The 115,343-nt window shown below is 69.6% G+C and carries 97 protein-coding genes, 1 tRNA gene and 2 pseudogenes (1 of these 100 running past the window's edge); 52 read left to right on the forward strand and 48 right to left on the reverse strand.

Annotated elements, in window-relative coordinates; all coding sequences use genetic code 11:
* The first annotated feature begins 311 nt into the window (after nucleotides 1–311).
* From GP2_RS08595 to GP2_RS08610, 4 genes are all read left to right on the forward strand, one after another.
* A complete protein-coding gene (locus GP2_RS08595; protein WP_006900103.1) occupies nucleotides 312–1,565 on the forward strand; it encodes a pyridoxal phosphate-dependent aminotransferase in 1,254 nt (417 codons plus the stop codon).
* A 197-nt stretch (nucleotides 1,566–1,762) separates the two neighbouring features.
* The gene (locus GP2_RS08600) at nucleotides 1,763–3,547 is read left to right on the forward strand and encodes an SDR family oxidoreductase (RefSeq protein ID WP_040526675.1); all 1,785 of its coding nucleotides are present in this window, start codon (nucleotides 1,763–1,765) and stop codon (nucleotides 3,545–3,547) included.
* On the forward strand, nucleotides 3,544–4,461 hold the full coding sequence (locus GP2_RS08605; RefSeq protein ID WP_006900105.1) for a metal-dependent hydrolase: 918 nt from the start codon (nucleotides 3,544–3,546) through the stop codon (nucleotides 4,459–4,461). The genes GP2_RS08600 and GP2_RS08605 overlap by 4 nt, the downstream gene beginning before the upstream one ends.
* Before the next feature lie 7 nt (nucleotides 4,462–4,468).
* Nucleotides 4,469–5,596 (forward strand): PDR/VanB family oxidoreductase, encoded by a 1,128-nt coding sequence (locus tag GP2_RS08610; protein ID WP_006900106.1) that lies wholly within the window; start codon nucleotides 4,469–4,471, stop codon nucleotides 5,594–5,596.
* Here the strand turns inward: GP2_RS08610 and GP2_RS08615 are convergent.
* Nucleotides 5,558–7,177 carry a DHA2 family efflux MFS transporter permease subunit gene (locus GP2_RS08615; protein WP_006900107.1) on the reverse strand — a complete coding sequence of 540 codons (1,620 nt, stop codon included), beginning with the start codon at nucleotides 7,175–7,177 and terminating at the stop codon, nucleotides 5,558–5,560. The two genes, GP2_RS08610 and GP2_RS08615, sit on opposite strands and share 39 nt — an antisense overlap.
* A gap of 107 nt (nucleotides 7,178–7,284) precedes the next feature.
* Here GP2_RS08615 and GP2_RS08620 point away from each other — a divergent pair, with 107 nt between their 5' ends.
* Nucleotides 7,285–7,863 carry a TetR/AcrR family transcriptional regulator gene (locus GP2_RS08620; RefSeq protein WP_006900108.1) on the forward strand — a complete coding sequence of 193 codons (579 nt, stop codon included), beginning with the start codon at nucleotides 7,285–7,287 and terminating at the stop codon, nucleotides 7,861–7,863.
* A gap of 35 nt (nucleotides 7,864–7,898) precedes the next feature.
* Here the strand turns inward: GP2_RS08620 and GP2_RS08625 are convergent, their stop codons facing one another.
* From GP2_RS08625 to GP2_RS08640, 4 genes are all read right to left on the reverse strand, one after another.
* Nucleotides 7,899–8,978 carry a hypothetical protein gene (locus GP2_RS08625; RefSeq protein ID WP_255218600.1) on the reverse strand — a complete coding sequence of 360 codons (1,080 nt, stop codon included), beginning with the start codon at nucleotides 8,976–8,978 and terminating at the stop codon, nucleotides 7,899–7,901.
* Nucleotides 8,979–9,156: 178 nt separating this feature from the next.
* Nucleotides 9,157–10,590 (reverse strand): UDP-glucose dehydrogenase family protein, encoded by a 1,434-nt coding sequence (locus tag GP2_RS08630; RefSeq protein WP_006900110.1) that lies wholly within the window; start codon nucleotides 10,588–10,590, stop codon nucleotides 9,157–9,159.
* A gap of 76 nt (nucleotides 10,591–10,666) precedes the next feature.
* Nucleotides 10,667–11,236, reverse strand: coding sequence for a dCTP deaminase (gene dcd / locus GP2_RS08635; RefSeq protein WP_006900111.1), 570 nt, complete (start codon nucleotides 11,234–11,236; stop codon nucleotides 10,667–10,669).
* A gap of 20 nt (nucleotides 11,237–11,256) precedes the next feature.
* Nucleotides 11,257–12,759 (reverse strand): HNH endonuclease signature motif containing protein, encoded by a 1,503-nt coding sequence (locus GP2_RS08640; RefSeq protein ID WP_006900112.1) that lies wholly within the window; start codon nucleotides 12,757–12,759, stop codon nucleotides 11,257–11,259.
* Nucleotides 12,760–12,915: 156 nt separating this feature from the next.
* Between GP2_RS08640 and GP2_RS08645 the strand changes: the two genes are divergently transcribed.
* Nucleotides 12,916–12,989 (forward strand) — tRNA-Gly (locus GP2_RS08645).
* Between the two features lie 80 nt (nucleotides 12,990–13,069).
* Here GP2_RS08645 and GP2_RS08650 read toward each other — a convergent pair.
* A complete protein-coding gene (locus GP2_RS08650; protein WP_006900113.1) occupies nucleotides 13,070–14,011 on the reverse strand; it encodes an alpha/beta fold hydrolase in 942 nt (313 codons plus the stop codon).
* Between the two features lie 150 nt (nucleotides 14,012–14,161).
* Here GP2_RS08650 and GP2_RS22385 point away from each other — a divergent pair, with 150 nt between their 5' ends.
* Nucleotides 14,162–14,623: a helix-turn-helix domain-containing protein gene (locus GP2_RS22385; protein WP_083900217.1), complete on the forward strand. Its 462-nt coding sequence runs from the start codon at nucleotides 14,162–14,164 to the stop codon at nucleotides 14,621–14,623.
* On the opposite strand, the gene GP2_RS08655 is transcribed toward GP2_RS22385, so the two are convergent.
* The gene (locus tag GP2_RS08655) at nucleotides 14,596–15,264 is read right to left on the reverse strand and encodes a hemerythrin domain-containing protein (protein WP_006900114.1); all 669 of its coding nucleotides are present in this window, start codon (nucleotides 15,262–15,264) and stop codon (nucleotides 14,596–14,598) included. The two genes, GP2_RS22385 and GP2_RS08655, sit on opposite strands and share 28 nt — an antisense overlap.
* Nucleotides 15,265–15,714: 450 nt before the next feature.
* Between GP2_RS08655 and GP2_RS08660 the strand changes: the two genes are divergently transcribed.
* Together GP2_RS08660 and GP2_RS08665 are read left to right on the forward strand one after the other, a co-directional pair.
* Entirely contained in the window at nucleotides 15,715–16,782 is a 1,068-nt protein-coding gene (locus GP2_RS08660; protein WP_006900115.1) for a hypothetical protein, read from the forward strand.
* A gap of 37 nt (nucleotides 16,783–16,819) precedes the next feature.
* On the forward strand, nucleotides 16,820–17,545 hold the full coding sequence (locus GP2_RS08665) for an NADPH-dependent F420 reductase (protein ID WP_255218601.1): 726 nt from the start codon (nucleotides 16,820–16,822) through the stop codon (nucleotides 17,543–17,545).
* Nucleotides 17,546–17,618: 73 nt separating this feature from the next.
* Here the strand turns inward: GP2_RS08665 and GP2_RS08670 are convergent, their stop codons facing one another.
* Complete coding sequence (locus GP2_RS08670) at nucleotides 17,619–18,374, reverse strand: LysR family substrate-binding domain-containing protein (protein WP_006900117.1); 756 nt, start codon at nucleotides 18,372–18,374, stop codon at nucleotides 17,619–17,621.
* Nucleotides 18,375–18,415: 41 nt separating this feature from the next.
* On the opposite strand from GP2_RS08670, the gene GP2_RS08675 reads away from it, so the two are divergent.
* Entirely contained in the window at nucleotides 18,416–18,802 is a 387-nt protein-coding gene (locus GP2_RS08675) for a DUF5997 family protein (RefSeq protein WP_006900118.1), read from the forward strand.
* A 36-nt stretch (nucleotides 18,803–18,838) separates the two neighbouring features.
* On the opposite strand, the gene GP2_RS22075 is transcribed toward GP2_RS08675, so the two are convergent.
* Nucleotides 18,839–19,381 carry a hypothetical protein gene (locus GP2_RS22075; protein WP_006900119.1) on the reverse strand — a complete coding sequence of 181 codons (543 nt, stop codon included), beginning with the start codon at nucleotides 19,379–19,381 and terminating at the stop codon, nucleotides 18,839–18,841.
* A gap of 239 nt (nucleotides 19,382–19,620) precedes the next feature.
* On the opposite strand from GP2_RS22075, the gene GP2_RS22080 reads away from it, so the two are divergent.
* The 13 genes from GP2_RS22080 to GP2_RS08745 all read left to right on the forward strand — a co-directional run bounded on the left by GP2_RS22080 (nucleotide 19,621) and on the right by GP2_RS08745 (nucleotide 34,309).
* Nucleotides 19,621–19,902: a hypothetical protein gene (locus GP2_RS22080; RefSeq protein WP_006900120.1), complete on the forward strand. Its 282-nt coding sequence runs from the start codon at nucleotides 19,621–19,623 to the stop codon at nucleotides 19,900–19,902.
* Entirely contained in the window at nucleotides 19,899–21,248 is a 1,350-nt protein-coding gene (locus GP2_RS08690; RefSeq protein WP_006900121.1) for an NHL repeat-containing protein, read from the forward strand. The genes GP2_RS22080 and GP2_RS08690 overlap by 4 nt, the downstream gene beginning before the upstream one ends.
* Before the next feature lie 13 nt (nucleotides 21,249–21,261).
* Nucleotides 21,262–21,531, forward strand: a complete 270-nt coding sequence (locus tag GP2_RS22085; protein ID WP_006900122.1) for a hypothetical protein — start codon at nucleotides 21,262–21,264, stop codon at nucleotides 21,529–21,531.
* A gap of 152 nt (nucleotides 21,532–21,683) precedes the next feature.
* A complete protein-coding gene (locus GP2_RS08700; protein ID WP_040526662.1) occupies nucleotides 21,684–23,918 on the forward strand; it encodes an MMPL family transporter in 2,235 nt (744 codons plus the stop codon).
* Between the two features lie 2 nt (nucleotides 23,919–23,920).
* Complete coding sequence (locus GP2_RS08705; protein WP_006900124.1) at nucleotides 23,921–24,556, forward strand: TetR family transcriptional regulator; 636 nt, start codon at nucleotides 23,921–23,923, stop codon at nucleotides 24,554–24,556.
* A 163-nt stretch (nucleotides 24,557–24,719) separates the two neighbouring features.
* Nucleotides 24,720–26,000, forward strand: a complete 1,281-nt coding sequence (locus GP2_RS08710; RefSeq protein ID WP_051997195.1) for a hypothetical protein — start codon at nucleotides 24,720–24,722, stop codon at nucleotides 25,998–26,000.
* A gap of 128 nt (nucleotides 26,001–26,128) precedes the next feature.
* A complete protein-coding gene (locus GP2_RS08715) occupies nucleotides 26,129–27,292 on the forward strand; it encodes a phosphatase PAP2 family protein (RefSeq protein ID WP_006900126.1) in 1,164 nt (387 codons plus the stop codon).
* A gap of 351 nt (nucleotides 27,293–27,643) precedes the next feature.
* Nucleotides 27,644–28,912 (forward strand): ABC transporter substrate-binding protein, encoded by a 1,269-nt coding sequence (locus GP2_RS08720; protein WP_006900127.1) that lies wholly within the window; start codon nucleotides 27,644–27,646, stop codon nucleotides 28,910–28,912.
* A 183-nt stretch (nucleotides 28,913–29,095) separates the two neighbouring features.
* Nucleotides 29,096–31,099 (forward strand): ABC transporter permease, encoded by a 2,004-nt coding sequence (locus tag GP2_RS08725; protein ID WP_006900128.1) that lies wholly within the window; start codon nucleotides 29,096–29,098, stop codon nucleotides 31,097–31,099.
* The gene (locus GP2_RS08730; RefSeq protein ID WP_006900129.1) at nucleotides 31,092–32,039 is read left to right on the forward strand and encodes an ABC transporter ATP-binding protein; all 948 of its coding nucleotides are present in this window, start codon (nucleotides 31,092–31,094) and stop codon (nucleotides 32,037–32,039) included. The genes GP2_RS08725 and GP2_RS08730 overlap by 8 nt, the downstream gene beginning before the upstream one ends.
* Nucleotides 32,036–32,767: an ABC transporter ATP-binding protein gene (locus GP2_RS08735; protein WP_006900130.1), complete on the forward strand. Its 732-nt coding sequence runs from the start codon at nucleotides 32,036–32,038 to the stop codon at nucleotides 32,765–32,767. Before GP2_RS08730 ends, GP2_RS08735 begins: the two co-directional genes overlap by 4 nt.
* 54 nt (nucleotides 32,768–32,821) lie before the next feature.
* On the forward strand, nucleotides 32,822–33,535 hold the full coding sequence (locus GP2_RS08740) for a TetR/AcrR family transcriptional regulator (RefSeq protein ID WP_006900131.1): 714 nt from the start codon (nucleotides 32,822–32,824) through the stop codon (nucleotides 33,533–33,535).
* A 141-nt stretch (nucleotides 33,536–33,676) separates the two neighbouring features.
* Nucleotides 33,677–34,309: a hypothetical protein gene (locus GP2_RS08745; RefSeq protein WP_006900132.1), complete on the forward strand. Its 633-nt coding sequence runs from the start codon at nucleotides 33,677–33,679 to the stop codon at nucleotides 34,307–34,309.
* 3 nt (nucleotides 34,310–34,312) lie between these two features.
* Here GP2_RS08745 and GP2_RS08750 read toward each other — a convergent pair whose 3' ends face one another.
* Entirely contained in the window at nucleotides 34,313–35,521 is a 1,209-nt protein-coding gene (locus GP2_RS08750; protein WP_006900133.1) for an oxygenase MpaB family protein, read from the reverse strand.
* 120 nt (nucleotides 35,522–35,641) lie between these two features.
* Here GP2_RS08750 and GP2_RS08755 point away from each other — a divergent pair, with 120 nt between their 5' ends.
* Entirely contained in the window at nucleotides 35,642–36,208 is a 567-nt protein-coding gene (locus GP2_RS08755) for a TetR/AcrR family transcriptional regulator (protein ID WP_006900134.1), read from the forward strand.
* 92 nt (nucleotides 36,209–36,300) lie between these two features.
* Here the strand turns inward: GP2_RS08755 and GP2_RS22090 are convergent, their stop codons facing one another.
* The 4 genes from GP2_RS22090 to GP2_RS08775 all read right to left on the reverse strand — a co-directional run bounded on the left by GP2_RS22090 (nucleotide 36,301) and on the right by GP2_RS08775 (nucleotide 40,119).
* On the reverse strand, nucleotides 36,301–36,594 hold the full coding sequence (locus GP2_RS22090) for a DUF4442 domain-containing protein (protein WP_255218602.1): 294 nt from the start codon (nucleotides 36,592–36,594) through the stop codon (nucleotides 36,301–36,303).
* Nucleotides 36,595–36,915: 321 nt separating this feature from the next.
* Nucleotides 36,916–38,493: an MFS transporter gene (locus GP2_RS08765; protein ID WP_040526663.1), complete on the reverse strand. Its 1,578-nt coding sequence runs from the start codon at nucleotides 38,491–38,493 to the stop codon at nucleotides 36,916–36,918.
* Nucleotides 38,494–38,608: 115 nt separating this feature from the next.
* A complete protein-coding gene (locus GP2_RS21155) occupies nucleotides 38,609–38,797 on the reverse strand; it encodes a hypothetical protein (RefSeq protein ID WP_083900218.1) in 189 nt (62 codons plus the stop codon).
* 137 nt (nucleotides 38,798–38,934) lie between these two features.
* Nucleotides 38,935–40,119, reverse strand: a complete 1,185-nt coding sequence (locus tag GP2_RS08775; RefSeq protein ID WP_040526664.1) for an ATP-grasp domain-containing protein — start codon at nucleotides 40,117–40,119, stop codon at nucleotides 38,935–38,937.
* Between the two features lie 245 nt (nucleotides 40,120–40,364).
* Here GP2_RS08775 and GP2_RS08780 point away from each other — a divergent pair, with 245 nt between their 5' ends.
* The 4 genes from GP2_RS08780 (at nucleotide 40,365) to GP2_RS08795 (ending at nucleotide 43,640) form a co-directional block, all read left to right on the forward strand.
* Nucleotides 40,365–41,507 carry a DMT family transporter gene (locus GP2_RS08780; RefSeq protein ID WP_006900139.1) on the forward strand — a complete coding sequence of 381 codons (1,143 nt, stop codon included), beginning with the start codon at nucleotides 40,365–40,367 and terminating at the stop codon, nucleotides 41,505–41,507.
* Nucleotides 41,508–41,608: 101 nt separating this feature from the next.
* Nucleotides 41,609–42,490: an SCO6745 family protein gene (locus GP2_RS08785; protein ID WP_006900140.1), complete on the forward strand. Its 882-nt coding sequence runs from the start codon at nucleotides 41,609–41,611 to the stop codon at nucleotides 42,488–42,490.
* Nucleotides 42,487–42,975: a nuclear transport factor 2 family protein gene (locus GP2_RS08790; RefSeq protein WP_006900141.1), complete on the forward strand. Its 489-nt coding sequence runs from the start codon at nucleotides 42,487–42,489 to the stop codon at nucleotides 42,973–42,975. The genes GP2_RS08785 and GP2_RS08790 overlap by 4 nt, the downstream gene beginning before the upstream one ends.
* An 8-nt stretch (nucleotides 42,976–42,983) precedes the next feature.
* Nucleotides 42,984–43,640: a phosphoribosyltransferase gene (locus tag GP2_RS08795; RefSeq protein WP_006900142.1), complete on the forward strand. Its 657-nt coding sequence runs from the start codon at nucleotides 42,984–42,986 to the stop codon at nucleotides 43,638–43,640.
* Nucleotides 43,641–43,662: 22 nt separating this feature from the next.
* On the opposite strand, the gene GP2_RS08800 is transcribed toward GP2_RS08795, so the two are convergent.
* The 3 genes from GP2_RS08800 to thiO are packed head-to-tail and all read right to left on the reverse strand — an operon-like array spanning nucleotide 43,663 to nucleotide 45,711.
* On the reverse strand, nucleotides 43,663–44,490 hold the full coding sequence (locus GP2_RS08800; RefSeq protein WP_006900143.1) for a thiazole synthase: 828 nt from the start codon (nucleotides 44,488–44,490) through the stop codon (nucleotides 43,663–43,665).
* Nucleotides 44,483–44,683, reverse strand: a complete 201-nt coding sequence (thiS, locus tag GP2_RS08805) for a sulfur carrier protein ThiS (RefSeq protein WP_006900144.1) — start codon at nucleotides 44,681–44,683, stop codon at nucleotides 44,483–44,485. The genes GP2_RS08800 and thiS overlap by 8 nt, the downstream gene beginning before the upstream one ends.
* A complete protein-coding gene (thiO, locus tag GP2_RS08810) occupies nucleotides 44,680–45,711 on the reverse strand; it encodes a glycine oxidase ThiO (RefSeq protein ID WP_040526682.1) in 1,032 nt (343 codons plus the stop codon). Before thiO ends, thiS begins: the two co-directional genes overlap by 4 nt.
* A 345-nt stretch (nucleotides 45,712–46,056) precedes the next feature.
* Here thiO and thiE point away from each other — a divergent pair, with 345 nt between their 5' ends.
* Both thiE and GP2_RS08820 read left to right on the forward strand, forming a co-directional pair.
* Complete coding sequence (thiE, locus tag GP2_RS08815; protein ID WP_168705538.1) at nucleotides 46,057–46,677, forward strand: thiamine phosphate synthase; 621 nt, start codon at nucleotides 46,057–46,059, stop codon at nucleotides 46,675–46,677.
* Nucleotides 46,678–47,015: 338 nt separating this feature from the next.
* A complete protein-coding gene (locus GP2_RS08820; RefSeq protein WP_040526683.1) occupies nucleotides 47,016–47,381 on the forward strand; it encodes a hypothetical protein in 366 nt (121 codons plus the stop codon).
* 31 nt (nucleotides 47,382–47,412) lie between these two features.
* Here GP2_RS08820 and GP2_RS08825 read toward each other — a convergent pair whose 3' ends face one another.
* Nucleotides 47,413–47,895, reverse strand: coding sequence for an NUDIX hydrolase (locus GP2_RS08825; protein WP_006900148.1), 483 nt, complete (start codon nucleotides 47,893–47,895; stop codon nucleotides 47,413–47,415).
* A gap of 352 nt (nucleotides 47,896–48,247) precedes the next feature.
* On the opposite strand from GP2_RS08825, the gene GP2_RS08830 reads away from it, so the two are divergent.
* From GP2_RS08830 to GP2_RS08840, 3 genes are read left to right on the forward strand one after another with little or no spacing between them, the layout of a single operon-like run.
* Nucleotides 48,248–49,699 carry a GlnX family signal transduction membrane protein gene (locus GP2_RS08830; RefSeq protein ID WP_006900149.1) on the forward strand — a complete coding sequence of 484 codons (1,452 nt, stop codon included), beginning with the start codon at nucleotides 48,248–48,250 and terminating at the stop codon, nucleotides 49,697–49,699.
* 11 nt (nucleotides 49,700–49,710) lie between these two features.
* Nucleotides 49,711–50,763 carry a glutamate ABC transporter substrate-binding protein gene (locus GP2_RS08835; protein ID WP_006900150.1) on the forward strand — a complete coding sequence of 351 codons (1,053 nt, stop codon included), beginning with the start codon at nucleotides 49,711–49,713 and terminating at the stop codon, nucleotides 50,761–50,763.
* A gap of 6 nt (nucleotides 50,764–50,769) precedes the next feature.
* Entirely contained in the window at nucleotides 50,770–53,466 is a 2,697-nt protein-coding gene (locus tag GP2_RS08840) for a serine/threonine-protein kinase (RefSeq protein ID WP_006900151.1), read from the forward strand.
* A gap of 26 nt (nucleotides 53,467–53,492) precedes the next feature.
* Here the strand turns inward: GP2_RS08840 and GP2_RS08845 are convergent, their stop codons facing one another.
* The 5 genes and pseudogenes from GP2_RS08845 to GP2_RS08865 form a co-directional block, all read right to left on the reverse strand.
* A complete protein-coding gene (locus tag GP2_RS08845; RefSeq protein ID WP_006900152.1) occupies nucleotides 53,493–54,701 on the reverse strand; it encodes an acetate kinase in 1,209 nt (402 codons plus the stop codon).
* Nucleotides 54,698–56,875 (reverse strand): phosphate acetyltransferase, encoded by a 2,178-nt coding sequence (gene pta, locus GP2_RS08850; RefSeq protein WP_040526666.1) that lies wholly within the window; start codon nucleotides 56,873–56,875, stop codon nucleotides 54,698–54,700. Before pta ends, GP2_RS08845 begins: the two co-directional genes overlap by 4 nt.
* A 30-nt stretch (nucleotides 56,876–56,905) precedes the next feature.
* Nucleotides 56,906–58,522, reverse strand: coding sequence for an FAD-binding oxidoreductase (locus tag GP2_RS08855; protein WP_006900154.1), 1,617 nt, complete (start codon nucleotides 58,520–58,522; stop codon nucleotides 56,906–56,908).
* A 7-nt stretch (nucleotides 58,523–58,529) separates the two neighbouring features.
* Nucleotides 58,530–59,093 (reverse strand): TetR/AcrR family transcriptional regulator, encoded by a 564-nt coding sequence (locus GP2_RS08860; RefSeq protein WP_006900155.1) that lies wholly within the window; start codon nucleotides 59,091–59,093, stop codon nucleotides 58,530–58,532.
* Between the two features lie 96 nt (nucleotides 59,094–59,189).
* A pseudogene (locus GP2_RS08865) lies at nucleotides 59,190–60,576 on the reverse strand (aspartate aminotransferase family protein).
* A 125-nt stretch (nucleotides 60,577–60,701) separates the two neighbouring features.
* Here GP2_RS08865 and GP2_RS08870 point away from each other — a divergent pair.
* Nucleotides 60,702–62,318, forward strand: coding sequence for a PucR family transcriptional regulator (locus tag GP2_RS08870; protein ID WP_040526667.1), 1,617 nt, complete (start codon nucleotides 60,702–60,704; stop codon nucleotides 62,316–62,318).
* 32 nt (nucleotides 62,319–62,350) lie between these two features.
* On the opposite strand, the gene GP2_RS08875 is transcribed toward GP2_RS08870, so the two are convergent.
* Both GP2_RS08875 and GP2_RS08880 read right to left on the reverse strand, forming a co-directional pair.
* On the reverse strand, nucleotides 62,351–62,944 hold the full coding sequence (locus GP2_RS08875; RefSeq protein WP_006900159.1) for a TetR/AcrR family transcriptional regulator: 594 nt from the start codon (nucleotides 62,942–62,944) through the stop codon (nucleotides 62,351–62,353).
* A 70-nt stretch (nucleotides 62,945–63,014) separates the two neighbouring features.
* Entirely contained in the window at nucleotides 63,015–64,064 is a 1,050-nt protein-coding gene (locus GP2_RS08880; protein ID WP_051997191.1) for a DMT family transporter, read from the reverse strand.
* A gap of 81 nt (nucleotides 64,065–64,145) precedes the next feature.
* On the opposite strand from GP2_RS08880, the gene GP2_RS08885 reads away from it, so the two are divergent.
* The gene (locus GP2_RS08885; protein ID WP_006900161.1) at nucleotides 64,146–65,081 is read left to right on the forward strand and encodes a LysR family transcriptional regulator; all 936 of its coding nucleotides are present in this window, start codon (nucleotides 64,146–64,148) and stop codon (nucleotides 65,079–65,081) included.
* A gap of 13 nt (nucleotides 65,082–65,094) precedes the next feature.
* Here the strand turns inward: GP2_RS08885 and fgd are convergent, their stop codons facing one another.
* Nucleotides 65,095–66,105, reverse strand: coding sequence for a glucose-6-phosphate dehydrogenase (coenzyme-F420) (gene fgd / locus GP2_RS08890; RefSeq protein ID WP_006900162.1), 1,011 nt, complete (start codon nucleotides 66,103–66,105; stop codon nucleotides 65,095–65,097).
* 192 nt (nucleotides 66,106–66,297) lie between these two features.
* Here fgd and GP2_RS08895 point away from each other — a divergent pair, with 192 nt between their 5' ends.
* Entirely contained in the window at nucleotides 66,298–68,271 is a 1,974-nt protein-coding gene (locus tag GP2_RS08895; protein WP_006900163.1) for an ABC transporter ATP-binding protein, read from the forward strand.
* 4 nt (nucleotides 68,272–68,275) lie between these two features.
* Here GP2_RS08895 and GP2_RS08900 read toward each other — a convergent pair whose 3' ends face one another.
* The 3 genes from GP2_RS08900 to GP2_RS08910 are packed head-to-tail and all read right to left on the reverse strand — an operon-like array spanning nucleotide 68,276 to nucleotide 69,943.
* Complete coding sequence (locus tag GP2_RS08900; protein WP_006900164.1) at nucleotides 68,276–68,557, reverse strand: hypothetical protein; 282 nt, start codon at nucleotides 68,555–68,557, stop codon at nucleotides 68,276–68,278.
* A 50-nt stretch (nucleotides 68,558–68,607) separates the two neighbouring features.
* Nucleotides 68,608–69,000, reverse strand: coding sequence for a YidH family protein (locus GP2_RS08905; protein WP_051997192.1), 393 nt, complete (start codon nucleotides 68,998–69,000; stop codon nucleotides 68,608–68,610).
* A complete protein-coding gene (locus tag GP2_RS08910) occupies nucleotides 68,969–69,943 on the reverse strand; it encodes an alpha/beta hydrolase (protein ID WP_006900166.1) in 975 nt (324 codons plus the stop codon). The genes GP2_RS08905 and GP2_RS08910 overlap by 32 nt, the downstream gene beginning before the upstream one ends.
* Nucleotides 69,944–70,100: 157 nt before the next feature.
* On the opposite strand from GP2_RS08910, the gene GP2_RS08915 reads away from it, so the two are divergent.
* Nucleotides 70,101–73,964: a Pls/PosA family non-ribosomal peptide synthetase gene (locus GP2_RS08915; RefSeq protein WP_006900167.1), complete on the forward strand. Its 3,864-nt coding sequence runs from the start codon at nucleotides 70,101–70,103 to the stop codon at nucleotides 73,962–73,964.
* 151 nt (nucleotides 73,965–74,115) lie between these two features.
* Here the strand turns inward: GP2_RS08915 and GP2_RS08920 are convergent, their stop codons facing one another.
* On the reverse strand, nucleotides 74,116–74,697 hold the full coding sequence (locus GP2_RS08920; protein WP_006900168.1) for an HdeD family acid-resistance protein: 582 nt from the start codon (nucleotides 74,695–74,697) through the stop codon (nucleotides 74,116–74,118).
* Between the two features lie 88 nt (nucleotides 74,698–74,785).
* Here GP2_RS08920 and GP2_RS08925 point away from each other — a divergent pair, with 88 nt between their 5' ends.
* Both GP2_RS08925 and GP2_RS08930 read left to right on the forward strand, forming a co-directional pair.
* The gene (locus GP2_RS08925; protein ID WP_006900169.1) at nucleotides 74,786–75,652 is read left to right on the forward strand and encodes a thioesterase family protein; all 867 of its coding nucleotides are present in this window, start codon (nucleotides 74,786–74,788) and stop codon (nucleotides 75,650–75,652) included.
* Nucleotides 75,653–75,722: 70 nt separating this feature from the next.
* Nucleotides 75,723–76,790, forward strand: a complete 1,068-nt coding sequence (locus GP2_RS08930; RefSeq protein ID WP_006900170.1) for a glycoside hydrolase family 183 protein — start codon at nucleotides 75,723–75,725, stop codon at nucleotides 76,788–76,790.
* Between the two features lie 51 nt (nucleotides 76,791–76,841).
* Here the strand turns inward: GP2_RS08930 and GP2_RS21160 are convergent, their stop codons facing one another.
* Nucleotides 76,842–77,540 carry a DUF305 domain-containing protein gene (locus GP2_RS21160; protein WP_006900171.1) on the reverse strand — a complete coding sequence of 233 codons (699 nt, stop codon included), beginning with the start codon at nucleotides 77,538–77,540 and terminating at the stop codon, nucleotides 76,842–76,844.
* 133 nt (nucleotides 77,541–77,673) lie between these two features.
* Entirely contained in the window at nucleotides 77,674–78,834 is a 1,161-nt protein-coding gene (locus GP2_RS08940) for a phosphatase PAP2 family protein (protein WP_373278930.1), read from the reverse strand.
* A 361-nt stretch (nucleotides 78,835–79,195) separates the two neighbouring features.
* Here GP2_RS08940 and GP2_RS08945 point away from each other — a divergent pair, with 361 nt between their 5' ends.
* From GP2_RS08945 to GP2_RS08960, 4 genes are all read left to right on the forward strand, one after another.
* The gene (locus GP2_RS08945; RefSeq protein WP_006900173.1) at nucleotides 79,196–79,411 is read left to right on the forward strand and encodes a hypothetical protein; all 216 of its coding nucleotides are present in this window, start codon (nucleotides 79,196–79,198) and stop codon (nucleotides 79,409–79,411) included.
* Between the two features lie 56 nt (nucleotides 79,412–79,467).
* Entirely contained in the window at nucleotides 79,468–80,238 is a 771-nt protein-coding gene (locus GP2_RS08950; RefSeq protein WP_006900174.1) for a deoxyribonuclease IV, read from the forward strand.
* A gap of 274 nt (nucleotides 80,239–80,512) precedes the next feature.
* Nucleotides 80,513–82,345, forward strand: a complete 1,833-nt coding sequence (locus GP2_RS08955) for an acyl-CoA dehydrogenase (RefSeq protein ID WP_006900175.1) — start codon at nucleotides 80,513–80,515, stop codon at nucleotides 82,343–82,345.
* A gap of 188 nt (nucleotides 82,346–82,533) precedes the next feature.
* Entirely contained in the window at nucleotides 82,534–83,589 is a 1,056-nt protein-coding gene (locus tag GP2_RS08960; protein ID WP_006900176.1) for a zinc-dependent alcohol dehydrogenase family protein, read from the forward strand.
* A 22-nt stretch (nucleotides 83,590–83,611) separates the two neighbouring features.
* Here the strand turns inward: GP2_RS08960 and GP2_RS08965 are convergent, their stop codons facing one another.
* The 4 genes from GP2_RS08965 to GP2_RS08980 form a co-directional block, all read right to left on the reverse strand.
* Complete coding sequence (locus tag GP2_RS08965) at nucleotides 83,612–84,385, reverse strand: LppU/SCO3897 family protein (RefSeq protein ID WP_040526670.1); 774 nt, start codon at nucleotides 84,383–84,385, stop codon at nucleotides 83,612–83,614.
* 156 nt (nucleotides 84,386–84,541) lie between these two features.
* A complete protein-coding gene (locus tag GP2_RS08970) occupies nucleotides 84,542–85,321 on the reverse strand; it encodes an SDR family NAD(P)-dependent oxidoreductase (RefSeq protein WP_040526671.1) in 780 nt (259 codons plus the stop codon).
* An 82-nt stretch (nucleotides 85,322–85,403) separates the two neighbouring features.
* On the reverse strand, nucleotides 85,404–87,101 hold the full coding sequence (locus GP2_RS08975; RefSeq protein ID WP_174320712.1) for a VanW family protein: 1,698 nt from the start codon (nucleotides 87,099–87,101) through the stop codon (nucleotides 85,404–85,406).
* 306 nt (nucleotides 87,102–87,407) lie between these two features.
* Complete coding sequence (locus tag GP2_RS08980; RefSeq protein ID WP_006900180.1) at nucleotides 87,408–88,730, reverse strand: acetyl-CoA C-acetyltransferase; 1,323 nt, start codon at nucleotides 88,728–88,730, stop codon at nucleotides 87,408–87,410.
* Nucleotides 88,731–88,814: 84 nt separating this feature from the next.
* Between GP2_RS08980 and GP2_RS08985 the strand changes: the two genes are divergently transcribed.
* Both GP2_RS08985 and GP2_RS08990 read left to right on the forward strand, forming a co-directional pair.
* On the forward strand, nucleotides 88,815–90,179 hold the full coding sequence (locus tag GP2_RS08985) for a 3-oxoacyl-ACP reductase (RefSeq protein WP_006900181.1): 1,365 nt from the start codon (nucleotides 88,815–88,817) through the stop codon (nucleotides 90,177–90,179).
* Nucleotides 90,179–91,063 carry a MaoC family dehydratase gene (locus GP2_RS08990; protein WP_006900182.1) on the forward strand — a complete coding sequence of 295 codons (885 nt, stop codon included), beginning with the start codon at nucleotides 90,179–90,181 and terminating at the stop codon, nucleotides 91,061–91,063. The genes GP2_RS08985 and GP2_RS08990 overlap by 1 nt, the downstream gene beginning before the upstream one ends.
* Before the next feature lie 88 nt (nucleotides 91,064–91,151).
* Here the strand turns inward: GP2_RS08990 and GP2_RS08995 are convergent, their stop codons facing one another.
* Together GP2_RS08995 and GP2_RS09000 are read right to left on the reverse strand one after the other, a co-directional pair.
* On the reverse strand, nucleotides 91,152–91,754 hold the full coding sequence (locus GP2_RS08995) for a TetR/AcrR family transcriptional regulator (RefSeq protein ID WP_006900183.1): 603 nt from the start codon (nucleotides 91,752–91,754) through the stop codon (nucleotides 91,152–91,154).
* A 100-nt stretch (nucleotides 91,755–91,854) separates the two neighbouring features.
* On the reverse strand, nucleotides 91,855–93,054 hold the full coding sequence (locus GP2_RS09000; protein WP_006900184.1) for a glycoside hydrolase family 3 N-terminal domain-containing protein: 1,200 nt from the start codon (nucleotides 93,052–93,054) through the stop codon (nucleotides 91,855–91,857).
* A 29-nt stretch (nucleotides 93,055–93,083) separates the two neighbouring features.
* Here GP2_RS09000 and GP2_RS09005 point away from each other — a divergent pair, with 29 nt between their 5' ends.
* From GP2_RS09005 to GP2_RS21165, 3 genes are all read left to right on the forward strand, one after another.
* Nucleotides 93,084–93,641 carry a universal stress protein gene (locus GP2_RS09005; protein WP_006900185.1) on the forward strand — a complete coding sequence of 186 codons (558 nt, stop codon included), beginning with the start codon at nucleotides 93,084–93,086 and terminating at the stop codon, nucleotides 93,639–93,641.
* A gap of 91 nt (nucleotides 93,642–93,732) precedes the next feature.
* Entirely contained in the window at nucleotides 93,733–93,939 is a 207-nt protein-coding gene (locus tag GP2_RS09010; RefSeq protein WP_006900186.1) for a DUF2613 domain-containing protein, read from the forward strand.
* Between the two features lie 117 nt (nucleotides 93,940–94,056).
* Nucleotides 94,057–98,382, forward strand: a complete 4,326-nt coding sequence (locus tag GP2_RS21165) for a DUF3367 domain-containing protein (RefSeq protein ID WP_006900187.1) — start codon at nucleotides 94,057–94,059, stop codon at nucleotides 98,380–98,382.
* Between the two features lie 59 nt (nucleotides 98,383–98,441).
* Here GP2_RS21165 and GP2_RS09020 read toward each other — a convergent pair.
* Nucleotides 98,442–99,596: pseudogene (locus GP2_RS09020) on the reverse strand (acyltransferase family protein); the annotation flags it as partial.
* Nucleotides 99,597–99,613: 17 nt separating this feature from the next.
* Here GP2_RS09020 and pgfA point away from each other — a divergent pair.
* A complete protein-coding gene (gene pgfA, locus GP2_RS09025; protein ID WP_040526672.1) occupies nucleotides 99,614–100,789 on the forward strand; it encodes a cell envelope lipid trafficking protein PgfA in 1,176 nt (391 codons plus the stop codon).
* A 15-nt stretch (nucleotides 100,790–100,804) separates the two neighbouring features.
* On the opposite strand, the gene GP2_RS09030 is transcribed toward pgfA, so the two are convergent.
* Together GP2_RS09030 and GP2_RS09035 are read right to left on the reverse strand one after the other, a co-directional pair.
* The gene (locus GP2_RS09030) at nucleotides 100,805–101,275 is read right to left on the reverse strand and encodes an SRPBCC family protein (protein ID WP_040526673.1); all 471 of its coding nucleotides are present in this window, start codon (nucleotides 101,273–101,275) and stop codon (nucleotides 100,805–100,807) included.
* 67 nt (nucleotides 101,276–101,342) lie between these two features.
* On the reverse strand, nucleotides 101,343–102,536 hold the full coding sequence (locus GP2_RS09035) for a lipopolysaccharide biosynthesis protein (protein WP_040526690.1): 1,194 nt from the start codon (nucleotides 102,534–102,536) through the stop codon (nucleotides 101,343–101,345).
* A gap of 137 nt (nucleotides 102,537–102,673) precedes the next feature.
* On the opposite strand from GP2_RS09035, the gene GP2_RS09040 reads away from it, so the two are divergent.
* On the forward strand, nucleotides 102,674–103,609 hold the full coding sequence (locus GP2_RS09040) for an HpcH/HpaI aldolase/citrate lyase family protein (protein WP_006900192.1): 936 nt from the start codon (nucleotides 102,674–102,676) through the stop codon (nucleotides 103,607–103,609).
* A gap of 2 nt (nucleotides 103,610–103,611) precedes the next feature.
* Complete coding sequence (locus tag GP2_RS09045; protein ID WP_006900193.1) at nucleotides 103,612–105,327, forward strand: MmpA family trehalose lipid delivery protein; 1,716 nt, start codon at nucleotides 103,612–103,614, stop codon at nucleotides 105,325–105,327.
* Here the strand turns inward: GP2_RS09045 and GP2_RS09050 are convergent.
* Nucleotides 105,293–106,435, reverse strand: coding sequence for a glycosyltransferase family 4 protein (locus GP2_RS09050; RefSeq protein WP_006900194.1), 1,143 nt, complete (start codon nucleotides 106,433–106,435; stop codon nucleotides 105,293–105,295). The genes GP2_RS09045 and GP2_RS09050 overlap by 35 nt on opposite strands.
* Before the next feature lie 216 nt (nucleotides 106,436–106,651).
* On the opposite strand from GP2_RS09050, the gene GP2_RS09055 reads away from it, so the two are divergent.
* Complete coding sequence (locus tag GP2_RS09055; RefSeq protein ID WP_006900195.1) at nucleotides 106,652–107,410, forward strand: class I SAM-dependent methyltransferase; 759 nt, start codon at nucleotides 106,652–106,654, stop codon at nucleotides 107,408–107,410.
* A 3-nt stretch (nucleotides 107,411–107,413) separates the two neighbouring features.
* Here GP2_RS09055 and GP2_RS09060 read toward each other — a convergent pair whose 3' ends face one another.
* The 6 genes from GP2_RS09060 to GP2_RS09085 all read right to left on the reverse strand — a co-directional run.
* Nucleotides 107,414–108,232 (reverse strand): hypothetical protein, encoded by an 819-nt coding sequence (locus GP2_RS09060; RefSeq protein WP_006900196.1) that lies wholly within the window; start codon nucleotides 108,230–108,232, stop codon nucleotides 107,414–107,416.
* A gap of 175 nt (nucleotides 108,233–108,407) precedes the next feature.
* On the reverse strand, nucleotides 108,408–110,954 hold the full coding sequence (locus tag GP2_RS09065; protein WP_006900197.1) for an ABC transporter permease: 2,547 nt from the start codon (nucleotides 110,952–110,954) through the stop codon (nucleotides 108,408–108,410).
* A 21-nt stretch (nucleotides 110,955–110,975) separates the two neighbouring features.
* Nucleotides 110,976–111,800 carry an ABC transporter ATP-binding protein gene (locus tag GP2_RS09070; protein ID WP_006900198.1) on the reverse strand — a complete coding sequence of 275 codons (825 nt, stop codon included), beginning with the start codon at nucleotides 111,798–111,800 and terminating at the stop codon, nucleotides 110,976–110,978.
* A 126-nt stretch (nucleotides 111,801–111,926) separates the two neighbouring features.
* A complete protein-coding gene (locus tag GP2_RS09075) occupies nucleotides 111,927–112,934 on the reverse strand; it encodes an esterase-like activity of phytase family protein (protein ID WP_040526691.1) in 1,008 nt (335 codons plus the stop codon).
* Nucleotides 112,935–112,996: 62 nt separating this feature from the next.
* Nucleotides 112,997–114,823: a phosphoenolpyruvate carboxykinase (GTP) gene (locus tag GP2_RS09080; protein WP_006900200.1), complete on the reverse strand. Its 1,827-nt coding sequence runs from the start codon at nucleotides 114,821–114,823 to the stop codon at nucleotides 112,997–112,999.
* Between the two features lie 211 nt (nucleotides 114,824–115,034).
* Nucleotides 115,035–115,343 carry the 3' portion of a DUF6802 family protein gene (locus GP2_RS09085; protein ID WP_006900201.1) on the reverse strand. Its footprint extends 102 nt past the window's final position, so the window shows 309 of its 411 coding nt (coding positions 103–411); the start codon falls outside the window, past its right edge; the stop codon is at nucleotides 115,035–115,037.

The following is a 115,343-nucleotide window of genomic DNA, read 5'->3' on the forward strand; positions in this document are numbered from 1 at the left end:
GGAACCCGAGGCACCGCAGGTCGAGGAGGCCGAGACCGTCGCGGCACCGGCCGCCGAGGCACCGGCCGCGTCGTCGGAGAAGACCGCGGACGACTCGCGGACCATCACCGAGACCGGCGCGTCGAAGGCCAAGGGCTTCGGCATAGCCGCCGGCAAGAAGCGGCCCGGCCACAAGTAGTCACCAGCCGTGACCGAAAACGGGTCCCGACCACGCGGTCGGGGCCCGTTTTCGTGTCCGGATCAGGTGTGACCAGCGTCGCTGCACCGGCACCGCCGGAAACGCATTTGCGTCGTGCTGCGACAATTGACCCGTGAGTAGGCCCCATGTTTCGCATATCAACCTCGACCTCAAGCCGCTGGACCAGTCGCTGAAGCTGCAGAACGTCTGCTACGAGATCCGCGGTCCGGTGCACGAGCACGCGCAGCGGCTCGAGGCAGAGGGCCACCGGATCCTCAAGCTGAACATCGGCAACCCCGCTCTGTTCGGCTTCGAGGCACCCGACGTGATCATGCGCGACATGATCCATGCGCTCCCCTACTCACAGGGCTACTCCGAGTCCGCGGGCGTGCTGTCGGCCCGTCGCGCCGTGGTGACGCGATACGAGCTCATCCCCGACTTCCCGTACTTCGACGTCGACGACGTCATCCTGGGCAACGGCGTCTCCGAGCTCATCACGATGACGATGCAGGCGCTGCTGAACGACGGCGACGAGGTCCTGATCCCGGCCCCGGACTACCCGCTCTGGACGGCCATGACGTCGCTGGCGGGCGGGACCCCCGTCCACTACCGCTGCGACGAGGCCAACGACTGGAACCCCGACATCGCCGACATCGAGTCGAAGATCACCGATCGCACCAAGGCGATCGTGGTCATCAACCCGAACAACCCGACGGGCGCGGTCTACTCACGCGAGACCCTCGAGCAGATCGTCGAAGTGGCGCGGCGTCATTCGCTGCTGATCCTGGCCGACGAGATCTACGACAAGATTCTCTACGACGACGCCGAGCACATCAACATCGCGTCGCTGGCACCCGATCTGCTGGTGCTGACGTTCAACGGCCTCTCCAAGGCCTACCGCGTGTGCGGGTATCGCGCCGGCTGGGTCGTGTTCACCGGTCCGAAGGATCACGCCAAGGGATTCCTCGAGGGCATGAGCATCCTCGCCTCGACTCGCCTGTGCGCGAACGTGCCGGGCCAGCACGCGATCCAGGTGGCGCTCGGCGGCTACCAGTCCATCGAGGCGCTCGTGTCCCCCGGAGGCCGGCTGTACGAACAGCGCAACGTCACCTGGGAGAAGCTCAACGAGATCCCCGGCGTGAGTTGCGTGAAGCCGATGGGCGCGCTCTATGCGTTCCCGCGTCTCGACCCCGAGGTCCACGAGATCCACAACGACGAGCTCTTCGTCCAGGACCTCCTGTTGCAGGAGAAGATCCTCGTGGTCCAGGGCAGCGGTTTCAACCTCGACGACACCAACCACTTCCGCATCGTGACGCTGCCGTGGTCGCGTGACCTGAACGAGGCGATCGAGCGGATCGGCAACTTCCTGGCGTCGTACCGCCAGTAGCGCTGCGCCGCACCAGAAGCGGCACCGAGAGGCCCGGGTCCCCAGGTGGACCCGGGCCTCTCGGCGTCTCACGTCTCTTCGTCGCGCGTTTCGTCCGCCCGGCCGTAAGGAGACGGATTGCGTCATCCAAGGGTCTGGACATTTGTGTAACCGTTGGTAACGTGTACCTCCATCGGGTCTACAGCGAGGTGACACTGATGGCCGAACAGGCATTGCAGGCGGGTCCGGACTGGCGACGGGGGTCGGTGACCAACGACGGGGTCCGCCTGGCGACATTCCATCTGGGCGACGAATCGAATCCCACCGTGCTGCTCGTCCACGGCTGGCCGGACACCCACCACCTGTGGACGCACATCGCGCCGCGACTGGCCGAGAAGTACCACGTCGTCGCATACGACTGCCGCGGCTTCGGGGAGAGCGACCGTCCGCGAGGCGTGAAACCCTACCGCCTGAGCGAACTCGCCGACGATCTGTTCGCGGTCGCCGAGGAGGTCAGTCCCGACGCCCCGGTTCACGTGGTGGGCCATGACTGGGGGTCGGTCCAGGCATGGGAGGCGGTGAGCCGGCCGCGTGCCCGCACGCGGATCGCCTCGTTCGTCTCGGTCTCCGGACCGAACCTCGACCATCTGGGACAACTCCTCCACGACGGGGTCTCGCACCCGACGCCGCGTCACCTCCGAACCATTGCCGCGCAGTCGGTTTCGTCGTCGTATACCGGGTTGTTCCAGTTGCCGGTCCTGCCGAACCTGCTGCTGACCGCGATGGGCGCGCCTGCGGCCTGGAAGCGCTTCCTGCACGCGGTGGAGGGCACCCCGCCGGAGAACGTCGTGGTCGCCGACACCCTGCGGCGCGACATGATCTCCGGACTCGCCCTGTACCGGGCCAACATCCGGCAGAAGTTGCGCCGCCCGAATGCGCGCATCACCACGGTTCCCGTGCTGCAGGTGGTCAACGAGCGCGACATCGCACTGCGCCCGGCCATCTACGAGAACACCCCGACGTACGCGTCCAAGCTGTGGCGACGCGACACCCCCACCGGACACTGGCTTCCCTACACCCACCCGGATTACTTGACCGACACGATTCTCGACTTCCTTGCAGCACAGTCGGATACGTCCCCGACACCGGCGTCGGTCGAGCGTGCCCGCGTGTTCACCGAACCGCGCCCACTCGCCGGAAAGCTGGTCGTGATCACCGGCGCGGGAAGCGGGATCGGCCGCGAGACCGCGCTCGCCCTCGCCGAACGCGGGTGCGAGCTGATCCTGGCCGACCTTCGACCCGAGACCGCCGAGCAGACCGCGCAGGCCTGCAAGCTGGCCGGCGCCACCGCCCACCCCTACGAGCTCGACGTCGCCGACACCGAGGCCTTCGTCGCATTCGCCGAGGAGGTGCGCGACCGGCACGGGGTACCCGACATCGTCGTCAACAACGCCGGGATCGCCGTCGCGGGAGGGGCTCTCGACGCCACCGACGAACAGCTGGATCGCCTCTTCGGCGTCAACCTGCGCGGCGTCATCACCGGCAGCCGCGAGTTCGGTCGGCAAATGGTCGAGCGCGGGGTGGGCGGGCACATCGTCAACATCTCGTCGGCCGCGGCGTTCACCCCGTCGCGCAGCCTCGGCCTCTACTCGTCCTCGAAGGCCGGCGTCCTGCTGTTCTCCGAGTCGCTGCGTGCCGAACTCGCCGAGCACCGCATCGGCGTGACGGCCATCTGCCCGGGCATCGTCGACACCGCCATCGTGTCGTCGACGCCGATCGCGGGGCTCGACCCCGAGACCGAGAAGTCCCAGCGGGACAGGCTGAACAGCTTCTACCAGCGGCGCGGTTTCACCCCCGACCGGGTGGCCGCGGAGATCGTCTCCGCCATCGAGCACAACAAGGCCGTGGTCCCGGTGACGCCCGAGGCCAAGATCGGCTATCGCATCTATCGGTTCGCGCCGTGGCTCTCGCGCATCGGCGCACGACGGAAGGTCGCCGGATGAGTATCACCGCATCCCTTGGCATCCCGGTTGTTCCCGAGTCGGCCGACGAGGCCGATCCCGGGCCGGTCGAGCTCCACGCACGCAATGTGACCTTCGACTGGACCGACGTCCCGCTGCACTGGATTCCGGGCCATCCGGTCGCGTCGAACTTCATCAGCGTGCTCAACCTCCTTCTCCCCGAGGGGGAACGCTGGTTCGTGCAGACCTACAACGAGGCGCTGCCGCTCGTCGCCGACGAGGAACTCGCGGCCCGCATGCGCGGCTTCATCGGGCAGGAGGCGATGCACGCCGAGGCCCACGACCACGTGCTGTGGGAATTCCTCGACCATCACGGCATCGACCCGCGGCCCTACCAACTGCAGATGGAGTGGATCTTCCGGAAGGTTCTCGGCCCGGCCACCAAGGGCAGCCCCGCGGCGCGCCGGAAGCACCTCGTCGAGCGGCTCTGGTTCATCGCCGCGCTCGAGCACTACACCGCGGTTCTGGGCGATTTCGCGTTGAACAACAACTGGATCGAGGCCGGGGCGCACCCGATGATGGCCGATCTGTTCATGTGGCACGGCGCCGAGGAGGTCGAGCACCGGGCGGTCGCCCACGATGTCGCCGCCTACTTCGGCGACAGCTACCTGCGGCGCGGGCGGGCGATGCTGATGGTCCTGCCGATCCTCCTGCTACTCGTCCAGCGCGGCTACCGGTTCATCATGAAGCAGGACACGTCGGTGTCCTACAACTACTTGCAGAAGAAGTGGCAGTACCACCGCGGCGTCCGGGCGAACCTGCTGCCGCGGATCAGCACCGTGGTGTTCTCGACCTTCAGCTACTTCCGCCCGGGCTTCCGGCCGGAGCAGATCGGCAGCACGGCACAGGCCGTCGCCTACCTCGCGAAGTCCCCGGCCGCGCGCCGTGCCGCGTGAGGGCGCGATGAACCAACGCGCACATCCTCATTCGACGACTCTCACCGCGGTCCCGCCCCACCTCTACGGCCGGTGGCGTCGCGACCCGGTGCTGACGCTCGGCACCGCACTCATGCGGGCATGGTTTCCGGCGTGGCGGCCGTTGTCGCCGCTGCGTCCCACCCCCGCCGGCGACGGCATCACCCGGGTGCGGATCGTAGGACGCGAGGTCGTCGCGCACGACGAGAACGTCGTCGCGCTGACCCTCGCCGCCGCCGATGGCGAGGAACTGCCGTCCTGGCATGCGGGCGCCCACATCGACGTCCTCCTGCCGTCGGGGCGGATGCGGGAGTACTCGTTGTGCGGCGATCCGGCCGATCGCGGCCGATACCGGATCGCGGTGCGCCGCATCCCCGACGGCGGGGGCGGCTCGGTCGAGGTCCACGACGCCCTGCGCGTGGGCGACATCCTCCCGATCAAGGGTCCGCGCAACGCCTTTCCGTTCGCGGTTCCCGGGCACGGGTCGCCCGCAGGGCGCATCCGGTTCGTCGCCGCGGGCATCGGGATCACCCCGATCCTGCCGATGCTCACGGTGGCCGAGAGATTCGGCCTCGACTGGTCGATGATCTACACCGGACGCACCGCCGACTCCATCCCGTTCCTGGACGAGGTCGAGCGGTTCGGCGACCGGATCACCATCCGCACCGACGACGCGCACGGTTTGCCGACGACAGCCGAGCTCCTCGGACCGGTCCCAGAACGCAACGCCGACCTCGCGGTGTACTGCTGCGGTCCGGTGCCGATGCTGGAGAGCCTGCGCCGGTATCTGGCCGACCGCAGCGACATCGAGTTGCACTACGAGCGCTTCAGCCCGCCCCCGGTGGTGAACGGCTCACCGTTCACCGTCACCTTGGCATCGACCGGCGAACGGGTCGACGTGGCCGCCGACGAGTCCGCGCTGGCGGCGATCCGGCGGGTGCGCCCGTCGGTGCCCTACTCGTGTCAGCAGGGCTTCTGCGGAACGTGCAAGGTCAGGACGTTGTCCGGCGAGGTGGACCACCGGGACAACATCCTGACCGAGCCCGAACGCGAGGCCGGGATCATGCTGACCTGCGTGTCACGGAGTGCGGGCGGGGACCTCACCCTCGACCTCTGAAGCGGTCGCCGTCGCGGGTATGTCCGTGTCGACACCCGCAGGACCTGCTTCCCCCGCTGCCCCTCGGTGCCCGCCGACCGTGCCGCGGAGAAGCAACAGCGCGGCCACGCCGGCTGCCGCCGTGATCGCGACGGCCGCCCACACCGCGTCGTGCAATCCGTCCATGAACACCTCCTGCACCGCGACCTGCACGGCATCGCCGAGCGTTCCGGGCAGCTGCCGGGCCACCTCGACCCCGGCCATCACCGACTGTTCCGCCACGTCGACCGCCTCACGCGGCAACCCCCTGCCGGACAGGCGATCCGCGATCCCGGCGACGTAGGCGGAGGTCAGGATGGAGCCGAGCACCGCGACGCCGAGGGTGCCGCCGATCTCGCGGGTGGTGTCGTTGACCGCGCTGCCCGCACCGGCCTGCTCGGGACGCAGCGCGTCCATGATGAGTTGCGTGCACGGACCCGAGATGAAGGCCAGACCGGACGCCATCAGCGACATCGCCCAGATGATGAGCTCCCAGTAACCCGAGTCCCGCGAGGAGAGCTCGACGAGGGCGAAGCCTCCGGACATCAGGAACGCTCCCAGGACCGCGACGTAGCGCGCCCCGAAGCGATGGGAGAGCATCATCGCGACCGGCGACAGCACCGCCATCACGATCGCGAACGGCAGGGTCCGGACGCCCGCCGCCAGCGGGCCGTATCCCTTGACCGCCTGGAAGAACTGGGTGATCAGGAAGATGAAGCCGAACAACGCGAAGAACGCCAGGCTGATCATCGCGGCGGCGGTCGCGAAGTGGCGGTTCGCGAACAGCCGGACGTCGAGGATCGGGTGGGCGATCCGGAGCTGGATGGCGACGAACAGCGTCAGGAGCGCCAGTGCGCCGACGATTCCGGCGACGGTTCGCACCTCACCCCAGCCGACGTGGGGGGCCTCGATCAGGGTGTAGGTGAGCAACCCGAGTCCGGCCACCGACAGCGCCACACCGGCGATGTCGAAACGCGGCACCTCGAGCGGTCGCGTGCCGGGGACGACGGCGAAGATCGCGGCCAACGCGATCATGCCGAACGGCACGTTCACCCAGAACACCGACGTCCACGAGAAGTGTTCGAGGAGCCACCCGCCCAGCACGGGCCCGATCGCGACCGCGACACCCGAGGTCGCCGCCCAGATCCCGACGGCCGTCGCGCGCTCCTTCGCGTCGACGAAGATCGAGGTGATGATCGCCAGCGTCGCCGGGAACACGAGCGCGGCGAACAGGCCCAATCCGCCCCGGGTGGCGATCAGTTGCCCGAGGCTCTGCGCCGACGCGGCGAGCGCAGACACCGCCATGAACCCGACGATGCCCGTGACGAGCATCCGCCGGTGACCGAAGCGGTCACCCAGGTAGCCACCGGTCAGCAGCAGCCCCGCGAAGACCAGTGTGTATGCGTCGACGATCCACTGCAGCCCGGAGATCCCGGCATCGAGATCGCGGGCCAGCCTCGGAAGCGCGACGTTGACGATCGTGTTGTCGATCATCACGAGCAGTTCGGCGAAGCTGAGGGCACCGAGCGCCCACCAGCGTGCAGCTGTTCTCTCTGTGCGCATCGGCAGTCTCCTGTTCTGTGAGTCGGGAAATTCTGGTAGAACGCCGTACCACTGTTGTAGAACAACGTTCTATACAAGAAGAACACCGTTCTAGTAAGTTGTCAACCATGTCTCCCGCAAAGCCCCGCACCCGAACCTCCGCCGCCGAAGTCCGGTCCGCCCTCCTGCGCGCCGGGCGGACGATCCTGGAACGCGACGGCGAGGCCGGGCTGACGGTGCGCGCGGTGGCCGCGGAGGCGAAGGTCGCCCCGATGGGGGTCTACAACCACTTCGACGGCCGGGACGGCCTGCTCGACGCGCTGGTCACCGACGGCTACGCCGAACTCGCACGCGCGGTGGCCAGTACCGACACCGACGCCGCGACACGGCTGCGGAACTCGGGACGCGGCTATCGCCGCTTCGCGCTCGGCCGGCCGGTCACCTACGGGCTGATGTTCTCGGCACAGTGCACCCCCGACATCGAGGTCGCCGCACATGCCTTCGACGTGCTGGTCGAGGTGATCCGGTACGGGCAGGCGGCCGGGGTCGTCATCGAGGGCGATCCGGTCCAGCAGGCGATGCAGACCTGGGCCGCGGTCCACGGCGCGGTCAGCCTCGAACTCAGCGGCGCACTCCAACCCGACGTCGATCGGGAGCAGAACTACGAGAACGTCCTCGATTTCGTGGCCCGCGCACTACGTCCGTGAAGCGGTCGCAACCGGTGAGGTGATCGTCGTACGGATCAGGGCAGGACGATCGGAGGCAGTCCCGGAATCGGATTCGGGATGGTGATGCCCCGTTGCGGGCGAGGGGACCGTGGCCGGGGACGGGGCGCCGGCTGCTCGGTCGTCTCGGGCGGCGGGGGCGGAGTGTAGCGTTTGGCCGGCTGGCGGGCCTCGGCGTAGATCGCCGGGTCGGCGTAGGCCGGCCCGGTGGACGACGAGGTCGTCGGGGGTGCCGGAGCCGCGGCCGGGTCGGCTGGATCACCGGTCGCGGAGAGGACCACGGCGACGCCGATGACGGCGAGTGCACAGATCAGCGCGAGGCCGATCAGGACCGGCCGGCGTGGGCGTCGCGTGCGTCGAGACGACGGCAGCTGCGGCGAGACATCTTCGGGCACAGCGGAGATCAGAGTCGCGGGCCGTTGCGGTGACACCTCCGGAGCAGGCACAGCACCCGGCGCCTCGATCGGGGCCGCGGCCCAGTTCGAGTGGGAGGTCGTGTTCGATGCGAGAGTTCCGGCGGCCGGGAGGTCCGCCTGGCCGGCCTTCGCCGGGGCCGGCGGCGCCACCACATCCGAAACCATGGCATCCGCGTCCATGGCATCCGAGATGCCCATCGGTTCGAGCTCGATGATCGGCACCCCGACCGCCCCGGCGACGGCGTCGCGGAGCCCCGGCCATGCGGCCACCGAATCCGCCACGGCCAGTGCGGGCGCGTGCACACCGGCCACCGCAGCACAAGCGAGATCTTCTGTGCGGAACCTCAATGCGGAGTCTGCCTCGAAGACGTCATGTCTGGTCATGCGGAAGAGCCGGATGTGACGGTTGCCCATCATGAAGGTGCCCTCGGCATCCCGCAGGCGCTCCCGGCCGCGGGCGACGAGATCGAAAAGCTCTGCGCGCCACTCCGGCGTCTCGGGCTTCCCGACGCGTCCGATCCGGACCAGATGGTCGGCGACGGCCCGGTCCAACGAGTCCAAGGACAGCGCGGGGTCGGAGTGGACATCGTGGACGACGCCCCGGGCGAGATCGAGGCGTCCCACCGTCACATGCGAATGGTCGTCGAGCCAGAGGACCGCGATCTCAGGGTGTTCGGCCACGCCAGACTCTCTGAGTCTGGCCCGCACATTCTCGACGACGCCCGCGCCGGCCGGCATCTCTGCCGGATCAGAGTTCGGTCCCGCCCCCGTATCGGTCATCAGATCGGATTCCTGCACTGTGTCGTGCACCTCGCCCAGCACGCCCCCACGGCGAGAAGGTGCCCCCGTCAATCGGCGTTCAACCTAGCACGGCGGCCGCTGTGGTCGCCTCCGATGCCAGACCGTTCACCTGCGCCGACGGGGTCCGCTGCGACACCCTCGTGTCGGTCACCACGCCGCCCAGCGCCCGGTGATCCCAGCCGGCGGCCCGCCACATGCCGGGGTCCAGACAGCGCCGCAGGTCGACGATCCGCCGTTCGCGGACGACCGGGGTCAGCTCCTCTGGCGTCATGTGGACGAACTCGGCCCATTCGGTGGCGACGACGACCACGTCGGCTCGCTCGCACGCATGTCGGGCGGACCTGGCGTACCCGAGGCTCGGCTGGAGCCGACGCGAGTTCGCCATCGCCTGCGGGTCGAAGACGGTGACCAGCGCGCCGTCGAGAGCCAGACGCCCGGCGACGGCCAGGGCCGGGGAATCCCTGACGTCGTCGCTCTCCGGCTTGAAAGCGGTGCCGAGGACGGCGATGTTCCGTCCCAACACCTCCCCGCCGAGGGCCTCGGTCACCAGCTGCACCGCGGCCGCGCGGCGACGCATGTTGATGGAGTCGACCTCGCGGAGGAATCCCACCGATCTGGGAGCGCCGATGTCCTCCGCCCGGGCGACGAGCGCGCGGATGTCCTTGGGTAGGCAGCCGCCTCCGAAACCCAGGCCGGCGTTGAGGAAACGGCGCCCGATGCGGGGATCGCGACCGATGGCGTCGGCCAGGGCGTCGACGTCTGCGCCGGCGATCTCGCACAACTCGCTCATCGCGTTGATGAACGAGATCTTGGTGGCCAGGAACGCATTGGCCGAGACCTTGACGAGTTCGGCGGTCGCCCAGTCGGTTTCGATGAAGGGGACTCCGGCCTCCAGGATCTCGCGGTAGATCTCCCTGAGCACCGCCCCGGCGAGCGGTTCGTCCGCCCCCTCGGCGGCCGCCGGCCGCGGCCCGGTACCCAGGACCAGGCGGTCCGGTCTGAGGGTGTCCTCGACGGCGAACCCCTCGCGGAGGAACTCCGGACTCCACGACAGTTCGGCGTCGGCACCGGGGGCGCGTAGCACCGCGATTCGTTGTGCCAGTTCGGCACACGTCCCGACCGGGACGGTGGACTTGCCGATCAGCAGGTGCCGTCCCCGCAGGGTGGGCACCAGCGTGTCGATCGCCGCGTACACCGCGGACAGGTCCGCCCGGTGCCCGCGGGCCTCCTGCGGGGTTCCGACGCCGATGAAGTGGATCGAGGCGTGTTCGGCTGCGGCGTGGTGATCGGTGGTGAAACGCAGGCGCCCGGCGTCGAGGTTGCGACGGAGGATGTCGGACAGGCCGGGCTCGAAGAACGGCACCTCACCGGCCTGCAGTCGGGCGACCTTCGCGGCATCGACATCCACTCCGAGGACGTCGTGCCCGAGTTCGGCCATGCAGGCCGCGTGTGTCGCACCGAGATAGCCGCAACCGATGACCGTGAGCTTCATGGTCGCCAGGGTTACCCATGGACCTGTCCACTCAACCCACGGCGACGTGACCGGTGTCGGTCGAGCAGGTGAACTCTCAGTCCCGGATGAAGTTCAGGTAGGCCTTCGACGGGGTCGGTCCGCGCTGCCCCTGGTACTTGGAGCCGACCTTCTCGCTGCCGTAGGGATGTTCGGCGGGGCTGGTCAGGCGGAACAGGCACAGCTGCCCGATCTTCATGCCCGGCCAGAGGGTGATCGGGAGGTTGGCCACGTTCGACAGTTCGAGGGTGATGTGGCCGGAGAAGCCGGGATCGATGAAGCCCGCGGTGGAGTGCGTCAGGAGTCCGAGTCGACCGAGGGAGGACTTGCCCTCGAGGCGTCCGGCGAGGTCGTCGGGCAGGGTGCACACCTCGAGTGTGGAGCCCAGCACGAACTCGCCCGGGTGCAGCACGAACGGCTCGCCTTCGCCGGGTTCGACGAGGCTGGTCAGTTCGTCTTGACGTTGGGCCGGGTCGATATGGGTGTACCGGGTGTTGTTGAACACGCGGAACAGACTGTCGAGCCGGACGTCGACGCTCGAGGGCTGGACGAGGGCCGGATCGAACGGGTCAATCGCGAGGCGCCCGCCAGCGATCTCGGAGCGGATGTCGCGGTCGGAGAGCAGCACGTGTCGAGGTTATCGAATGATCAGGGCGGATCTGCGCCGGTGTCGTCGCGTTCGGTGGTGTCGGGACGACCGAGCCGGTGCCGCAGCCGTCGACGGGCCTCGGCCCGCATCCGGTCGAGGATGGCGTCCGTGCGGTGCGCGTGGTTGATCCGCGGCGCCCGATCGGGATGCGATCGCGGCGGGTGCCACACCGCGCGACCTGCGTCGATGCCCTCAGCCTCGATCGTCGTGGACCACTGGTCGTCGCCGTGTCCGACCGACCGGTTGTGGGGCCCGCACGCCATCGTGAGCAGGTCGATGTCGGTGGGTCCGTTGTCGGCTTTCCACTCGACGACATGATGCATCTCCGACTCGAAGGCCGACCGGGTGCAGGCGGGGCCGGTGCATCCGCCGTCACGACCCACCGCGGCGATCCGCTGGGCACGCGACGCGAGCCGCTTGGCGCGCCCGAGGTAGAGGACCTCGCTCGTGTGGTCGCGGAAGACCTCGAGGTACTCCTGCGCCTCGGCGGCCATCTCGACCGCGTCCTTGATCGGGACGAGGGTGCCCGTCGCGGTTCGGGCCGGCGCCCCGGCCTGTTCACGCAGCGCGGATTCGCTGATGGTGATGATCAGGTGTGGCGGCAGGCCGTGATGCGACCTGCCGAGTGCGCCGCCGTCCAGTGCGTACCGGAGCAGCGCGGTGAAGGCGTCGTGGTTGCGCTTGGCCTGGGAGCGGTCGTCGCGATCGGCAGCGGCCGCGAGCACCTCCGGGTCCGCGGCCGCGGGGTCACCGGCGGGCGATTCCGGGTCGTCGGGATTGTTCATGCCCTTCGCCGCCCACACGGCCAGCACGACGTCGAGCATGGCCCGGGTCTTGGGGTCGAGGGTGGCGGTCAGCCTGGACATCAGCTGGCTGTCCTGGGGTCCGAGCCGCATCCCGCGCATGCGAGCACGGTCGCGGTCATCGGTGAGCGTCCCGTCGGGATCGAGATGCGCGAGGATCTGCGCACCCAATCTGCGCAACGACGACGGATCGTAGTCGCGCGCGTAGTGCGCGAGGGTCGCCTCGGCGGCCTCTTTGTCGACGGCGTCGGCAGAGGACGGGATCTTCTGCATCGTCTCGATGATCACGTCGACGTGTCGGCCCGATATCGCGCCTTCCGCAACACCTTTGGCGGTCTCCGGGTAACGGGGCCCGTTCAGCTCGCCTTGGAGGTCGTGGAACCTGCCGAGCGCCCACACCCGGTTCGCGAGCCGATTCGCCTCGCCGTGCCGGCCGAGCTGATGGATGAGGAACTTGGTGATGTTCTGGCAACCGGCATGCCGATACGCCGAACGTTCCTCGATCTCCACCATGGTGTCGGTGAAGATCGCAAGCATGCGCCGTTCGGCACGCTCGTGCTGGATCGCGGCCTCGAGCAGCTGCGTCTCGGAGCAGCCTCCGGACCGCGTGCGGGTGATCTCGTCCAGGAGCGCATGGAGCCGCTCGTACTGGTCGAGAAGAAGTGGTGTAGGTGTTGCAGACGGCTCGACGAAAGCCATGATCTGTCCCCCATCATCATGGCCAACTCGAATGTATGTTCGATTCTACCGGCGTCTTGCCTGGTGCGCAACCGAAAGAGGCGGAATCGCGACACCCTCTGCGAAGGACGGGGAAGGGTTTGCTAGGCTTTCGCTCGCGAGGTGAAAACCTCGCACGCCGATGTAGTTCAATGGTAGAACATCAGCTTCCCAAGCTGAGAACGCGGGTTCGATTCCCGTCATCGGCTCCACTCGAAACCCGCTCTGAGACAGGGTTTCTGACGCACACCATCGAAGCCCGTCGACGGCCGCCGCCGATGCTGCGCGCACTTCACCCCTTCGCACGATTGCGCACCTTGTCGACCGCGTCGACCACCGCATCAGGGCGCTGGTTCTGGATGTGGTGGGTGGTCCCCGGCACCGTGGTCAGCTCCGCGTCGGGCAGGCTCGCGGCAAAGGCCGCCTGGGCCCGAGGCCAGGCGTCGGCCAGCGCCTGGTAGTCGTCCGCGTTCTCCGGCGGCGGGTCGGGCATCGGCTCCTCCCGGCCGCGGACGAGGACGGCGACCGGCACCGACGGCAGCGGTCCGGCCGCTTCCACCTCGTCGAGAAGCATGTCCATCGAGTAGCTTTCAGCGATGTACTCCTCCGGATAGGTGCCCGGCGCGAGCTTCGGGTGGGCGATGAGTTCCCACTGGTCCGGGGTCACGCTGTCACGGAGCTCCGGCATGGGCGCGTCGACGAGGACGAGTCCGGCCGTCTCGTCCGGATAGGTGGCGGCGAAGAGCGCCTGCAACGGGCCGCCCATCGAATGCCCGACCAGCAGGTACGGTCCCGCCTCACCGGCAGCGTCCAACAACTCGTGCAGTTCGGCGACGACCTCGGCCGGGTCTCGCGGCATCGGAACCTGATCGCTGCGCGCCGGCTCGGTCCGACCGGAATCGCTGACCTTCCCGTCGTCGACGGTGGTGGTGACGAGCGAGCCCGGGCGGTCGTAGGCGCACACGCGAGTCGTCTCGGCGAGCGCGGGTTGCACAGCGGGAGAGTCTGTTTCGCTGAGCTCCCAGATGTCGCCCGCGTTGCCGAAGCCGGACTGCAGGACGACGGTGGGACTCCCCTCGCCGCGACAGTCCAGGTACAGGTGCCGCCCCTCGCCGACCTCTACGCGGCCCGCCACGTCTGACGCGGAATCCGGGTCCGAGGCGTCGGTCCCGCAGGCGCACAGCATCGACCCGACGACGAGACCGGCGATCACCGCCCGGCCCAGACCGCTCATCACGACCTCCAGAGGACATCGACCCCCGAACGCCTGCATCGACCCTAACCCCACGGCGACCCCGATTTCGGGACATCTTGGCCGGACCAGGGACGTCCACCTTCGCGACGACCCGTGTGACGGGCCCGACAGTCCGCTACCGTCCCACCTGTGGCACAGGCGAACGACGACGGCTTCGGCGCTGTTCTGCGACGTCTGCGCAGGTCCCGCAATCTCACCCAGGAGGAGTTGGCCGAGCGGGCCCAGATCTCCGCCAAGGCCGTCAGCGCACTCGAGCGTGGGGAACGTCGTCGCCCCACCCGCACACCGTCCGAGCGCTGGCCGGCGCGCTCGAGCTCGACGCCGCCGAGCGCGCCCGACTCGGCGCATCGGTTCCCGACGCGCCGGCGTCCGCCCCGCCGAGCCCCGGGAGGTGGTCCGTCAGCACGCCGGCGACCGAACTCGTCGGTTGTGACACCGACGTCTAATGCATCGCGGCGCTTCTATCCGACGGGAGGCGACTGGTCACCGTCACCGGACCTGGAGGCGTCGGCATGCCGGCCGCGCCGCGACCAAGGCCGACATCCGTCGCCTGGCAGAGGAACTCACGCGGCGCGCACTCGCCTGATGTAGCGGCGGTACTGCCACGCGCCGACGGTGCGCAGGAAGAGCGCGATCGGGATCGGGAACTGGCCCAGCATGCGTGCGCGCTCGTCGGGGTCGGCGTCCTCGAGGACGGCACCGAACATCAACGGGAGCTGCCTGGGAGTCATCGTGTCCTTCCCATGCTCGAACAGTTTCCGCCACTCGTCGACGGCGATGTGGCAGGTAACCAGCGGGAGGATCTCCCGCTCCTCGAGTTCTAGGTGCTCGAAAAGCGCCGACGCCAGGTCTTCCACGAGGTGCGCGAGCCGCTCGCCGCCGGCCGGCGTCGGGTCCTGCGTCCACGCCGCCTCGTGCTCGCGGATGGCCTCGGTCCGGCTCTCGACGACGCCGTGCTGGTGCTGCATCGTCTCGACCAGGGCGGTCGACGGTGCCGCACGCACCTGCAGAAGTGGCCACAGCACCTCGTCCTCCCCGGTGTGGTGCATGTGCAATCCGTCGAGGACGAGCGTCAGGTGCTCGGCGACCACCGCGCCGCGCGCGGTGTCCCCGGCGGCGACGGCACGGATGAGCGCCGGGAGAGCGGTGAACTCGCGGCGGAAGACGCGATGCACGACGTACATCTCGTTGACGTCGGGAAGCTCTCGGGCGGCAGGGCTGATGGCGGTCATCGAAACCTCCGAAACTGGTTGTGATGGATACACATCCAGCCTCGTTCCCGGCTCCCCTCGCTCCCAGGCACAGCACTCCCACACCACACCACTCCCACAGTCGGCGACCCCGCCTGTCGCAGGTTCGCCGGCGCATGCGGCGTCCCGTGCCGCCGCCCCTCACAAACGGGGAGCCGCCATGCTCACCACAACAACCGCACCGGCCGGCGACGGCACCAGGACGTGGCGCGCATCTGCGCTCGGCGACCCGTCGTATCCTCGGCTCGACGCCTGCGACGTCGAGCCGATACGAAGAACCAGGGGGAACGATGCGACGAGATCGGGAGCGCCGGCGCGGAACCTGCGCCCGGTGAGGCCGGAATGAACGAGTCGCCCCAGCCCACCGGCTCTGCCGCGGGCAGACCGGGGACTCGGACATCTGCGGTCGCCACACGGGACATCACGAACCGGATGGGCCGGACGTATTACCTCGACCAGCCACTGGTGTGGCTGGTGCTCATCCCGGCCATCGCCATCGTCCCGACCGCCTCACTCGTGTTCGACGCGATCGGGGAACCCCTCTCGAAGGTGCTCCTCACGCTCGCCCTCGGCGTCTTGGGCGGTCTCGCGCTTGCGGGCCTGTTCACCTGGGGATTCCTCTACCGGGCCGCCGCGCGCGAGTGGGCCCAGAAGATCCCCGAGGGCACGCCGATGACAGCCGAGTTCCGGCCCGACGAGATCTCCACGGGCTGGGCCGGCAACGTCTCGACGGTCCCCGTCGACGGCATCCGATGGGTCCGGTATCGCGATAGGACTGCGACATTCACCGTCGCCGGCTTCGGGACGCGGCTGATCATCCCCGACGAGTTGATGCCGCCCGAGATCCGTGACGACCTGCTGAAGAGATACGAGGGGCGCCGCCCGTTCTCCCGCCGCCCCCTCGGCGCGACGGTGTCCGCCGAATCCTCCGGGCCCCCGCCCCCGATGACCCGGAGGGTCCATCACGTCGACGACGCCATCCGCGTCGAGTACATCGCCGACGAAGGGCTGGCCGACGAAGGGCTGGCCGACCGGCTGCGACGCTCCATGCTCAGGCCCTTCACGATCGGATTGTTCTACCTCGCGTGTCTCGTTCCCCTCGTCGCACTGCTCACCGTCGAGGCGTATGCGATGGCCGCGCTCCCCGGAGCGGCGATCGTGACGATGTCCCTGTTGTTCTTCACGCCGTTCTTCGGCCGCTGGTGGTTCCGGCGGACCGCGCCGCCCGGCACCCCGGTGAGCGCCGAGTACGGGCCCGGTCGAATCCGGTTGCGACTCGGCACGTACGACCGCACGCTCGATCGTGCCTCGATCCGTCGGGTCAGACGGCTCGGCACCTCGCTTCAGGTGACCTCGCGGACCTCGACCGACGTGCTGCTCATCCCGGACGAGCTGCTGACGCCGGAGATCGCGACCGGACTTCTCGAGGAATTCGGGCGTCCGCCCTGGTGGCGGCGGCTGGTCGACGCCCTGCGCCGACGCCTGAGGGCCTCGGGCTGATCGGGTCTCTCGCGTCACACCCGCCTCTCCACACGGAATGGACCGTCCCACCGCGTCGTTGCGCCGAAGGTCAATCCATCGCCGAACAGAGGGTGCAACAGTGAAGATCGGGATCATCGGAGCAGGATTCATCGGCGGCACACTGACCCGTCGTCTCACCGAGCTGGGACACGAGGTGCGGGTCGCCAATTCCCGCGCCCCCGAGACGCTCGCCGACCTCGCGGCGGAGACCGGGGCGACCCCCGTCTGGGCGGCCGAGGCGGCTGAGGACGCCGACCTCGTCATCGTCTCCATCCCGCAGAAGAACGTGCCCGACCTGGCGGCCGGCATCGTCGACGCGCGCAAGCCCGGCGCACCGGTGATCGAGACCAACAACTACTACCCCCAGCAGCGCGACGGCCTCATCGAGGCGATCGAGAACGGCACACCGGAGAGTGTGTGGGTGTCCGAACACCTCGGTGTGCCGGTCTACAAGGTCTTCAACGGGATCTACTGGAAGCACCTGCTCGAGAAGGGCCTCCCGGCCGGCGCCGAGGGCCGCATCGCCCTGCCGGTCGCCGGTGACGACCCGGAGGGCAAGACGATCGTGTTCGGCATCGTCGACGAACTCGGCTTCGATCCCGTCGACGCCGGACCGCTCGCCGAGTCGTGGCGGCAACAGCCCGGAACACCCGTGTACGGCAAGGATTTCGGCGTCGACGACACGATCGCCGCGCTCGCCGAGGCGTCACCGGAGCGCACTGCGGAGTGGCGAGCCGCCTGAGCCCCGCACCCGCGGGCAGGCGCGGCATGTCGCGCACTGTGACATCCGTTGCACCGCAGAGGAAGCGCCGGCGTCAGCGCCGCTTGGGGCGCCCGCCGGCTTTCTTGCGCGCGCTCTTGCCCGGGATCTTTCCGGCCGCCTCGCGGGCGGCGCGCCTGGCCGCGGCCTTCTCCTTGGCCGAGCGCTTCGGGGCCGGTTCGGCGGCGCGACCCCGCGAGGAGGTCGCCTTGCGGCCGCGCACGATTCCGATGAACTCGTCGGCGAACTCACCGGTCGGCTGCGGCCACAGCAATCCGACGGTGCTCGTCGGGGCGTCCGTCACCGGCCGGTACGCGAGGTCCTTGCGGTGGTGCAGGCGCGCGAGCGACATCGGGACGAGGAGCAGGCCGATCCCCGCCGCGACGAGTTCGATGGCGTCCGCGACGGTTTCGGGCCGGTGCTCGATGGCGGCTCCGGGCTGCTCGTCGATGCGCAGTGGCTCGTCGAGCGGCCAGAGGAAGTGCTCGTCGGTGAGATCGTCGAGCGTCAGCTCGTCTCCGGCGGTGAGCACGTGATCCTTGGGAACCACGACGACGGTGGTCTCCTCGTACAGCTCGATGGTGTGGTGCGGTCCCGGGTCACCATGGCGCAACGCGTCGGGCAGGCGCGTGATCGCCATCTGCACCTCTCCCCGGCCGATCGCGGACGCGCACTCGGCCACGGTGACACCGACGAGGTCGAGCGGCACGTCGGGCAGCCGCTCCTGCCAGATGCGGACCCATTTGCCCGGGGTCACGCCGGGGACGTACGCCAGGCGGAACGTCGGGGCATCGGGTGTGGTCACGAGCAAAGGCTACCGCCCGATACCCTGGGGGAATGAGCTCGCAGTCGATGAAGCCGGCCACCGCCGCCAAGAAGCTGGACGTGTACCTGCCGGCGACCCCTGCCGAGTTCCGGGAGGGCACGATCACCCGCGAGGAGCTCGCCGCGCTGCAGGCCGACCCGCCGGAGTGGCTCCGCACGTTGCGCGCCGAGGGCCCCCACCCCAAGAACCTGGTGGCCGCCAAGCTGGGCGTGTCCAACTCGGCGCTCGTTCGCAACGGGATCACCGAGGCGCTGACCACCGCGCAGATCAACGAACTGCTGGAAGAGATGCCCGAGTGGTTGTCGGTCGAACGCGCCAAGCAGATCGAGGTGCGCCGCGAGGAACGACGCCTGAAGTCGCTGCGCGAGGACAAGCGTCGCGAACGCGAGGAAGCCGAGAACGCCGACGACTGAGCGGGGCACGGCCGGTCGGGGCCGACCCGGGAGCGGTCAGGGGACGGTGAGCGCGTTGAGTCCCGGGATCGCGTCGATCACCTGTGGCGGCCGCTCGAGGTTGTCCCGCATGACCCGCACGGTCGCCACGACGGCGCCGGAACCGGTCTCGGCGACGGCCGACGTCGGCAGCGTCGACGCGTAGCCGTCCGAGGCCTGCGTCTTCTGCCAGTGCCGCAGACGCAGGACCCCCGACCTGCCCGTCGCCACGTTGCGCCAGGCGATCGACAGGAATCGGGACTCGTACTGATACTTGTGCGGGGCCGGATTCGCGACGGCGAACTCGACGCCGCCGGGCGGCGGTGGATACTGCAGCGTCCGCATCGCGGGCTTTCCGACGACCCGCACGGGCGAGAGCGTCCCACCTGCGACATCCGGCGGTATCTCCAACCCGTTGCGAACGGGGAGGTCGAAGGCGATCACCGGCAGCGCCGCCGGTCTCGGGGCGGGCCGGGCCCCGGCAGCCGAGACACCACCCACGGTGAGTGCCAGCGCGGCGAGGACGGTTGCGGACGTGCGGACGAGGAAGTGCATGAGCATCTTTCGGTCGCTGGTCGTGCCTCGTCACCCGACCGTCGCACACCGCGTCCGGCCGCCGCAAGAGCACCGGAGATCGACGGGGCGAGGACGTTCGGTGGACCGGGACGGCACACGACTGGCAAACCGGAGGCCCTGATCACCCGGTGCGAGAGGCGGACAGACGCTAGGCTTCCGACAAATTCCACAGTGCGGACACCCCGGCCACCGGGAGGGACCGCTCGCCCCATCGAGGAGTACCCATGCGGTTCCGGCACATCCCGGCCACCCTCACCGCGATCATCGGCGTCGCCGCCACCATGGGCGTCGTCCCCTCCCCCGAAGCGGCCGCCACACCGGCCGACCCCGGCATCGCCGGGGTCGTGTCGACCGCCGGCCCGGACCGCTCCTGGGACGTGCGTGCCTGGATCACCGGAACCGGCACCGCCTCTGCCACCCGGCCGGAACGGCCCGCACCGACCGGTCCGGACACTTCCGGCTCCGACCCACGCAGCAACCCGGACCCGATGAGGCGTTCTACGTGACGGCCACCCCGGCGGGTCAACCCGGCGCGTTCACCACACTGGCAGCCGTGTCGCCCGCGATTCCCGGGCGCCTCACGATCAACGAGAGGACAACCGTCGCAACGGGTTATGCGATGGCACAGTTCCTCGACGGCACCAGCATCGCCGGCCGGGCACCGGGCGTTCGCGGGGCGGCGATGATGGCCGCCAATCTCGCCGACCCGGTCAGCGGCCGACTCGGGACCACCCTCACCTCGCCGCCCAACGGCTCCGCGACGTCGACGCTCGGGGCGTTCATCTCGCTCACCAACGCGCTGGCGGCCTGCACCTCGGGCGCAGACGGTTGCGAAGCGTTGCGGTCCGCGACCACCACACCCCTGAGCGGTCGGCCCGCGAACCTGATCGAGTCGATGGCCCACATGGCCAAGAGTCCCGAACACGACCCGGCCGGACTCTTCGGTGTCGCGCTGCGTCGACCGGTGAATCCCGGCGGCCTGCCGCTGCCGCCGGTTGCCTGGACGCTCGCCCTCAGGTTCGACGGCGGCGGCGGATTGCTCTCCGGCCCGGGCAATTTCGTCGTCGGCTCCGACGGCGACATCTGGGTGAACTCGAACTACGAGTTCAACGCCGACCCCCGAACCCCGGTGTGCGGCAGCAAGTACCTGTTCCGGTTCGCACCCGACGGCAAGCTCCGCGGCGGCCGACCGATCACCGGCGGCGGACTCAGCGGGGCCGGTTACGGCATCACCCGCGATCACGGCGGGAACATCTGGGTCGCGAACTTCGGCTTCGCGGCGCCCGCACCCGGCTGTCCCGCGAACCTCCAGCCGCCCCACAACTCGATGTCGAAGTTCAGCCCGCAGGGCCAGGCCCTCTCCCCGGCAAGCGGTTTCACCCGGGGCGCGATGGACTGGCCGCAGGGCATGACCACCGATCGCAACGGATCGATCTGGGCGGCCAACTGCGCGTCGAACTCTTTGACGGTCTACCCCGGCGGCGATCCGTCGCGGGCACGCAACATCAAGGTCGGCGTCGAGCAACCGTTCCACGTCGTCGACAACGGCCGGGCCCTGTTCGTCAGCGGCCTCGAGTCCAGTTCGATCGCCATGCTCGATCTCGACGGCCGCCCGCTGCGGGCGCCCATCACGGGACCGCACGTGGACAATCCCCTGGGCCTGGCCACCGACGCACGCGGCAACGTGTGGATCGCCAACTCCGGAGTGATCACCATGCCGTGTCCGGACCGGCCGACCGGTACCGGGTCGTTCGGCTCGGTGTCGGCCCTGGACCCGGCCGGCAAGCGACTCGTCGGACCGCTGCGCGGCGGGGGGATCACCATCCCGTGGGGGCGTCACCACCGACGGTGACGGCAACGTCTGGGTGGGCAACTTCGCCGGCAAGCGCGTCTCCAAGTTCTGCGGTGCGAACGCCTCGACCTGCCCGCCCGGCAAGCGCACCGGGGACGCGATCTCGCCCGACGTCACCGGCTACTTCTTCGACGGCCTCACCCGGAGCACGGGACTCACCGTGGACACCTCGGGCAATGTGTGGGTCACCAACAATTGGAAAGAGATCCCGCTCCAGACCAACCCCGGCGGCCTGCAGATCGTCGCCCTCGTCGGCGCGGCCGCACCCGTCGCACTGAGGTGAGTCCGCGCGCCAGAGGGGACTCGACCTGGGCAGGAGTGGTATCCGGTCACTAGTGTTAGTCGCTAACACATATGGCGACCGATGCCATGTGTCCGAACGGCGGGCCTGCCCCGGCCCGGTATCTCGAGAAACCGAAAGGGTTCCCCCACACCATGGCGTCGCTTCTGTTCTCACTCGGGAGGTTTTCCTTCCGACACAAATGGGTCGTCATCGCGACCTGGCTGGTCGCGATGATCGCCGTCGTCTCGGCGGTCGGCGCCCTGCAGCCGAAGTTCGCCCAGGACTTCAGCCTGCCCGGCACCGACTCCGGCACCGCCACCGATCAGGTGCAGGAGTATTTCCCACAGGTGATGAAGGAACAGGAGCTCGCTTCGACGAGCATCCTGGTCGCCGCGGACGACGGCCTGCGCAACCACACCGAGCAGATCGACAAGCTCGCCGAGGACCTGCGCGGGCTGCCCGACGTCATCGCGCCGCAGACCGTGGTGAACCCGGTCGCAGCCGCCGCCGTCGACCCGGCCATCGCACCCCAGGTGCTCGGTGACGAGGGACGCGTCGGCCTGATCCAGGTCCGCCAGGACATCAAGGTCGCGGACCTCACGAAGGAGAACAAGGACCAGCTGGTCAAGATCCTCGACGAGAACCGGGGCAACGGCCTGCAGGTCGAGGCGACCGGCTCTCTGATGCAGGTCATGGACGCGGGCGGCTCGGCCGAGCTGATCGGCTTCGCGATCGCCTTCGTCGTCATGATCGTGGCCTTCGGCGCGCTGATCGCCGCGTTCATCCCGCTCGTGACCGCCATCGTCGGCGTCGCCATCACGATCATGCTGCTCACGCTCTCCGCGGAGATGCTCTCGATCAACCAGTCGGCAACCGCCATCGTGACGATGCTCGGCATCGCGGTGTCGATCGACTACGCGCTGTTCATCGTGTCCCGCTACCGGACGGAACTGGCCCGGGGCGGTGAGGCGGCCGATGCCGCCGGCCGGGCGGTGGGCACCGCGGGATCCGCGGTCGTGTTCGCCGGCCTCACCGTGATCATCGCGGTGGTCGCGCTCGTGGTCATCGGCATCCCGATCATCACGCAGATGGGCGCCGGCGCCGCCGTCGCCGTGCTCATCGCGGTGCTCGCCGCGCTCACGCTCATCCCGGCCCTCCTCGGCGCCTTCGGGCGCTTCGCATTCCGCCCGAGGATCCCGTGGATCAAGCACGCCGAGCAGTCCGAGGACGGCGAGACCCTGGGCACCCGCCTCGGGCGCACCGTGGTCAAGGCGCCGATCCCGTTCATCGTCGTCGGCCTGGTCGTGCTGGTCGCGGCGGCCATTCCCGCCACCAAGATGGAGCTGGGCCTGTCGCTGGCCACCCAGGACGAGGCGGCCGCGCAACAATTGCTGAGCAAGGGCTTCGGCGAGGGCATCAACGGACCGCTGCTCGTCGTCGTCCACGATGACGACGCGCCGATCGCCCCCATCGCGAACGAGACCGTCAAGCACATCGCGACCCTGCCCGACGTCGTCAACCCCGAGGCGCTGACCTGGATCGGCAACGAGGGCGGGCAGAACGGCGACACCGCGCTGATCACGGTCACCCCGCAGTCGGCGCCGTCCTCGGAGGCGACGCACCAACTGATGGAGAAGATCCGCGACTACTCGCCGACGGTGAAGGAGCAGGGCGCGGAGCTGCACGTCGGCGGACAGACCGCGATCATGTCCGACCTGTCGCAGAAGCTCGACGATGCGCTCATCCCCTACCTGATCGTGGTGGTCGGCCTCGCGTTCCTGATCATGATCGGCGTCTTCCGCTCGCTGTGGGTGCCGCTGATCGCGACCGTCGGCTTCATCTTCTCCGTGCTCGCGACCTTCGGCATCACCGTCGCGATCTTCCAGGAGGGCTGGCTGGGTCTCATCACCCACACCCAGCCGATCATCTCCTTCCTGCCGATCTTCCTGATCGGCGTCGTGTTCGGCCTGGCGATGGACTACCAGGTGTTCCTGGTGACGCGCATGCGCGAGGAGTACATCCACGGCATGACGGCCAAGGAGGCGATCGTGGCCGGCTACCGTCACGGCGCCCGCGTCGTGACCTCGGCGGCGATCATCATGATCAGCGTCTTCGCCGCGTTCATGCTCTCGCCGGAGACCACCGCGAAGATGATGGGCTTCGCGCTGGCCTCGGCGGTCCTGTTCGACGCCTTCGTCATCCGCATGCTCGTCGTCCCGGCCGTCATCGCACTGCTCGGCGACCGCGCCTGGGGTCTGCCGCGCTGGCTGGACAAGCTCGTCATCAACTTCGACATCGAAGGCGAGTCGGTCCGCCATCGCGGGCTCGCCGAGCCGGGCACCGGTGAGCCCGACGCCGACGAGAAGGCGACGGTCCCGGCCCGCTGACCATGCCGGCGCCGCGTCGGGCCACCGACGCCCCGGGAAACCCCCCGGGGCGTCGGCCTGGCCTGCGTGAGCAACACAAGCAACGCACTCGCACCGCGATTCGCGAGGCGGCACTGCGGCTCATCTCCGAGCACGGCTACGCCAAGACCACGGTGGAGCAGATCGCCGAGGCCGCCGGCGTCTCACACACCACGTTCTTCCGGTACTTCCCCACCAAGGAACAAGTGATCGTCGGCGGGGCCCACCTGGAGGCACAGATGCGCGCGATCATGGCGACGATGCCCCCGGGACTCGGTCACTTCGACCTCATCCGGCGGTTCTTCACCGAACTCGATCGCGTCTCCGCCGACGCCCCGTGGATCGGAAACCCGCTGCGCCGTCAGTTGATCCGATCAGAACCACTGCTGCAGAAGACTTTTCAGGCCGAGTCCGACCGCCTCATCTCCGGGATGCGGCAGTTGGTCGCCGACCACCTCGCCCGCGACGCCGATGACTTCGCGCTCGGCGTCTTCCTCGACGCGGTCGCCGGCGTCGCCTTCCGCATCGCCGCCGAGGCCGACGAGAACCGTACGCAACCACAACTCGAGACCACCCTGCGCGCCATCGACCTGCTCGAACGCGGACTCCCATTGGACTGAGCGCGTTGTCGATTCGACGCCTCACCCGCGGATCTCCGCACGTCGACGACGGGCGACCTCCGGAGGACCCTGAGAAAAACCTGAGACCTCCGTGACCGATTCGCCCTACACATGCCTTTTGCGCGCCTACCATGACGTGATCCGTGCGCAGGAGGTTGCCAGCATGCGAATCACCCGACTCGGCGGTCGTCTCACCGCCCGTGCCCTTTCCGCCGTCCTGCTGACCGTCGCACTGACGGCCACCGGACTGCTGGTCGCCTCGCCGCCGAAGGCCAGAGCGTTCGCCGAGGACGTCTGCTACACCCCCGGCGCACCGCCGCACAGTTGCGCACCACTGCCGTTCGCGTGTCCGCCCAGCGACGCCCACGACCCGATCTGCGGGGCCCGCGCGTTCTTTCGCTACGGCTACACGCTGCGGCAACCCCTCGGCGGACGCAGCCTGGTGCACACCGATTCGACGTACATCATGGCCCGCAAGATCGGCTTCTCGCTGCAGGACGCCTACTGGATCGCGGCGTACAGCGAGGCCACCGATCTCGGCACCTTCCGACCCCGCGACATGCGCGGCAACCCGGTCCCGAACGCGGCGGCGTTGACCACCAAGGACATCAGCGGTCTCGTCCGCACTCACTTCAAGACCGGCGGTTTCCTCTTCCACTTCCTGCCGACGATGCGCGGACCCCGCTCGCCCCTGCCGAACGGACTGCGCCCCGACGTCGACGACCCGCGGCACGAGGTGATGCTCACCCACATCCGACGCTGGGCGATGGAAGGCCCCGGCAGCAACGCGCCGCTGTGCACCGGCGGCTTCACCGACCGCACCGCTCGCGGTGACTATGCCACCGGCACAACGTGTTACGGAGGTCCGAACCCGGCTCCGATCAACGGCAAGTACAGCCTCGTCGACCCGATCCCCATCCCCTTCCAGAACGTCACCGGCCGCCAGGTCATCTCCGACGGGGTGACCTCCGAGCGCTTCGACGCCCACGTCGGACCGCAGTCGGCCAACGCGCGGATCGGCATCTACGTCCACGCACTCGGGGACCGGATCTCCCATCACGAGTGCACCGACGAGGGCACGATCGCCCCGCCCGCCCAAGGGCGCCGCAGCTTCGACATCGATCTGCTGCAACCCGATTGCGACCAGGGCCCGCACGCAGTGCGCCACGAATACGAGACCGGCGTCGACTTCCACAGCCTCGATCCGCACGACCGGACCACCGAGGCCGCGTTGTCGATGGTCTACGACGAGCTCGTGAACTTCGCTCGCGTGCGCGGAGTGCTGAACGCGGAGGCGACGACGCCGGCCGCGAAGAAGTCCGTGGTCAGCGACGGCCTGCTGCCCGCGCTGGAACGCCGCAATCCGGAGGCCCGCATCCGTGCGGTCACCGCCGTCGGCTGCCGACTCGGCGTCCCGGCGTTCCCGGGAAGCCCGCGCTGCTGACGGCGTTGCCGCACATCAGGCGATCGACCCATTACGATCGTGAAGTGATCTCGGACAGCGTCGCCCGGCCCCGCACCGCTTTCGACCGTACTTCCAGACGGTCTCGCCTGGTCCGGTTGGCGACACCGGTGATCACCGCCGCGGCCGCCGTCGCCGCGACGATCGCACTCGTCGCGCCCGCCCAGGCCGCACCGGCCAAACCGACGCCCGAGCCCTTCCCCGTCACCGATCTCGCCCGCCTCTATGCGTCGGACATCTCGTCCTACCCCGGCGGCACCTACCTGCAGATCGTGGACCCGTTCGCCGAGGTGCGCCGCGACCACCCCGCGATCATGCGGTCCAACCTCGCGAAGGTCATCGAGATCAACAACGGCGCGGCCGATGATCCCGCGCGGCAGCGACGCGCCCTCGCCGACGCGCACGACGACCCGCTGTGGACGATGTCGGACGCCTTCGGCGCGAAACTGGGCCGCGACTTCCGCGCCGCACTGGCCGCGGGACGTCTGCCGAAGACCAAGGCCCTCTTCAGCGACTACCTCGCGCGCGCCGGCGGCCCGGCGAGCGCCACCCTCGTCGAGAAATACGTCTTCGACAATCCCCGCCCGTTCGTCGTCGCACCCACGAAGATCCGCAGGTACATGCGCGGCGGCGTCGACGAATACGCCTCGCTCCGTACCAACCCCTCCTACCCGTCCGGGCACTCGGCTCTGTTCTTCTGGCGCGGAACGCTGTTCGCGACGATGTTCCCGGAACTCGGACCACAGTTCCTGGCGCGGGCCGCCGAGGGCGGCTACCACCGCATCGTGCTCGGCGTGCACTACCCGCTCGACGTGATCGGCGGCGCCATGGTCGGCCAGGCCGCAGCCGCGGACCGGCGTCACGACCCCCAGTTCCGGCGCCTGCTCGATCAGTCCGCCACCGAGATCCGGCGCGAGCTCGAATGGCGTTGCGGCGCGGCGCTCTCCGTGTGCATCTCGGCGGACACCCCGTACCTCGACGACGCCGACGCCGAACGCATCTACACCTACCACCTGACCTACGGGTTCCCGCAGATCGGCGCGAAGAACCACCGGATGATCGTCCCGCACCGGGCCGTCGACCTGATCAGGCCCGCGTTCCCGTCGTTGACCGATGCCCAGCTCCGCCAGATCCTCGTCGCGACCGCGTTGCCGGCCGGCCATCCGCTCGACGACCAGCGACCGGGTCACTCGTCGTGGCAGCGCATCGATCTCGTGCGCGCGTACAACGCGACCGTGAGCGTCGACGAACAGGGCCGCGTCACCGTTCGCTGACCGAACGGATCTTCTCCATCTCGAAACTCGTTGCGACAGAGTGAATCATCTGTCCCACTCGGGCGGCACCGTCATGCCGTGGCGCCAGTTCCGCTTCTGCGCGTCCAATTTGCCCGAACAGCTTGACACCGTCGTAAGGTTACGGCTAATTTTCGGGTGGTCCACGTCACACCCGAGGTGGGCTCACCTCCGTTACCAGGTCGGACGGTGCCGACTCTCGCACCCAGACAGACGACTGGGTTAACGAACTCAATCACCTCCCACGCCCCGCCGGGGCCATGTCGTCGTGCCCTGACAGCACCGGGACCGCCGGCGGCGCGCCCGGACCTCATCGGGAAAGGCAGTCGAAACATGCGTTGGTCCAATACACGGAGAGCAGGACGCCTGGCGGCGGTCGCCGTCGCCGCGGCCTGCATCTTCTCGGTCGTGTCGTGTAGCAGCGACGACGGCGGATCGGACGGCTCCGCCGCAGACTCCAGCGGCACCAAGGCCTCCGGCGAGCCGATCAAGATCGGTCTGTTCAACCCGTCCAAGGGTCCGGGCATCCAGCCGGGCGTCACGACCGGCAAACAGGCCGCGATCGACTACATCAACAACCAGATCGGCGGCATCAACGGACGCCCGATCGAGATCGTCGACTGTGGCATCGACCAGACCGCGCCCGAGTCGACCGTGTCGTGCGCCAACCAGTTCGTCGAGGCCGGCGTCGTGGCCGCGATCGACGCGTTCAACTCCGAATCGGCTGCCGCGGTCCCGATCCTGACCGCCGCGAAGATCCCGCTGGTCGGCGAGATCCCCTACAGCACCATCACCGGCGCCTCCGCGGACAACCGTGTGTACTTCGGTCCGCCTCCGGCCGCCTTCCTCGTCGGCTTCATGCAGCAGCTCAAGGCCGACGGCAAGGACTCGCTGACCCTTGCCAACGCCGATCTGCCGCAGGCACATCAGGTGTTCGACGGTCTCATGAAGCCGCTCGGCGCCGCACTCGGCATCGACGTCAAGGGCGTCTACTACCCGCCGGCCGGCCCGAACTTCACACAGCTGGCCAGCCAGCTGGCCGAGGGCAATCCGTCCGCCGCGGGCCTGATGACCTCCCCCAACGACAACACCTGCACCAAGCTCGCACAGTCGCTGCGTTCGGTGAACTACGAGGGCACCATCTTCCTGGCCGCCTGCACCGAGTTCATCGACACCCTCGGCTCGCAGGCCGTCGGCGCGCAGACGTACTCGCCGTTCTGGCAGACCCCGGCCCTCGACTCCACCCCGGCCGAGGTGAAGGGCAATCTGGAGACCGCACAGAAGTTCATCGACGAGCAGGACGGCACCAAGGGCTTCTACGCCTACGGCACCTTCTCGATCCTCGCCGATTTCACCCGCATCCTCACCGACGCGCAGCTGACCGAGTACACCGGGCCGAGCATCCTCGGTGCGCTCAAGGCGGTCAAGGACTACCAGTCCTTCATCGGCCCCAAGCTCAACTGCGGCAAGCCGACGACACCGAACTGCACCACCGAGATGCTGCTGTTCAATGTGGTCGACGACAAGAAGACCGAACCCGCCACCGGCGGATTCATCACGCCGAACCCGGCTGCGCTGCAGCGTATCCCGGGCGCATACTGACACGATGAGCCGACGCGGTGGGGTGGACCGGATCGGGTCCGCCCCACCGCGCGGCCTTTTCGCCCGAGCCCCGGCCGCTACCCTGCGGCGCCTCTCGGCCCCCGTCTCCCGCCCTCCCGTCTCCCGCCCTCCCGTCTCCCGCCCTCCCGTCTCCCGTCCGTCCCGAACGAATGAGTGCGCCACATGGCCCAGTTCCTGAATTTCGCCTTCCTCGGGTTGTCCCTGGGTGCCATCTACTCGGTGCTCGCGTCGTCGCTGGTGGGCATCTACGCCGCCACCGGCATCATCAACTTCGCCCAGGGTGCCATCGGCCTCTACTCGGTCTATCTCGTCGCGACGCTGCGCACCGACGGCACCCTCGTCCTCCCCATCGGGTCGTTGAGCCTGGGCAGCGACGACAACCCGACCTCGATGGAACTCGCCATCGTCCTCGGTGTGGTGAGTGCGGTCGTCTGGGCCCTGCTGGCCCACGTACTCGTGTTCCGACCCCTGCGCCACGCGCCGGTGCTCGCCCAGGTCGTGGCGTCGGTGGGCCTGATGCTGTTCCTGCAGGCGCTCGTCCAGTTGCGCTTCGACACCGAGAACCTCTTCGCACAGTCGATCCTGCCCGACGACACCGTCGAGATCGGCGGCGCGGTGGTCAACGTCTCCGACCTGATCCTGGCCGGGGTCGCCATCGCCATCGCCCTGCTGATGTGGGCCTACTTCCGCCTCACCACCTTCGGCGTCGCGACCCGCGCCGGGTCCGAGGACGAGCTCGCGGCACGATTGACCGGCTACTCCCCCGACCGGCTCGCCGCGATCGTGTGGGCCATCACCGGCGCCGCCACCGGCCTCATCGTCGTCCTCGCCTCGTTCACCCTCGGACTGACGGTCACCAGTTACACCTTCTACGTCATCCCCGCGCTCGCGGTGGCCCTCGTCGGACGCCTCACCTCGTTCGGCATCGCCTGCACCGCAGGCCTCGTCCTCGGCGTGTTCCAGTCGGTCATCCAGTGGCTCGCCACCAAGAGCTGGTGGCCCGAGTGGGCTCAGTCCGGGCTCGGCGACGCCCTGCCCTTCGTCATCGTGGTGATCGCGCTCTTCCTCCTCGGCGGACGCATCCCCTCGCGCGGCTCTCTCGGCGAGGTGCGCATGCCCGCGGTCCGCATCCCGCGCATCCGCATCGTCCCGGCCGCCGCGATCATCGCGGTGGTGGTCGTGGCCATCGTGCTCACCGAGGGCACCTGGCGCTACGGCGTGGTCACCTCGGTGATCCTCTCGCTCATCGCCCTGTCGCTCGTGCTCCTCACCGGTTACCTGGGACAGATCTCGCTGGCCTCCATGGCCTTTGCCGGCGCAGCGGGTTTCGCGCTGTCGAAGCTGACGACCAATTGGAACGTGCCGTTCCCGTTCGACATGTTGTTCTCGGCGCTCATCGCGACGGGCCTGGGCATCCTGGTCGGCGTGCCTGCCCTCCGCATCCGCGGCGCACAACTCGCGGTGGTCACCCTGGCCGCGGCGCTGGCCATCCAGAACTTCGTCTTCAACAACCCCGCGATCACCAAGTTCGAGGGCAACCTGATCGAGGACCCGTCGATCTTCGGCATCGACCTCGGGGTGCGCGACGGCACCAACCTGGTCACCCTCCGCTTCGCGCTGATGGTCCTCGTCGTGGTGGCGATCGCGACCCTGGTCGTGCTGCGATTCATGGGCGGATCGACCGGACGCGCATTCCTCGCGGTCCGATCCAACGAACGTGCCGCGGCATCGGTCGGGATCAACGTCGCCGCAACCAAACTTCTCGGGTTCGCGCTGTCGGCGTTCCTGGCCGGCATCGGCGGTTGCCTCATCGGGTACAGCCGCGGCCAGCTGTCGGCCGGGTCGTTCACGGTGATGATCGGGCTGACGCTGCTCGCGATGACCTACGTCGGCGGCATCACGTCGTTCGCCGGTGCGGTCATCGCCGGGATCATCGGGCCACTCGGCATCGGCTACGTCTTCCTCAACCAGACCCTGTCGCTCGGTGAGTACTACGAACTCATCGCCGCGGGAAGCCTGCTGCTGATGGCGATCACCAATCCGGTGGGCGTCGCCGGGGCGATCTCCGAGATCTACGAGAAACTGCGCCCCGCACGGCGTAGGCCGCCGTCCGAACCCGAGGCGCCCGGCGCCGCCCAGACCACACAGGCAGGTGCGCATGTCTGAGACACCCCGTCCCGCGACGCCGGAGACAGCCTCGCGCACATCGGGTTCCGTACTGGACCGGACGCCGCTGCTCGAGACCCGCGGCCTGTCGGTGCGCTACGGCGGCGTGTCCGCGAACTCCGATATCGACATCGCGGTCGCGGCCGGCGAGATCGTCGGGCTGATCGGGCCGAACGGCGCCGGCAAGACCACGTTCGTCGACGCCGTCACCGGTTTCACCAGGGCGACCGGTTCGGTGACCCTGTGCGGGGAGCACCTCGAGAAGGCCCCACCCCACCGCCGGCGCCGGGCCGGGATGGCCCGGACGTGGCAGGCGGGCGAGTTGTTCACCGACCTGACCGTCGCCCAGAACCTCGCCGTCGCAGTCCAACCCGTCGGGCTGCGGGCGATGCTGGCCGACGTGCTCAACGGTTCCCGGCCGCCGGCGGACACCATCGGCGAGGCACTCGATCTGGTCGGGCTCCGGGATGCCGCAGACGCCCTCCCCGGCGAACTCACCCTCGGACAACAGAAGCTGGTCGGTGTGGCCCGGGCTCTCGTCGGCGGCACCCGGCTGGTCCTGCTCGACGAGCCGGCAGCGGGCCTGGACACCCACGAGAGCCGCGGCTTCGGCGCCGAGCTGCGTCGGATCGCGGCCACCGGGATCGGCATCCTGCTCATCGACCACGACATGTCGCTGGTGCTCGACGTCTGCGATCGCCTGTACGTCCTCGACTTCGGCAAGGTCATCGCCAGCGGCACACCCGCCGAGATCTCCGACGATCCGGCCGTGGTCGCCGCCTACCTCGGTTCGCCCGAGGTCGATCCGGATGCGGTGGCCGAACTCGAGGCGACCGGCGCCCTGTCGCCCGACACAGACCTGGTCACCGGATCCGAATCCACCGGCGACGCACCCTCGCCCGGTGGCCCGCCCCACGACGAGCATGAGGAGAACCGATGAGCGACAAGGCAGATCCGGTGCTCGCGCTCGACGACATCACTGTCGGCTACGGCGGGGTGCCCGCGGTACGCGGCCTGTCCGCGGCGGTCCGGCCCGGCGAGATCCTGGCGCTGCTCGGCCCGAACGGCGCGGGGAAGACGACGACCCTGCTCGCGACCGTCGGCGCGTTGCCGCTGATGTCCGGCTCCGTCACGGCGCTCGGCGAGCCGATCGACCGCCGCATCGAGCGCAACGCGCGGCGCGGGGTCATCCTGGTCCCCGACTCGCGCGGACTGTTCCACAAGCTGTCAGTCTCGGACAATCTCCGGCTCGCCAAGCGGCGCAACGGAACCGGCCTCGACACGGTCTACTCGTACTTCCCGAGGCTGAAGACGATGCGATCACGGCAGTGCGGCAATCTGTCCGGGGGCGAACAGCAGATGCTCGCCCTCGCGAAGGCATTGCTGGCGGGCCCCAAGGTGCTGCTCATCGACGAGATGAGCCTCGGTCTGTCCCCGGTCGCGGTGCAGGACCTGCTCCCCCGGCTGCGGTCGATCGCCGACGAACACCAGATGGCCGTCGTCCTGGTGGAGCAGCACATCGATCTCGCGCTCGGGATCGCCGACTCGGCGATCGTGCTGCACCACGGCCGGGTCGCGCTGTCGGCGAGCGCCGCCGAACTCCGCAGCCACCGCGACCGGGTCGAGGCGGCGTACTTCGGCCGCACCGTCGACGATCTGGCCTCCTGAGCCCGGCCTCCTGAGCCGCGAGACGGGCAGGAACCACGACGAAACCGCCGGAGGATGGTCACCGTGGACGACGAGGCCCCCAAGGACCACGGCGGTTCCGTCCGTCCGCACGACCATGGAGGGGACGTCCCACCCGTATCCCCCGGCCGCAGCACACGCAACCGGCCGACCGATGACGAGCTGCTCGACGCCGCCTGCGAGGTGATCGCGGAGGTCGGGGCCGAACGCGCGACCATGACCGCCATCGCCGAGCGCGGCGGGACCACCCGGGTGACGCTGTACGCGCACTTCGGGTCCCGGGACGCCCTCGTGTCCCGGGTCATCACGCGTGAACTCGAAACCTTCACCTCGTTCATGTTCCGCATCTACGACGAAAGCGAGGACATGCCCTACGGCGCCCGGGCCCGCCACGCGGTCCAGGGCCTGTTCGACTACGCACGCCGCCACCCGGCCGGACTGCGGGTGCTGATGGGACACACCCAGGGTGGTGACAGCAACCGGCGGCTGTACGCCGCGCTGGAGCCGAGGATCGCGGCACGCCTGCGCGCCAACTACGCCGAACAGGGTGCCCACATCGGGGCCGGCGCCGACACGCTCGCCTCGCTGCTGCTCGGCATGAGCCTCGACGTCGCCCACCGGGCGCTCATCGTCGACGGCGCGGGCATCGACGAGGCCTGCGACATCGCGATCACCGCGACCCTGGCCGTGCTCCGCGACGTCCGGGTCGAGCAACTCCGAGCGCTCGACGCCTCACTCGACCAGCGCTGACCTGTGGCGCCGCCCCCGGGATGCCGGGCGTGACGGCCGCGCGGTCCAAGGACCGGGCAAGCCGACCCCAAGCGGCCTGCAAGCGCCCGCCGCGATTCTTTCTCTCGTCACCACCCGCCGCTTCTGCCGAGAGGAAAACCGATGTCGCACCCACAGAGTGTCCGTCCGACCGAACTCCCCGAGCCGCCGACCGAGATCGGCCCCGACCCTGCTCCGCGTCGACCGCTGTGGCAGATCGGCCGGCGCGTCACCGTGAGCATGGCGTGCATGAGCTTCGGCGCCCTCGCCGCCTGCAGCTTCTCCCTCGGCGCCCAGACCGTCGAGGAGGCCTCCGACATCGAGGTGGGCGAGTGCCTGCAGATCGGGGCGGAGGCCGGCGAGGGCAAGGTGAAGGCCACCAAGCAGAAATGCGAGGGAACCGACGGACTGACCTTCTACGCCGCGAGCAAGGTCGACGCCTCGGCCGAGTGCACCGCCGACCACACCTCGAGCCTCACCTTCGCCGATGGCGACAAGAAGCTGTGCCTGACACCGAATTTCGCTTCCGGATCGTGCTATCAGATCCCGGTGAACGGCGGAAAGCTCGTCGACTACCGCGAAGTCGGTTGCGACGCGACGCCGGTGGAGAACACCGTCATCGCCAGGGCCGTCGACCGTGGCGACGACTCCATCACCTGCACGGCAGGCCAGATCACGTGGACGTTTGCCCAGCCGATCTCACTCGGCTACTGCCTCTCCGAGGACGTGAGCGCCGCGGATCGGTTCGGGGGCTGATGGTCACCGAACCGCCGCCGGCTGACCCGATCTCGCGGCATCCGGCGCGGCGTCGACCAGGTCGCCGGAGAGGCGGTACTCGGCTCGCATGCGCTCCAACTCCGCCTCGCGCGCCCGGTAGGCCCTCTCCACCCGGGCGCGGGCGCGGCGCTCGCCGCCCAGGCGCTGCGCCCGGCTCGCCAGCGACAGGGCCGGTCCGACACGGGCCAGCACATGCTTGATCTTCACGTCGGGAATGCCCAGCGCATCGGCGTCATGGTCCCCGATGAAGACCCGCTGCAGTCCGTGCATCGTGGTGGTCGCCATGCGGCGACGCCACTTCCACGGCCCCGGAAGGACATTCGCGAGTTCGGGCACCAGGTAGTCGTCGGTGAGCGCCACGACGAAGTCCCGGTCGTCCGGTCCGGGCCCCGGCGAGGTCAGGCGATACAGCTCCTCGATCCGGACGTGGTCGGCCTCGCACGTGGGGTTGAGTTCGGGACTCATGCCGATCACGTGACCCACGTAGCGCCACAGGTGATAGATGTCGTCGAGTTCCCGATCGGTGAACCGCACCCCCAGCGTCTGCATCGCCTCGATCGCGATGTGCCCGAACTCGGCCATCGTGAAAGCCATGTAGGGCTGCGGGATCGGCACCCCCCAGGCCTCCTCGTCCCAGTCGCCCCGCCTCCACAGCATCTGCCGGACGTGGGCGTGGATCATCCGGACCCGCACCGTATAGGCGAATCCCCCACCGCGGCGGCGCATCCCGCCCGGGGTGATCACCCGACTCAGCCATTCGCCGACCTCGACCGAACGAACTGCCGGTTGCGACACGTATCGCCCGGTGACGGCGAGCGGCTTGGCCGCGATCGTGTTACCCGCCCCGCGCACCAGGGACGCCGCGCCCAGCACGATCCCCAGCGGCGCGGTGTTGACGATCAGCGCGTCGGCGGCGCGGGCCATGCGGTCGTGATCGACCCACTCGGGTTCGTCGTCGAGGAAGGCGAACAGGTCCCGCATCGACTCGGTCGGGTCGTCGAGTGCGTCGATGCCGCGCTCGAGAGCCGTCCGCAGCAGCGAGGTGGATGTCCCGCCGGGGTGGGTGTCGCCGGCGACCGCGTCGGCCAGGGGGTCGCCCAGCCACATCTGCTCGAGCCACACCCGGCCCGCCTCTCCGTAGCGCGCGACCGCGAGGTCGGCGTTCACGAGATCGGTGGGGATCGGTTCCATGAAACCATCAGAACACGAGACGAACTCACTTACCATTCACTTTCTGTGAGCCCTTCACCTCCCACGAAACGACCTTCTCAACAGGCCAGAAGGTCCCCGCGACAGCAGCGCGCGCGGGAGATGAGGCAACGACTGCTCACTTCCACGCTGCAGCTGCTCGAGCGTCACCCGGAGCGCAGGCCGACGACGGCCGAACTCGCCCGCACCGCCCACGTCAGCATCGGAACCGTCTACCGCTACTTCGCCGACATGGACGCGATCGTCGAGGAACTGCGCCTGAACGCGGTCCACGACATCACCGCGTCCCTCGCCGGCGGTATCGGTCGTGCGATGGACCGGGAACCGCTCGACGCGATGATCACCGTCGACGACACACTCGTGTCGGCCTTCGAATCCCACGCGGCGGTCCTGCGGGCCGCACTCGAACTGCAGAACATCGGATTCGGCGAGGCCTGGGCCGAGGTCGAGCGGCCGCTGCTGCCGCTGGCCCGCGTCCTTCCGTCACGGCTGCGACCCGACCTCGACGACGCGGCGATCGACGACCTCGTGTTCCTCACGATGGGCGCGACCGCGAGCCTGTGCCTGCGCATAGCGCTGCTGCGGCCGCCGGAGACCGACCGCGGGGAACTGATCGCGACGGCCGCGCGAATGCTGCTCGCGGCCTTCGACACTCCCGAAGCGAGCTGATCCGCCGGTTCGTGTCGGGTTCGGGCAACCGCCGCGGGCGAGCACGTTCCGGCGACGGCCCGCCGCGGTGGCAGCCGTCATCGATCACCCGGTCAGGCCGCGACCGCGGACCTCTCCCGAAGCCGGCGCGCGTACACCTGTCGTCGCACCCGCGCGACGACGACGCCCCGCTCGTCGACGATCTCGGTCTCGAACCACGTGAGACTCTTGGAACCGTCTGCGGTGTCGGCCCGGATCTGTTCGACGACCGCCAGATCGATCGTCATCGTCGCGGTGACGCGGCCCCGGCCCGGGCTGACGTAGTCGATCTCGCCGGCGGCATCCCAGACGACGTACCCTTCGCCCAGTCGATGCATGAGCAGCAGCGCGAAGAACGGATCGGTCATGGCCGAGAGCGTCCCGCCGAACGCGGTGCCGAAGTAGTTCCGGTTGAACCTGGGTGATGCGGTGGGCCACGGTTGCCGACGACCAGTCGTCCGCGATGTGGGTGACCCGGATCCCCGCACCGAGAAACGGCGGCCAGAGGTTCATCCCGATTCGCATCTTCCGCGCGGTCATCCGCATGTCCGACCTCCCGTCGACGCATCCTCGACGCCAGCCGACCCGCCTATGTAGGTCTGCATAGGAGAAAAGGAAACAGGGACCGGCGGTCACGGTCAAGAGGTGTCCGGCGGAAGTGACCGGCGCCACCCTCCGTCGCGCAGGCGTCAGAGATCGGGTTTGGCCGCGAACTCGGCCATCGCCCGCTTCTCGCCCTCGTGGTCGGGATAGAAGACCAGCACGATGAGTGCGCCGAGGAGCACGATCCCGGCCGCAGCTCCGTACGCGACCTTGTCGCCGTGCACGAAGGCATCGCGTGCGGCGGAGATGATCTCGTCGGCGTACTGCGGATAGCGCTCGGCGAGGACCTCGGCGCTCGAGAACGACTTGGTCAACGCGTTCTCGGTCTGCTGCGTCACCTGCCCGGCCTGCGGCGAGTCCTCGATGCTCTGGTGGAGCTGCTTGGCGTAACCGGCGGTGAGGATCGCGCCCAGCGTGGACTGGAGGATCGCACCTCCGAGGTCGCGTTGCAGGTCGGACATGCTCGACGCCATGCCCGCCCGCTGGACCGGCACCGACCCGGTCAGCGACTGTGACGCCGGCGTGCCGGCCAGGCCGACACCGATGCCGACGAACACGTAGACGACGGCGACATGCCAGAAGTGGGCGTTCTCATCCCAGGCGAACATCGCGAACACCATCCCGGCCACGATGAAGGCGTACCCGGACAGCAGCGTGAACCGCGAGCCCATGCTCTGCACGAGTCTCGCCGACCGCGGGGCGACGACGACCATCGCGGCCGTCGCCGGCAGGATCGTCGCGCCGGCCGCCAGCGTGGAGTAGCCGAGCACGTTCTGCATGTACTGCTGGCCGATGAACATCGCGCCCATCAGCGTGCCGAAGACGATGAGTCCACCGACCGCCGCGACCCAGAACGTGCGTCGCGCCGCGATCCGGAGATCGAACAGCGGAACCCGCACGTGCAGCTGCCGCCACACGAACCCCGCACCGGCGACGACCGCGATCGCGCCCAGGATGTAGACCTGCAGGCGCTGATCGCCGTCGGGTGCGAAGTTGATCGCGAGGACCAGGGCGCCGACCATCACGATCGAGACGACGCCGCCGAGGTTGTCGACGACCGCCGCCTCGTCACCGGTGTCGGTGGGCACCAGCCTCCATGCGACGGCCAGCGCGAGGACGGCGAGCGGCAGCGTCACCAAGAACACCGAATGCCAGCTGAACACCTCCAGCAGACCACCCGACATCACCGGCCCCAGCGCGGAGATCGCCCCGCCGAAGGCCGACCACGCCGCGATGGCCCGGGTCCGCTTGGGACCCGACCACAAAGCGGTGATCACCGCGAGCGTCGTAGGGAACGCCAGGCCCGCCGCGATGCCGCCGACCAGGCGAGCACCGAAGAGGACGGTGACATCGGGTGCGAAACCTGCCACCAGCGACGCCGGTATGGACAGCGCCATGCCGAAGACGAGCATGCGCTTGCGGCCGTGGCGGTCGCCGAGCGCGCCGAAATACAGCACGGAGGCCGCGAGCCCCAGGGAGTAGCCGACGGCGATCAGGTTGAGTTGCGTCGAACTGGCGTCGAGATCCTTGCCGATGTCCGGCAGCGCGACGTTCGCGACGGCGAGGTTGATGTTGGCCACGCCGGCCACGAGGATGAGCGCGGCCAGAATTGCACGGGAGCGCGCCGGAGCGGTCCCCTCATCGATCCGGTCGGTCGTCGACATCACCGGGAGATCGTACGCGCGGGCGGATTCACCGCGCTCGGGGTGGGCACCTCATCGACACGGAACAACAACGCGCCCGCCATGTCCGGCGACCGCACGGCCCCCGAGGTCGGACTCAGATGCAGATGCTCACCGACACCGGTCCGATCGGGACGCCGAAGCACAACGACACCGACCCGAATGCCGGTGTCGGCTCCACCGGTGCCGCCGAGGCCATGGGTGCGCCGACCAGTCCCAGCCCGCACACCGCTGCCACGGTCGCCACGCCGACGGTCAGCCGACGCCTGATGTTGGATGCCTTCATCACGACTCTCCTCGAGCTCGCTCCCCCGCACCACGGCCCGCTCGCGAGACCCGTCGCCGCGGGTGGTGCCGAGGATCCAGTTTACGCCCGGACCCTCGAGCGCCGCGTCCGGCAGAAGGGGGACAATGCGGGCGCGCTCAGATGCTGATGCGCAGCCCGTCCCACTCGTGGTCGTGCATGAAGCCCTCGGCCAGGCCGACCCGATACTTCGCACAGCTGCGGAGGATGCTCGCGTAGGCGAGCGGCAGCATGATCGCGGGCTTCTGGTCGCCGGACCGGGTGATCACGTCGGCCGAGCGACGGAAGTCTCGGGCGAACTGCGCCATCGACCGTCCACGCCGGGACGGTGCCCGCCACCCGTACAGCAGCATGCCGATGCCGATCATCTTCTCGACGTCCGGCGACGGGGTGATGACCTCGACATCGGGGTCCGAGGTGCCCAGGAACGCGCGGTCGACGCCGTCGCCGGGCGAGAACATCATGATCCCGCTGGTGGCGCGCGGGTTGCATTCGATGCAGAACAGGTCCTTGTCGGGCCCGTCCTCGATGAAGTCGAAACCGATCTGTCCGGTGAAGCCGACGCGTTCGACGAGGTCGGCGACCCACGCCTGGATCCGCGGGTGCTCGACCGCACGGAAGTTGAGGCACGAACTGCCGTCGATGGCGTAGTCGACCGGATAGGTCGCGTGCGCGTAGACGCGCCCCTCGTGGCAGACCGAGTACGTGCAGTACTTGTCGCCCGACACCCACTCCTGGGCGACCCAGGGGTTGAGTTCGTCGTGCTCCAGCCAGGTCAGCGGGTCCCCGGGCTGCACCTTGTGGACCTTCTGCGACCCGCGCGAATAGCAGCGCTTGAGCGCGAACGGCTTGTCGAAGTCGAGCCCGGCCGCGTCCTCGGGACCGGCCACCCGCGCGAACTTGCGGGTGGGGATGCCCAATTCGACGAGCAGTTTCTGGAACTCGTATTTGTGATGCAGCCGGTTCTCGAGGTCGAAATCGGACAGGAACAGCCGGCATTCCGGCGGGAACAGCTCTGCGAGCATCGCGATGATGTCGGTTTCCTCGTGCACCGGGATCACCATGTCGATGTCGTTGTCGGCGACGATCTTCGCGAGGGCCTGACAGTATTCGAGCGGCTCGAACTTCGGCGGCGGGACGCGATGGAATTCGTCCACCGCATTGGAGTAGCGACTGACCGCGATGGGGATCGAATCGACCACGGTCACCCGGTGACCGCCGGCGGCCATGAGTCGCGCGAGTTCCAGCGAGAGGAACGATCGGGCGAAGGTGATCAGTACATGGGCTCTTCCGGCGCTGTCCACCCGAAGCAGTGTAGTGGCGAGGTATCGCGAGCCGGCATTCCCCGAGAACACCGACCCGATGTTGAACGATTTCCGACGCTGGGGGAATATTCGCTATCGAACCGTGGGTTCGTCCTGTTAGTTTGCGCTTGAACGGGCCTTTGCGCCCGTTCACGGTCGCGAATGCAGGAGGTTGGCAGGTGAACGGGCCGGAACCGTCCTCGGGATGACCCGCGGGCGGCCGACCGACCCGAATTGGAGGAGGCATGCAACTGTTCGTCGTCGGCGTGATCGCCGCATGCCTTGCCGCCGTCGCCTACGGGATGTCGACGGTGCTGCGTGCGCTCGGTGCCCGCCGCGTGGCCGCGGCCGCAGCCGAGCAGGGCAGGGACTTCAAGAACGACACCGGTGCCCCGACGGTCTCCTCCACGATGTCGACGTTCGTCGACCCGGCCTTCATCCTCGGCACGACGATGGTCGTCTTCGGCTTCGCCGGCGGCGCCCTCGCTGCGCGTTTCCTGCCGCTCTTCCTCTCCCAGACCATCGTCTCGGCCAACCTGGTGGTCACCGCGCTGCTCAGCGGGATCATCCTCAACATCGCCCTGCACACCCGCGAATGGGTCGCCATCTGGCTCGTCGTCCTGTCCCTGTGCTTCCTGGGCATGGCCTCGTCTCACGAGACCGGCGCCAACGAGTCGTACGCCTTCCACTGGGGTCTGTTCGTGGCGACCGTCGCCCTCTGCGCGCTCGCCCTCGTCGGCGTCTACAACCTGGGGTCGGCCGCCGGCGCGATCGTCGGCGGCGCGTCGGCCGGACTCCTCTTCGGCATCATCGCGATCGCGGTCCGCATCCTCGACGGCCTCGAGCCGTTCAACGTCGTCGACCTGCTGACCGACCCCGCCGCGTGGACGATCGCGATGGCCGGCGCCGTCGGGTTCTACGTCCAGACGGTCGCTCTCCAGCTCGGTGCGGTGAACGGCGTGACCGCCGTCCTGGTCGTCGGCGAGACCGCCGGCCCGAGTCTCGTCGGCGTGATGTTCCTCGGCGACACCGCCAAGCCCGGGCTCGGGTGGCTGGCCTTGCTCGGCTTCGTCGGTGCCGTGGTGGGCGCGGTCCTCGTCGCCTGGTACGGCTCGGTCGACCCCGACCACCTGGGCGAGGCCCCGCCGATGAAGGGCGGGTGGCGCCGCGGACGGCAAGAGCCGGGCGACGACGCCACCGGCGAGGGCGACGGGTCGGCGCCGCTCGGTGCCGATTTCTCCTCCGGCGAGATCGACGCGAAGTTCGGGCCCGACGGTCTCCGGCCCGAGCCCCCGCACACCGATACGACCGGCATCGCTCCGGATTCCCAGCGCGACACCGAATCCGGCGACCGTTCGGTCGGCAGCCGCGACTGCCGGCACAACTGACGCCGTCCCGGGCCGCCGAGCGGCAGTAGGTCGATCGCTCCACTCCGCCACGACACCGCGAAGTGGTTGACACACGTCACACCGCTGGCGAAGGTGGGGGGATGACGTCCCCCCGGTCGGAGTCACCCGGCACAGAATCCGTCGCCCGTCTCGCCTACGAGACGCTCGAGCCGTTCCACATCCTCGCCTACTTCAACCCGGGACTCGTTCCGGCGCAGAAGGACACGGGTCTCGACGGCCACGCCTTCTACGTGGGCGCCCGGGCCGCGCCGCTGGGCCCGTGCGCCCCCGAGGTCGTCACCTCGACCTTCTACAACTTCAACCCCGAACTCGTCGCCAGGTCCTGGGCCGCGGCGGTCGACGCCGGGCTGGAGAAGGTCCACGAGCGCCGCAACGCGATGCTCGACGACTCGCTGCGGGAGATCCTCGGCGACGCATTCGACGACGCGCTGCTCGACGGACTCGCATCCGAGTACACCGAACTGGCCGCCCGACTGCCCCTGACGGGCCGGACCCTCGCGGCGGCCTGGGCGGCGGTTCCGCCCCCGGACACCCCGCGCCTGCGACTGTGGCAGGCGATCGCGGTGCTCCGGGAATGGCGCGGCGACAACCACATCGCGGCGCTGGTCCTCAACGGTCTCAACGGCTTCGATGCCGCGGTGTTCCACGAGGCGCAGTTGCCCGACCCGACCGTGAGCCGCCGGGTCATGGGCAAGCGGGTCGTGCTGCTGACCCGCGGGTACTCCGAACAGGACTGGGAGGACAGCGTCGACCGACTGGTCGCGGCGGGGCTCGCCGAACGCGACGAGCAGGGCCACCGTCTCACCGCACACGGGGCGGCGGTCTACGACGACATCGAGGCCACCACCGACGCCGCAGGCGAATCGGTCTGGGCGGGTTCGGAGGACCTGATCGAGCGCACCCGCCCCATCGTGAAGGCGGTCATCGACGCGGGAGTGCTCCCGGGAACGAGGAACAAGTGAACCAGCCCATCGACACCACCACGGCCGGCGACCTCGCCGCGGACCTGCGCGAGATCGAGAACCTCAAGTACCGCTACCTGCGGGCCCTCGACACCAAGGACTGGGCGACGTTCGAGTCGACGCTCACCGAGGACGTGACGGGCAACTACGGCGAGAGCCTCACCTTCGCCAACCGCGAGGAACTCGTCGGGTACATGCGCGCCAACGTCGGCCCCGCCGTCATCACCGAGCACCGCGTGGACCACCCCGAGATCGAGATCTCCGGCGACACCGCCCGTGGCCGTTGGTATCTGCAGGACCGGGTCATCGTCGCGGAGTTCTCGTTCATGCTGATCGGTGCCGCGTTCTACGACGACACCTACCGGCGCACCGCCGACGGCTGGCGGATCTGCTCGACCGGGTACGACCGAACCTACGAGGCCACTGTGTCCCTCGCCGACCTGCCGAGCTTCTCCCTCAAGGTCGGGCCCGCGGTCAACCTCTGAGGCCGGCGATGTCCTCGCGGGTGTTCCCCGATCGTCGGGCGGCCGGGCACAGGCTCGGCGGCCGGGTGGCCACCGTCCTGGCCCGGCGTCCCGACCTGGCACCCACGCGGCCGGTGGTGATCGGCCTGGCGCGCGGCGGCGTGCCCGTGGCGCGCGAGGTCGCCGACGCCATCGGCGGAGACCTCGAGACACTGGTCGTCCGCAAGATCGGTGCGCCGGGTCACGAGGAGTTCGCGATGGGCGCCGTCACCGCCGACCACCTGGTGGTCAACGACGACGTGCCCAACCGACTCGGGGTGTCGCGGGAGCAGTTCGACGCGATCGTCGCCCGCGAACGCCGGACGCTGCAGGAACGGGAGTCGCTGTACCGCGGCGGACGTGCGCGCATCGACGTCGCCGGGCGGCCGGTGATCCTGGTCGACGACGGTCTGGCCACGGGCTCCACGATGGCGGTCGCCGTGGACTCGGTGAGCGGGGCCGGCGCGTCGAAGGTCGTCGTCGCGGTGCCCACCGCCCCGTCGGACGCGATCGGCCCACTCCTCGACCGCGGCGTCGACGAGGTCGTCGTGCTCACCACACCGAAACCGTTCGAGGCGGTCGGCCGTTACTACCAGGACTTCGGACAGGTCGACGACGAGGACGTGATCGACTGTCTCGAGCGGTGACACCCCACCGATTTCGTAGAACTCACCGGGTTCTGGCGTCCACGTTTTCTACATCCAGACGCCGGTCGAGGCCCGGCGACGACGCCTTGGCCCAGAAACGCTTGGGTATCCGCCCCGCCCCGGCGGCCAGGCGCCCGGCGATCACGGCGTGGCGCATCGCCGACGCCATCCGCTCGGGGTTGTCGGCCCGCGTCACCGCGGTCGCGAGAAGGACTGCATCACAACCCAGTTCCATCGCACGTGCGGCATCGCTCGCGGTGCCGACGCCTGCGTCGAGGATGACCGGCAGCGGCTCGTCGTACGCCGTCGAGCAGTGGTCGACGATCATCTCGATGTTGTGCGGGTTCAGGATTCCCAGCCCGGTGCCGATCGGGGCACCGAGCGGCATCACCGCGGCGACGCCCAGGTCGGCCAGCCGCGCGGCCAGCACCGGGTCGTCGTTGGTGTAGGCGAGCACCACGAAGCCGTCGGCGACCAGTGCGGCCGCGGCGTCGACGAGTTCGATCGCGTCCGGCATGAGGGTCCGCTCGTCGGCGACGACCTCGAGCTTCACCCAGTTCGTCTCGAACGCCTCGCGCGCCAACTGGGCGGTGAGCACGACCTCGGCGGTGGTGTGGCACCCCGCGGTGTTGGGCAACACCGAGATCCCCAGTCGCTGAAGCAGATCGAAGACACCGGTGCCCGAGGCCGCATCGACCCGCCGCACGGCGACGGTGGTGAGCTCGGTGCCCGAGGCGATCAGGGCCCGTTCCAGGGTCGCGAGGTTCGTCGCGCCGCCGGTGCCGGTGATCAGCCGCGAGGTGAACTCCCGGCCGGCGATACGCAGCGGATCGTGTTCGAGCTCAGCCACCCTGCACCGCCGTCACGATCTCGACGACCGCCCCCGACGTCACGGTGTGGCCGCCCCAGAGCCCACGCGGGACCACCGAACCGTCGACGGCGACCGCGATTCCCCGATCGGGGAGGCCGAGTCGGGTGACGACGTCGGCCACCGACACCTCGCCCTCGATTCCGAGGGGTTCTCCGTTCACGGTGATGGTCATCGGTCTTCTCCTTCCAGGATCGCCACGACCCGGTGGGCGGTCAGCGGGGCGAGCACGATCCCGTTGCGGCCGTGCCCGGTCGCGACCACTGTGTTTGCGTCGACCCGTTCGATGATCGGCAGGCCGTCGGCGGTGCAGGGGCGCAGGCCGGCCGCGGCCTCGGTGAGTTCGTAGGTGCGCAGCCCCGGCATGACCTCGACCGCGTCCGCCAGGAGATCGGCCACCCCACCCGCCTGCGGGGTGCGGTCGGCGAGGTCGCCCGTCTCGTATTGCGTTGCGCCGACCACGATCCCGTCCGCACGCGGGACGAGATAGACCGCCCGGCCGTGGATGCGGGCACGCACGACGTGGGTCGGCGGCGGGACCGAGAGCCGAGTGCGGCGCAGGCGCAGGATCTCGCCTTTCGCCGCATGCATCCGGATGCCGGGGATCAGTGCGGGAGTGCCGAGTCCGGCTGCCACGAGCACCTGTTCGCCCGGCCGGAGGTCGGCACGGACGTCGGCCAGCGACCCGACGCGGGTGTCCACCACCTCCACCCCCGCGGACCCGACGGCCCTCCGCAGCGCGGACAGCAGCAGCCGGTTGTCCACCGACCACTCCCCCGCCGCGCGGTATCCGCCGACCAGCCGGGAGGACAGGGCCGGCTCCAGCGCACGGATCTCGCGGCCGGTCACCGCGTGCAGCGTCGCGTCGGTGCGGGGTTGCTGCGCCCACACGAAATCGGCCAGGTGGCGCAGGTATTCGGCGTCGGCGGCACCGGCCGCGACGAACAGCGAATCGGTGGCGGTGACGATGGCGGGTTCGTCGAGTCGCCGCACCAGGTCCGGCCACCGTCGCACCGATTCCACGGACAGGGCGAGCGCCTCCTGCTCACCGGGTTGGCCCTCGCCCAGCGACCCGAGCATCCCGCCGGCGACCCACGAGGCGCGCTCGGCGTGCCCGGCGTCGAGGACTCGCACCCGCCGGCCGGCGTCGGCTGCGGCGAGCGCGCACGTCAGACCGATGACGCCACCGCCGACGACGGTCAGCGAGCGACCGCCGTGCTCGACGGCACCGCCGTGGGAATGCTCGGGGTTCCGGCTCGCGCCGGGGTTGTCTCGTTGGCTCACGCCGAGTTTCACCTTCCTTCGCCGGAATGACCCGGATCAGGTTCGACGGTCAGCGGAATCGGTCCGCACTCTCAGCCCGGCCGCCCGGACTCCCGTGTGTTCTCGCCGACCACCATACGCCCGCTCCCTGCGTGCGTCGTTAACCTGGTCGCCGTGACCTCGCCCCTCGGACACGACCCGACCCCATCCGGCCCCGCGCCCCGCCCATCCGGCTCCGCGCCGCGCACGGACCGGCTCCGCCGCCTCGACGCGGCCCGGCTCTATCTGTGCACGGATGCGCGGCGGGAGCGCGGCGACCTGCTCGACTTCGTCGACGCGGCGCTCGCCGGCGGGGTCGGCATCGTGCAGCTCCGGGACAAGGGCTCGACGGGGGAAGAGCGCTTCGGCGTCCTCGAGGCGCGTGAGGAACTCGCGATCCTGGCCGACCTCCGCCGGGTCGTCGACGCCCACGGAGCGCTGCTGGCGGTGAACGATCGCGCCGACATCGCCGCGCTGTCCGGCGCCGACGTCCTGCACGTCGGGCAGGGCGACCTGAGCCCGGAGGCGGCGCGCCGCATCGTCGGACCGGACGTGATCATCGGCGCGTCGACGCACGATCCGGAGCAGGCGGCCGCGGCCGCCGCGGACCCGGACGTCGACTACTTCTGCACCGGCCCCTGCTGGACCACGCCCACCAAGCCGGGCCGCGCCGCAGCCGGACCGGACCTCGTCAACAGCACCGCGGCCACCTCGCCGCCGAAGCCGTGGTTCGCCATCGGCGGCATCGACGCCGCACGCGTCCCCGAGGTGGTCGCCCGGGGCGCGCAGCGGATCGTCGTGGTCCGCGCGCTCACCGCCGCCGACGACCCGACGGGTGCGGCCCGCGAGCTCCTCGACCTGCTGTAGCCCGGCGGGGATCTCCCGGAAAACCGTTTGCACGCCGGGCGCGGGCAGGTCTACCCTGGTCGGACCATGTGCATCAATCGAGTGCTCGTAACCCGCCGCAGCGGGGTCTGATCTGACCGACCCCCCGCTGCGGGTCGGTTGCGCTCATCTGTCGGTCATCCGTTCTTCGACCGAAATCGGTTTTCACGATGCATCTGCTTCAACTACCTTCCGCATCCTCTTCTCGTGACGAACTCACGAGGGGCTTCGCGCACGGCGAGCGCGCGGCATCCGAGGACCCGTTCATGACCCGATTCGCCCGACCGCTGCCGACCGGTCTCCGCGACGAGGCCCGCGGCATGAGCTGGCAGCGCTTCACCGACGAGTACGCCGCACCCGGCACCGTCCGCCTGGGTTCGTGGTCGGTCGTCCCGACCCGCGGCGACCTGGTCGAGTGCCGGGCGACGATCGCCGTCGCCGACCGGATCATGTCGTGCGGCGCGACCGCGGCCGGGCCGCTGGGCGCCATGACCTCGATCCTCGGCGACCTCGGGGTCCCGATCCAGATCGATCGTCTGCATCAGCGCGAGCTCGACGGCACCTTCGCGACCTTCCTGCTGTGTGCGAACGACTGGCGCCGGGCATGGTCGTATGGCGAGGGCGCCACCGGCGACGAGGCCGGGATCGCGGCATTGATCGCCGGGGCGAACCGGCTGCTGGGGTGAGCGCGGACAGCTGATGCCGCCGTCGGCTTGGTCAGCCCTGCGGATCGAGCGCGGAGATCCGCTCGCGCAGCATCGGCCAGGCCGAACCGAACGCGGGGTGCAGCGGCAACGTGTGGACGTGCCGCTCGTCGACCCACCGCAGTTCCGTCGACTCGAAGTTGGCGACCGTCGCGACCGGCTCGTCGGTCTCGGCGATGACCGTGGTGTAGGTCCAGCCGCTGGGGGATTCGTGCGTGACGACCGCTGCGACGACGCGCAGGTCGTCGCGGTTGATGCCGGCCTCTTCCTCCGCCTCGCGGATCGCGGTGTCGATCGCGCCCTCGTGGGAGTCGCGCGCCCCGCCGGGCAGCGCCCATGTGCCGCCCTGATGGGACCACGCCGCACGATGCTGGAGCAGCACCCCGGTGCAGCCCTCGGGCAGCGGGGCGCGCAGCAGCAGTCCTGCCGCACCGTGCACACCCCAATACCGTGACCCGTCGGGATCGATCACCCAGCCGTCGCCGTCTCCGCGCACCACGCCTCCTAGCGACCCGACCATCCGCTCGGTCGGGTTCATTCCACCGTAAGTGACGCTCGCCCGGCCTGCCAGGGTGATCGCGAACCCGTCACGGCCGACCACCCGCGACGAGAGCCGACCTGAGGAAAACCTCCGGCGAAATCTCGGGATCATCGGTTGGCCGACGTGCCGCGTGATGCCTCGGGGAACCATGCCGGATGGCATAGGCTGAAACACGCAGGACCCGGTGAGCGATGACACCGACAGCGTCGGAGCTCCGGATGTGGTCGCGGTGGAGGATCCGACACCTCCGGCTGACCCATCGACCCACCGGAGACGATCCACGGCGAGCTCAGAAGGGATCAAGAAGGTGACCGGCGACGCGTCCTCCGTGCGGACGGTGCTGACGCGTGGCGGTCGGACGATCAGACCGGCCCAGGCCTCGCCGCCCATCCGTCAGGTCCTCGCCGACCGGCGGGAACTCATCGCCGCGGCGCGGGAGCGCGCCCAGTCCCCGTTCCAGACCATCCGCACCTACGCGCTCACCACGCCGGGCAAGCTCATCATCATCTGCCTGCTCCTCGCGGCCGGGTCCATCATCACCGGCGTGTACGCGTCGACCGTGCTCGACGACCGCACGCGGACACTGCAGCGGCTCATCGATCACACCGAACCCCTCGCAGAGGCGGCGCAGGTCCTCTACAGCTCGTTGTCCATCGCCGACGCCTCGGCCAACGCCGCGTTCATCTCGGGCGGACTCGAGAGCCCGGAACTGCGCCAGCGCTACGCCGACGCGCTCGCCACGGCGTCGTCGTCGCTGATCCTGGCGACCGGGACGGCGAGCGAGCCCGGGTCGGAGTCCGCAGAGGACGCCACCGAACAGGCGATCTCCGCCGACCTCGAGACGCTGTCGACGTCCATCCCGGTCTACAGCGGCCTGGTCGAGACCGCCCGCACCAACAACAGGCTGGGCAACCCGATCGGCTCGGCCTACCTCGGCCAGGCGTCCGCGCTGATGCAGGACAAGATCCTGCCGGCCGCGCAACGCCTCTACGAGCTGCGGTCGATGGCGATCGCCGACCCGCAGCAGTCACTGACCCGGCCGCCGTGGACGGTGTACGTCCCGCTGCTGTTGCTGCTCACCGCGTTGGTGCTGACCTCGCGCTTCCTCGCCCGCAAGACCCGGCGCCGGTTCAACATCGGCCTCCTCGCCGCGATGGCGGCGCTGACCCTGGGCACGGTGTGGCTGCTCGTGTCCGGCCTGATGTCGGTGGCCGCGACGGCCGACGCCCGCAATCATGGCGCCGACCCGCTGCACGAGCTGACGGCCGCACGAATCCTGACCCAGCAGGCACGCTCGGCGGAGACGCTCTCGCTGATCCGGCGCGCCGACCAGGGCGGGCTCGAACGGACCTTCTCGGCCACCACGTCGAAGATCGACGACATCCTCGACGACGTCCGATCCACCGCCGAGGAAAGCTCCGACTCGGTGACCACCGAACAGCTCGACGCGGTGGGCCGGGCGCTGGTCGACTGGAAACGCACCGACGCCGCGATCCGTCGCTACATCCAGTCCGGCGACTTCGACCGCGCGCGACAGCTGACCGTCGGCGACGGACGCAACAGCTCCGCCCTGGCCTACGCCGCCGTCGACTCCGGACTGGTGGAGGCGATCACGACCGCCCGCACCGCCTTCCGCGACGACATCAACACCGCCCAACGACTCCTCGGCTTCACCGGGACCGGCATCCTGCTGTTGTCGATACTCGCGGCCATGGCCATCGTGGGCGGTCTTGTCCCCCGCATCCGGGAGTACCGATGACACGAGTACCGATGACACGAGCATCGAAGACACCACGCCTCCGCGCACCCGCCCCGACCCGGTCGGTGCGGACGTCAACGGCGCCACGCCGGCTCCCGCTCCTCGCCGCAGTCCTCGCACTCGTCGCCGTCGTCGCGACCGGCTGCGTCCGCTTCCCGGCCGAGGAGTCGCCGCCGCCGACCGCAACGGCCGACCCCCTGGTGCTGCCCGGCGTGCAGACCGACGTCCCGATCGAGCCGCCGCCGAGCTCGGAGGCGTGCAACGCGACTCAGACGCTGCGCCCGCCGGCCGAGATGCCCGAACCCGCCCGCATGCCTCCGGGTTCGACGATGGCCGAGATCTTCGAACGCGGCCGGCTCATCGTCGGCCTGGACATCGGTTCCAACCTGTTCAGCTTCCGCGACCCGATCTCCGGCGACATCGAGGGCTTCGACGTCGACATCGCGCACGCGATCGCCGAGGCGATCTTCGGCGACCCGCAGCGGGTCGAGTTCCAGGTCCTCAGCTCGGCGGAGCGGGTCGACGCATTGCGCGACCACACCGTCGACGTCGTCATCAAGACCATGAGCATCACGTGCGACCGGCTCGACGACATCAGCTTCTCGGCGCCGTACTACGTTGCCTCACAACGCATCCTGGCATTCCGCAACTCCGACATCCGGGGTCCCGCGCAGCTGGCCGGCAAACGGGTGTGCGCGGCACGCGGCGCCACGTCGATCGGCCGCATGCAGTCGATCCAGCCGAAGGTCGAGATGGTGACCACGTCGACCTGGGCGGACTGTCTCGTCCTGATGCAACAGGGTCAGGTGGACGCGGTCACCAGCGACGACGCCATCCTCGCGGGTCTGGCGGCCCAGGATCCCTGGGTGCAGGTCGTCGGCCCGAGCCTGGGCGAGGAGTTCTACGGGGTGGGCATCCCGAAGGGAGAGGACGACATGGTCAGGTTCGTCAACGGCGTCCTCGAGGAACTCCGCGCCACCGGCCGCTGGCAGGAGATCAGAAACCGGTGGCTGTCCATCCTCGACAGCGGATACGGCGCCCCGCAACCGTCGTACCGGGACTGATCGGCGATGGAACACACCCCCGACCCGACCGACCACGAACCCCTCGATCCCGCGGGGCGTCGGGACCCTGCGCAGACCGAGGAGGTCGGCACCCAGCGTGTCTCGCTCGCCGATCTCATGGGCGACGACGAGGCGGGCACCGAGCGCCACACCACCGACCGCAACCATCCGGACTCCTCGGGAGACGATGGCCGTCCCGAGGAGGGCACCACCGACGAGGTCGTCGAGGTGGGCACGCAGAAGGCCGACCTGTCGGCCCTGGTGGACGACGACGAACCCGGCGACGACCAACCCGGCGGCGACCGACCCCATGACGACCAACCCCACGACGACGGTCGCGGGGAGGACGAGTTGACCACGCAACCGCGGACCACCGACCCCGCGGTCGGCACCCAGAGAGCCGCACCGGCCTTCACCGTAGGAACCCCCGGCCGGGAGCCCGCCGACGCCCGCACCGACAAGGTTCTCCGGCCTCCCCCGCCCGCGCCGCCCGTCGACTCGGGCCCCCTCGGCCGGCGTCTCGTCCCCCGGCGTCGCCCGCCGGTGCACGAACGCCGACTCGGCGGCGGCCTGGTCGAGATGCCGAAGATCCAGGACATCGAACCCGCGGACGCGGTCATCGACGATCCGGTCATCGCGGAGAGCAAGCGGTTCTGCTGGCGCTGCGGCAAACCCGTGGGCCGTTCCGAGGGCGAGGGTCAGGGGCCGCCGTCCGGCGACTGCCCGAACTGCGGCGCCCGTTACTCGTTCGTCCCCGGACTGGCCCCCGGCACGCTCGTCGCCGACCAGTACGAGATCGCGGGCGCGATCGCCCACGGCGGGCTCGGGTGGATCTACCTGGCCATCGACCGGAACGTCTCGGACCGCCCCGTCGTCCTCAAAGGCCTTCTGAACTCCTCGGATTCGGAGGCGCAGCGGGTGGCCGTGGCCGAGCGGCAGTTCCTGGCGTCGGTGAACCACCCCGGAATCGTCAAGATCTACAACTTCGTCGAACACGTCGCCGACAACGGCGATCGCTTCGGCTACATCGTGATGGAGTACATCGGCGGCCAGACCCTCAAGCAGATCACCTCCGGTGACGCCGGGAAATCGCTGCTGTCGGTGGAGCAGGCCCTCGCCTACATGCTCGAGGTGCTGCAGGCCGTCGGCTATCTACACTCGGTCGGTCTCGTCTACAACGACGTCAAGCCGGAGAACATCATGGTCAGCAGCGACGAGGTCAAGCTCATCGACCTCGGCGCGGTCTCCCCCATCAACGGTTACGGCCACCTGTACGGCACCCCCGGCTTCCAGGCTCCGGAGATCGTCAAGACCGGCCCCCAGGTCGCCACCGACATCTACAGCGTCGGACGCACTCTCGCGGTGCTCACGGTTCCCGTCGAGATGCGCGGAGGGCGCTACGTCGACGGCCTGCCGTCGCCCGAGGACACCCCGGTGTTCCGCGACAACCCGTCGTTCTACCTGCTGCTGCAGCGTGCCACCGCACCCGACCCGGCCGACCGGTTCGCCTCCGCCGAGGAGATGAGCACCCAGGTCCTCAACGTGCTGCGCGAGACGGTCGCGGTCCACACCGGCGTCCCGCGTCCGGCGTTGTCCACCGTGTTCACCCCGCAGCGCTCGACCTTCGGGACCGACCTCATGCTCGCCCCCGTCGACGGTTTCTTCGACCCCGACCAGGCGGCGTTCTACGACCCGGTCGACATCGCCAACGCGCTGCCGCTGCCGCTGGTCGACCCGCTCGACCCGGCCGCGGGCCTGCTCACATCGGCGGCGTTGTCGGACCCCCGACAGACCCTCGACACCATCAAGACCGCACGGGCGGAACGGTTCGCGTCGCTCTTCAACGGCCGGCCCAGCGACAACGAGCACCCATCGCTGGAGATCGACCTCGCCGAGGCCCGCGCCCACCTGCAGCTCGACGACGTCGACACCGCGTTGTCGCTGCTGCGGGAGGTCCGTGTGCACCACGGCGATTCGTGGCGCGTCGAGTGGTACATGGGCATCTGCGCACTGATGAACGACGAGCCGGAACTGGCCTACGAGCGGTTCGACGAGGTGTTGCAGGCGATGCCGGGCGAGGTCGCGCCGAAACTCGCGGTCGCCGGCACCGCCGAGCTGATCGGCCGCTGGCTCGCCGACGAGAAGGAGTCGAAGAACGCCGACGCCAAGATCGACCGTCTCTATGACGTCGCGCAGCACCACTACCACGACCTGTGGCTCACCGACCACAGCATCGTCACCGCGGCATTCGGGCTCGCACGCCTGGCCGTCGCGGCCGGCGACTACGAGGGGGCGGTCCGGCCTCTCGACGAGGTTCCGCCCACCAGCAGGCATTTCAACACCGCGCGGCTGACGGCCATCATGGCACTGGTGCACGGCCGTCCCACCTCGCAGGTCACCCGGGAGCAGATCGTGCAGGCGGCACGGCGCCTCGAGCAGATCCCCGACACCGAGCCGCGCAAGCCGCGAATGCTGCTCATCGTGTTGGGCACCGCGCTGGGCTGGATCGTCGACCATCCCGAGGAGGTCGATTCCGAGAAGGAACCCTCGACCATCCTCGGATTCCCGTTCACCGAGTACGGGATCCGCGTCGGGACCGAGAAGTCGCTGCGGCGATTGGCCCGCCAGACCCGCACCAACCGGGAGCACCGGTTCATGCTCGTCGATCTGGCGAACTACGTGCGTCCGAACACGCTGTTCTGAGGCACGCGACCACCCCGCCCCGAGACCTACAGGGCCGCAACCAGTTCTGCCGACTGCCGCGCGATCGCGAGCTCTTCGTTGGTGGGCACCACGAGCACCTCGACCGCGCTGTCGTCGGCGGAGATCCGCCGCGCCTCACGGCTCGTGGCGGCGTTCCGCTCCGGGTCGACGACGATCCCGAAGTGCTGCAGCCTGTCGAGGGCGTCGGCACGGACCCGGGGCGAGTTCTCGCCGACGCCTGCGGTGAAGGTGATGGCGTCGACCTTGCCCAGCTCGAACGCGTAGGCGCCGATGTAGTGCCGCAACCGGTGGATGTAGACGTCGTAGGCACGGCGGGCGTTCTCGTCGCCGGCGTCGATCAGCCCGCTGATGGACCGGAAGTCGTTCTCCCCGCACAGTCCCCGCAGCCCCGACCGGTGATTGAGGAGGTCGTCGATCTCGTCGACGCCCAGGGCGGCGACGCGGTGGAGGTGGAGCACCAGTCCGGGATCGATGTCGCCGCTGCGGGTTCCCATGACCAGGCCCTCGAGCGGCGTCATGCCCATGCTGGTGTCGATGGGCCGGCCGCCCGCGATCGCCGACGCCGACGCGCCGTTGCCGAGGTGCAGGACGATCTGGTCGAGGTCGGCGAGGTCGCGCCCGAGGAACCCGGCCGCCTGCGCCGACACGTACTCGTGGCTGGTCCCGTGGAACCCGTAGCGCCGGATCGCGTACTCGGCGGCGAGCTCGCGGTCGATGGCGTAGGTGGCGGCGGCCGGCGGGAGGCCGTGGAAGAAGGCGGTGTCGAACACCGCGACCGCCGGGACGTCGGGCAGCAACTCCCGGGCCGCCTCAATGCCCACCAGGTTCGCCGGATTGTGCAGCGGCGCAAGGGTGGCGATGCGCTTGATCTCCGACATCACCCAGTCGTCGACTAGGGTCGGCTCGTGGAATGAGCGTCCGCCGTGCACCACTCGGTGGCCGACGGCCGCCAGGCCCGCCCGGGTCAGGTCGATGCCGTTGTCGGCGAAGAACTGTTCGGCTCGGCGTACCGCGGCCAGGTGGTCCGGCAGCGGTAGCTCCTCGGTGACCGACTCGCCGTTCTGCGCATGGGTGATCGACGAACCCTTCTCCCCGATCCGCTCGGCGATCCCGTCGGCGATGACGTGGCCGGTGTCCGGCTTCACCAGTTGGTATTTCAGCGACGACGAGCCGGCGTTGAAGACGAGGACGGCGCCCTCGGTGTCCGCGGTCATCGGATCTCTCCCGTCGGCTCGGAGGTCGATCTCGCGGCGCCGTCCTGCTGGGCCTGGATGGCGGTGATGGCGACGGTGTTGACGATGTCGGACACGAGCGCACCTCGGCTCAGATCGTTGATCGGTTTGTTCAGGCCCTGCAGGACCGGGCCGATGGCGACCGCGCCCGCGCTGCGCTGCACCGCCTTGTAGGTGTTGTTGCCGGTGTTGAGATCGGGGAAGATCAGCACCGTCGCACCACCGGCGACCGGCGAGTCGGGCATCTTCGTCGCGGCCACCGACGGCTCGACCGCGGCGTCGTACTGGATGGGCCCTTCGACGAGCAGCTCCGGTGCGCGTTGGCGGACGAGTTCGGTTGCGGTCTTCACCTTCTCGACGTCGGCGCCGGAGCCGGAGGTCCCGGTCGAGTAGGACAGCATCGCCACCCGCGGCTCGATTCCGAAGGCCTCGGCGGTCTGCGCGGACGAGATGGCGATGTCGGCGAGTTGCTCGTCGGTGGGATCGGGCACGACCGCGCAGTCGCCGTAGGTGAGGACGCGGTCGGCCAGGCACATGAAGAACACGCTCGACACCGTGGACACGCCGGGCTTGGTCTTGATGATCTCGAACGCCGGCCGGATGGTGTGGGCCGTGGTGTGCGAGGCGCCCGAGACCATGCCGTCGGCACGCCCGGTGTGCACCATCATCGTCCCGAAGTAGGAGACGTCGCGCATCTTCTCCTGTGCCGTCTCCAGATCCACGCCCTTGTCCTTGCGCAGGTCGGCGTAGATCCGGGCGAACTCGTCGCGCCATTCGGAGGCGACGGGATCGATGACGGTGACGCCGGTGAGGTCGAGCCCGAGTTCGGCCGTGCGGCGCCGGACCGCGTCGGGGTCACCGAGCAGCGTGAGATCGGCGACCCCGCGTCGCATCAGGCGATCCGCAGCCCGCAGGATGCGGTCGTCGTCGCCTTCGGGGAGCACGATGTGTTTGCGTTCCGCACGCGCCCGGGTGATGAGCCGGTACTCGAACATCTGCGGCGTGACGACGGTCGGTGACGCGACGTTCAGGTTGCGCATGACCTGTTCGGGGTCGGCGTGGGTCTCGATGAGCGCCAGGGCCGCCTCGATCTTGCGCGCCGATCCGGCGTTGAGCCGTCCGCGCGTGTGGGCCGCGGTCCGCGCGGTGTCGTAGGTGCCCTGCGGGCAGGAGAGGATCGGCAAAGTGGGTTTCAGCCCGGTGACCAGCGCCTCGATCATCGGGTGCGGTTTGAGGCCGCCGTTGAGGATGATGCCCGACAACCGCGGGAATCCCTCCGCGGTGTTGGCGTTGACGAGTGCCAGCAGGACGTCGGACCGGTCGGCCGGCGTGATGACCACCGTGCCGTCGGTGAGGCGTTCGAGGATGTGCTCGACCGTCATGCCGCCGACCATGACCCGCATCGCCTCGTGGTCGAGGAGGTCCTCGTCGCCGCTGTACATCGTCGCGCCGAGCGCCTCCTTCAGCTCGGCCATGGTGGGGGCGAACAGGACGGGCTCCTCCGGCAGGCACAGAGCGGGGATACCCGTGCGCCCCAGCGCTTCCCGGATCTCGTCGAGACGCTCGGGGTCGCACCGGTTGGCCACCAGCGCGATCGGGGTGGCGTGCGCGCTGCGCACCTCGGCGACGAGCCCCTCGGCGAGTTCTGCCACCTCACCCGGGGTTCGCCCGAATGCCTTGAGCACCAACACCATCGGCGCCGACAGGTTGGCCGCGATCCGCGCGTTGTAGCCGAGTTCCGAGGGTGTGCCGACGTCGCTGAAGTCCGAGCCGACGATCACCACCCGATCGCACTGCGCGTCGAGCGCGTGGTAGCGGTTCACGATGTCGCCGACCGCTCCCTCGGGGTCGGAGTGGACCTGTTCGTAGGTGACCCCGAGGCAGTCCTCGTAGGGGGCGTCCACCGAGTCGTAGTCGATGAGCAAGTCGAGCATCGGATCCCGCCCTGCGGGGCCCGCCCTGGTGATCGGACGGAACACGCCGACCCGCCCGCCGGTGGCCGCGAGCAACGCCAGGAGCCCCAGCGCCACCACCGACTTCCCGGTCTCCCCTTCTGCGGAGGCGAGATAGATGCTGGTCGACGACCCCGCATCGGCTCCGTGATCGTCGGCTGAGGGGTCGGGGGCGGCAGCGTCGGTGGCCATGCGCCCCAGCATATCGGCGCCCGGCGATCCGGGGAGGGACGATCAGATCAGGATGCCGGGATTGCAGATGCCGGCCGGGTCCAGCGTGTTCTTCACCGCGCGGAGCGCGTCGAGGGCGAGCGCCCCGATCTCGTCGTGGTAGGCGTCGCGGTGGTCGCGGCCGATCGCGTGATGGTGCGTGATGGAGGCACCGGCGGCCCGGATCGCCTCGTTGGCCGCCTTCTTGGCCGCCGACCACTCGGCGAGCGGATCGGCGCCGAAGGGTGCGACCACGGTGAAGTACAGCGAGGCCCCCGCCGGGTAGACGTGGCTGATGTGACACATCACCAGCGGCGGCGCGCCCGACGCCGTCAGCGTGTCGGTGATCGCGGCGGTGACCGCCGCACGCAGGTCGTGCAGGCCCGACCAGTAGGTGACCGTCTCCAGGGTCTCCACCAGCACGCCCGCGTCGAGCAGCGGATCGCGCAGGTACGGGCCCGCGAAACGCCCGCTGCGCCAGGACTCCCCGGGCTCCTCGCCGAGCAGGGTTCCACCGGCGTCAGCGAGCACCTCCGATGCCGCCTCGCGCCGGCGGGGGACCTCGGGGGCCCGCCCCTCGTAGCCGGTGACGACGAGGCAGCCAGTCGCGTCGGCGCCCAACTGGCCCGGGTCGGCGAGGTTGACGGCTGTCTCCGCCTCGTCGGACAGTCGCAGCACGGTGGGCAGCGGACCGTCCTGGGCGAGGCGGCGCAGGGCGGTCGCCCCGTCGGTGAAGGTCGCGAAACGCCAGCCGTCGAACACGCGGGTCTCGGGCGCAGGGCGCACCCGCACCCGCACTGAGGTGATGACCCCGAACACGCCCTCCGAGCCCAGCACGAGCTGACGCAGGTCGGGCCCGGCCGCCGATCGGGGCGCGGTCCCGAGCTCGACGGTGCCGCGCGGTGTGGCGAGGACGAGTCCTTCGACCACCTCGTCGAAGCGGCCGTATCCCGCCGACGACTGGCCGGCCGACCGGGTGGCCGCGTAACCGCCGATGCCGGCCCCCTCGTAGGACTGCGGGAAGTGCCCCAGGGTCCAACCGCGTTCGCGCAGAAGCGCTTCGGCAGCGCTGCCACGCAGGCCCGCCTGCAGGGTGGCGACGCGGGAGATATCGTCGACCTCGACGAGCCGGTCGAGACGGCGGAGGTCGAGGCTGACGACGCCGGCGAAACCCGACCGGTCCGGGGCGAGCCCGCCGACCACCGACGTCCCGCCGGTGAAGGGCACCACCGCGACCCGGGCCGCCGAACAGATCCGCAGGATCTCCACGACCTCGTCGTGATCACCCGGGTACACCACGAGATCGGGTGCGTCGGAGGCGTCTCCGGACCGCAGACGCAGCAGGTCGGGCGTCGAGAAGCCGCGGGTGTGCTGGATGCGGGCGTCGGCGGAGTCGGCGACGTGGGCGTCGCCGACGAGCCGCTCGAGGTCGGCGCGGACGCTCGCGGGCACGGCGGGCGCCGGCGGCGTGATCGACGACGGGTCGACGCCCGGGTTCGGCGTCGCGTCCCCGGCGAGCGCGGCGGCGGCACCGGGGAGTTCGGTGACGCGTTCCGGATCGCCCCAGCGTGGCCGTCGCATCTGCACGACCGGGATCAGCGTCTCGTCGGTGTCGGGGCCGGGCCGGTCGTGAGAAGTCATCGTCGTGTCACTGTTCGTCGGGGCGCTTGACGATCGCCCGGACCACCAGGTCGGCGACCTGCTCGTCGGTCAGCGATCCGTCGGGGATGAGCATCAGCGAATAGATCGTCCGGACCAGGAACTCCGCCGCGCCGCGCGGGTTCGGCACCAGCTGGTCGGAGATCTCCGGCGCCAGATCCGGCAGCGTCTGCTCGACGATCTGGTGGATCAGCGTCGGACCCGTGGCGTCGTCTGTCGCCACGAGCGCGCGGATGATCTCCTCCGGCTCCTTGCGCAACACGTACTGCAGCGCCTCGTGCTGCCGGATGTAGGGCAGCACGCCCGCCACCTGCGCGCGGACCTTGCCCGCCGCGTCCGGCGCGGTCTCGGCCCACTCCCGCAATCTGACCCGCAGCAACGAGACCTCGCGGTCGACGATCGCCGCCACCAGCGCATTCCGCCCGCCGAACATGCGGTAGGCGGTGGCCCGGGCGACCCCGGCGTGACGCGCCACCGACGTCAGACTGAGCGCCTTGGCGCCGAAGCGGGAGACGAGGCCCACCCCGACGTCCACCATGCGGTCACGATCCATGCCAAAAACTTATCGAACAAGTGTGGTCGGGCTCTCGGCAACCGGCGCAGCGGGGCCTTCCTCTGTCGGCGCACCGAGATCCCGGCACCTTCCGGGTCAGGACCTCACGTGAGCGTCGGCGACGTCGAGAACGGTGTCGAGGATCGCCAGACCTTCGCGCGCCTCGTCGTCGGAGACCGTGCACGGGGGTGCCGCGTGGATGCGGTTGTAGTTGGCGAACGGCAGGAGACCGTTCGCCTTGCACGCCGCGAGCACCTCGTTCATCGCCGGGCTGCTGCCGCCGTAGGGCGCGAGGGGCTCCCTGGTGGTCGGGTTCGCGACCAGTTCGATGGCCCAGAAGACACCGAGACCGCGGACCTCACCCACCGACGGATGTTTCTCGGCGAGGGCGCGCAGGCCCGGCCCGAGCACGTCGTCGCCGATGCGGGCGGCGCTCTCGACGATCTTCTCCTCGGTCATCGCGTTGATGGTGGCGACCGCGGCGGCGGTGGCCAGCGGATGACCCGAGTAGGTGAGACCCCCCCGGATAGGCTCGCTCGGCAAAGGTGGCGGCGATCTGGTCGCCGATCGCCACGCCGCCGAGCGGGACATACCCGGAGTTCACGCCCTTGGCGAAGGTGAGCAGGTCCGGCACCACGTCGAAGTGCTGGATGGCGAACCACTTGCCGGTACGGCCGAATCCGGCCATCACCTCGTCGGCGATGAACACGATCCCGTAGCGGTCGCAGATCTCGCGGACACCGGCCATGTAGCCGGGCGGCGGGACCATGATCCCGGCGGTGCCCGGGACCGACTCGAGCACGATCGCGGCGATCGAGTCCGGACCTTCGAAACGGATCAGCTGGTCGAGGTGGGCCAGGGCCCGTTCGGTCTCCTGTGCCTCGTTCTCGGCGTGGAACTGCGAGCGGTACAGGAACGGACCGTGGAAATGCACGACGCCGCTGTTGCCGTGGTCGTTGGGCCAGCGCCGCGGGTCGCCGGTCACGTTGATCGCGGTGTCGGTCCCGCCGTGGTAGGAGCGGTAACGCGAGAGCACCTTGTGGCGGCCGGTGTGCAGGCGCGCCATGCGGATCGCGTGCTCGACGGCGTCGGCGCCACCGTTGGTGAAGAACACCCGGTTCAGGTCGCCGGGGGTGCGCTCGGCGATGAGCCGGGCCGCTTCGGACCGGGCGTCGTTGACGTGCGCCGGCGCGATGGTGCACAGCTTCGCGGCCTGCTCCCGGATCGCCTCGACGACGCCGGGGTGCTGGTGTCCGATGTTGGTGTTGACCATCTGGGACGAGAAGTCCAGCAGGCGGTTTCCCTCGCCGTCCCAGACGTAGGAGCCCTCGGCGGCGAGGATCGTCATCGGCTTGACGTGCGCCTGCGCCGACCAGGAGTGGAAGACGTGCTCGCGGTCGAGCTCGTATGCGCGGCGGCCGCGGGCCTTGGCTGCCTCGAGGTCTTCGCCGGTCGGCAGGGCGACTCGCTCGGTCGTGGTTATGACGGACGTCCTCTTCGTGTGGCGGAGACGGATGGGCCGGGACGGTTCTCAGGATGCCGCCCGCGGGACCACAGGAACGCCGACACTTTGTATGTTCTGTCGTCTTGTCTCTTACACTGTGTAACGTGCGGCCGACCATCGCCCATGTTCTGACCTTGCCCGTGGTGCAGAACGGACAACCGAGGCTCGTCGGCGGCAGCCGTCTCGACCGCGAGGTGCGCTGGGTGCACGTCAGCGACCTTGCCGATCTCACGGATCTTCTCCAGGGGGGCGAACTGGTCCTCACCACCGGGAGCGCGATGCTCGCCGACCCGGTGGGATACCTCGAGGGACTCGCGGCCACCGGCGCGGTCGGCGTGATCGCCGAACTCCTCGACGCCGAGGTACCGCAAACCGTTGCCGCGACGGCCGATCGCCTGGGCCTGCCCGTCGTCGTCCTGCGTCGGGCGATCCGGTTCGTCGAGGTGACCGAGGAAGTCCACCGGTCGATCGTCGCCGACCAGTACGAAGAGGTCGTCTTCTCCCGACACGTCCACGAGGTCTTCACCGGGCTCGGCATGCGGCGTGCCGGCGTGTCCGAGATCGTCTCGGCGGCAGCGGAACTCATCGGCCGTCCGGTCGTGCTGGAGGACCTCACCCGTCAGGTCCTGGCCTTCGACGGACGGGGCGGGCCCCCGGCAGAACTCCTGCGCGACTGGGACCGGCGCTCGCGACTGACACCGTCGTCGCGGGAGACCGCCGTCACCGGCCCCGAGGGGTGGCTGGTGTCTCCGGTGGGGGCACCGCGTCAGGAATGGGGGCGGCTCATCGTGCCCGACCCCGCCGATCTCGGCGAACGCGCGCGGATGCCCCTCGAACGTGCTGCGCAGGCACTGGCGCTGCACCGGATGGCCGAACAGAACAGGACCGAACTGGAGATCCGGGCACAGAACGGGCTCGTCGACGACCTGCGCCTGGGACGCATCCCCGACGAGGCCGAGGCGGTCGCGCGCGCACGCGCCCTGGGCCTGGGGCCGGGGCTCAGCTATGCGCCGGTGACGGTTCGCATCGTCGAGTCGTCCGATCCGGACCAGGTGCTCGCGCAGGGAAGGCTGACACGCGCACTGGACGCGGTCCGCCACTCGGTGCGGGCTGCCCGTCGCACCGCACTCACCGCGCTGCGGCCTCACGGCCGCATCGACCTGATCCTCTCGTCACCGGCCTCGGGCGACACTGAACCCGAACTGACACAGGTCTGTTCGTCGATCCGCAGTTCGCTGTTGCGCGTGGACGGCGTGGCCCGCGTGGCCATCGGAGTCGCACCGGATTCCACACGACTCGTCGACGCCGCGCGAGGACTTGCCGAAGCCGCGCACGTGGCCGACGCCGCCCTGTCACTCCCCGACGGCGACCGGGCCTTCCACCGGACGACCGACGTCCGGTTGCGTGGACTCATCGCGGTCATCCGATCCGATCCACGAGTCCAGGCGTTCGCCGAGACCGAGCTGCGCGGCCTGCTCGAACACCACGCCCGGCACGGTGACGACCTGTTGGAGACGTTCCGGAGGTTCATCGAGTCGGGCGGCAACAAGGCCGAACTCGCCAAGGCCATGAACCTCGCGCGCCCGACGGTGTACTCGCGACTGGCCCGCATCGAACGCCTCCTCGGCGTCCCGCTCGATGACGCCGAGTCGCGGGCGTCGTTGCACGCCGCCCTGCTGGTCCTCGACAGCCGGACCGAACCGTTCGTCGAGAGCGCCTGACACACAATGAGATCGACGAAGTCTCGAGGGACTCAGGACGCGCCGGCGGCGCGGTCCCCGGTACGCGGGTAGGCCCGGGTCTCGTCGGAGCGGATGATCCTCAGCACGACATCGCGGAGTTCCTCCTCGGACAGCGAGCCGTCACCGACGTTCTGCTGGACGGCATGACCGTCCCAGATGGCCTCCAGGATCGTGGCGATCCGCGGGGAGCAATACATCTCGACGCCCGACTTGGCGCGCTTGGACCATGTGCGGATCAGCTGGCGGTAGGCGTTCTCCCGCGCGCCCTGCGCGTACATCTCCCACATGAGCACCACCGAGTTGGTGTCCTCTGCGAGCTTCCGGGTCATGGCGACGACGGCATCGGCGAGATCCTCGTCGCCGCGGACGAGGGAGAACGCGCTCTCGTATTGCTCCGAGATCCGGTCCACGTGGTAGGCGAACGCGTCCAGGAGCAACCCGTCGAGGTCGTCGTAGTGGTAGTTCACCGACCCCAACGCGAGATTCGCGGCGCTGCAGACCTTTCGATGGGTGACGCCCTTGACGCCACTGTCGATGATGACCTGCAGGGCCGCTTCCATCAGCGCCACGCGGGTCGCCCCCGACCGGGCGTTCTTCGCCTTCATGGACCCCCTTCCGACGCGTGCCCCGCAACACGACCGGGGTGTCACCCGGTGGTTCCGCCCACAAACTACGTCATCTCCGGCCGGTCGGCGATGCCGAACGGGACTCGTCGAGACCGTCGCCCGATGACCTCGCCTGCCTCTTCGCACCGCGCGATGCGCGTGCAGGGGCCTGGCGGACGAAGACCTGCCGTGCGATCGCGACCCCGCCGATGCACAGGACACCGCCGACGATGCCGACGCCGGTGGGCAGCTCGCCCAGGAGCACCCACGACAGCACGATCACGATCGCCGGGACGACCAGCGTCGTGGCGGCCATCGCGCTCGCATCGGTGCGCGCCAGTGCATACGCCCATGTGGAGAACGCGATGGCCGTCGGTCCGACGCCGAGATAGACGACCGCGGCGATGGCGCCGGGGGTCGCGTCGGCCATCTCGGAGATCGCGACCGGGAGGAAGGGCAGGGTCGCGACGAGCCCGGCGACCGCGCCGAGCCAGGTCGCGGTGAGCGCGTCCACGGTGCGCAGCGCGGACTTCTGGATCAGCACCCCCGCGGCGTACAGGACTGCCGCGGCGATCCCGAGGACGACGCCGAGCCAGTCGGCGTGCGCGTCGGCGGTCGCCGATCCACCGGTGGCGATCAGCACGACGCCGGCGAAGGCGATCGTCATTCCGATCACGAGATGTCGCGGGAACCCCTCTCCCATGAAGAGCCCGGCGGCGACGGCGACCAGGATCGGCGCCAGGTTCACCAGCAGCGCCGCGGTCCCGGCGTCGAGGTGGCGTTCGGCCCAATTCAACACGACGGTGTACCCGGCGAACCAGGCCACGCCATAGACCAGCACCGACACGAGCGCGCGCCCTCGCGGTATCCAGGGCCGGGCCTGCGCGCCGGAGGCGCCGGCGCTCCCGCGACGCCTCATGATCAGCATGAGCACCGTCAGCGGCACGACAGCTGCCAGCAGCCGCCAGAACGCCATGGATCCGGGTGAGAAGTGCTCGCCGAGCGCGCGGATGCCCACAAAGGCCGACGCCCACAGCACCACCGTGACCAGTGCGGCGAGGACGGGCAACGAGACCGCGCGGGTGCCGGTCGGGCGAGCGGTCCGATGATCTGCTGGCATGCATTCAGCGTGGACGATCACTCACTTCAGAACAAGTGAAATCTTCTTCCGATAGATTCAGCACGACTGTAGAGTTGGACCATGGTCGACGTGCATCGACTCCGGGTACTGCGTTCGGTGATCGGAGAACGCTCCATCGGCGGCGCCGCGGCCGCTCTCGGCTACACGCCGTCGGCGGTGAGCCAGCACATCGCCGCGCTCCAGCGCGAGACCGGCCTGACGCTCGTCGAACGCGACGGCCGCGGCATCGTGCCCACCGACGCCGGCGTCATCCTCGCAACCGAGTCCGAGGCGGTCTTCGAACAGCTGGCCCGCGTCGATGGCCTCATCTCCGAGCTCCGCGACGGGCGTCTCGGACAGCTCCGCATCAATTACTTCGCCTCCGCCGGTGCGGTGTGGATACCGCCGATCGTGGCGACGATCTCGCGTGAATTCCCCGGTCTCCGACTGGATCTGCGGCTCATCGAACTGCTCGACCCGGCGGCGCCGTCACCCGACGTCGAGATCTATGTGGAGGCCGACGAGCGACGGGCCACCGACGCCCCGGGCTTCGTCGGCAGGCCACTGACCGACGACCCGTATCTCGCCGTGGTGCCACAGGATTCGGAATGGGCGGACCGCGAGTCGGTCACCCTGCACGAGCTCTCCCGGGTGCCGTGGGTCGACAACGACGTCGCCCGTGGACCCTGCCGCAAGGCGCTCCTGAACGCCTGCACCGCAGTCGGTTTCAGCCCGGACTTCAGCGTCGAGACACAGGACTACCCCACCGCGATCCGGTTCGTCGCCGCGGGAATCGGACTCACCGTCGTACCCGAGCTCGCGCTCGCCGATCTACCCGACGGCGTTGTGGCCGTCCCCATCGTCGACCCGACCCCCTCGCGCGCCATCCGGGTTCGGGTGCGCCGGTCCGCAGCCGACCTGCCACCGGTGAGGCGAGTGCTCGAACTCCTCGACACGACTGTGGCACAACAGAAGTCATCGCCCGCCGGTCGCGGCAACGCGACCTGTGGGCGATGAACCCGGCCCGGGGTCAGGCCAGTCTGCGCAGGCGCGGCGCGAGGTCGCGCTCGAAGTTCTCCAGGAAGCGTCGCTGGTCGTGTCCGGGAGCGTGGAACACGAGGTGGTTGAGCCCCGCGTCGATGTAGAACTTGACCTTCTCGACGGCCTCGTCGGGATCGGAGGAGACGATCCACCGCTTGGCGACCTGCTCGATGGGCAGTTCGTCGGCGAGCCGTTCCATCTCCACCGAGCTGTTGACGCTGTGCTTCTGCTCCGGGGTGAGCGACAGCGGTGCCCAGAAGCGCGTGTTCTCCAGAGCCAGTTCGGGATCGGGATCGTAGGAGATCTTGATCTCGATCATCTTGTCGATCGCGTCGAAGTCGCGCTCGGCCTTCTCGGCGCCCTCCTTGACCGCGGGGATCAGCTTCTCGGTGTAGAGCTCGGCGCCCTTGCCCGAGGTGCAGATGAAGCCGTCACCGGCGCGGCCGGCATACCGGGCGACCACCGGACCGCCGGCGGCGACGTACACCGGGATCGGCTGTTCCGGAACGTCGTACATGTAGGCACCCTGCGTGTGGTAGTACTCGCCGTCGAAGTTGACCTCTTCGCCGGTCCACAGCTCGCGCATGAGCCTGATCGCCTCGCGCAGCCGGGCGAAGCGCTCCTTGAACTCCGGCCAGTCGCCCTGGAATCCGGTCGCGTACTCGTTGAGCGCCTCGCCGGTGCCGACCCCGAGCATGATGCGGCCCGGGTACATGCAGCCCATCGACGCGAAGGCCTGGGCGATGACCGCCGGGTTGTAGCGGAAGGTCGGGGTCATCACCGACGTGCCGATCTGCACGCGCTTGGTCCGCTCGCCGACGGCCGCCATCCAGGCGAGGGAAAAGGGAGCGTGGCCGCCGTTGTGCCGCCACGGCTGGAAGTGGTCGCTCACCGCGACCGAGTCCAGTCCGTGTTCCTCGGCCGCGACCGCGATCTCCACCAGTTCACGCGGATCGAACTGCTCCGCCGATGCCTTGAACCCGAGCTTCAGTTCTGCCATGAGCCTCGCCCCTAACCGTCGGCCCGTGCCGACCTCACGCCGTTGCCGATCATTCCGATCGGGGTCGCCGTCTGTGACCTCGGTTACCAACCTAGAGCATCGGCCGTGGTGGCCGTCTCGCCCTCCGGTCCCGGAACGCCCGCGAATCGCCGACTAGACCTCAAGTGAACTTCAAGTTCTACCCTGGCTGCCATGAGCATGGAATCGGTCGCCTGGGACCTGATGTACAAGTCCTCCACCTCGCCGGACGCCAAACGGCTGCGGGGTGATCGTCGCGCGACCCTGCGGCGGATCGCCGATTTCGCGCGCCCCCATCGCCGGCGCATCGCCTTCTTCCTCCTGCTCTCGGTGTTCACGGCGGTCCTGACCGTGGTGACGCCGCTGCTGGCCGGTCGCGTCGTCAACCTCATCACCGACGGCGGCTCGGGCGCCGCGATCGTGTGGATCGCGGTGGCGATCGCCCTCATCGCCGTCGCGGAGGCCGTCACCGGCATCGCGGTCCGATGGCTGTCGTCGAACATCGGCGAGGGCCTCATCTACGACCTGCGGCGCGCGGTCTTCGACCACGTGCAGCGGATGCCGGTCGCCTTCTTCACCCGGACCCGGACCGGGGCGCTCGTGAGCCGGTTGAACAACGACGTCATCGGGGCGCAGCGCGCGTTCAGCGACACCTTGTCGGGAGTCGTGTCGAACCTGGTGACCCTCACCCTGACCCTCGGCGTGATGTTCGCGATCAGCTGGCAGATCACCCTGCTCGCACTGATCCTGCTGCCGGTCTTCGTGATCCCGGCCCGCCGGATGGGACTGCGGATGGCAGGCCTCTCCCGGGAGGCCGCCGAACACAACGCGCGCATGTCGACTCAGATGACCGAACGGTTCTCGGCGCCCGGCGCCACCCTGGTGAAACTGTTCGGCCGGCCCGACCGGGAATCGCGCGAGTTCTCCGAACGCGCGGATCGCGTGCGCGACATCGGTGTTCGCCGCGCGATGCTGGAGGCGTACTTCGTCACCGCGCTGACCCTGGTGTCGGCGCTCGCCCTGGCGCTGGTCTACGGCCTCGGCGGCTGGCTGGCGGTGAACCAGCACCTGTCGGCCGGTGCGGTCGTCTCGCTCGCCCTGCTGCTCACCCGCATGTACGCGCCGCTGACCGCCCTGGCGAACGCACGCGTCGAGATCATGAGCGCGCTGGTCAGTTTCGAGCGCGTCTTCGAGGTGCTCGACCTTCCGCCGCTGATCACCGACGCCCCGGCCGCCCGCCCGGTCCCGGGCACCGAGTCGGGGAAGCCGGTCCCGGTCTCGGTGCGCTTCGACGACGTATCCTTCGCCTACCCGTCGGCCGACAAGGTCTCGCTCGCCTCTCTGGAGGAGGTCGCACAGCTGGACAACCGCGCGGGAACCACGGTGCTGCACCACGTCGACATCGACGTCCCGGCGGGAAAGATGGTCGCTCTCGTGGGCAGTTCGGGCGCCGGCAAGTCGACCATCGCCAACCTCGCCACCCGCCTGTACGACGTCGACTCGGGGTCGGTGCAGCTCGCCGGCGTCGACATCCGCGAGCTGCAGATCGCCTCGGTGCACCGGACCGTCGGCCTCGTCACCCAGGACGGCCATCTCTTCCACGACTCGGTGCGCGCGAACCTCGCCCTGGCCCGCCCGGATGCCTCCGACGAGGAGATCTGGGACGCGTTGCGCCGAGCCCGGCTCGACGAACTCGTGGCTTCCCTGCCGGACGGTCTCGACACCATCGTCGGCGAACGCGGCTACCGCCTGTCCGGCGGCGAGCGCCAGCGCATGACCATCGCGCGGCTGCTGCTGGCCGAGCCGTCGGTGGTGATCCTCGACGAGGCGACCGCCCATCTCGACTCGACGTCGGAGGCCGCCGTCCAGGAGGCACTGGCCGAGGCGCTCGAGGGACGCACCTCGATCGTCATCGCGCACCGGCTCTCCACCATCCGCGCGGCCGACGAGATCGTCGTGCTGGAAGCCGGACGCGTCGTCGAACGCGGCGACCACCAGAGCCTGCTGGCACGCAACGGGCGTTACGCGGAGCTCTATCGCACGCAGTTCGCGGTCGAGGACGACAACGCCGATGACGCCTTCTCGGCGAACGACCTCGCGGGGGACGACGACTCCGAGGACACGGACCGCGACGCGATCGGCGTGTGAGCCGCTACTGCTCGTCCTCGAGGTCGTCGAAGGTGTCGATCAGCCCGCGGCGGGGCCGCTCCGGCCGATCGGCGCGCTCCATGCGCCGGCGCCGGAACTGCATGACGATCAGCACGATGTTGACCACGATGATGGCGATGCCGACGGCCACCCAGAACCAGCGGCCGTCACGCCACCAGTCGACGGTCAGCCAACCGAGGCAGACGATGAGGATGGTCGCGCCGACCATGGTCATCGTCGTCGACACTGTCTGCGCGCCGCGGGCGAAGTCGGGGCCGGTACTCACGGGAACTCCTGGGGTGGACGGTGGTGGCGGACGATCACGTCTGGACTCGGTCAGGCCTGGATGACGACCACGACCGCGATCAGGACGGCCACCACCACTATCGCAGTCACGACGTACAGGATCAGGGCCGGGCCCGGCATCGGACCGCCGCGCTCGAGCGCGCGCATCGTGCGCCGCCAGCGCCAGGCCCCGATCAGCGCGAAGCTGCAGCCGAGTGCGATGAGCAGGAGGCCCAGCATCACGTCGAGGATCTGATGGTCGATCTCCGGGGCCAGGTAGACGATCGCCACCCCGGCGGCCATGAATCCCAGCGCGGTGCGGATCCAGGCGAGCATGGTGCGCTCGGCGGCCAGCGTGAACCGGGCGTCGACCGCCCCCGGAGGCGGCGCGGAGGGCGCCGGCCGTGCCGCGTCAGACCGCGCGCTGGTCCTCTCGCTCGTCAGCGTTCCTGCCCTCTCGTATCGCCCGCTTCGCGAAGTCGGCGGTCGCCTCGATCGCGTGGATGGTCTCCGGGTGACGCGTGTTCAGCACCGGAAACGCATGCACCTGCCAAGCGTAACTGTGGGCGACCGCCTCGACGCCGGCCTCGTCGAGCTGCTCGACGAACTCGAAGGCGTCGGGTTCGAGCATCTCGGACTCGGCGGTGACCACCGCGGTCGGCGGGAAGATGGTGGGGTCGAGATCGGCGATCCGGCGCGCGCCGGTGACCGGCATCGGACCCCTGTCGAACAGCGGCGTCAGCCGCGCGAGCTTGTCCTTGGGGATGTAGGCGTCGTGCTCGCTGGTCCGTTCCGGGTTGGTGCCCAGGTCGAGGTCGAGCAGCGGGGAGAAGCCCAGGTAGGCCACGGGCGCGGGAAGCCCTCGCTCGGCGGCCGCCTCGATGACCTTCGCGGCGAGGAACCCGCCCGCCGAATCCCCGGCGACGACCACACGTCGATAGCCGCGTTCGGTGACGAGTTCGACGTAGGCGTCGATGGTGTCCGACACCGAGGTCCCCACGCCCACGTCCGGGAGCTGGCGGTACTCGAACGCGAACACCGGGATCTCACAGGCCTTCGCCAGACGCGCGGCGATCGAACGGTGCGTGCCGAGTCCGCACATCACGAAGGCACCGCCGTGGAGGTAGAGCATCGCGGTGTCGCTGTCCCGGCGGGACGGACCGGCGGGCACGATCATCTCGGTCGGACGCCCCGCGAGGGTCAGCTGTTCGCGGACGACGCCGCGCGGCTTGGGGCCGATCGCGACGATCTGGTCGATGACGAACAGACTGCCGAGGCCGGCCTTGCTGATCGGCCACAGCGACATGGCGGGCTTGAGCAGCAACCGCGATCCGAGCCAGAGCGGGAACGACAGGAGACTCGGCCGCCGGTGATGGACGATGGGCATGGGATTCCTCCTGGTCTCCGCCGAAGCTACACCCCGGCACCCATGAATAACCGGTAAACGGATTGCAAAACCTGCAGCCGGTCGACGCCGAGTGTGTTCGGCCTGCTCCGGTGGCCGCTATATTCTCGAAGCCGTGACGAGACGGTGGGTGTGACGCGTGCGGATCCCCCCTCGATTCCTGCTGTCGGCTCAGGCCGACGAGCCGCGCACCCTGTGCGACATCCTCCTCGCGACCGCCGAGGCACACCCGGACGCCGCCGCCGTCGACGACGGCGAGGTGGTCCTCTCCTACAGCCAGCTGCTCGCGCTGATCCGACGGACGACAACCCGCCTGGCCGCCGTCGGCGTCGGTCACGGCAGCCGCGTCGGGATACGCATGCCGTCCGGCTCGCACGGCCTCTACGTCACCATCCTCGCGACGCTCTTCGCCGGGGCCGCCTACGTCCCCGTCGACGCCGACGACCCCGACGAGCGTGCCGAACTGGTCTTCGGCGAGGCGGGCGTCGACGCGATCGTCGATGCCGACGGCCCGCGCGCGGTGACGACCTCCGCGGTCCCGGGCACGCCGGCGCGCCCCGCCCCCGACGACGATGCGTGGATCATCTTCACCTCCGGCTCCACCGGCACCCCGAAGGGCGTCGCGGTCACGCACCGCAACGCGGCCGCCTTCGTCGACGCCGAGGCAGACCTGTTCCTGCGCGAACAGCCGATCGGCCCGGGCGACCGCGTCCTCGCGGGCCTCTCGGTCGCCTTCGACGCATCCTGCGAGGAGATGTGGCTGGCCTGGCGGAACGGGGCCTGCCTGGTCCCCGCGCCGCGGTCGCTGGTGCGCAGCGGAGTGGACCTCGGCCCGTGGCTCGTGGCCCGGGACATCACCGTCGTCTCGACCGTCCCGACCCTCGCCTCGCTGTGGCCGCCGGAGGCCCTGGAAGCGGTGCGCCTGCTGATCTTCGGCGGCGAGGCGTGCCCGCCCGAGCTCGCCGACCGGCTCGCGGTGCCCGGGCGCGAGGTGTGGAACACCTACGGCCCCACCGAGGCGACGGTCGTCGCCTGCGCTGCACCCCTGGGCGGGGACGGCCCGGTGCGTATCGGGTTGCCTCTGCGCGGTTGGGATCTCGCCGTCGTCGACGCCGACGGCAACCCGGTGGCCGAGGGCGAGGTCGGCGAACTGGTGATCGGCGGCGTCGGCCTGGCCCGGTACCTGGACCCGGCCAAGGACGCCGAGAAGTACGCCCCCATGCCGACGCTGGGATGGGAACGCGCTTATCGCAGCGGCGATCTCGTGAAGCTCGACCCGGACGGACTCGTCTTCGTGGGCCGGGCCGACGACCAGGTGAAGGTGGGCGGGCGGCGCATCGAGCTCGGCGAGATCGACAGCGCGCTCCAACACCTGCCCGGCGTCAGCGGCGCAGCGGCCGCGGTACGCAGATCCGCTGCCGGCAACAGCCTGCTCGTCGGCTATCTGGTCTCCGCGGATCCCGACTTCGACGTCTCGGCGGCCCACGCCGAGCTCACCCGGCACCTGCCCGCCGCGATGGTGCCGACCCTCGCGCTGGTCGACGAACTGCCCACGCGCACTTCGGGGAAGGTCGACCGCGATGCGTTGCCGTGGCCCCTGCCGGGCAGCAGCGGACCGGTCGACGACGATGTGGAACTCGGCGAGACCGAGCTGTGGCTGGCCGGACTGTGGACCGATGTCCTCGGCGTGCGCGTCGCGCATCCCGACGCCGACTTCTTCGCCGAGGGCGGGGGTTCGCTCGCCGCGGCCCAGCTGGTGACCGCGATCCGCGAGCGGCATCCCGACGTCTCCGTCGCCGACCTCTACGACCACCCGCGCCTGGGATCGATGGCCGAGATGCTCGACGCGCGCACGCCGACCACCAACGTCCGGGAGCGGCGGGTCTCGCCCACCCCGCGCGCCGCCGGCATCGCACAACTCGCGCTCTCCGTGCCGCTGACGACCCTGACAGGCCTGCAGTGGGCGACCTGGCTCGGCATCGTGAACAACGTCGCCGGCGCGGTCGCCGAGCGCCTCGACCGCCGGATTCCGTGGCTGGTCGAGGTGGACTGGTGGATTCTGTTGCTCGCGTTCCTGCTCTTCATCACCCCGCCGGGCCGGATGTGCGTCGCCGCCCTGGGCTCCCGCCTGCTCCTGCGGGGCCTGATGCCCGGGGAGTATCCGCGGGGCGGACGTGTGCATGTTCGGCTGTGGGTCGCCGAACGCCTCCTGGACGCCAGCGGTGCGGCCAACCTGTCCGGGGCGCCCTGGATGATCTACCTCGCCCGCGCGCTCGGGGCGCGGATCGGCCGGGGCGTCGACCTGCACTCGATCCCGCCCGTCACCGGGATGCTGACCGTCGGCGACGGCGCGTCCATCGAACCCGAGGTCGATCTCGCCGGATGGTGGATCGACGGCGACACCGTCCACATCGGCGAGATCGCGGTGAAACGCGGCGCCACGATCGGCGCGCGCTCGACGCTGATGCCGGGGGCGGTCGTCGGGCGGGATGCCGTGGTGGCGCCCGGTTCCGCGGTGTTCGGCCGGGTGAAGGCCCGGCAGCACTGGGCCGGTTCCCCGGCGGTGAAGGCCGGGAAGGCGCAACGGCCATGGCCGGCACACCGCCCGCCGCGGGCACGCCACTGGGTCCCGGTGTACGGGGCGTCGTCGCTGGCCCTGGCCGCGATCCCTCTGGTCTCCCTCGGAGCGGGCCTGGCGGTGATGGGTTCGTGGGCGATCTCCGCGGACACCCTGGGCGGCGCCGCAGTGCGCGCGCTCGCGCTGCTGCCCGCCGCGACGCTGACGAGTCTCGCGGTGTTCGCCGCGATCACCGTCGTGCTGGTGCGTCTCGCATCGCTCGGGCTGTCGACCGGGTACCACCCGGTCCGCTCGCGCGTCGGCTGGCAGGTCTGGCTGACCGAGCGTCTCCTCGACTCTGCCCGCACCTATCTGTTCCCGCTCTACGCGAGCCTGCTGACGCCGCTGTGGTTCCGCGTCCTGGGCGCGAGAGTCGGTGTCGGGACCGAGATCTCGACCGCACTGGTCCTGCCCCGTTTCACCACGATCGGCGACGGCGCGTTCCTCGCCGACGACACCATGGTCGCGTCGTACGAGCTCGGCGGCGGGTGGATGCATGTCGACGAGGCGAAGATCGGCAAGCGGTCGTTCCTGGGGAACTCGGGCATGACCGGGCCGGGCCGGAAGGTGCCCAAGAACGGTCTGGTCGCGGTGCTCTCGGCGACGCCGTCGAGGGCGAAGTCGGGCTCGAGCTGGCTGGGCAGCCCACCCGTCCGCCTGCGCCGCACCGCGGCCGAGGTCGACACCTCGCGCACATTCGACCCGCCCGCCCGGCTGAAGGTGGCGCGGGCGGTCATCGAGACCCTGCGGCTGATCCCGGTGATGGTGTCGTTCGGGATCGGCGTCGCGACCCTGTTCACGCTGCAACTGCTCGCACTCCACGTCCACGTCGCCGTCGCCGCGGTGCTGAGCGGGATCGTCCTGCTGGCGGCGGGCGCGGTGGCCTGTTGCGCCGCCGCGGCCGCGAAATGGCTTGTCGTCGGCCGCATCAGGGTCGGCGAGCATCCGCTGTGGTCGTCCTTCGTCTGGCGCAACGAGCTGTCGGACGCCTTCGTGGAGACGGTCGCCGCGCCGTGGTTCGCCAACGCCGCGACCGGCACCCCGATCCTCAACCTGTGGCTGCGGATGCTCGGCGCCCGGATCGGCCGCGGCGTCTGGTGCGAGACCTACTGGCTGCCCGAGGCCGACCTCGTCGAGCTCGGCGACGGCGCGACCGTGGCTCGCGGCTGCGTCGTGCAGACCCACCTGTTCCACGACCGGGTCATGGCGATCGACCGGGTGACCCTGGGCCCCGGGGCGACGCTTGGGCCCCACTGCGTGGCGCTCCCGGCCTCGGGACTGGGCGAATCCGCGACGGTCGGTCCGGCGTCGCTCGTCATGCGCGGCGACGTGGTGCCCGCGCACACACGCTGGCAGGGCAATCCGATCGCGCCCTGGGCGGAGTGAGACCCGGCACTGCACCCGACGCGACGCCGTCAGGGTGTCCGCCGCAGGCGGAACCCACCCGTGCGCGCGAAAAGGGCCTGGTGAGAATCATTCTCACCAGACCCTCTCGTGGCCGGCTACCCGGATTGCCGCGGCGACGCAGCGGCCGCGATCAGGCGGCCGGCGCCGCCGGGCCCTCGACCTTCTTGGGCAGCGTGAGCAGCGTCGCGATGGAGATCGCGACCAGCATGATGCCGCCGACCCAGGTGAGGACCTCGAGCGAGAACACCGGAAGGATGAGCATCACGATGCCGGCGATGACCGAGACGATGCCCGACAGGATCAGGTACCAGGTGGGGCTGTGGCCGGACTTGGTGATCGCGGCGTAGAGGTCGGAGAAGCCCTGGAAGATCCAGCCGATGCCGATGAACACGGCGAGCAGCCAGAGGGCGTCGCCCGGGCTGAACAGCGCGATCACACCGGCGACCAGGATGATCAGGCCGATGATGCCCAGGAGCACGCGTGTGCCGGTCCCCAGGAACGACGCCGCGAACGCCTGGTAGACGCGGAAGACGCCGGTGATGATCAGCGAGATGGCGAACAGGATCGCCACGACGAGGATCGTCGGCCCCGGCCAGACGATCGCGACGATGCCCAGGACGATGCCCACGATCGAGGTGACGATCAGGGAAGTCCGTAGCGCGCCGATCATCTCGTCGGGGAAGAACTTGTTGTACGCCGTCGCGAAAGTCATGGTCGAAGCGTATCCCGCAGTCGGTCCGATGACGCCGATCAAGGGGGTGCATGGCACAAACTGGGCCCCGGCCCGGTAGTAAAGAACGGTGACCTCGATCGCCTTTTTCGACACCGTCGACGGCCCGTCCGGCGAGACCCGGTACGAACCCACCCCGTTCTCGCGCAGCGCCTGGTCTCCCGATGCGGTCACCGGGCCGGCGGTGTGCGGCCTCGTGGCCTGGGCGGTCGAGGAGGAGTACGGCTCGGCCGAGTTCCTGCCGGCCCGCTGCACCATCGACATGTTCAAATCGGCGCGGTACCTGCCCACCTCCACGCGCAACCGACTCATCCGGTCCGGCGGCCGGATCCGGGTCGTCGACACCGAGATCGTGCAGCATCCCGCCGACGGCGAGGAGTTCACCGTGGCGCGCGGGACGACGGTGTTCCTCAAGTCCTCCACCAACCCGCCCGGACAACGGTGGCACCGGCCGGCCGAGTGGGTCACCTTCCGGCCGCCCGAATCCGACCCCGAGGGCCACTGGCCGCTGTTCTCCTCCGACTCCCCCGACGGCGCGCTCGGCGACTGGGACCCGACGATGGGCAATCACCAGAACGGCAACCGCAAGCGTCTCTGGACCCGGGCGGTCCCGGTGCTCCCGGGTGCCGAGCCCACCCCGTTCCAGCGGGCCGTCATCAGCGCAGAGTCGGCCAGCCTGATCAGCAACTGGGGCACCACCGGCATCGGCTTCATCAACTGCGACCTCACCGTGGCCATCAGCCGCCTCCCCCGCGGCGAGCGGGTCGGCGTCGAGGCCGATTTCCACGTCGAGGACGACGGGATCTCGGTGAGCAACACCGGCCTCTACGACCGGGACGGGATGTTCGGCACCGCCCTGGTGACCGCGGTGAACAACGCTGCGGCACAGATCGACTTCACGAAGGTGGACACCACGAAGCGCTATCGCGAAGGGTGAGCGCACCCGATTCGTTAGTCCTCATAAATACCCCTTCCGGTCTGCTCAGGTCTTGATAAGGTCACGTCCCATGACACGGAGCGCTCGTCGACTGTTCCTGGGTCTGCTCGTCGCTGCACTCGCCACCGCCCTGACGGTCACGGTCGGGGCCTCGCCGGCGCACGCGCAACGTCACGCGGCCGGGCCGGCGTCGATGGTCGCGCGGTTGACGGGCCCGTTCGCGATGAACGACACCATCGGCCGGTTCAACATCGTCGGCACCGATCTCGGCATCATGTGGGACAACGGCCGTGGCGAGATCCTGACGGCGTTCGGCGACACCCAGTCCTTCAACGGATGGTCGCTGCTGTATGGCGAGCTGTTCTACTGGCGATCCAACGTCCTGCTGCGCAGCACCGACCGGTACCTCGCCGACGGCATGACGTTCACCTCCCACGCCGGCCGCCCCGGGCACGCGAAGCGGCTGCTGAAGCCGAACGTCAAGCGCGAGGTCACCATCATCCCGACCGCGGGCGTGGCGGCCAACGGCAAGCAGTACATGACCGTGATGTCAGTCAAGCGGTGGGATCAGCCGGGCATCTGGACGACCAACTGGTCGGGCCTCGTCGTCTCCGACGACAACGGCGAGAACTGGCGCGCGGTGAACGCCTTCCGCCCGAACGGGGGCGGGAACACGAAGTTCCAGATGGGCGCCTTCCTCAAGGTCGGCAGCACCGTCTACTACTACGGCACCCCCGACGGGCGTTGGGGCGCGGTCTATCTCGCGCGCGTCGACGAGAAGGACATCGAGAACCTCGGGAAGTGGCAGTACTTCTCGTACGGGCGGTGGGTTCCGAACAATCCCGGTGCCGCGACTCCGGTCATGAGCGCCCCGACCGGTGAGTTGTCGGTGGCCTGGAACGATTACCTCGGCAAGTACGTGTCCCTGGCGAGCAAGGACACCGGAGTCATCCTCCGGACCGCGCAGAACCCGTGGGGCCCCTGGTCTTCCGGTGAACTCGTGGTGCCCTCGACCAACCCATACACGGGCTACGCGCCCTACATCCACCCGTGGTCGAAGGGCCGCGACCTGTACTTCACCTACTCGGTCTGGGTCGGCTACCAGGTCTACCTGATGCGCCTGCCGCTCAAGCGCTGACACGAGCCACTCGGAGACACCGGACCGAGGCCGCGACCACGCCGAGGCCCGTCACCGGCCGAGCATCTTCTCCATCTGGTCGATCTCGGCCTGCTGGGTCGTCTTGACCTGCTCCGCGAGACGCCTGGTCGCCGGGTTCTCGCCCTCGGCCAGCTCCTCGTCGGCCATCTCGATGGCGCCGCGGTGATGGCGGATCATGCCCTCGAGCCAGAGTCGGTCGAACTCGGCGCCGCGAGCGGCGCGCAGGGCCGCCATCTGCTCGGCGGTCATCATGCCGGCCATGGCACCGGCGTGCGGGCCGTGCTGCATGTGCCCGTCTTCTCCATGGTCGTCGTCATGGTCGGGCACGGCGACGCCCCATGCCCGGAGACGATCGGTCATCTGGTCGATCTCGTTCTCCTGCGCGTCCTCGATCCGGTCCGCGAGGGCGATGAGTTCCGCGTTGTCGGTGCGTCCCTCGACCAGCTCCGCCATCTCGACCGCCTGCATGTGGTGGACGATCATCGTGCTGGTGAACTCGACGTCGGCCTGGTTGTGGGACGAGGCCCCCGGCGTCGACGCCCCCGGCGAGGACACGACCGCCGACGAGGGTCCGGCACCGGCCGTGACGGTCGGGGTCGTGACGGTGGACGTCGCCGTCCGGTCCGACGACTCCTGATCGGGGGAGCATCCGGCGACGACGAGCGCCGCTGCCGCGATCCCGATCAGCCCGGCGTGGCGACGGCTTCGTGCGGTGTCGAGTGGGGTCATGGTTCTTCCTCGTTGCCTGTCCGACGGTGCGCGAGACGCGGCGTCGGAGCACACCGGCCTCGCCTCCAAAGGGTAACCGCGAACCCCCGGCGGCAAACGCGGTCCGGACCCTCGAGGCGCTGTGGAACGGCCCTCAGGCGTGCGTCGTCACCTTCTCGGCGTCGGGGTCCTCGTCGTCGGAGGAATCGGCCGGCGGCGTCGCGGGACCGGCCGCAGCGCCTGCGGCGGCCGCCTCTTCCCGTCGTTTCTGCCTCGGTATCAGCCACTTCCAGTCGATGAACCGGTAGGCGGCGATGACCGCCGCGGCCAGCGCCCACCCGAGCACGATGTCGAAGATGTAGTGCTCGGCGCTGTAGACCAGGGCGAACGCCATGGCCAGTGCGTAGCCCATGTACAGCGTCTTCCCGAGGGCTTTCACCCGCGGCCACATGAACAGGGCCAACAGCATGGTCAGGCCGGCGTGCAGCGACGGGATCGCCGCGACCAGGTTGGACTTGCCCTGCCCCAGCGTGACGAGCTGCGACGCCATGTGGATGTTGAGGTAGTTCCAGCCGCGCGCGGAGATGCGCTCGACGTACGGCTCGGCGTCGGGATGCGCGGGTTCCAGCGGCCCGAGCAGACCGCCGGGCTCGGCAGCCTGCGGCGAGTACATGCAGATCGGATCACGCGGATAGTCCTGCACCTCGACGGCGGTGCATCGCGCGGCCGCCCAGGGCGGGGCACCCGGAACGAGGGTGTAGCCGACCAGCGCGAGGAACGTCGTCGCCACGAAGCAGGCGGCGTACCGACGCCAGGCCGCACGGTCCTTCAGCCACAGCCAGGCGGCCACGGCGTACGGGACGATGAAATACGACATGTAGACGACGCTGACGATGACCTCCCACCAGGGCGGCGAGGCCTGCTTGAGCTGTTCCTGCAGCAGCGCGGTCGGGGTCCGGCCGCCGAACAGCCAGGCGTCGAAGTCGATCGCGAGATTCCAGTGCGTCGGCATGCCGACGATCCGGGCGATGTCGCGGGTCCAGTCGTAGAGGATGAGGACCAGGGCGAACGGCGCCCAGTCCTTGATGATGGTGATGAACTTGCGGCGCCCGATGCTCGCGGCCGCCAGGCCCAGGCACAGCAGGATGATGAGCCGGGTGCGATCCCACGCCACCCCGTAGAAGACGAAGTGCAGGGCGATCAGCACGACCCACGCGCCGATGGCGATCCGCCGGACCAGCGTCAGGTCGCGCCGACTCGCCGGATCGGACTCCATCTCCGAGGCCGCGGCGAGGTCGTCGAAGACCGATTCCATCTCCGGCGGATCGGATTCCGTCCGTTTCCCGTAGGAGGGGTTGGTCGACGGCAGCGTCGCCGGACTCGTGCCGTCTGGATTGCCTTCGCCACCGGATCCCGAGGACTCACCCGGTCGAGGGAAGCCCACCGACTCGTCAACACTCACCCGATACAGTCCGCCCGTCACACCCCGCAGGGCACCCGCTCGCTCACAACTTGCCGACAGTGTAGTGGGCGGCCCCGTCCCGGAGACGCCCGCTCACGACGCACACCCGCGCTGATCAGCGTTTCCGCGGAACGGACCCGTTTTCGAAGTGCGGTGGATCACACTGGGTGACAGAGTCTCGCGATCACATGACCGATCCACAGAGGAGGTCTCGGTGCCCAATCGCTACCTGCGCTACGGCGACCAGCGGTACATCATCACCAAGGAGGCGGAGGCACGACTCGACCGCACCCTCGAGGCGGTGTACGCCGACGGACCGCGCGGTCACCAGTGGCTGAACCTCTACCACGACAGCGAGGCCCCGTGCCGGGTCCTGATCGCCCCCGGGGTCCCGATCACCATCGAGACCGAGCCCGGACCGGGGGACTGACGGCGGCCGGCTCCCGCGCGTGACGGTGCCCGTCGCGAGGGCACTATCGTTGACCCATGCGCATCGGAGCTCATCTTCGCGAGGACACCGACCCCCTGGCCACGGCCGCCGAACTGGGCATCGACGTGTTCCAGATGTTCGTCACCGATCCGCAGAGCTGGAAGAAGCCGCAGCCGAATCCGCATGCGCAGGCCATCCGCGAGTCCGACGTCGACGTCGTCGTGCATTCCAGCTATCAAATCAACGTCGCGAGCCTGAACAACCGTCTGCGCATGCCGTCGCGCAAGGCCGTCGAGCAGCAGGCGGCCGCGGCCGCCGAACTCGGCGCCTTCGGCCTCGTCGTCCACGGCGGGCACCTGCGCGACGGCGAGGACTCCGCCGAGGGGTTCGCCAACTGGCGCAAGCTGTTCGACCGTCAGGTCGACAAGGGCGGCTTCGGCGTGCCGATCCTGATCGAGAACACCGCGGGCGGCGACCACGCGATGGCCCGCACCCTGGAGTCCATCGACCGCCTGTGGGAGGCCGTCGGCGACTTCGAGCAGGCCGGCTTCTGCCTCGACACCTGCCACGCCTGGGCCGGCGGCGAGGATCTCGTCGGCCTCGTCGAGCGGGTCAAGGAGATCACCGGCCGCATCGACCTGGTCCATCTCAACAACTCACGCGACGAGTTCGACTCCGGCCGCGACCGCCACGCGAACCTGCAGTCGGGGCAGATCGATCCCGAGGTGCTCGCCGCCGTCGCCAAGGCCGCCGACGCCCCGGTGATCCTGGAGACCCCGGCCGAGGGCATCCCGGCCGACCTCGAATACCTGCGCTCGGCGCTGTAGCGGCCTCCTCTTTCCCGAATCCGATCGACCACCGCTCCGACCGACACGCCGGAGCGGTGACGTCGCGTGCAATCGGCCCGTTCGACGGGCACAGATCACAAAAATCCCTGATTGATCCGGTGCCGGATCGGCGCTATCCTGCCGTTACCGGCGAGTAACTTAGCTCGAACCGAGACAGCTCGACCGCCCCCGGCCGGTACCCGATCATCCGGATGGGATCGGACCGGGAAGCGGCCATCCATCGATACGGGCCACACCAGAGAAGGAATCCACCATGGGCCACTACAAGAGCAATCTGCGCGACCTGCAGTTCAACCTCTTCGAACTGCTCCAGCTCGACAAGGTTCTCGAGTCGGGTGAGTTCGGCGACCTCGACCACGAGACCGCCGTCGACATGCTGCGCGAGGTCAAGGCGCTCGCCGAGGGCCCGATCGCGGAATCCTTCGCCGAGGCCGACCGCAATCCGCCGGTCTTCGACCCGGAGAACCACAGCGTCACCATCCCCGAGAGCTTCAAGAAGTCCTACAACGCCTTCATCGAGGGCGGCTGGGACAAGATCGGCATCGCCGAGGAGCTCGGCGGCCTGCCCGCCCCCCGTTCGCTCTACTGGGCGATCGGCGAGATGATCCTCGGCGCCAACCCGCCGGTGTTCATGTACGCCGCGGGCGCCGGCTTCTCCAACATCTTCTTCAACAACGGCACCGACGAGCAGAAGAAGTGGGCCGCCATCTGCGCCGAGCGCGGCTGGGGCGCCACCATGGTGCTGACCGAGCCCGACGCCGGCTCGGACGTGGGCGCCGGCCGCACCAAGGCGGTCCAGCAGGAGGACGGCTCCTGGCACATCGACGGTGTGAAGCGCTTCATCACCTCGGCCGACCAGGACATGACCGAGAACATCTTCCACCTCGTGCTCGCCCGCCCCGAGGGCGCCGGCCCGGGCACCAAGGGTCTGTCGCTGTTCTTCGTGCCGAAGTACCACTTCGACTTCGAGACCGGTGAGCTCGGCGAGCGCAACGGCGTCTTCGTCACCAACGTCGAGCACAAGATGGGCATCAAGGCCTCGGCCACCTGTGAGGTCACCTTCGGCCAGCACGGCATCCCGGCCAAGGGTTGGCTCGTCGGCGAGGTCCACAAGGGCATCGCACAGATGTTCGAGGTCATCGAGCACGCCCGCATGATGGTGGGCACCAAGGCCATCGCCACCCTGTCGACCGGCTACCTGAACGCTCTCGAGTTCGCCAAGGAGCGCGTCCAGGGTGCCGACATGACCCAGATGACCGACAAGACCGCCCCGCGCGTGACCATCACCCACCACCCGGACGTGCGTCGCTCACTCATGACCCAGAAGGCCTACGCCGAGGGTCTGCGTGCGGTCTACCTCTACACTGCGTCGCACCAGGATCCGGTTGCCGCGCAGATCGTCTCCGGCGCCGATGCCGAGATGGCGCACCGCGTCAATGACCTGCTGCTCCCGATCGTCAAGGGCGTCGGCTCCGAGCGCGCCTACGAGAAGCTCACCGAGTCGCTGCAGACCCTGGGTGGCTCCGGCTTCCTCCAGGACTACCCGATCGAGCAGTACATCCGTGACTCGAAGATCGACTCGCTGTACGAGGGCACCACTGCCATCCAGGCGCAGGACTTCTTCTTCCGCAAGATCATCCGCGACAAGGGCCAGGCCCTGGCGCACGTCGCCGGCGAGATCCAGAAGTTCATCGACTCCGAGGCCGGCAACGGCCGCCTGAAGACCGAGCGCGCTCTGCTGAAGACCGCCCTCGAGGACGTCCAGGCGATGGCCGCCTCCCTGACCAACCACCTGATGGCTGCTCAGGAGAACCCGTCCGAGCTGTACAAGATCGGCACCGGTTCGGTCCGCTTCCTGATGTCGGTCGGCGACCTGCTCATCGGCTGGCTGCTGCTGCGCCAGGCCGAGGTCGCCCTCGCCGCGCTCGACAACGGCGCGTCGGATGCCGACAAGGCCTTCTACGAGGGCAAGATCGCGGTGGCCACCTTCTTCGCGAAGAACATGCTGCCGCTGCTGACCTCGATCCGCACCGTCGTCGAGAACGTCGACAACGAAATCATGGAGCTCGACGAAGCCGCCTTCTGATCCGAGAAGTCGCTTCTGAGACATCCCAAGAGCGCCCCCGTCTGCGGACGGGGGCGCTCTTGCCATCCCGGGTTCCGGGCGTTGCGGTCTCGTTTCGATCCGGCCGACCGGCATCACCGTCGACGACGCACCGTCTAGCGTCGGACAGTGCAGGAACAGAAGGGGTCGGGGACGACACCAGGAGAGCTATGAAGGCACTCGTCTTCCACGGTCCGGGGAACAAGAGCTGGGACGACGTCCCGGAGCCGACGATCCTCGAACCCACCGACGTGATCGTCAAGATGGACGCCACCACGATCTGCGGGACCGATCTGCACATCCTCAAGGGCGATGTCCCCGCGGTCGAACCCGGACGCATCCTCGGACACGAGGGCGTCGGCACGATCACCGAGATCGGCCCGGCGGTGACGACGCTCGCCGTCGGCGACCAGGTCATCCTGTCGTGCATCTCGGCGTGCGGGAAGTGCGACTTCTGCAAACACGGCGTGCATTCCCACTGCCTCGGGAGCGAGGGAGCGTCGGGCATCGGCTGGATCTTCGGGCACCTAATCGACGGCACCCAGGCCGAGTACGTGCGCGTCCCCTACGCCGAGACCTCGGTCTACAAGCTGCCGCCCGGCGTCACCCCGGAACAGGGGGTCGTGCTCAGCGACATCCTGCCGACGGGACACGAGATCGGCATCCGCTACGGGCAGGTCGAGCCCGGCGACGTGGTGGCCGTGGTGGGTGCCGGTCCGGTGGGTCTGGCGACCATCGCGACCGCGGGCCTGTACGGGCCGAGCCGGGTGATCGCGATCGACATCGATCCGAATCGCGTCGAGCAGGCAAAGGCGTTCGGCGCCTCCGACGGCGTCGTATCGTCGGAGGCGGACTGGAAGGAGCAGGTCCTCGCGATGACCGACGGCCTCGGCGTCGACGTGGCCATCGAGGCGGTCGGGATTCCCCAGACCTTCCGGATGTGCCTCGACATCGTGCGCCCGGCCGGTCACGTCGCCAACGTCGGCGTCCACGGCGCTCCGGTGGAGTTCCCGATCCAGGACCTGTGGATCTCGAACATCACGGTGTCGACGGGTTTGGTCAACACCGACACCCTGGGGGTCCTGCTCAAGCTGGTGGCGCAGCGGCGCATCGATCCGGACCTGTTCGTCAGCCACCGCTTCGCGCTGGACGACATCCTCGAGGCCTACGACGTCTTCGGACGGGCCGCCGAGACCAAGGCGCTCAAGGTGGTGCTCCGGGCCTGAGCCCGCAGCGGCGGGCCGACGTTCATTCGAGGAGGCGGAGACAGTAGCCGGTCGGGGTCGGCTTCTCCGTGAAGTACTCGGCCTGCTCCTCGCTGCACTCGGGCATCCCAGAGACCTTGGACTCGACCTCGTAGTTCTCGCCCGCGCCGGTGGCGGGCGGCGACGAGCAGTCGATCTCGCGGACGTCGGCAAGGGCGTTGGTCTCCTTCGACGAGGGCAGGTGGTAGCAGCGTCCCTGCTGGTAGACATGCGCCAGGCAGAGCCCGTCCCTGGCCCACTTGCCGAAGCTGTCCGACGAGTCGCCCTCGCCGAACCAGAGTCGCGAGTAGTTCTTCGCGGCGCAGACGCCGGGATCGGCCTTGAGGGCCACCGCGAAGTGGAAGTCCGTGCTGTCGCAGGACACCTTCCGGACGACGGGTTCGTCCTCACCGGACACCGTGACGCATTCACCGACCGCGACGTCGTCGACACCCCAGACCCGGTCGCTCTTACCGGCCGCGACGACGAAGAGAACGACCCCGGTGACGACGACCGCGACGACGAGCAGCGCGGCCCCGCCGAGCACCCACCACAGCACGGTGTTCTTCTTCCTGGGCGGCGGCACCGGCGCGTGCGGTGGGTGACCCGGCCCCGGATATCCGGACGGGACCACGTACGGGCTTCCCGGCCCGGGTGCGCCCGCGTACCCGGGGTACGGACCCGGAGCGCCGGGCCGGCCCGGATACGGACCTCCCGGGGAGGGGTTGCCCGGATAGCCCTGGCCCGGCCGCCCGGGACCCTGCGGTGGAGTCGTCATGGTCGGGAGACTAGCGCTACCTCGGCGTCCGGTGACCGCACTGTTCACAGGCGGGTTCGGCAATGACAAACCCACCCGCCTTCCGTGGATTCTGCGGCCCGCTCGGGGGCGTGTGTACGGAAGAGGGGTGGGTTTGCAGCAGTGTCGGTTACCGAATCACTTCGGAGGCATCCGGATGCCGCCGTCGACGCGGATGACCTCGGCGTTCATGTAGCTGTTGGTGATCAGCTCGACGACCATCGAGGCGAGCTCGTCGGGCTGGCCCAGGCGATGCGGGAACAGGACCGACTCGCCCAGCTTGGCCTTGAACGCCTCGGCGGCCTCGCCCTCACCGTAGATCGGGGTGTCGATCAGGCCCGGGGCGATGGTGTTGACGCGGATGCCGACCGCGGCCAGGTCACGGGCGACCGGCAGGGTCATGCCGACGACGCCGCCCTTGGACGAGGAGTACGACGCCTGCCCGATCTGGCCGTCGAACGCGGCGACCGACGCCATGTTGACGATCGCGCCGCGCTCGCCGTAGGCGTCGAGCGGCTCGTTGCGGCTCATCGCGGTGGCGGCGAGCCGGATGAAGTCGAAGGTGCCGATCAGGTTGATCGCGATGACCTTCTTGTAGGCGTCCAGGTTGTGCGCCGAGGCGAACTCGCCGTCCTTGCCGATGGTGCGCTGCGCCCAGCCGATGCCGGCCGAGTTGACCAGCGCACGCAGCGGGCCCAACTCGGTGGCCGCGTTGACGGCGGCCTCGATCTGCTCGGTCGAGGTCACGTCGACGCTGGCGAAGACGCCGCCGATCTCCTTGGCGAGCGCCTCGCCCTTCTCGGCGTTCAGGTCGGCGACGACGACCTTCGCACCCTTGGCCGCCAGCTGACGAGCCGACGCCGCGCCGATACCCGACGCCCCACCTGTGACGATTGCACTAGCTCCGTTGATATCCACGAGTCGCAATATATCGAACGTTAGTGAGATGCGGAACACATCGCCCGCGCCGTCTCAACACGGACCACATCCGCGGCGCCGGTCAGATGCACCTCACGATGGGTTCGGGCGCGTAGCGGACAGTCCGGGTGTTGCGGGTGATCTCCTGTCCCGTGCGGGCGTCGCGGACGATCCGGGTGTCCGAGGTGGTGAATCCCTTGCTCCCGCCGCTGGCGATGCAGTCGTCGCCCTTCGGCAGGGTGATCTTCTCCGGGTCGGTGTATCCGTACCGCTCGCCGGTGATCGACTCGACCTCGTAGGCCTTGGTCCCCCACAGGCGGACCGTCACCGCCGACGGCGACCAGCTGGTCTCGATGAGAACGCCGTGGCGGGTGTTGTTGCGGAACTTCAGGTCGATGGCGCCCTCGAAGACGGTCGCCTCGCGGGCCTCGGGATAGCGGGAGATGTAGTACGCGTGCTCGGTGTGTTCGATGTCCTCGAGGCCGGCGAAATACGTTGCGTTGTACAGCGTCGTCGCGAACTGCGAGATGCCGCCGCCGACGGCCGTCGCGGCGCGTCCGTTGTTGATGATCGTCGAGTCGACGTACCCCTGCGCGGCGCCGCGCGGGCCCGTGTGGCCGTTGAGCGAGAACACCTTTCCGGGCAGCACCAGCGCGCCGTCGACCTCGGCGGCGACGAGTCGGATGTTCTCGCCCGACGCGGAAGAGAACCCGCTGGTGGTGTATTCGCTGATCAGTTCCCGCACACCGAGTTTGCGGGCGGCCTCGGTGGTCAGCTTGGGCTTCACCTCGTCGTAGACGACGTCGACCCTGCGGTCGCTGCCGCGCGCGATCGCGCTCGACGCGAGGGCGTCGAGCGTCTTGGGCCAGTTGATCCTGGCGCCGTTGACCGCCGGGACGACCGTCGGCGCCCCGGTCTGCAAACTGAACCGCGCGCTGACCGCCGGCCGCTGCGACGGATCGAGGTCGGGGGACAGGATCTTCCGCGCGCGCTTCTCGTCGACGCTGGGGACGAGTCCACCCCGACCGTCCGGCACGAAGGTGAGGATCGACCCGATGTCGCCCGCCGGCACCTCGACCTCGCGTTTACGACGGTCGATCAGACGTAGCGGACCCGACGTCGCGCGGGTGGCCCCGCCGGCAACGGTGGCGTCGACGACCTGCGCGCTGACCGTGGGCGAGAACGGCTCCATCGGCATGTCGACGGGGCCGCCGTCGAGCCATCGGTCGACGAGGACCCGGGCGGCGGCGTCGCGCGCGATGCGTTCGCCGGGTGCGGGCTGATCGCCGACCGGCGTGGTGCCGTCGTAGTGCACGCCGCCCTCGACCGCGGCCTTCTCCAGCGCGGTCCGGTGCTCGTCGAGCGCGACATCCATGGCCGCACGGTCGAGGGTCACGACCGGCTCGACGTCCCGGCTGCGGCCCAGGAGTGCGGCCAGGCGGGTGACGGGATTGCGGGGTTGTTCCAGCAGACGTTCCCGCGTGGCGTCGGCGTCGAAGGACAGGCCCAGCGCATCGGGGGCGATCGCGGCCGTGCCCTCGGGCGTCCGGAGGACGACGGGTTGCTTCGACCGCGCGGTGAGTTCGTCGAGGACCGGCTGCAGGCCGGCGGTGTCCCGGTTACCGGCGCTGATCCCGCCGATGACGGCGCCGCGTGCGGAGTGATCGCGGGTGAGGACGAGATCGACGGCCAGTGCGAGGGTCAAGGCGACCACGACGGCGAGCAGCACGCGGACGGCGTTGCGCACTCGGCGGGCTCTAGTGGTCACGACTCCATCCATCACGGCTGACTGCCTGGGCCAGTCGGGTGTTGGTGGCCGGCGGAACGTCTGCTGCGCCGATCTCGTCCGGGGACGGGACCGGGCGTGCAAATATACAGGTGCTCCGGCCGAGCTGTCGGGTCGGGGGTCTGACAGCTCAGCCGGAGCTATATCCATACTTACGCCACTTGACGCGCTTGTACACCCCGGGTGGGATATTCCCGCCGAATATGTGACCAAAGACCCGTTTTCCCACGAGAAATGAGACGGATCGCGCGTCTCGTCGCTCGATCCGTCTCATCTCGTGTTGGGCGCGGTCCGGGTCGGTCAGCCCTCGATGATCGCGGTGACACCCTGACCGCCGGCGGCGCAGATCGAGATCAGCGCGCGTCCGCCGCCGTTCTCCTTGATCTGCTTGGCGGCCTGGGCCACGATGCGGCCGCCGGTCGCGGCGAACGGGTGGCCCGCGGCGAGAGACGAGCCGTGCACGTTGAGCTTCGAGCGGTCGATCGGGCCGAGCGCGGCGTCGAGGCCCAGGCGCTCCTTGCAGTACTCCTCGGACTCCCACGCCTGCAGGGTCGCGAGGACGACCGACGCGAAGGCCTCGTGGATCTCGTAGAAGTCGAAGTCCTGCAGGGTGAGGCCGTTGCGCTCGAGCAGGCGCGGCACGGCGTAGGTGGGCGCCATGAGCAGGCCGTCGGGGCCGTTGACGTAGTCGACCGACGCGGTCTCGCTGTCGACGAAGTACGCGAGCACCGGCAGGCCGCGCTCCTCGGCCCACTCGTCGCTGGCCAGCAGCACGGTCGACGCGCCGTCGGTGAGCGGGGTCGAGTTGCCGGCGGTCATGGTGGCGTCGCCGAGGGAGACGCCGAACACCGGCTTGAGCTTGGCGAGCTTCTCCACCGACGAGTCGGGGCGCAGGTTCTCGTCGCGGGTGAGACCCATGAACGGGGTGATCAGGTCGTCGAAGAAGCCGGCGTCGTAGGCCGCCGCCATGTTCTTGTGGCTGGCCACGGCCAGTTCGTCCTGGTCGGCGCGCTTGATGCCGAACTCCTTGGCGGTGATGGCCGCGTGCTCGCCCATCGACATGCCGGTGCGCGGCTCGCCATTGCGCGGGATCTCGATGCCGAGCTTGGTGATCAGCTTGGCGGCATTGAGGATCTGGTCCTTGGTGCTGCGGGAGCGATTCACCTCGAGCAGCTGGCGGCGCAGCTCGTCGCTGACGGCGATCGGGGCGTCGGAGGTGGTGTCCACGCCACCGCCGACCGCGGCGTCGTAGCGACCGCGGGCGATGCCGTCGGCGACGATCGTGATCGCCTGCAGGCCGGTGCCGCACGCCTGCTGGACGTCCATGGCCGGGGTGTAGGGCGACAGCGCCGAACCCAGCACCGACTCGCGGATGAGATTGAAGTCACGGGCGTGCTTGAGCACCGCGCCGCCGGCGACCATGCCGAGCCGCTCGCCCTGCAGGTTGAACCGGCTCACCAGGCCGTCGAGGGCCGCGGTGAACATCTCCTGGTTGCTGACCTTGGCATACGCGCGGTCCTGACGGGCGAAGGGAATGCGGTTGCCGCCGATGATGGCCACCGGACGCTCGGTCCGGGGCTTGGGGGCGTTGGCCTTGTACGGGGTGGAACTGTTGTCTGCCACGTCGATCTCCAGAGTCGTGTGCGGTATCTATAGCGTATTCTTACTCAACAGTAAGTTCGTTGTCGAACGACAGAGGAGATCAACGTGGCCGCCAACGCAACTGGCCTGTACTCGAGCTTCGTCCATTCCGCGCCGGGCGCCTTCATCGCCAAGCAGGCCGGCCTGCCCGTGCCGCCGCCACTGCGGCGCTACAAGCCCTCCGAGCCGCCACTGCCGGGTCCGGTGCTCCTCGGCGGCGAGGGCCGACTCGTCGAGCCGCTGCGTGAGCTGCTCGCGAACGCCGACGACTACGACCTCATCCAGAACGCCCTGACCGGCCGCAGCGCCGACAAGTACGGCGGCCTGGTGTTCGACGCCACCGGCATCACCTCCCCGGCCGAGCTGCGCCAGCTGTTCGAGTTCTTCCAGCCGGTCATGCGCTCCTACGCCCCGTGCGCACGGTTCCTCGTGCTCGGCACCACGCCGGAGCTGGTCACCGACCCCAACGAGCGCGTCGCACAGCGCGCGCTGGAGGGCTTCACCCGCTCGCTGGGCAAGGAGCTCCTCAAGGGCGCGACCGTCCAGCTCGTCTACGTCTCGCCCGACGCCGAGACCGGCCTCTCCGGCCTCGAGTCGACCCTCCGCTTCGTCCTGTCGGCGAAGTCGGCGTTCGTCGACGCCCAGGTGATCCGCGTCGGCGCCGACAACGCGGAGGCCCCCAAGAGCTGGGACCGCCCGCTCGAGGGCAAGGTCGCCGTGGTCACCGGTGCCGCCCGCGGCATCGGCGCCACCATCGCCGAGGTGCTCTCGCGTGACGGCGCCCATGTGATCGCATGCGACGTCCCGCAGGCCGGCGACGCGCTGTCGGAGACCGCGAACAAGGTGGGCGGCACGTCGTTCCCGATCGACGTCACCGACCCGGAGGCCGGCGCGAAGCTCGCCGAGCACGCGCTCGAGCGTCACGGCGGCGTCGACATCATCGTCAACAACGCGGGCATCACCCGCGACAAGCTGCTCGCCAACATGGACGCCGCCCGCTGGGACGCGGTCATCGCGGTCAACCTGATCGCCCCGCAGGCCCTCGTCGACGCGCTGCTGGAGAAGGGCGCCCTGCGCTCGGGCGGCGCGGTCATCGACGTCTCGTCGATCGCCGGCATCGCGGGCAACCGTGGCCAGACCAATTACGGCGCCTCGAAGGCCGGCGTCATCGGGCTGGTCGACGCGTACGCGCCGATCCTGGTCGAGAAGGGCATCACCATCAACGCCGTCGCCCCCGGCTTCATCGAGACCAAGATGACCGCGGCCATCCCGCTGGCGACCCGCGAGGCCGGCCGCCTGATGAGCTCGCTGCAGCAGGGTGGCCAGACCGTCGACGTCGCCGAGACCGTGGCCTACTTCGCCAACCCGGCGAGCAGCGCCATCACCGGCAACGTGGTCCGCGTCTGCGGCCAGGGCTTCCTGGGCGCGTGATGGGTAGGACGATCACGCTCCCGGGCGTCCCCGGGACCGCAGAGCTCTACGGCAAGACCGTCACCGCGATGCTGCCGGGCATCGGCAAGCCGGCCCGGGTCGAGGCCGACGCCCCTCTGCCCGACACGCACTACCGCCTCGACGACCTGCGTGTCGATCCGGCTGCGCTGCAGGCGTATTGCCACGCGACCGGCCAGCGGTTCGGCGAGACCCTGCCGCTGACATACCCGTTCGTGCTGCAGTTCCCGGTGGTCATGAAGCTGATCACGTCGGACGACTTCCCGTTCGGCGCAATCGGTTCGGTACACCTCAACGACACGATCGAGCGTTTCCGCCCGATCGCGGTATCCGAGCCGCTGTCGATCGTGACCCATGCGGAGAACCTGCGCGAGCACCGCAAGGGCATCCTCGTCGACGTCATCAGCGAGATCAGCGTCGGCTCCGAACTGGTGACGCGCCAGACCGCGACGTTCCTCAAGCAGCAGCGCACCAGCCTGTCCGACGAGCCGCGCGGGCCGGAGCCGAAGGCGAAGACCCCGCCGCCGCCGGACGCGATCCTCTCGGTGGACCTGGGACGCATCCGCGAGTACGCGGCCGCATCCGGCGACCGCAACCCGATCCACATGGCCAACCTGACGGCCAAGGCCTTCGGGTTCCCGCGGGCGATCGCCCACGGCATGTGGAGTGCTGCGGCCGCCATCGCCAACATCGAGGCCCAGCTGCCCGGCGCCGTCACCTACGACGTGAAGTTCGGCAAGCCGATCCTGTTGCCCGCCAAGGTGAATCTCTACACCCGGCGGGTCGACGACGAGGGCTTCGACATCGCGATCCGCGATCGCAAGAAGGGATTCCCGCACCTCACCGCGACGACGCGGAAGGGCTGAGATCCTCGCTCACCGAATCCGTTCCCGCTCACACCGTTCGCGTGAGCGGGAACGGATCGTGTGAGCGCCGATTCGGCACGGAGGCGGCTCAGCTGTCGGTACCGACGCCCTTCAGGCCTCGCCAGGTGATGCCGACGAGCAGGTTGGTGGCCTTCTCGAGGTCCACGTCGCCCTCGGTGATGCGGTCGGCGACGGCCTCGGCGGCGCCGACGATGGCGACTGCGGTCAGCTCGAAGTCGATGTCGCCGGCGGTCTCGACGGTGGTGCCCGCCTTGATGAGCTCGGCGACCATCTCGACGACGCGGCGGCGGCTGTCGGAGACGATGCCGGCGAAGCTGGCGGTGCCGATGGCGACGCGGTAGAGCACGCGCCACGACTCGCGGTTCTCGTGGACGAACCGGAGGAACTCGCGGATGACGGTCCGGGCCTGCTCGCGCTGGGACAGCGACGGGTCGAAGCCGACGCTCATCGCCTCGATGAACAGCCCGGACTCGCGGGCGATGCAAGCACTGAACAGCTCCTCCTTGGAGCCGTAGTACAGGTACAGCATCGGCTTGGAGATCTGCGCCTCGGCGGCGATGGCGTCCATCGACGTCTCCCGGAAGCCGTTCTGCGAGAACACCTTCACGGCGGCATCGAGCATCTGCTGCTCACGTACAGCACGTGGCAGACGCTTGGTTCCGCCCGACATCATGACCTCCGATCCCACGACCGCTACTCGATCGACGATACCCACAAACTTACCAAGCGGTAAGTTCAACGGTCGCTCGGGCGGTGCATGAGCGGTTCGCTCAGCAGGTCACGACGCCCTTCGAGCGGAGGATGCGCAGCACCTTCGCGTCGAGGCGTGCTGGGGCCAGCCGGCCCTGCGCGACGGCCTTCTCCAGCGTGTCGAGGACCGAGGAGACGCGGTCGGTGGACAGCCAGAGCGCGACGTCGCCGCCGGCGAGGATGAACTTCTCGACCGCCTGCTCGATCGGGTACCGGGCGCTGATCGCCGCCATGCCCGACAGGTCGTCGGAGAAGATCACGCCGTTGAACCGCGGCCCGCCGTAGCCGACCCCGGTGCGCAGCATCTGGATCGCCGGACGGCTGATCGACGCCGGGAGTCCGTTGGTCAGGCCGGGGACGATGAGGTGACCGACCATGACGCCGGCCGGACCGGGGTCGCGCAGCAGGTTCCGGAACGGCACCAGGTCGCTGTTCTGCAGCTGCGCCAGCGACGGCACCTGCACGACGCCGAGGTGCGAGTCGCCCGACCCGTGGCCGTGGCCCGGGAAGTGCTTGTACACCGGTGTGATCCCGGCGTCGGCGAGACCGGCGGCATAGGCCGCCGCGTACTTCGTGACGACGGCCGGGTCGTTGCTGAACGAGCGGTCGCCGATGACCTCGTCGTCCGACTCGTCGCTCACGTCGGCGACCGGCGCGAAGTCCACGGTCACGCCCAGCTGCTTGAGCTGACGACCCACCCCGGCGGCGATCTGCCTGACCTGATCGGGGGTCTTGGTGCGCGCGAGCTCGCGCGGCGAGACATGGTCGATCCCCAGCGCCGACAGCCGCGACACCCGGCCGCCCTCCTGGTCTACGGTGACCATCAGCGGGATGTCGGAGCCACGGGAGATGCGGGATGCCGCGCCGCTCGTGAGGATCGCCTTGTCGGTCCAGCTGCCGACGAAGATCCCGCCGATCTCCTCCTTCTCCACGATCCGCTGTGCGTCGGCGGCCCCGGTGACGCCCACGACGATCAGCTGCGCCAGTTTCTGCCGGCGCGTCAGCTCGGAGAGCTGATCGGCACCGCAGGCCTTGGCGACAGGCGTCGTGCTCGACGCGACCGACGAGTACCCCGGCGTCGGCGACGCGGACGCGCTCGGCGTCGATGACGGCGCGACGGGACTCGACGAGCCGCAGGCCAGCAGGCCGACGGTCAACGTCGCGACCGTCGCGGTCGCCAGCGCGTTCCGAATCCACCGAGGTCGGCGAGTTGGGTACATGGGTCGAGTCTGGCATGTAACCTGAGCAAATGGACGCAGGGTCCGTCCCGGCCGAGACCGCGACCTCCCCCGGTGGTCGCGAGGAATCACGCGCGAGACAGACCCTGATGATCGCCTACGACGGCTCGGAGAACGCCGATCGCGCGATCCGCTACGCCGGCCGATTCCTCCTCGCCGAAGCCGCCTTCGTCGTCACCGCCTGGCAACCCGGCGGCATGACCCCCGCGCGCCTGTCCACCCTCGCCGGCGGGATGCAGCCGTTCGTCGACACCCAACTCGACGCCGACCTCGACCGCGCTCTCGAACACGAGGCGGCGGCCCTCAACGAGCGCGGCGTCGCGCTTGCCCGCGAGTGCGGCCTGTCCGCGCGCGGCATGCTCGTCGAGGTGGAGTCCACGGTCTGGGGCGCGCTCGTCGCCGCAGCCGACGCGCTCGACGTCGACCTGCTGGTCACCGGCACTCGCGGGGCGTCGGGCCTGCGGGCGCTGCTGAAGTCCAGCGTCGCCGAACGCGTCCTCAAACACTGCCATCGACCGGTGTTCATCGTCCCGGCCCAATGCGAGAAACACCCGGAGGTCACGCCCTAGCGCGTCGGTTGCCGCAATCGGATGCCATCGCGGGACGAACACGGGCGGGTGAGCACATGGTCGACGTCTACTCGATGGTAGTTTCTTCGCCATGACCAACAACCGCCTTGTGGCCGGCGCCGTCGCCGGTGTGGCCGGCATCCTGGTGGGACTCGGCGCGGTGTTTCTCGGCGGGTTCCTCGCCTCTGAGAACAGCCCGTCCACGGACCTGAACAACATCAACCCGAACAACGGGTTCGTGCAGGGTTCCGTCGACTACGGCTCGCGCGAGGGCGCGGCCGGCGCCGAGAACAACTGACGTCCCCGCGACGCCGGAGCCGGCGTCGCGACGACCTGACGGCAGCAGCAACTGAGTAGTCCACCGAACACCGCCTCCACGAGGGTTCTGACGACCCGTGGAATCGGTGTCGCCTCGGTGATCGCGCTGATCGTCTGCCTACTGCAGTCCCCGGGCGAGATCGCCGCCGACACCAAGCTGGATCTCACCGCCAACCCGCTCGGGTTCCTGGCGCGGGCGGCACACCTGTGGACGCCCAACGCGCCCATGGGCCAGGTCCAGAACCAGGCCTACGGCTACTTCTTCCCGCACGGCGCGTTCTTCGCCGTCGGCGACCTGCTGTCGGTGCCGCCGTGGATCGTGCAGCGCCTGTGGTGGGCGCTGCTGCTCGTCGTCGGCTTCGTCGGCATCGTGCGCGTCGCCGAGGCCCTGCGCATCGGCTCCCCCGCATCCCGCGTCTTCGCCGGCATCGTCTTCGTCCTGAGCCCGCGCGTCCTCACCACCCTCGGCTCGATCTCGTCGGAGACGTTGCCGATGATGCTCGCCCCGTGGGTGCTGCTGCCGGTGATCCGGGCGCTCGACGACCCGGGCCTCGCCGGCGGCGGCACGGCGCGCCCGCTGTGGCGGGAGGCCGCGCGCTCAGCCGCAGCAGTGGCCCTGATGGGCGCCGTCAACGCGGTGGCGACCGCCGCGGCACTCGGGGTCGCGGCGGTGTGGTGGTTGCTGCACCGGCCCCGCGACGGCCGGTGGTGGCGGTTCGGGGCGTGGACGACGCTGGGGCTGGTCTTCGCGTGCGCCTGGTGGATCGTTCCGCTGCTGCTCCTCTCGCGGGTAAGCCCGCCGTTCCTCGATTACATCGAGTCCTCCCGGGTCACCACCGAGTGGACGTCGCTGACCGAGGTGCTCCGCGGCGCGAGCTCGTGGACGCCGTTCGTCTCCCCAGAACGCGTCGCGGGCGCGGTGCTGGTCACCCAGCCCGCCGCGGTGCTCGCGACCGGGACCATCGCGGCCGCCGGTCTCGCCGGCCTGTGCATGCGGCACATGCCGTCCCGCGGGCGACTGGTGACCATCCTGGTCATCGGACTGCTGGTGATGTGCACCGGCTACGTCGGCGGTCTCGATTCGCCGGTGGCCGAACAGGTTCGCACATTCCTCGACGGGTCGGGCGCCCCGCTGCGCAACATCCACAAGTTCGAGCCGTTCGTCCGCCTGCCGCTGGTGCTCGGCGTCGCCCACCTGTTGGCGCGGGTCCCGCTGCCCGGCACCGCGAGCGCGCGGGAGACGTTGTCGGCGTTCGCCCATCCGCAACGTTCACGCCCGGTGGCCGCGGCCATCGTCCTGCTGGTCGCGGTGATCGCCTCGGGATCGCTGATGTGGACCGGGCAGATCGCGCCGGCCGGCACCTACCGCGCGATCCCCGATCACTGGAGGCAGGCGGCTAACTGGCTGTCCGAGCACAGCGAACGTCCCGACGGCGCACCGCCCGCCCGCACCCTCGTGGTTCCCGGGGCCCCGTTCGCCGACCAGCTGTGGGGCCTCACCCGCGACGAACCGCTGCAACCGCTCGCCGACGCCCCGTGGGCGGTGCGCGACGCCATCCCGCTGACCCCGCCCGGCGCCATCCGGGCGCTCGACGCGGTACAGCGCGAGATCGCCGCCGGGCGCGGCTCCCCCGGCCTCGCCGCCACCCTCGCACAGCAGGGCATCGGCTACGTCGTCCTGCGCGCCGACCTCGACCCCGAGACCTCCCGATCGACGCGACCGCTCCTCGCACAGCAGGCCCTCGACACCTCGCCCGGACTGACCCGGGTCGCGACCTTCGGCCCGGAGGTCGGACCACCGAGCGTGCGAGGCGTCGTGCGCGACAACGGACTTCGCCCGAAGATGCCGGCGATCCAGATCTATGCCGTCGACCCCGACGGCCTCGAGGGCCCGATCTTCGACGGAACCGGCCCCCTCCTCGTCGACCGCAAGGGGATGACACGCGTCGCCGGCGGCCCGGAGGCCGTCGCCGAGCTCGCCGAAGTGCGCGCACGAGAAGGGCTTCCGCAACTCGGTCCCGTCCTGCTCGACGCCGACGCGAGGCGCGCCGGCATCACCGACGGCCCGCTCGTGGTCACCGACACCCCGGCCGACCGGGAGACCGACTTCGGCCGGGTCGACGACCACAGCTCCGCGATCCGGGCGGCCGGCGACCCCCGCCGGACCCAGAACGCCGCCCCGGACTACCCCGTCGACGGCCAGCCCCTCGTCCGCGGAGAGTGGTTGCTGGACAACGCCCCCGGCGAGGTGGAGGTGACCACGTCGGGATCGGCGTCGGACGCGGTCCAGCCGGGACAGACCTCGCCGGCGAACTCCCCCGCCGCCGCCTTCGACGGCAACCCGCAGACCGCGTGGGTCAGCGGCGGCCTCGAAGGCGCGGTCGGGCGGTGGCTGCGGATCGGATTCACCACGCCGCAGTCCGATCTCGCAGTCACCCTGACCACCGCGAAGGCCCTCGGCCCCGACGTCACCAGCGTCCTGGTCACTACCGAGGCCGGCAGCACCGTGGTGTCGGGCCTGAAACCCGGCAAGGCGACGACGGTGACCGCACCGAGCGGTCCCACGCGATGGCTCCGCATCCGCGCCCTGAGCACCGACGACGGCACGGCCGGAAACCAGTTCGCGCTCGGCGAGGTGTCGGTGACGAATCTGCGCACCTCCTCACCGCTTCAGATCCGGTATCGCGTCACCCTCCCCGACCTCGAGGCGGGCACGCCTGTCGCCCAGTGGCTGCTGTACTCCGAGCTGAACGGCCGCGCCTGGTGCGTCGACGACCCGGCCCGCGAGATCGTCCGGTGCGCACCGGGACTCGGGCTCTCACCGGAGACCGGGGCGGTGTTCACCCGGGCACTATCGGTACCCGAGGACACCACCGTCACCCCGACCGTCATCCTCCGCCCGCGCCCCGGAGATGCGCTCGACCGCCTGCTGGCGGAACCGGGTTCCCTGACGGCGACCGGACCTCGCCCGGTCGGCGACCCACGCGGCAACCCGGGCGCAGCCGTGGACGGCGATCCGGGGACCTCGTGGACCGCACCGCAGATCCCCGAGACCGAACGTGCGGCGGACGACTCCGACGAGCGCGACGAGGAGAGCGGGAAATCCGACGATAACGAGCCGACCCTGGTCGTCCGACTCCCGGCGAGACAACGCGTCGAATCACTGAAAATCCATGCACCGCAGGACTATCCGGCCAGGCCCACCGAGGTGTCGGTCGACCTCGGGACCGGTGAGCAGATCCGGGAGGTCGGGCGCGACGGCGTCCTGCGCCTCGATCCGGCGGTCACGGACCGGATCGTGATCACCATCCGCGAGCAGGCCGACCTGATCGACGTGAACAGCCTGGGATTCGCGACCCCGGCACCGCCGGGCATCGCCGAGGTCGAGGTGCTCCCCGCCCCGGCACCGCCCGCCGATCCGGACCGGGTGGTCGACATCGGTTGCGACGACGGCATCGGCATCACCGCGGCCGGACAGGTCGTCGGGGTGTCGGCGCGGACGACGGCCGGCGCACTGCGCAGCGGCGAGCCCGTCGTCGGAACTCCCTGTGCGAACGGCGAACTGCGCCTGCCCGCAGGTCGTCAGGAAGTGGCGGTCAACCCCGGAGAGGCGTTCACGGTCGACGCTGTGTCGCTGGTGCACGAGCCGATGACGCCCGCGACCACGTCGGTGCCGACGGTGGCCGAGTGGGGCGCGACCCATCGCGTCGTCGACGTCGACGCCGGGCCGGAACGCCTTCTGGTGGTGCCGGAGTCGACCAATCCCGGCTGGATCGCGCGGCTCGACGGCACGGAGTTGTCACCGGTCGTCGTCGACGGGTGGCAACAGGGATGGATCGTGCCGGAAGGCGCGTCGGGGCGGGTCGATCTCACGTACCGGTTCGATTCGCTGTACCGGTGGTCGATCGTCGTCGGCCTGGCGATGATGGCGGCACTGCTTCTCGCGGCGTGGTGGCCGTCGAAACGGCGGGTGGACGTCCCCGCACGGCAGACCCCAGCGCCCGGCCGGACGACTCTGATCGCAGCCGGCGCCGGAATTCTCGGAACGTCATGGCTGCTGGCAGGCTGGTGGGGGTTGGCGATCGGCGTCGTGGCCGGAATCGTCGCCGCCGCCATGCCGCACAGGGCCGGTGTGACGACGACCTTCGTCGCGATGATGGCGGCGACCACCGGGCTCGCCGCGGGCCCGTGGCACGCCGAGGGCGGCTACCACGGCTGGCAGTGGTGGGTTCAGTTGCCGGCGCTGGTCGCGGTGCTGATGACCTGCTGGCTCGTCTTCTTGTCGACCTGGGCCGCCCCATCGACCGATGACGCAGCAACCGATGACGCCGGAGATGCCGGCGCCTCGGCGGCCGTCCGCCTGCGCCGCCGCGCCTCCCGGTTGCGCAGCCAGTTACGCGCAGGCTCCTCGATGAACGCGTAGGACGCCGCGGAGATCCCGATCGTGAGTCCGAGCGTGAGGACCCACACGAGCACGGTGTCGCCGTTGAACGGCACGATCCCGAACAGGGGGAAGACCACGGCGAGGATCGCCACGTGCCAGATGAAGATGCCGTACGACCAGCGTCCGAGCGCCAACATCACCCGTGACGTCAGGAAGCGGAACGGGCCGGGGTTGCAGACGAGCGGCGCGAGGAGCGCGTAGCCGCACAGCCCGCCGAGCACCATCTTGGTGGCGAACTCGGTGTTGGTGACGTCGCCGAGACCGGTGGGGCCGGCCAGGCGCGTGCATGCCAGCCCGTACGCGACGGCCAGGAGTCCGAACATCAGCCAGCGGTTCGCGCTGATGCGGATCGCGAGGTCGAGCGCACGGCCGCGGGTCGCGCCGGGGGTGTCGAGGACGCCCGCGATCTCGGCCAGGATCAGTCCCGCGATGAACCAGGGCAGGTGGCCGAACACCCAGTTCTTGGTCTCGACGCCGTCGGCGACCGGCAGGGACGTGCCCACCCACGCCCACCCGAGGCTGAGGACGCCGAGCGCCATCAGGACGGGGATGCGCACCGAGACGCGCCGGCCGCGAAGCCGGAGCAACGCGAGCCCGATGACCGGGAGGAGTGCATAGAAGGTGACCTCGACCGACAGGCTCCACATCTGGGTGAGGCCGGCGGTCAGGGTGAGCGGCACGAAGACCTGGGTCAGCGTCAGGTTCGCCAGCCACACCTCCAGGTCGGCGCCCTGCGCCTCCGGCAGCAGCAGGAGCACCAGCACCACGACCACGAGGTAGGCGGGCCAGATGCGCACGACGCGGTGCCGCAGGTAGCGCGGGATGGACGGATGGCCCTCGCCGCGGTGCGCGGCGTCGACCCAGCCCCGCCAGAGCAGGAAGCCGGAGAGGGAGAAGAACAACGCGACCGCGAGGTCGAGGCGACCGAGCACGGGTCCGATCACCGGGATCTCCACCGCGCGGGTCTGGAAGGCCACGTGGGTGGTCAGCACTCCGATCGCCGCGATCGCGCGCATGCCCTCGAGCTGCGGATAGAACCGACGGGCCATGGCCGGCGTCGCGGCTGCGGCGGCGTCGGTTGCGGCGACTTCGTCGGTGGCCTTGGAGGCGACTTCGTCGGTGGCCTTGGAGGCGACTTCGTCGCGGGCGGGGTCGGTGCTGGTCATGCTGGTGACAGGGTAACCGTGCCCCATCCACTACCCTCGCCACCATGTCTTCGGAGCCGTCCCCGGTGCAGTCCGGTCCCCGACGCTGGTCCGCCGCGGACCTGGCGGGACCGACGCTCATCTTCGTCGGCAGCTTCCTGATCGCGGTGACGATCGCCCTGCCCACGCTGCTCGTCGGCAATTTCCGCGAGATCCCCCTCAGCACCGACTTCACCACCGTCGCCACCGCCGAGGACGCCACCGTCCTCGATCGCTGCTCGCTGGCGACCCCGAGGGCCCGGACCGCCGGCGCCGACCTCGTCCGGCAGCAGCGCGTCGTCGCGGTGCAGCCGTCCGACTCACATCGCGTCACCCTGCAGGCCGGCACGTCGGTTCAGGCGGAGACGTTGAAGATCGACGACCGCGAGGTCGACCCGGAGGACCCGCGCCCGGGCAGCGAGGACGAGTCGGCGCAGCCGTGCAACGAGGCCACCATCGACGCGATCAAGGATCGGGTGACGCTCGACCGGGAGACCGCCGAACCGCAGCTCTCGTCGCGCGGGGCGTCGGAGATCCAGTACGACAGCGATCAGGCGCCCGTACTGGTCCCCGACCGTCGCGGCTTCACCTACCTGCTGCCCTTCGACACGAGCCTCTCCGACCACGAGTTCTTCGACCCCGTCACACGGACCACCGTGCCGCTGGCCTACGACGGCGAGACCGAGGTCGAGGGCAAGACCGTGGCCCGCTTCCGCGCCGAGGTTCCCGAGACCGACCTCGCCCGCGAAGCCCTCGGGCGGCCGGTCGGCACCGACGTCGTCATCACCCGCCCGGCGTCGTGGTTCGGGATCGACGGCCCCGCACGGGAACTGACCGCCACCCTGCGACACAAGGGTTCCTGGGACCTCGCCGTCGACGCGACGACCGGCACCATCGTCGACGCCACGATCGTCGTCGACGAGTTCTATGCCTTCCCCGACGGCACGACCGGCGTCCCCGCGGACTACCGGCTGCCGCACCTGCAGGCGACCTTCGCCTACGACGAGCAGACGCAGTCCGAGATGACGCGCCTCGCCTCGGATCTCGCAACCCCGATCACCGTCTGGGGGCGTGTCGTGCCGATCGTCACCGGTGTGCTCGGTGTGCTCGCGCTGATCGCGGGCGCGGTGCTGATCAATCCGGCGTGGCTGCCGGAGCGGTGGCGGCGCACCGCGACCGGCTCCGCGCAGCACGACGCCTGAGGTCGCTCTCTCAGCTCACGACGCCGCCTCGGCGGCCAGGCGTCCGAGCGTGTCCTCGAGCTGGTCGCGGGAGACCAGCGGGAACCCGACCTGCTCGAGGAGCTTCTTGTCGGTGACCTTCGACCAGTCGTGGGTGTGCCGGACCAGGGTCTCGCCGGGCCCGAGGGACTCGAGTTCCCACACCCATTCCCATCCGGGCGGTTCGGTGCCGGCCGGGGTGGTCTTCCACGCCAGCAGCTTGTCCTTCGCGTAGCCGGTGACGTGGTTGTCGGTCTGGTAGTCGCCGCCCATGTGGTCGCCGGCCATGTTCATCGTGAACACCTGCCCGACCTTCTGGATGCGGTCGGCATGGTCGACGCCGCGGATGAACCCGGAGCCGTCGAGGCGCTGATGCCGTTCGGGATTGGAGAGGATGTCGAACACCGCGTCGACGGGGGCCTCGATGACGCGTTCGACTGTGACCTGGGTGACTTCGTTGTCGCTCATCACACCACACTGCCGAAGGTCGGCTGGTGCGGCAACGTCCCTGGGCCGGCGGGGTGGATCCCGGCGGTCAGCGGGTGAGGGCCCACGTGACGGCCGCGGCGACCGTGACCGCCGCCGCGGCGATCGCCGCCACCCCGAGCACCGACCCGGCGAGGGTGAGGATGCAGATCACCTCGGCCGCCACGACCACCCAGGCGACGAACGCGACGCGGGTGCGGTCTCGTGCGATCGCCGACAACAGGACCACCTGCAGCACCGCGAGCGTCGCGCCGATGTAGGCGAACAGCCACAAGATGGGGACGAGTTCGTCGTAGCCGTCGCCGAACACCAGCGGCACCACCGGCCCGGCCGCCCCGGCGCAGAGGGTGAGCACCACTCCGACGGCGGCGACGACGGTCACCGCCTGCCGCAGCGACACCCGGGACCGGGCGGGGTCGGCCAGGCGGGGATAGAAGACGACGCCGATCGCCTGGGGCAGCCAGAACGCGACCTTGGTGGCGATGGCGCCGAGCGCGTACACGCCGACCGAGTCCGCGTCGAGGACCTGCGGGGAGAGCAGCAGGTCGACCGACGAGGCGACGATCAGGACCAGTTGCACCTGCGAGGCGCGGACGACGCTGAGCACGCCGGCCGGAGGGCCCTCGGCCCCGCCCCCGGAGGGGACACCCACCTTGCCGACGACCGCCCAGACCAGGACCACCGACGCCGCAGCACCGATCGTGCCGGCCAGCAGGCCGCCGGCCGGACCGGCGCCGACGGTGAAGGCCCCGATGATGGGCACTGCCCGCAGAATCCCCACCACCGCGAGCACCCAGGACAGGGTGCGGAACTCTCCACGACCCTGGAGGATGCCCTGACCTGCGGCGATCAGCGCGAGGAGGGGGGCGGCCGCCAGCGCGGCGAGGGTCGTGAGGACCCCGGTCCGCAGCAGCAGGGCGACCAGCGGAGTGGCGACGGCGACCAGCGCGACCACGCAGAGCGTCGTCTGCACCCCGACGCGGCGGAGCCGGCGCTCGTCGTGGCCGAGGACCACCTCGCGGGCGATGACGTTCTGCAGGGCCAGTGCCGGCACCCCCAGGACGAGCATCGCCGACAGCAGCACGGCGAACTCGCCGTACTCGCTGACGTCGAGGTAGCGGGCGCTGGCCGTCAGGTGCACCAGGTACATGCAGACGTTGGCGACCATCGACCCGACCGCCACCGACCCCACGGCGCCGACGGTTCCCGATGACCGTCGACGGGCCGGCTGGGTCTGCTGCATGACCACAAGTGTGACGAGTCGGGCCGAGGATGCGTGAACAGGGTGGGATGCCCGCAGAGGGTGCTTTGCACCGTTCACTGTGCATAGGCGACGATGGGTGGCTGGAGAACCAGGACCGAAGCCGACGAGAGATACCGATGTACGACGAGAAGACCACCTACGACGCCGAGCCGACCGACGTCGGTTCGCGTATCGATCCGGTGCTGGCCCGTAGCTGGCTGCTGGTGAACGGTGCGCACTACGCCAAGTTCGAGCCCGCCTCGCGCTCGCGCGCCGACATCGTGGTCCTCGACATCGAAGACGCGGTCGCCCCCAAGGACAAGGTGACCGCCCGCGACAACGTCGTGCGGTGGATCGGCCCGAAGGACGGTTCCGGTCCCGGCGCCGGCGACTGGGTGCGGATCAACGGCTTCGGCACCCCGTGGTGGGCCGACGACCTCGCGGCCCTCGCCGAGACCGCCGTCGGCGGTGTGATGCTGGCGATGGTCGAGTCCGTCGACCATGTCACCGAGACCGCCAACCGGCTCCCCGGCCTGCCCATCGTCGCGTTGGTGGAGACCGCGCGCGGGCTCGAGCGGATCAGCGAGATCGCGTCGGCCAAGGGCACCTTCCGGCTCGCCTTCGGCATCGGCGACTTCCGTCGCGACACCGGTTTCGGCGACGACCCGCTGACGCTCGCCTACGCCCGGTCGCGATTCACCATCGCCGCCAAGGCCGCTCACCTGCCGAGCGCGATCGACGGGCCGACGGTCGGTTCGAGCGCACTCAAGCTGAGCGAAGCCACCGCGGTCAGCGCGCAGTTCGGCATGACCGGAAAGATCTGCCTGACGCCGGCCCAGTGTGCGCCGGTCAACGAGGGACTCTCGCCCTCGCAGGACGAGATCACCTGGGCCAAGGAGTTCTTCGCCGAGTTCGAGCGCGACGGCGGCGAGATCCGCAACGGCTCCGACCTGCCGCGCATCGCCCGCGCCACCAAGATCCTCGACCTCGCCCGCGCGTACGGCATCGCCGAGTCGGAGTTCGACGACGATCCGGTGCACGCGCCCGCCCCGTCGGACACCCACCACTACTGACGGTGGCTCCCGCACGGCTCCTCCCGGCGCTCTACCTGGTGAGTGCCGTGGCGGCCGTGGCGATCCTGGCGCCCGTGCTGCCGACGCTCGCCGGCGCCGGCCCGGGGTATCTCCTGTACCGGGACGCGGTGTCGACGCCGCGCACGCACGTCACCGACACGACGCTGGGGATCGGCGACCTGCCGCCGCGGGCGGTTCCGCAGGACTGGTTCGTGGCGATGGCGTCGTCGGTCGTCGACGGCGGGGTGGTGGTCGTGGCGACCCTATTGGCCTCGCTGGTGTTCGCCGGCGTCGGCTACGGACGTCTGGCATCGCGCCTGGTCCCGGGCTCCGGTCGGGCCGGCGCCGTCGCGGCCGCGCTGGTGGCGATCTGGAATCCCTATGTGGCCGAACGTCTTCTGCAGGGCCACTGGAGCCTGCTGGCCGGATATGCCGCGCTGGGATGGATCCTCGTCGCGGCGATGGAACTACGAGATCGTCCTGATCTCACACGGTTCGCACAACTCGGCGGCCTGCTGGCCGCGGCCGGACTCACCCCGACGGGGTCGGTGCTGGCCGGGCTCGTGCTGGCGGCGGCGCTGATCGGACGACCGGTCGGTGCGCGGGCGACGGCGATCGCGGCGGCGCTGTGGCCGGCGAGCACGGCGCCGTGGACGCTGACCGCGGTGATCAGCGACGCGGCCACGACGTCGAATCCGGCGGGTGTGGAGGCCTTCGGGCTGCGCCCCGAGCCGGGGCTCGGTCCCGTGGGGACGGTGTTGTCACTCGGCGGGATCTGGAACGCCGACGCGGTGCCGTCGAGCCGGACCATCTGGTGGGCGGCGGTCGCGACCCTGTGCCTGCTGATCGTCGTGTCGGCCGGTGTCGTGTTCTTGTGGCGCCGACGTGCGTCACTCGATCCGCTCGTGCGAGCCCTCGGCCTGCTGTCCGCGGCGGTCGCGGTCCTGTTGGTGCTCAGCACGTTCGGTCCGGGGCAATGGGTGCTGGAGGCCGCGGTCGAGCACGTCCCCGGAGCCGGCCTGTTCCGGGACACGCAGAAGTTCGCCGCTCTCCTCGTCCCCGGCGTCGCGGTGGCGGTGGCGGCGGCGGTCACGGCGGCCGGTCGGCGGGTGCCGTCCGGTTTCGCACTCGCGGCGGTCACCCTGCTCGTCGTCGCGCCGCTCCCCGACCTCGCCTGGGGCGTCGGCGGTTCGGTGCGTTCGGTGGGCTACCCCGAGGACTGGGCGACCGTCGCGGAGCTGGTCCCCGCGGATCAGGGAGCGGTCGCGCTGTGGCCGGCGGACACCGTGCGGCAGTACGCCTTCGCCGACGAGGTCTCACTCGATCCCGCTGCGCGGATGCTGCGGGCGCCGGTCATCGAATCGGGGGAACTCAGCGTCGACGGCGAGGTCGTCGACGCGCCGAGCGAACGTGCCGCCGCGGTCGCCGCGGTGCTTGAGTCCGGCGGGTCGCCCGCCGAACTCGCCGCGCTGGGTGTGGGTTGGGTTCTGGTCGAGAACGATTCGCCACCGGCGCTACTCGCCGAGGAGGGGCGGCTCGTCCATGACGGCGAGGATCTCCGGCTCTACCGGATCGACGCCCACGCAGACCGTTCGGCGGACGGGTCCGACCGGGCACTCGCGATCGGAGCGCACCTCGTCTGGGCGGCGCTGTTGGCGGCGGGGATCGTGGGCGCGGTGGCCGCTACCGCGAGAGCACCGCGTCGAACGTCTCGATGAAGCCGTCGCAGGTCGCCTCCCAAGAATAGCGCCCCGCCTTCGCCTGCGCGTTGCGCCCGAGGCGCTGCGCCTCGTCCGGATTGTCGATGAGTTTCCTTGTGGCACTGACCAGTTCGTCGACACCGTCGACCAGGAGGCCGGTGTTCCCGTCGTCGATCGAGTCGAGGAGTCCGACCGAACTGCGGTAACCGATGGTCGGGACGCCGTGCTGGGCGGCCTCGATGACCGCGAGGCCCCACCCCTCCTTGCGGGACGGCATCAGGTGGACATGCGCCTGCGACAGCAGTTCGTGCTTGCGGGACTCACTGACGTGGCCATGGAAGACGACCGCGTCGGTCACGCCGAGTTCAGCTGCGGCGGAACGGAGTTCGTCGGCCCACCAGCCGCCGCCGATGACGTCGAGATGCACGTCGAGACCGGAGCGCCGCAGCTGCGAGCAAACGGTGAGCGCATCCTCGACCTGCTTGTGCGGCACGAGGCGCGACAGCACGCACAGTCGCACGGGACCGTCGGTGGAGACGCCCGATGCGAGTGCCGCGTCGCCGGGAATCGGGTCGACGCCGTTGCGGACGACGGAGATGCGCTCGTCGTCGACGCCGAGTGCGACGAGCTCGTTCTTCGACGGCGTGGACACCGTGACGTATCTGTTGCGCCGATGCACCCGCGGCGACAGCCGCGACTCGATGAACCAGCCGACCCGGCCGAGCGCACGACCGGCGACCGGCCACTGTTCGCGGTGGCAGTGGTGGACCAGCACCACCGTGGGGGCCGGGGCGACCAGGGTCGCGAAGAACGGGACGCCGTTCTGGGTGTCGACGACGACCTCGGGACGGATGCCCTTGAGCGGTCCACGGCCGAGCCGGCCGGCCAGGATCGTCGCCAGCATCCGCGGGTAGACCGTGATGCGACCGCCGGCGCGGACGAACCGCATGCCGTCGCGCACCTCCTCGGATGCCGCGCCGGGGTAGGCCGAGGTCAGAAAGGTGACGCGTGCGCCGCGTCGGGCCAGCTCGGCACCGACGCGTTCCAGATAGGTCTCACTGCCCCCGCCCTGCGGGTGGCGTGTGTCCCGCCAGCACAGGAGCAGGACATCGGAAGGTACGCGCATCGCACGACAGCCTACCGCCAGGTAACCGCGGGTCATGCCCGGACCGGCCCGGCGACGGAACCGGCCCGGCCTCGGCGCGACGCGACGAGACCGACTCCCAGACGTCGATCCGGCCGTGCGACGTCGAGCGAGGTCGCACCGTCGAAACGACGTCTGCCGGTCAACGACAGGCACGAGCCGAGCGCGACGGACCGCCACGACTAGAGTGACCCGACGATGACCACGAACTCCGGCCGCACGCGGATGGCCCGGCTCGCGACCCTGCGCCGCGCCGCGGGCCTGCTGAACGACTTCCGGTACGAGCAGTCCGACCCCGCCCGCTTCTATGGCGCCCTGGCCGCCGACACCGCCGACATGGTCGAGGCATTCGTCCCCGACCTCGACGGCAAGGTGATCCTCGACGTCGGCGGCGGGCCGGGGTACTTCGCGGACGCCTTCCGGGCGCGCGGCGCGCACTACATCTCGGTCGAGCCCGACCCCACCGAGATGCACGCCGGGGGTCTCGAACACCGTGGGTCGGTGCGCGGTTCCGGCCAGGACCTGCCCTTCGGCGACGGCTGCATGGACATCACCCTGTCGTCGAACGTCGTCGAGCACACGTCGAAACCGTGGGAGATGGCCGACGACATGCTGCGCGTCACCCGCCCCGGCGGCGTCGTGATCATCAGCTACACGCTGTGGTGGGGTCCGTTCGGCGGTCACGAGATGGGCCTGACCCACTACCTCGGCGGGCACCGCGCCGCGCGCCTGTACACCAAGCGCCACGGCCACCCGCCGAAGAACCTCTACGGGACGTCGTTGTTCGCGGTCAACGCCACCGACGGCCTGCGCTGGGCACGCACGGCGTCCGACCGTGCCGAGCTCCTCGCCGCCTTCCCCCGCTACATCCCGCGCTGGATGTGGTGGGTCATGCGGGTTCCCGGCGTGCGCGAGGTTCTCGGCACCAATCTGGTCCTGGTGCTGCGGAAGAAGTAGGGCCTACTCCTCCGAGAGGTCCGCGCTGCAGGAGAGCGTGCCGCCGTTGCTGGTGGCGGTCGCGAGCTGCTCGCCGTCGGCGATGATGCTGCACGTCACCGGCCCGCGGATCACGATCGCCTGCAGGCTCGCCTTGGTGCCCGAGAGCTTCACCCGCTGCGACCACGGCGAGCCCGTGGCCGCGATGACCGTCGGCGGGCCGTCGCCCTTGGAGAAGCTCAGCGCGACGACATCCCCGTTGCCGGTGAGCTGGTAGGTGACCGTGCCCGAGCGCGGCGTGGTGGTCGGGCTGGAGGTCGTCTGCGTCGTGGACGTGGTCGTCGACGTCGAACTCGGGGTGGTCTGCTCGCTGGTCGAGGTGGTCGTCGACGAGTCCCCGGCCGCCGTCGGCGAGTCGTCACCGCCGCTCGACCGGCTGATCAGCACGACGACCAGCGCGAGGATCACGACCGCGGCCAGGGTCACCAGCACCAGGCCGACCGTGCGGCCCGACGAGCTCTTCGGCGGTTCGCCGCCGCCCTGCGACCCGGCGTACGGGTCGGCGCCGTACGGCGCGGCACCCGTGTACCGGGGATCGCCGTATTGGGGGCCTCCGTACTGGGGGTCCCCGTATCGGGGCTCGGTGTACTGGGGCTCGGTGTACTGGGGCTCGGTGTACCCGGGGCCCGGGAACGGCGCGGTGCCGGGCGGCTCCGGGTACGGCTCGCCCTGCGAGTAGGCCTGCGACGGGGGCGCCGACGGGTCGTAGTCCGGATCGAACTGCCGGGTCGCCGGCGGCTCGTCCTGCGGATCGTTCGGATCGCCCTGGGGTGGTCGCGTCATGCGGTCGATTCTGTCATTCGGATCCTGAAACGGGCCTGTGACCGCGCAGCCCGGGCACAACCCGGGCCGCGCGACTCAGCGGTCGGCCATCGCCACCCCATCACAGGACGGCCATCGCCCCCCTATCACAGGTCGGCTATCGCCTCCCCATCACAGGTCGGCTATCGCCTCCCCATCACAGGTCGGCTATCGCCTCCAGGGGCCCGGTGCGGGCGGCGCGGACCGCCGGCCACAGCGCCGCGAGCACACCCACGACCGCCGAGGCGACCAGCGTGATCACGATCAGCGTCCACGGGATCACCGGAGCGCCCAGGCCCCACTCCGCCAGTGTCCGGACCAGCGCCACGCCGATCAGCGTGCCCAGCACGACGCCCACCACCGCGCCGAAGATCGAGATGAGCACCGACTCGAGGTAGATCGAGCGTCGGACCTGGCCGCGGACCATGCCGATCGCGCGCAGCATGCCGATCTCGCGCTTGCGCTCCACGACCGACAGCGCCAGCGTGTTGATGATGCCGAGCACCGCGATCAGCAGCGCGAGGCCGAGCATTGCGTAGAGGACACCGAGCATCTGGTCGATCTGCGACGAGATCTGACCCTTGAACTGCTCGCGGTCCTGCACCTGCACGGTCAGGAACGCGGCGGTGGCGTCCTCGAGCCCGGTCCGCAACGCATCGAGGTCGGCGCCGGGCTCACCCTTGACGAACACGGTGACGTCGAACCGCGCTGCGGGCGGCACGAGCCGGTCGTAGGCGGCCGCGCCGATGACCCACGGCTGCAACGCCTCGTTGTCGGCGTAGACGCCGGCGATGGGGACCTGGACCTCCGCACCGGTGGCGGAGGTGAACGTCAGCACCTGGCCGCGCTCCCACCCCTTCGTCGTCGCCGTGCGGTGGCTGATGAGCATGCCGTCGGCCGGCAGGTTCGACGACGCGCCGTCCTCCATGTCCATGATCGTCACGTCGTCGAGTCGTCCGCCGAGCGCCGCGAAGCCCTGCTCGGCCTTGTCCTCGACCTTGGCCTGCACCACCCCGAAGGACACGACCTCGCCGACACCCGGCACGCCCTGCGCGGCGGCGCTCACGGCCGGAGGGATCGGCTGCTGGTTGGTGCCCGTCAGGATGTAGTCGGCGGTGATGCCGGCGTCGATCGCATCGTCGACCGTGCCCTTGAAGGACTGGCCGAGCGTGCCGATGATCGCCACCAGCATCAGGCCGAGAGTGAGGGCGAACGCCGTCGCGGCCGAACGTCGGGGGTTGCGGACGGCATTCGTGCGTGCGAGGCGACCGATGGCGCCGAACGGGGCGCCGATGATCCGGCCCAGCGCACCCACGAAGGGGCGGGACGCGGCCGGACCCACCAGGACGGCGGCCAGCACCGCACCGGCGGCTCCCAGGCCGACCGTGATGGCCGGCCCCTTGCCCTCGCCCGTCGCGCCAACGACGATCGCGACGATCGACGCGATGCCGATCACCGCGCCGGCGATCGTGCGGTAGCGCAACGACGCCGACCCCTCGGCGGCCGACGCCCGCATCGCCTCCACCGGCGGCACACGGGCGGCCCGCACCGCCGGCACCCAGGCCGAGATCATCGTGACCACGACGCCCACGAGGATGCCCGCGAGGATCGCACCCACCCCGACGTCCAGGTCGCCCTGCGGCAGGCCCGACGTCGCGGCGGTGAACGCCTTCAGCGCGGCGGCCAACCCGATGCCGATGCCCAGGCCGAGCACGCCGCCGATGATGCCGACGATCAGCGCCTCGAACAGCACCGACCGCGACACCTGCTGCCTGCTCGCACCGACCGCTCGGAGCAGCGCGAACTCGCGATTGCGCTGCGCGACGATCATCGAGAAGGTGTTGTAGATGATGAACGTGCCCACCACGAGGCCGATCGCGGCGAACGCCAGCAGGATGTACTGGAAGATCTGCAGGAACTCGTTGACCTGCTCCTTCTGGTCCGCGCGGACCTCGTCGCCGGTGCGCACGTCGTAGAGGTCGGCGGCCGGGCCGAGCGCGCCGATCACCCGCTCTTTCAGCTCGTCCGGCGTCACCCCCTCGACCGCGGACATGTCGACGGTCCCGACGTGCTTGCCGTCGGTGAACAGCCGCGAGGCGGTGGCGGCGTCGAACTGCGCGTTGACGTACCCGCCGGTGGAGGTCGGCAGGTCGATCAGCCCGACGACGGTCACCTCGAGCGGGGCGGCGTTGCCCTGCCCGATCACGACCTTGGTCTTCGATCCGACGTCCAACCCGGCCGAGTCCGCCGCGGACTTGTTCAGCGCGATCTCACCGGCGTTCTCGGGTCCCCGGCCGCCGGGGATGATGCGCGACTCGTCGGGGTCGAGGGCCTCCTGCGGCGGAATCCAGGTGGAGCCGATGCTCGGCGCGCCACCGGTCTGGATCGCCTTGCCGGCCGAGTCGGCGACCGTCACCAGGCCGGAGTTGTTGACGACGATCTTGTCGATGCCGAGCTGCTCGCGCTGTGCACGCAGCTGGTCGACGACCTCGACGGGCACACCCGGCGACTGCCGGTCGGCCGGGGTCACCTCGACGGCGACTCCCTGTGCCGCGCTGTCGAAGATGTCGTTGAACGCCTTCGAGATCGAGCTCGTGAACACGATCGAGCCGACGACGAATGTCGTGCCGAGGACGATCGAGAAGAGCGTGAGGAACAGACGGAGCTTGTGCGCCCGCAGGTTTCGGAGGGAAACCCGGCGCATCACCGATGACGACGCCACGGCTCAGAGGGTTCTGGCGGACTCGGCGGCGGTGGCCGGCTCGGTTGCGGGTGCGGGCACGTTGTCGAGGTTCTTCATGACCTCGAAGACGTCGTCGGCGCTCGGGCGCGACAACTCCTGCACGATCTGGCCGTCGGCGAGGAACACCACGCGGTCGGCGTAGGACGCGGCGCGCGGATCGTGCGTCACGATGACGACCGTCTGGCCGAACTCGTCGGTCGCGGCGCGCAGGATCGACAACACCTCGCCCGACGACCGCGAGTCGAGGTTGCCGGTCGGCTCGTCGCCGAAGATGATGGCCGGCTTGCCGATCAGCGCGCGGGCGCAGGCCACGCGCTGCTGCTGGCCGCCGGACAGCTCGCTGGGAAGGTGACCGAGACGATCGGTGATGCCGAGACGGTCGACGACCGCGTCGAACCACTCGGTGTCGACGGTCCGGCCGGCGATGTCGACCGGAAGGGTGATGTTCTCCTTCGCGGTGAGGGTCGGGACGAGGTTGAAAGCCTGGAACACGAACCCGATCCGGTCGCGGCGCAGCATCGTCATCGCCTTGTCGCTCAGCGCGGTCAGGTCGGTGTCCCCGATGTACACCCGGCCCGAGGTGGCGACGTCGAGACCGGCGAGGCAGTGCATCAGCGTCGACTTGCCCGACCCCGACGGCCCCATGATCGCGGTGAACTCGCCGTCGCGGAACGTGATGGACACACCTTTGAGGGCCTCGACGGCCGTTTCGCCCGATCCGTACCGCTTGACCAGGTCCTCTGCACCCGCAGCCAGTCGATGGTTCGGCGTCCCGGCGTCGCGGGAGGCCGCATCAGTCGTCGTCATGCCCTCAACGGTGCCAAATCCGCGGCCGAATGGCCATCAGGTGAGTCCCTGACTTGACCCTGAAGCGACATTTGTCTCGATCGAGGTCTCTCGGGAACCCATCGGCCGCCGGGCGCTGCACGAACGCTACTTGGGGAGCTGCAACTCGAACGAGTGGACGCGGGTCGGCGATCCGGCGGTCTGCGACACGACGAGCACCGTCCGGGACCGGGCCTTGGCGAACGGGGTGTCGGGGTGCCAGTTGCCCCAGGCCAGCCCCGACATGTCACCGGCGGCCAGTCGCGGCGTCGCCGCGGTGCTGAAGACGCGACGCTTGGTCATCGCCTTCTCCTTGCCCGTCAGCTTGTGCTTGCCGGCGACGCCGGTGGCGCCACGGGTGGTGGCCCAGTAGATGCTCGCCAGTCGACCGGCGCCGCGTTCGAGGACGAGGAAGTCGGTGCCGTTGATCGCCAGCACGTCGGCGGCGACCTTGTCGGCGTCGGTCCGATAGACGAACTCGCGGTTGGGCTTGCCGAAGGTCAGCAGGCGTGCCGAGGTGCGTGCGTCCTGCTTGAGGCCGCCCGCGGTGATCACCGAAATCTGCCCCTGGGGGCCGACGGCGAGGCCGGTCAGGCCGCGCTGGCCGGCAACCCCGGACTTCGCCGCGGGGCGCCATGCGGCAGGCAGCGGCAGGTCGCGGATGAACTGTCCGATCGGACCGATCTGGCGGACGAACTGATTACCGCCGCCGCTCACGACGGTGTAGCCGCCGTTGCTCTTGCGGATGCCCTCGAACTGGGCGGTGCCGGGCAGCTGCGGGATGAACCAGGGACCGAGGACGGTGCCCCCGCCGGTGATGGCGGGGGAACCGACGAACGATGCGGTCTCCGAGGAGTACCCGATGTGCGCGTCGAAGAACCTCGGCGGCAGGGCGTCCTCGGCGATGAGGACGTACCGGCCGTTGCCGGTCCGGTCCAGTCCGGTGATCTGGTTGAACGTCGGGACGAAGGTTCCGAGCGACGTCGAGTCCGTGTAGAACGCACTGACGCCGGCACCGGAAGCCGGTGTGGCGGAAGCGGGTTGGACTCCGAGTGCCGAGGACAACCCCAGCACCAGAGCTCCGGCGATCGTGGCCCCCCACAGGCGTGGTCTCATGAGGGGCACGATACCTCACGCGTCACATCAGCCACATGTCGAACCGACGGACCGGTCACCGCTCAGCTCAGACGCTGCTTGAGACCCTCGAGCTCGTCACGCAGCGAGGAGGGCAGCTTCGGGCCGATGAACTCGAAGAGCTCCTCGATCGACGGGATCTCCTGGCGCCACTCGTCCGGGTTGAACGCCAACGCCTCGGCGACGTCCTCCGTGGCGACGTCCAGGCCGCTCACGTCGATCGCCTCCGGCTTCGCAACGATGCCGATCGGGGTCTCGATGCCCTCGGCCTCGCCCTCGATCCGACCGACGATCCACTTGAGCACGCGGCTGTTCTCGCCGAAGCCCGGCCACAGGAAGCGGCCGTCGTCGCCACGACGGAACCAGTTGACGTAGAAGACCTTCGGGAGCTTGGACTCGTCGGCGTTCTTGCCGAGGTTGATCCAGTGCTGCAGGTAGTCACCGACGTGGTAGCCCATGAACGGCAGCATCGCCATCGGGTCGCGACGCACGACGCCGACCTTGCCCTCGGCCGCGGCGGTCTGCTCGGAACCGACGGTGGCACCCATGAAGACGCCGGTCTGCCAGTCGCGGGCCTCGGTCACCAGCGGGACGGTGGTCTTGCGGCGGCCGCCGAACAGGATCGCCGAGATCGGCACGCCCTTCGGGTCGTCCCACTCGGGAGCGAGCGACGGGCACTGCGCGATCGGGGTGCAGTAGCGCGAGTTCGGGTGCGCGGCGGGACGATCCGAGTCCGGGGTCCAGTCGTTGCCCTGCCAGTCGGTCAGGTGGGCCGGGGCCTCGCCGTCGATGCCCTCCCACCAGATGTCGCCGTCGTCGGTCAGGGCGACGTTGGTGTACAGGGTGTTTCCGGCCTCGATGGTCTTCATCGCGTTCGGGTTCGAGTCGTAGCTCGTGCCCGGGGCGACGCCGAAGAAGCCGAACTCCGGGTTGATCGCGTACAGGCGGCCGTCCTCGCCGAAGCGCATCCACGCGATGTCGTCGCCGACGGTCTCGGCCTTCCAGCCGGGGATGGTCGGCTGCAGCATCGCGAGGTTGGTCTTGCCGCAGGCGCTCGGGAAGGCGGCGGCCACGTAGTAGACCTTGTTCTCCGGGCTGGTCAGCTTCAGGATCAGCATGTGCTCGGCCATCCAGCCCTCGTCACGGGCGATGACCGACGCGATGCGCAGCGCGTAGCACTTCTTGCCGAGGAGGGCGTTGCCGCCGTAACCCGAACCGAAGGACCAGATCTCGCGGGTCTCCGGGAAGTGGGTGATGTACTTCTCGGTGTTGCACGGCCACGGGACGTCCTTCTGGCCGGGCTCGAGCGGCGCGCCGACCGAGTGCAGCGCCTTCACGAAGAAGCCGTCGTCGCCGAGGATCTCCAGGACACGCGGGCCCACGCGGGTCATGATCTTCATCGACAGGACGACGTACTCGGAGTCGGTGATCTCCACGCCCAGCTTCGGGTCGTCGGAGTCGAGCGGGCCCATGCAGAACGGGATGACGTACATGGTGCGTCCGCGCATGCAGCCGCGGTACAGCTCGGTCATCGTGGCGCGCATCTCGTCCGGGGCGACCCAGTTGTTGGTGGGGCCGGCGTCCTCTTCCTTCTCCGAGCAGATGAAGGTGCGGGACTCGACGCGCGCGACGTCGGCGGGATCGGAGCTGGCGAGGAACGAGTTGGGCTTCTTCTCCTCGTTCAGCTTGACCAGGGTGCCGGCCTCGACCAGCTGAGTGGTGAGACGATCCCACTCCTCGTCGCTGCCGTCCGACCACACCACCCGGTCGGGCTGGGTCAGTTCGGCGACTTCGGCAATCCAGGCCAGCAGCCCCTGATGCTTGGTCGGAGCGTTGCTCGGGTCCAATCCGGGAATGGTGGCTGCGGTCATCGGTGGGGCCTCCTGGCGAACGTGTGACCAGCTGAGATGGTCACCTTTCAGTCGTCTGGTCATCCAGGATACGTGCACCGAGCGCCCGCTAGGTCGCCGGGGCTTGGACTGCGGTTTTTCCCACATTTCGCAGATCAGGACCAAAGTCCCTACTGCGTCAGGCCCTACTGCGTCGCCACAGTGGTGGGCGGCGCCTTCCCCCGAGCCGATGTCAGCCGATCCGCCCGGAGTCGCCCGGGATCCATCTCCCGGTCTCCGGATCGAGCACCGCCGAGCTGAACTCCCCGTCGGAGCCGATCTCGGTGATCTTGTCGACCTGGCCGTCGCGATCGCTGTCGGTGTAGACGGTGAACCCGTCCGGGCCGTTGCGGGTCAGGGAGTCGTTGACACCGTCGTCGTCGGTGTCCACCTCGGCCGGCCCGAGGTCCCAGATCCGCCCTTCCTCGTGCATCCACAGGTGATCGTCGAGATCGTCGGCGGGCGGTCCGGGGCGGATCGCGGCGACCGTCTCGAAGACCGG

This window comes from Gordonia paraffinivorans NBRC 108238 (assembly GCF_000344155.1).
Lineage (GTDB): Bacteria > Actinomycetota > Actinomycetes > Mycobacteriales > Mycobacteriaceae > Gordonia > Gordonia paraffinivorans.

Bases quoted from the DNA above. Each gene is read 5' to 3' on its own strand.
- GP2_RS08600 (WP_040526675.1), top strand. From the start codon at position 1,763: ATGGCCGAACAGGCATTGCAGGCGGGTCCGGACTGGCGACGGGGGTCG.
- GP2_RS08605 (WP_006900105.1), top strand. From the start codon at position 3,544: ATGAGTATCACCGCATCCCTTGGCATCCCGGTTGTTCCCGAGTCGGCC.
- GP2_RS08610 (WP_006900106.1), top strand. From the start codon at position 4,469: ATGAACCAACGCGCACATCCTCATTCGACGACTCTCACCGCGGTCCCG.
- GP2_RS08615 (WP_006900107.1), bottom strand. From the start codon at position 7,177: ATGCGCACAGAGAGAACAGCTGCACGCTGGTGGGCGCTCGGTGCCCTC.
- GP2_RS08620 (WP_006900108.1), top strand. From the start codon at position 7,285: ATGTCTCCCGCAAAGCCCCGCACCCGAACCTCCGCCGCCGAAGTCCGG.
- GP2_RS08630 (WP_006900110.1), bottom strand. From the start codon at position 10,590: ATGAAGCTCACGGTCATCGGTTGCGGCTATCTCGGTGCGACACACGCG.
- GP2_RS08640 (WP_006900112.1), bottom strand. From the start codon at position 12,759: ATGGCTTTCGTCGAGCCGTCTGCAACACCTACACCACTTCTTCTCGAC.
- GP2_RS08650 (WP_006900113.1), bottom strand. From the start codon at position 14,011: ATGAGCGGTCTGGGCCGGGCGGTGATCGCCGGTCTCGTCGTCGGGTCG.
- GP2_RS08655 (WP_006900114.1), bottom strand. From the start codon at position 15,264: ATGACCGCCATCAGCCCTGCCGCCCGAGAGCTTCCCGACGTCAACGAG.
- GP2_RS08660 (WP_006900115.1), top strand. From the start codon at position 15,715: ATGGGCCGGACGTATTACCTCGACCAGCCACTGGTGTGGCTGGTGCTC.
- GP2_RS08665 (WP_255218601.1), top strand. From the start codon at position 16,820: ATGGACCGTCCCACCGCGTCGTTGCGCCGAAGGTCAATCCATCGCCGA.
- GP2_RS08675 (WP_006900118.1), top strand. From the start codon at position 18,416: ATGAAGCCGGCCACCGCCGCCAAGAAGCTGGACGTGTACCTGCCGGCG.
- GP2_RS22075 (WP_006900119.1), bottom strand. From the start codon at position 19,381: ATGCTCATGCACTTCCTCGTCCGCACGTCCGCAACCGTCCTCGCCGCG.
- GP2_RS22080 (WP_006900120.1), top strand. From the start codon at position 19,621: ATGCGGTTCCGGCACATCCCGGCCACCCTCACCGCGATCATCGGCGTC.
- GP2_RS08700 (WP_040526662.1), top strand. From the start codon at position 21,684: ATGGCGTCGCTTCTGTTCTCACTCGGGAGGTTTTCCTTCCGACACAAA.
- GP2_RS08705 (WP_006900124.1), top strand. From the start codon at position 23,921: ATGCCGGCGCCGCGTCGGGCCACCGACGCCCCGGGAAACCCCCCGGGG.
- GP2_RS08710 (WP_051997195.1), top strand. From the start codon at position 24,720: ATGCGAATCACCCGACTCGGCGGTCGTCTCACCGCCCGTGCCCTTTCC.
- GP2_RS08720 (WP_006900127.1), top strand. From the start codon at position 27,644: ATGCGTTGGTCCAATACACGGAGAGCAGGACGCCTGGCGGCGGTCGCC.
- GP2_RS08725 (WP_006900128.1), top strand. From the start codon at position 29,096: ATGGCCCAGTTCCTGAATTTCGCCTTCCTCGGGTTGTCCCTGGGTGCC.
- GP2_RS08730 (WP_006900129.1), top strand. From the start codon at position 31,092: ATGTCTGAGACACCCCGTCCCGCGACGCCGGAGACAGCCTCGCGCACA.
- GP2_RS08735 (WP_006900130.1), top strand. From the start codon at position 32,036: ATGAGCGACAAGGCAGATCCGGTGCTCGCGCTCGACGACATCACTGTC.
- GP2_RS08740 (WP_006900131.1), top strand. From the start codon at position 32,822: ATGGTCACCGTGGACGACGAGGCCCCCAAGGACCACGGCGGTTCCGTC.
- GP2_RS08745 (WP_006900132.1), top strand. From the start codon at position 33,677: ATGTCGCACCCACAGAGTGTCCGTCCGACCGAACTCCCCGAGCCGCCG.
- GP2_RS08750 (WP_006900133.1), bottom strand. From the start codon at position 35,521: ATGGAACCGATCCCCACCGATCTCGTGAACGCCGACCTCGCGGTCGCG.
- GP2_RS08755 (WP_006900134.1), top strand. From the start codon at position 35,642: ATGAGGCAACGACTGCTCACTTCCACGCTGCAGCTGCTCGAGCGTCAC.
- GP2_RS22090 (WP_255218602.1), bottom strand. From the start codon at position 36,594: ATGACCGATCCGTTCTTCGCGCTGCTGCTCATGCATCGACTGGGCGAA.
- GP2_RS08765 (WP_040526663.1), bottom strand. From the start codon at position 38,493: ATGTCGACGACCGACCGGATCGATGAGGGGACCGCTCCGGCGCGCTCC.
- GP2_RS21155 (WP_083900218.1), bottom strand. From the start codon at position 38,797: ATGAAGGCATCCAACATCAGGCGTCGGCTGACCGTCGGCGTGGCGACC.
- GP2_RS08780 (WP_006900139.1), top strand. From the start codon at position 40,365: ATGCAACTGTTCGTCGTCGGCGTGATCGCCGCATGCCTTGCCGCCGTC.
- GP2_RS08785 (WP_006900140.1), top strand. From the start codon at position 41,609: ATGACGTCCCCCCGGTCGGAGTCACCCGGCACAGAATCCGTCGCCCGT.
- GP2_RS08795 (WP_006900142.1), top strand. From the start codon at position 42,984: ATGTCCTCGCGGGTGTTCCCCGATCGTCGGGCGGCCGGGCACAGGCTC.
- thiS (WP_006900144.1), bottom strand. From the start codon at position 44,683: ATGACCATCACCGTGAACGGAGAACCCCTCGGAATCGAGGGCGAGGTG.
- GP2_RS08820 (WP_040526683.1), top strand. From the start codon at position 47,016: ATGAGCTGGCAGCGCTTCACCGACGAGTACGCCGCACCCGGCACCGTC.
- GP2_RS08835 (WP_006900150.1), top strand. From the start codon at position 49,711: ATGACACGAGCATCGAAGACACCACGCCTCCGCGCACCCGCCCCGACC.
- GP2_RS08840 (WP_006900151.1), top strand. From the start codon at position 50,770: ATGGAACACACCCCCGACCCGACCGACCACGAACCCCTCGATCCCGCG.
- GP2_RS08845 (WP_006900152.1), bottom strand. From the start codon at position 54,701: ATGACCGCGGACACCGAGGGCGCCGTCCTCGTCTTCAACGCCGGCTCG.
- pta (WP_040526666.1), bottom strand. From the start codon at position 56,875: ATGCTGGGGCGCATGGCCACCGACGCTGCCGCCCCCGACCCCTCAGCC.
- GP2_RS08855 (WP_006900154.1), bottom strand. From the start codon at position 58,522: ATGACTTCTCACGACCGGCCCGGCCCCGACACCGACGAGACGCTGATC.
- GP2_RS08860 (WP_006900155.1), bottom strand. From the start codon at position 59,093: ATGGATCGTGACCGCATGGTGGACGTCGGGGTGGGCCTCGTCTCCCGC.
- GP2_RS08875 (WP_006900159.1), bottom strand. From the start codon at position 62,944: ATGAAGGCGAAGAACGCCCGGTCGGGGGCGACCCGCGTGGCGCTGATG.
- GP2_RS08880 (WP_051997191.1), bottom strand. From the start codon at position 64,064: ATGCCAGCAGATCATCGGACCGCTCGCCCGACCGGCACCCGCGCGGTC.
- GP2_RS08885 (WP_006900161.1), top strand. From the start codon at position 64,146: ATGGTCGACGTGCATCGACTCCGGGTACTGCGTTCGGTGATCGGAGAA.
- fgd (WP_006900162.1), bottom strand. From the start codon at position 66,105: ATGGCAGAACTGAAGCTCGGGTTCAAGGCATCGGCGGAGCAGTTCGAT.
- GP2_RS08895 (WP_006900163.1), top strand. From the start codon at position 66,298: ATGAGCATGGAATCGGTCGCCTGGGACCTGATGTACAAGTCCTCCACC.
- GP2_RS08910 (WP_006900166.1), bottom strand. From the start codon at position 69,943: ATGCCCATCGTCCATCACCGGCGGCCGAGTCTCCTGTCGTTCCCGCTC.
- GP2_RS08920 (WP_006900168.1), bottom strand. From the start codon at position 74,697: ATGACTTTCGCGACGGCGTACAACAAGTTCTTCCCCGACGAGATGATC.
- GP2_RS08930 (WP_006900170.1), top strand. From the start codon at position 75,723: ATGACACGGAGCGCTCGTCGACTGTTCCTGGGTCTGCTCGTCGCTGCA.
- GP2_RS21160 (WP_006900171.1), bottom strand. From the start codon at position 77,540: ATGACCCCACTCGACACCGCACGAAGCCGTCGCCACGCCGGGCTGATC.
- GP2_RS08940 (WP_373278930.1), bottom strand. From the start codon at position 78,834: ATGGAATCGGTCTTCGACGACCTCGCCGCGGCCTCGGAGATGGAGTCC.
- GP2_RS08950 (WP_006900174.1), top strand. From the start codon at position 79,468: ATGCGCATCGGAGCTCATCTTCGCGAGGACACCGACCCCCTGGCCACG.
- GP2_RS08955 (WP_006900175.1), top strand. From the start codon at position 80,513: ATGGGCCACTACAAGAGCAATCTGCGCGACCTGCAGTTCAACCTCTTC.
- GP2_RS08960 (WP_006900176.1), top strand. From the start codon at position 82,534: ATGAAGGCACTCGTCTTCCACGGTCCGGGGAACAAGAGCTGGGACGAC.
- GP2_RS08965 (WP_040526670.1), bottom strand. From the start codon at position 84,385: ATGACGACTCCACCGCAGGGTCCCGGGCGGCCGGGCCAGGGCTATCCG.
- GP2_RS08975 (WP_174320712.1), bottom strand. From the start codon at position 87,101: ATGGATGGAGTCGTGACCACTAGAGCCCGCCGAGTGCGCAACGCCGTC.
- GP2_RS08990 (WP_006900182.1), top strand. From the start codon at position 90,179: ATGGGTAGGACGATCACGCTCCCGGGCGTCCCCGGGACCGCAGAGCTC.
- GP2_RS08995 (WP_006900183.1), bottom strand. From the start codon at position 91,754: ATGTCGGGCGGAACCAAGCGTCTGCCACGTGCTGTACGTGAGCAGCAG.
- GP2_RS09000 (WP_006900184.1), bottom strand. From the start codon at position 93,054: ATGTACCCAACTCGCCGACCTCGGTGGATTCGGAACGCGCTGGCGACC.
- GP2_RS09005 (WP_006900185.1), top strand. From the start codon at position 93,084: ATGGACGCAGGGTCCGTCCCGGCCGAGACCGCGACCTCCCCCGGTGGT.
- GP2_RS09010 (WP_006900186.1), top strand. From the start codon at position 93,733: ATGACCAACAACCGCCTTGTGGCCGGCGCCGTCGCCGGTGTGGCCGGC.
- pgfA (WP_040526672.1), top strand. From the start codon at position 99,614: ATGTCTTCGGAGCCGTCCCCGGTGCAGTCCGGTCCCCGACGCTGGTCC.
- GP2_RS09030 (WP_040526673.1), bottom strand. From the start codon at position 101,275: ATGAGCGACAACGAAGTCACCCAGGTCACAGTCGAACGCGTCATCGAG.
- GP2_RS09035 (WP_040526690.1), bottom strand. From the start codon at position 102,536: ATGCAGCAGACCCAGCCGGCCCGTCGACGGTCATCGGGAACCGTCGGC.
- GP2_RS09040 (WP_006900192.1), top strand. From the start codon at position 102,674: ATGTACGACGAGAAGACCACCTACGACGCCGAGCCGACCGACGTCGGT.
- GP2_RS09050 (WP_006900194.1), bottom strand. From the start codon at position 106,435: ATGCGCGTACCTTCCGATGTCCTGCTCCTGTGCTGGCGGGACACACGC.
- GP2_RS09055 (WP_006900195.1), top strand. From the start codon at position 106,652: ATGACCACGAACTCCGGCCGCACGCGGATGGCCCGGCTCGCGACCCTG.
- GP2_RS09060 (WP_006900196.1), bottom strand. From the start codon at position 108,232: ATGACGCGACCACCCCAGGGCGATCCGAACGATCCGCAGGACGAGCCG.
- GP2_RS09065 (WP_006900197.1), bottom strand. From the start codon at position 110,954: ATGCGCCGGGTTTCCCTCCGAAACCTGCGGGCGCACAAGCTCCGTCTG.
- GP2_RS09070 (WP_006900198.1), bottom strand. From the start codon at position 111,800: ATGACGACGACTGATGCGGCCTCCCGCGACGCCGGGACGCCGAACCAT.
- GP2_RS09075 (WP_040526691.1), bottom strand. From the start codon at position 112,934: ATGAGACCACGCCTGTGGGGGGCCACGATCGCCGGAGCTCTGGTGCTG.
- GP2_RS09080 (WP_006900200.1), bottom strand. From the start codon at position 114,823: ATGACCGCAGCCACCATTCCCGGATTGGACCCGAGCAACGCTCCGACC.